Here is an 82,138-nt window from a genome sequence, read left to right as displayed (position 1 = left end):
TCCTCGTACTGGACGTACTTGGGCTTTCGGCCGGTGCGGCGAAAGTGCGTGCCGGGCGTCGCGACGGGGCGAAGGTTGCCTGACGCGGCACTAGGTCCTGTCCGGTGGAACGCGGCGGGGGCGCGCGGTCCGGGCCCGGGCCGGGCCGGTCCGGGGTCCACCGTTTCCGGTGGGCGTGTCTTCCCCGGACCAGCCGTCGTGCCCGAAGCAGCCGTCGTCGTGACCGCGCGCCCCGCTCCCCCGATGGCGGCCCGCCCGTACTCCCCCACGAAGCCGGAGCGGACCGTTTCTCCTCGTGACCGACGCTATGTCCCCACGGCGGGTGCCAGGCCGTTCCTGACGCCTTCCTGACGCCGCCCCCGCCGGGCTTGACGCCCTCTTGGCGGCGGCCGGCGGCCAGCGGCCGGCGGCCGGCGGCCCCCCAGGGCCCGGCAGGAGTCAGAGCCAGTTGCGGCGCTTGAACACCAGGTACAGGCCTGTACAGACCAGACCCATCAGCCCGATCGCGAACGGGTACCCGAAGGCCCACTTCAGCTCCGGCATGGACTCGAAGTTCATCCCGTAGACGGTCCCGATCAGGGTCGGCGCGAACAGGATCGCCGCCCAGGAGGAGATCTTCTTGATCTCGTCGTTCTGCATGTGCCCGGCCTCGGCGAGCTGCTTCATCTCCTCGTTCTGCCGCTGCGAGACCAGGGTGGCGTTCACGGTGAGGATGTTCTGCAGCATCTGGCGGAAGCCGTCCACCCGCTCGGCCGCGTAGGTCGCGTGGTCGGCCACGTCGCGCAGGTAGCGCTGGAGCTCGTCGTCGGTGCCGTACTTCCCGAAGCCCGCCTCCAGGCTCTTCATGATCTCCAGCAGCGGCCGGGTGGCCCGCTGGAACTCGATGACCTCGCGCGAGAGTTCGTAGATGCGCCGGGACACCTGCGGGTCGCCGCCGAACACCTCGGTCTCGATCTCGTCGATGTCGTGCTGGAGCCCGGCGATCACCGGCGCGTACCCGTCGACGACGGCGTCCAGCACCGCGTACAGCACCGCCTCGGGCCCGAGCGCGAGCAGCTCCGGGTCCGCCTCCAGGCGTCGGCGCACGGCGGAGAGGTCCGGGGCCTGCGAGTGCCGGACGGTCAGGACGAAGTCCGGGCCGACGAACAGGTGGATCTCGCCGAAGTCAACCTCCTCCACGTCGTCCAGGTAGCGGGCGGCGCGCAGCACCACGAAGAGCGTGTCGCCGTAGCGCTCCAGCTTGGGCCGCTGGTGGGCGACGATGGCGTCCTCGACCGCCAGCTCGTGCAGTCCGAAGCGCTCCGCCGCCTCCAGCAGCTGCGCCTCGGCGGGCCGGAACAGCCCGATCCAGGCCATCGTGCCCGGCTTGCCGGGCAGTTGCCGGTAGATGTCGGCCAGGCCTGCGCTGGCGGGGGCCTCGACGCGGTGCCCGTCCCGGTAGACGGCCGCGTCCACGACGGAACGCTCCAGGGTGACGGGCTCGGCGGGCTGGTCGGGCCTCGGGTCCATCGAGTGCTCGGGCGCGGGCTGCGCGTCCTCGACGCGGACGGCGGTGAGGGAACGGGAGAACGGACGCTTGCTCGCGCGCACGGCGCGGACTCGCCAGTCGGACATGGCGGTACCTCCACGGGTCTGGGTCCGCCGCCCGCGCCGGGCCCTCGGGGACGTACTCCCGGGGCGCGGGTGGCAGGGGCGGCAGGCGGCCGGCCGTCCTCCACCGCGCACGGCGCCCGGTCCGCACCGGCACGGCCCGACGCGGTCAGCGGCGGGGTGCGGGGGCGCGGGTGGCGGGAGCGGTACGGGAGGAGGGGTGCCGGGTGCCGGAAGAAAAGGGGGACATCCTGGGGCAGGGCCGACTTCGACCCGGACTACTGCTCTCCACCGCTCTCACCTCCTCGCCGCCGGGGCGCCCGTACGGGTCGCCGTTACCGGGCCACCAGGAGAGTCCACACCGCACGGCCAGGGGCGCACGCACACATGCGCCCGTCAGGCGGGTGGGCACCCCTGATCTCGTCAGAGCTTTGGCACGCCACGGCGTAGCACCGGAAGGTGCAGCCACTTGGGGTCACCCCTTAGGCCGGGGAGACCTGTCCTGACCCTGGGCGTCTCTCGACGTCGTGGGGTCAGTGGCCTGTGTCCATGGCGACGCCTCACCGAACGAGGTGCCTTCACAACCTCACCGAGTCTAGTACCCGCGCGACGGCACCTCCGACCACGCCCGGGCCGCAGCGCCCACCGGCCACCCGGCAGCCGCCCGCCGGCCACCCGCCCGACCGCCCGACCGCCCGACCGCGCTCCTCGCCGCCCGGCAGAAGCTCGCCGGCTCGCCGCGGAGGCCGAGGAGTCCCTGGAGGAGTCCCTGGGCGCCTGGGAGGCGGCGCACCGCGCCCGCGCCGCAGCCCCACAGGGGCCGGTCGGCGCAGGACGGGTCAGCGCAGGGCGAGGTGGGCGGCGGTGTAGGGGATGGCGACGGTCTCCAGGCCGCCGACGGTGCCGAACACCGGGTGGACGTTGACCTCGAAGACCACCCCGCCGCTCTCCGCAGCCAGGTCGACACCGGCGAACGGGAGCCCGAGGGACTCGGTCGCGCGGACGGCGAGTTCGGCGAGCCCGGCGGGCAGTTCGCCGTCCGCCAGCAGGGTCGACACGGCGCCCTGGCTCTCGTTGCAGGGGGCGTCCGGGTCCGGCTGGACGTGTTCCACCGCGCGGACCACGCGCCCGGCGAGGACCACCACCCGGTACTGGTGGCGCCGGCCCTCGGCGTTGTAGTTGGCGGCGTCGCGGGCGATCAGCCAGTCGGCGCCCGAGGCACCGTAGTGGCGTGCGGCGGCGGACAGTTGGGCGCGGTTGGTGACGTGGAAGACGTCGTTGCCGCCCATGCCGACGGTGGGGCGCGCCCAGACGTCGCGGCCGAGGCGGTCGAAGGCGGCCGCGGCGGCCTCCGGGGTCGGCCGGGAGAGCGTGATGGTGGGCATGTGCGGGATGCCGTCCCGGGTGAACCGTTCGACCGTGAGGTCCTTCTCGGTGGCCGCCCGCCAGGCGTCCGCGTCGGTGCCGAAGGAGCGGGCACCGTGCTTGCGCAGCCGTCGCTGGCAGTCCGTGAAGTCCCGGCGGCGGTGCGGCGGGATCTCGTAGACCAGCACCGTCTCCGCGGTCACGGCCCTTCCGGCGGAGGGCACTTCGAGGTGGAGGAGGCCGTCGGCTCCGCCGATCCGGCCGGAGCCGCCGGTCATGAAGTGGCGCGCGTCGAACAGGACGGGCGCCCTGCCGGTGAGCATCTGCACGGCGGTGGCCAGCGTCTCCCGGCTGCCTTCGGTCGAGCTGTGATCAGTCATCAGAACTAGCTCGGGTAGGCCCATGCGGCCATGGAACAGGCCGCGATCTGCTCCCGGCAAGGGCGTGCCGTCGGCCATTCACTGCCCGGTGGCCGGAAACCCCGTCGCCCCCGGCGTCCCGGTGGCGGTGTTCAGGGCTCGCGCCGCGGCTCCTGCCACACCCGGGGGAGGAGTGCGGACTGCCCGTCCTCGACCAGGGCGAGCCGGCGGGCGACCTGCTCGCGGTGGTCGGCATGGGCCAGCTCCAGGAGGTGGTGGAGCATGGACCGGACGCGGGCGAGCGCCATCGGGGAGGGCAGCGCGGCCACGACCAGGTCGTCGACGGTGGACCGCAGGACGTCCTCCCAGTCGGGCAGGCGGACGACCACGCGCACCGTGCCGTCGGCATCGCCGACGGACAGGGGTTCGGGCGGCACGGCAGCGGGTTGGCCGAGCAGGTCCTCCAGGTCGTCCATGGCCTGGACCGCCGTGGCGGGGTCGTTCACGGCCGGGGAGAGCGCCCGCAGGGCGATGTCGGCCAGGAGGCGGAAGGCGAGCGTGGGGTCCTGCTCGAAGGTGCGCTCCCGCCCCACCACCAGGCAGTCGAGGACGGCGCCGTCCGGCAGCGCCCCGCCGTGCACGTCGGCGACGGCGGCGCCGCGCCGCAGGGTGGTCCCCGGGGAGTGCCGCACGACGACGACCGCGTCGGCGGCGCGGGCGGCGGCGCGCAGCCGGCCGGTGTCGACCTGCTGCAGCACGGCCGGCGGGTCCGGCCAGGCGACCGTGGAGCGGTGCGCGGGCAGCCCGGCGGCGGGAGCCGTCTCCTTCACCTCGACGGGAGTGTCCGGGCGCGGGTAGAGCGCATCGAGGATGGCGCGCCCGCGCCGGCTGATCGAGCCGAGTACCAGGGGCAGTTGGATGGCGGCGAAGGCCCGCAGCTGAAGGGCGCGCAGCATGACGGCCAGCACGAGCAGGAGGACGAGTTCGCACCCGGGGACGGCTGCCGACACCTCCCTGCGACCGCCGGTGGCCAGGGCCGCGGTGAGGGAGAAGACGACCAGGCCGATGGTGACGGCGAAGGTCCGCCAGACGATCGGGGCGTCACGGAACAGGGTGAGGCGCGGGGTGAAGGTGGTCGCGGCCCACTGCACGACCAGGAAGAGCAGCGAGAAGATCAGGACGATCGCGCCGAGCAGCCCGAGGCCCAGGGCCAGCACCAGTTCGACGACGGGCGCGGCCGGCACCGTCGGCCCGCCCTCGATCCGCGGCAGTGCCACACCAAGTCCCACTCCGGCCAGGAGGCCGAACAGTTGGGTGGCACCGGCCCGTACGCGCCGGCGGCGGCGCAGCGCGACGCGGGCGCTCATCGTCAGCCCGCCGGCACCGGTTCGCCGGCCCGGGCGGGCGGGGGCGTCGGTTCGGTTCGCATGTCCGGGGTCCTTCCGCCGGGGGCGCCCGGGGCTTCGGCCGCCGTCGCGCTGGACAGCCGCCCCGGATCGGGCGGCACCGTACGGGGCTTGCGACACGGCGAAAGGGCGGCACGGTCACGGACTGCACGGCTACGGACTTCACGGTCACGGACTGCACGGTCAGGGCGTGCTTGCGACGCTACCGCAGCCCGCCCCGCGGCGCTCCGGCACGAGTACGCGGTCGCACCCGCGCCCCGGCTGCGAGCAGGCCCGAATCCGGGCGGCGTTCCATACTGGGGGAATGGCGCAGAACACTCCTCCGCCGCATCGCCCGCCGACCCTCACGGTCAAGGGGCGGGATGTGCGGCTGCGTACGATCGGGGTGGCCGTTCTTGCCGTGCTCGCCGTCTGGTTCATCGCGGCCAACACCGGATCGGTCTCCATCACGCTGTGGATCGCCACCGTCACCCTGCCGCTGTGGGCGGTCCTCACCGTGACGCTGCTGGCGGGGATGGTCCTCGGTTTCTTCATCGCCCGCCGCCGGGCGAGGGGCTGAGCCCGGCGCCGCCTCGAAGCGGTTCATATCCAGACATTCCCCCTTCCCCTTTTCCATTTCTTTGCATAGCCTTTACGTACCAGGAGAGGAGACCGGGCGGGGGATGGAGGTCCGCCTCGCCTGGGCGGGTGGGGCTCGGCTCACAGAGCACTCACCTCCGAGGGAGTACCCCGTGGACATCAGGCCTCCGTACGGCAGCCCCTTCGTCGCCGCGCTGCTGCCCTACGCCCTGATCGTCGCGGTGACCGCCGTCGACATCCTGGCGGGCTCCGCGATCCTGCTGGCCCTCCTGGCCGCGCCGCCGGCCCTCGCCGCCGCCGTCACCGCGCCCCGCGGGGTCCTGGTCGCCGGGGTCGCCTCACTCACCGCCTGCCTCGCGGCGGCGGCCACCGACGGCATCCTGACCAGCTGGCGTGCCGTCGTGGCCTACGGCGCCGTGGCCGCCGTCACCGCGGCCGGCACCTACGCCTCGGCGGCACGCCGCCGCGCCGAGGAGCACCGGTGCCGCGCCGAGCACCACCGGCACCGCGCCGAGCGCGACCTGGCGGACGCCCGGGCGGTGGCCGACGTGGCCCAGCGCTTCATCCTCGGCCCGGTGCCCGAGCGCAGCGGCACACTCGACCTGGCCGTCTCCTGCACCTCGGCGGCGGCCGGCGCCCGGATCGGCGGCGACCTCTACGAGGCGATCCCGGTCCCGGGCGGCGTGCGCGTGATCGTCGGCGACGTCCAGGGCAAGGGCCTGCAGGCGGTCGCCGGCGCCGTCACGGTCCTCCGGGGGTTCCGCGAGGCCGCGCCCGGCGGGAGCGGCCTGCACGCGATCGCCGCCCACATCGAACAGGGCCTGGCGGACCGCGCGAACGGCGACGAGTTCGTCACCGCGGTCCTGGCCGAGTGCCGCTACTCCGGCGTGGTCACCGTGCTGAACTTCGGGCACCCGCCCCCGCTGGTCCGGGGCGCCGACGGGACCACCCGCCTCGCCGAACCGGACCTGCCCGGCCTGCCCCTGGGCCTGCCCTTCCGCGATGCCGACGGCCCGGGCAGCTGCACGGTCCGGCTGGCGCACGGCGACCGGATCCTCTTCTACACCGACGGCATCGCGGAGGCCCGCAACGCCGCCGGCGAGTTCTTCCCCCTCCAGGAACAGGGCGCTCTCCTCGACCACCCGAACCTGCCGCACGCGCTCACCGACCTGCGCCGGGCGCTGGACGCGCACACGGGCAGCCCGCTCGACGACGACGCCGCGCTGCTCCTGCTCCGCTTCTCCCCCACCGCCGTCGAGGCCACCGCCGCCGGTACCTCCGCCGCCCCGGCCGCACGGCCGCCCGGGCACGCCCGCAGCAGTGAGGCCGTCACGCGGTGACCTGGTGACCTGGTGACCTGGTGACGCGGCGACGTGGTGGCGTGATGAGGCCATGGCACGGCGGGGCGGCGACGCAGTGGAGCCGTGGAGCCGTGGGGCCGTGGCCTCCCGCGGTACCAGGCCCTCCCCCGCGCGATCTCCTCGCGCAGACGCCGTCGGGCGGAGGCATGATGGCCACGAGGACCACCGAGGAGGGTGCCGGCCCATGGACATCTCGTTGACCACCGATCGGCTCATCATCCGGGACTGGTCCACCGACGACGCCGAGCAGGCGCTGGAGATCTACGGCTCGCCGGAGGTCGCGCGCTGGCTCACCCCGGCGATGGACCGCGTCGGCGACGTGGCAGCGATGCGCTCCGTCCTCCAGGCCTGGCAGGAGGCGCAGCCGAACCTGCCGGTGCCCCGGGGGCGGTGGGCCGTCCAGCGCAAGGAGGACGACGCGGTCGTCGGCGGCCTCGGCATCCGGCTGCTGCCGCCCTACGAGGACGATCTGGAGATGAGCTGGCAGCTCGCCCCCGGTGCGTGGGGGAAGGGCTACGCCGCCGAGGCCGGCCGCGCCCTGATCGCCTGGGCCTTCAGGCAGGACGCCGAGGAGCTCTTCGCGGTCGCGCGGCCGAACAACGTCCGCGCCATCTCGATGGCGAAGCGACTCGGGATGCAGTGGGTCGGCGAGACCACCAAGTACTACGGGCTCAGCCTGCAGGTCTACCGCATCCGCCCCAGCGACCTGCCCGGCTGACCTGCTGACCTGCTGACCTGCTGACCTGCTGGCCTGGCGCCGTCTCGGCGTTCGGTAGACCTGCCACGACCCGTCACGACCCGCGTCAGCCGACGGACCGGCCGGCCAGCGCCGCCGCGATGCCGAGCGCACCCGCTCCCAGCAGGGCACTGACCACACCCCGGCGGGCGGCCAGCAGCCAGAGCGCGGCGCCGGCCAGGACGGCGTACTGCCACCCCTGCCGCAGGGCCAGGGCGAGCGGGATCGCCGACCCCGCGATCGCTCCGATGACCGCCGGACCGGCACCGGTGAAGAAGGCCTGCACCCGATCGCTGGCACGCAACCCGTCGAAGCGCCGCCCGCCGAGGAGCACGAACAGGAAGGACGGGGCGAAGGCCACCGCCGCCGCGAACAGTCCGCCCCCCACCCCGGCCGCGGCGTAGCCGACCACGGCGACGGTCTGCACCACCGGCCCGGGGGTGATCTGGCCGAGGGCGACCGCGTTGAGGAACTGACCGTCGTCCATCCAGTGGTGGCGGCCGACCGCGTCGGCCTGCATCAGCGGGATGATGACGAACCCGCCGCCGTAGGACAGGGCGCCGACCTTGAGCGCCACCCACGCCAGCGCCGGCACGCCGCCGAGCGCCGGGGCGACGGCCAGCGCGGGCCAGCCCGCCGTGGCCCGGCGCTGCGGGCTACGCCGCCCACCCGTGCGCACGGCGACCTCCGTGAGGCCGGCCGCCAGCAGGACCAGGACGAGCCACGGGCCGGTCAGCGCGGCGGCCGCCCCGCCCGCGAGCGCGTAGCAGAGCCAGCGCGCGCGGGCCGGGCGCTCCCGGCCGGCCCGCTGCCGGCTCGCCGGGACGAGCGACCAGGCCGCGTGCAGGGCGACGGCCGCCACGGCCGAGCCCGCCACGGCCGCCGCGCCGCGCACCCAGAGCGGCGGCCGCCCGGAGAGGAACAGCGCGGCCAGGGCCAGGATCAGCACCAGGCCCGGAACGATGAAGCACACCCCGCCGACCAGCGCGCCCGGCACCCCGCGCAGCCGCCAGGCGGTGAGGATCGCGAGCTGGGTGGACGCCGGGCCGGGGAGCAGGTTCGTCGCGGTGATCGCGTCCTCGAAGTCGGCCGCCGCGATCCACCGCCGCCGCTCCACGCACAGCCGGCGCAGCAGCGCGATGTGGGTGGGCGGACCGCCGAAGCCGGTGCAGCCGATCCGGCCCCACTCCCGCGCGATGGTCCCCAGCCCCACCCGGGCCGGTCCCGGTCCGCCCACCTCAACCGCCATGTTCCGCTCATCTCCCGCGCCACTCGGTCCTCGTCCAGCCCGGGGACCTTAGCCGCAGGAGTTGAACAGCCGGCGCGCGGCCGGGAGTCGGCGCCCGCTCGGAACCAGTGCCACAACCACTGGTTGTGGCTCGCCGATGGACCGGTTGTTTGACCCGCCGTCCGGCCGCTGGCTTTGATGGCGCCGGTCAACGTTCGGCTGTTCCGGTGAGATCCGGCTGTTGCGGCTGTTCGGGCTGTTCCGGCGAGAGGTGAGGGGTGTGCGAAGCACGGGGGCGAGGCGGTCGCTGGGGCGTCGGTTCGGGTGGCTGTGGGCGCCGGTCTGAGCGGTCCGCCCCCGCCGTCCGGGCCGGCCGGGTTTGCGCGCCCCGATCAGAAAGCGGGCGGAGTGCGCGACAAACGACCCCTGCGAGCGAATCAGCGCGTCCAACTCTCCGTCCAGGGCCGGCGACCCAGCTGCTCGGGCGTCGGGCTTCAGTCGGTAGGCGGCGGCACCGCCGAGATCCTGCACGTTTCCTCGCCGGGGAGCGGGCCGCCGCAAGCGGTCGGGCGGATCTTCGATGATCTCTACAACCTTTTCCGCGCCCATCGGTCTACCTGGGTGCAGACCTCCGGGCCGAGACCGGAGGAGGCCGTCGTGGAAGGATCCGCATGCGCGCAAGACCCGCCGCCGTCGCCGTGCTCACGGCCCTGGCCCTCACCGGGCCCTCGATCATCGCCGCCCCGGCCGCCGTCGCCGACCCGGTCCCCAACCTCACCGTCCCGGCCGGATTCGTCGGAATGAGCCCCACCCGGGTGCTGGACACCCGCGACGCGCGGTACGTCCCCAACGGCCAGCAGAGGCCGCTCAACCCCGACGAGCACTACACGGCCCCGCTCCTGGCGTTCAGCTCCCACATGCCCCCCACCACCTACCCGGTCGTGCCCGCCGACACGACGGCGGTGGTGGTCAACGTGACCGCGACCAACCCGACCACCGACGGCTACCTCTCGCTCGCGGCCCTCGACCTCGGCAACGTGCCGTCCACCTCCAGCCTCAACTTCACGGCCGGCCAGACGGTCTCCAACCTGGTCACCATCGCGGTCAGACCGGGCACCACACCGGAGATCACGGTCTACAACCACGCTGGCACCACCGACGTCGTCCTCGACGTGGTCGGCTACTACCGGCCCGGCTCCACGGACAAGTACGCGCCCCTGGCGCCCTCCCGGCTGGTCGACAGCCGCACCGACGGCGGCCGGATCGGCTGGGGCGGCGTCCGCTCGGTCCAGGTCGCCGCCCCGGAGCTCGGCACGGCCGACGCCCGCGCGGTGATCCTCAACGTCACCGCCACCGCGGGGACCAACGACAGCTACCTGACGGCCTACCCGACCGGCAAGGAGCGTCCATACGTCGGCTCGAACGTCAACTTCACCACCGGGCGGACCGTCCCGAACCAGGTCGTGGTCCCGGTCGGCGCCGACGGAAAGATCGACATCTACAACCACGTCGGCACGGTGGACGTCATCGTCGACCTCGTCGGCTACTACGGCCCCTCCGGCACCGCACTGTTCAGCGCGCTCGGCACCCCCACCCGGGCGGTCGACACCCGGGGCTCGACGCCCGTCGAACCCGGCGAGACCCGCACCCTGACCATCATCGACGCACACTTCACGGGCGCGGCCCTCAACGTGACCGCCACCGCACCCACCGCCGACGGCCACCTCACGGTGTACCCCGCCGCAGCGGCCCAGCCGAACACGTCCAGCCTCAACTTCGCCGCCGGCCAGACCGTCGCCAACTCCGTCACCACCGCGACCGATGGCGGACGCATCAAGATCCACAACAGCAACAACGGCTACACCCACGTGATCGTCGACTTCACCGGCCTCTTCATCACAGGCTGACGCGCCAGGGGCCGCTCTGCCCCACAGCAAGAGCGGCCCCCGCCGGTCACAGGTTCGCGAGCAGATCGTGGAGGGGAGCGGGTACCCGATCGGATTCGAGGCCCTCGACCAGGAGGTGGCCGTAGCGGATCTTGCGGCCCTTCTTCGTACCGAGGAAGCGCCGCATCTGTTGCCGCGGGGGTTCGCCCCGGTGCGCGGGCTGGCGTCCGAAGGTCTGCCAGGCCGGGAGGTCGCCCTCGGCCCGGACGATCTCCTCCACCCGTGCCACGCCCAGCGCGCGGATGAGTTCGTCCTCCAGGTCCGTCACACACACGAAGAAGCCTTGGCGCGGCGCGCCGGCCCGTTCGAGAGCACGGTCGTAGAAGCCCTGTTCGCCTTCGTCGCACAGTCCGGCGAGGCGCAGGCCCAACCCCGGCGGTCCGAGGAGGCCGGCGTAGCGGCCGACGTTCATCGCCCCGTTCATGGGCAGGACGCACACGCCTTCGGCGGGAAGGTCCCGGCCGTGACGCGCGGCCAGCGTCTCCACGGCCGCGAGATCGCTCGGCCCTTCCAACAGCACCGCGGTCCGCACGCGCAGTCGCACGGCCAGCTCACTCGCCAACTCGCCGGAGCCGCCCGCCGCCCAGCTGGTGACCGCATCCCGGAACGCTTGTATGTCCGCCATGGGAGGATCTTGCTCCTGCCCGGGCAGGCGGCGCACGGATTATTCGTCGGCCGCGCGCCGGGTGACCCCACGTGAGCGGGAGGAGCGGCTCCGGGCGTTCGCGTTGTCCAGTGCAGACACCGGATCAGTCGATCTACTTGCGCGCCTCGATCAGGAAGCGCGCCGAGTGGGCCACGAACGGGCCCTCGGCGCGGATCAGCGCGTCCAGCTCGCGCAGCCGGTCGAGGTACGCCCCGACGGTGAAGCCCGGCACCATCCAGATCACCTTCCGCAGGAAGTACACCACCGCGCCGATGTCGCGGAACTCCATCCGCAGCCGCTCGGAGCGCAGGTCCACCACCTCCAGCCCGGCCGCCCGGGCGTCGGCGCTCTCCGTCTCGGGGTGGCGGGCCCGGCGGGCCTCGGGCTGCGGGCCGAGGAAGTACTCCACCAGCTCGAACACCGAGGCCGGCCCGACGTGCTGCGCGAAGTAGCTGCCGCCCGGCCGCAGGACCCTGGCGATCTCCGCCCACCACACCGTCGCCGGGTGGCGGCTGGTCACCAGGTCGAAGGCCTCGTCCGCGAAGGGCAGCGGCGGCTCGTCCGGATCGGCGACCACGACGGCGCCCAGCGGGTGCAGCAGCCCGGTCGCCTTGGCGACGTTCGGCGGCCAGGACTCGGTGGCGACCATCACGGGCGGCAGGCTCCCCGCCCCGGCCAGCACCTCGCCGCCACCGGTCTGGATGTCCAGCGCCGCCGACGCCGACGCCAACCGCACGCCGAGCAACCGCTGATAGCCCCAGGACGGCCGCTGCTCGGTGGCCCGGCCGTCCAGCCAGGAGAAGTCCCAGCCGTCGACGGACACCGCCTCGGCCTCGGCGATCAGCTCTTCGAACGTTCGTGTACCAGGCATACCCCCATCCTCGCCGCGCCCACCCCGCAGGCCAACCGGATTTCCGGGGAGGCCGTCACCGCCGGTCAGCCGGAGCCGTGAGGACCTCCTGTGCAGCCGAGGTGGCTCGTCGATCACGAAATCACCGTGCTGCGGATCGTCCGTCTGCGAGCCGGTCCAGCTCCTCGCCGATCGCCTCCCGCACGGCGTCGTGCTGCCGGCCGAGTGCATACCGTGCGTCGCTCCACCGCTCACGCGGATACAGCCACACGGGCTTGCTCACGAGTTCGGTCGGCTCCCATGCGAACCGCGGCCACACATGTGCATGCAGGAACGGGTCGGTGTTCCCGAGAATCTCGAGGTTGACCCGCCGGAAAGCGGGGTCCAACCGGCGGCAGGCGCGTTCGACCGCCTCCCCGAGCCTGTCCATGCCGGCCAGGAACGCCAGCCGCTTACTCCGGGGAAGCTCCGACAGCCGCTGGACAGCAGGATCATCCGCCAGCAGAACCGAGTATCCGGGCAGGAACTGAACGTCCCCGACCACTGCGAACCCGGCCTCCAGCCTCCGGAGCACCGTCGGATTCTCGCCCCGAAGGGCGCTGCCGATCCGGTCCTTCCGCCAGTCATCAGTCATGACCAGCGACCCTACACACGCCTGATCGGCGGCGGCCGGGACCGGCCGCGGGGCACGTTCCCGTGCCCATGTCAGCTTTAGGCCAAGATTGCCCGTTCATCTGATCTACGCATCTTCGGCACATGATCCCCGCATAAGGTGAAGCCCGTTCCATCCCGGTTTCCCCCGTCACGGGCCGCTTCCGCGTGCCCGCCGCTAGGACTGGAGTGAATTGACCATGCTGGCCCGTCACTTGTGGAATCACCTGACAACTTCCGTCGTCCGCAGGGGCGTAGGCGCCACCCTGGGCGCCCTCGCGCTCGTCGCGGCCTTCGTCCTCGCGGGCACCGCCGCCGGGACGACGAGTGCGGCGGCCAAGCCGGCGGGCTGGGGCGGCCCCGGCAAGTGGGCCTGCGGCGGGGCGCCCGTCCAGTCCGGATGGGTCATCACCCTCTACGACCGGACCGGCTGCAGCGGCAACGGCGCCTGGTACCAGGAGCCGGTCAAGGACGGGATCTGGACCTGTTCGGGCTCGCCGATCGTCCCCGGGTACGTGATCTCCGACCACATCCAGAGCGGCTGCAACGGCATCGGCTCCTGGCGGCACAGCCTCCCCAAGGACGGCATCTGGACCTGTGGCGGGTCGCCCGTCATCAGCGGGTACGTCATCACCGACTACATCGTCAACGGCTGCAACGGCGTCGGGGCCTGGCGGCACAACCTCGCGCGCAACGGCCTGTGGACGTGCCCGGGCTCGCCCATCCCGGCCGGCTGGCGCGCCAGCACCTACAGCGCCGGCGGGTGCAGCGGCCTCGGCGCCTGGGCCCTGGTCCGCGCCTGACCCCACCGCACACCCCGGAGGCACCGCGGACCCCTGCGGTGCCTCCGTCGCGTCTGCGCGGCGGGCTCGGGCCTGTCTGGGGCTCGGGTCTGTCCGGGGCTCGGGTCCGGACGGGGCTCGGGTCCGGACGGGGCTCGGGTCCGGACGGGCCGTCCTCAGCCGGCCGCGCGGCGTGCCGCGACCGCCCAGGCCCTGGTCACGGCGCCGTGCGCGTCGGCGGTGGCGGCGGCGGTGTCCTCGGGCAGGTGCAGCGGCGCCCCCAGGTGCACGTGGAGCCCGGGCCGCCGCAGGGGCGCCGTGGCCACACCGGCCAGCTGCTTCGCGGCGCCGCCGGAACCCACCCGGCGGGCACCCGCCTGGCCGAGCGGGACGACGGGGGCACCGGTGGCCCGGGCCAGTCGGGCGGGGCCGGTACGGAACGGGCCGGGCGCCAGCTCGCCGGAGTCCCGGCGGCGCGGCAGGCCGCCCTCGCCGTAGACGAGCACCAGCCGCCCGCGGGCCAGCGCGTCCGCGGCGGCCTCCAGTGCCTCGGCCGCCCGCCCGGTGCCCCGGTGGACCGGGATGTGGCCCTCGCGCCGCAGCACCCCGCCCAGCAGCGGGATGCGCCACAGCCCGGCCGCCGCCAGCACCACCGGCCGGACGTCCAGGCGGTGGAGCGCGGCGAGCACGATCGCGGGGTCGGCGAGCGAGGTGTGGTTCGCCACCACGATGCTGCCCGGGGCGAGGCCGGCGCCGGGGTCGCTACTGACCGTCAGGCGGCCGAAGGCGGGGACGAGGGCGGCGGCGGTTCGGCTGAGCATGGCGTTCATGGTCCTTCGGGCAGGCTGGGCGGGATCGGTCGCAGGGCCAGCCTCCTCCCGGCGGCCGTCACCCGCCTGAGTACGGGTACTCAACCCTGCAGTCAGGGGCGGTCGGGCTGCGGTGCGGTCCCGTCCGGGGCCCGGTCCGGCCTGCTCCGGACCGGGCCCCGCCACCCGGTCGGAGGCCGGGGAGCCGCGCTGATCCGACCGGCCCGGCCGCACAGCGCCTAGGCTCCAAGGATGAGGCGACTCGACGCAGTGGACCGAGCCCTGTTCGACCGAGTGGCGCTGGCGCGTCTGCACGGCGCCCGCCCCTGGCTTCGCGGCCTGAGCCGGGCGGCCGACCACGGGGTGCTCTGGCTGTCCGCGGCCGCCGTACTCGGCGCCGTCGGCGGGCGGACCGGGCGGCGGGCCGCCCTGCGCGGCATCGGGTCGCTGGCCCTCGCCTCGGCGACGGCCAACATCGCCGCCAAGCAGCTGACCCGGCGCCCGCGTCCGCTGCTGGACCAGGTGCCCGTCCCGCGGCTGCTGCTCCGGCAGCCCGTCACGACCTCGTTCCCGTCCGGGCACTCCGCCTCGGCGGCGGCCTTCGCGACGGGTGTCGCGATCGAGTCGCCGCTGCTGGGCGCCGCCGTGGCGCCGGTCGCGGCCGCCGTGGGCGCGTCGCGGGTGTACACGGGCGCGCACTACCCGGGCGATGTGCTGGCGGGCCTCGCGCTGGGCTCGGCCCTGGCGGCGCTGACGCTGCGCTGGTGGCCCCGCTCGGCCGAGGGGCCCGTCCCGGCCGGCCCGCCGCGCCGGCCGGCGCCGGCCCTCGCCCGGGGATCCGGCCTGTTCCTGGTGGTCAACAGCGGCTCCGGCAGCGGCGCCCTGCTGCCGACCGGACCCGAGGAGACGGCGGCCGGACTGCGCACCCTGCTCCCCCGCGCCGACGTCCGGCTCTGCGGCCCCGACGACGACCTGCCCGCACTGCTCGCCGACGCGGCCGACCGCGCGGCCGAGGCCAAGGGCGCGCTCGGCGTCTGCGGCGGTGACGGCAGCGTCAACCTCGCCGCCGCGCTGGCGGTCGAACGCGGACTGCCGCTGGCGGTCTTCCCCGGCGGCACGCTCAACCACTTCGCGCTGGACCTCGGCATCGAATCCCCCGACGCGACCGCGGCCGCCGTCGAGGCCGGCGCCGCCTGCGGGGTGGACCTGGGCCTGGCCGTCGACGACACCGAGCGACGGGTGTTCCTGAACACCTTCAGCCTCGGCGTCTACCCCGAACTGGTCCGGCTGCGCGAGTCGTTGGAGGGCCGGCTCGGCAAGTGGCCGGCCCTGGCGGTGGCCGTCGCCCGGGCCCTGGCCACCGCCGAGCCGGTCACCGTCGAGGCGGCCGGCCGCAGCCACCGCCTCTGGCTGCTGTTCGCGGGCAACGGCGCGTACGACCCGCCGGGCTTCGCCCCCACCCACCGGACCGGCCTGGCCGACGGACTGCTCGACGTCCGTGTGGTGGACGGCGGCAGCCGGTTCGCCCGGACCAGGCTGGCGGCGGCGTTCCTCTCCGGCACCCTCGGCCGCTCCCGGGTCTACCGCGCGGCCCGGCTGACCGCCCTCGACATCGACTCCCTCGGGGACGCCGAGCACATCGCCGTGGACGGCGAGAGCGTGCCGGCCGCGGGCGCGCTGCGACTGGCGAAGATGCACAACGCCCTGACGGTGTACCGGCCCTCACCCGCGTAGGCGAGGCCTCGGCCCACCCCGGCCGCGTGCCCCCGGCGTGCGCTGGGCGTGCGCGGGGGGCACGGCGACGGGAGCTGAACGACCGACCGGGCGGGGCGACACGCAGCACAAGCCATTCGAGTGACATTGCCCCCGCACCGCGCTTTCGACTCCCTAGTGTGCAGAGCAAGTTAGCCTACGAAGGGACTACTCCATGTACCGCACCGTCCGCACCTTCGCCGTACTCCTCGCGGCCGCCGGCGCCATCGCCGTTCCGACCCAGGCCTTCGCCGAGAGCGGCGACAACACGGAGGTGAACGTCACCACCATCACCGTGATCGGCACCGGCAACCAGCTCGCCGGCGGCGACATCTTCAACGTCGGTGGCGACAACGTGGTCGGCTCCTTCAACGGTGAGGCCCCCTGATCCCCGCCCCATCACGAACGGGACCGCCCGCACCCCTCGGGGTGCGGGCGGTTCGTCGTGCGCCAGCCCCACGACGTACGGCACTTCGCGCTGTCGGCCCGCCGCGGGACCGTCCTGCGCCGGTTCCGCGAGCGGGGCTCCGGGCACGCCGTGCGGCTCGTCGGCGCTCAGGTGCTCAGGTCTCGCGCTGGGGGTGGTACTCGGCCTCCGGTATGCCGAACGTCCAGGCCACCCCGGCCCGGGCGGTGCGGGTGCTCGGCGGGACCCGCAGCCAGTAGGTGCGGAAGGTGCCGTCCGGCTCGGCCGTCGAGTTGACCACCTCGACCATCACCACCGCCTCGTCGTCCGGCAGTTGGATCCGCCACAGGACACCGGTCTCGTCCCGGTGCAACGGCTCGGCACCGGAGTCCGCCAGGTAGCGCTCGTAGCCGTAGTGCTCCAGCATGACGCGGCGCAGCTCGGCGTTCTCCTCCTCGCGGATCCGCTCGACGGTGACGGTGCCGAGGCCCCCGAGGAAGTCGGCCGGGACCGGCATGCCGCGCCACGCGTGCAGGGCGAACCCGTCGGCGTAGGCGAGGGCCGGACCGTCGGCGCGGTCGAGTCGGCCGGCCTCGTCGCGGTGCAGTTCGAGGGGCCGCTCGCTGACCAGGGCCACCCGCTCGTACGGCCACCACCAGCCGGCGCCGCGCGCCACCTCGGCGAGGGCGGCGAGGCCCGCCGGGTCGAGGTCGGCGCCGGGGGCCGTGTCCAGGTCCGCCCCGGGGGCGGCCAGGCCGAGGCCGGCCGCTTCGAAGGCCGCGAACCAGGGCGCGTCGTGCTGGCCCCGGACGGCGTCGAGCAGCCCGAGCCGGACGACCGTGCGGCGGGCCCGGGCAGCCTCGACCACGTCGTCCGGGTCCTCCTCGACGTCGGCGTCGGGGGCCAGCCGGTCGAGGACCGCGTCGCGGATCCGGCCGGCCAGCGCGTTGGTCACCGGCCCGAGCTCCCCGCCGGTGAGCCCCCAGAGCGGCGCCCAGCCCGTCGCGCCGACCTGCTCGACGGCCCGGCGCCGAGCCGCCTCCCACGGCTTGGTCCGGACGGCCTCGCGCACGCTCACCGCTCCGCCGGCCCGCAGTTCCAGCGCGGCCTCGGCCGCCGCCAGCGGCGAGCCGAACCACCGGACCGCCTCCGGCTCGGCCAGCCCGGCGGCGCGGTAGGCCGCCCGCACCGCGCGCTCGACCGCCGCCCGGTCGCCCGGACCGGTGGCCGCCGCGCCCGCCCGCCAGCGGGCCGTCGCCTCACCCGTCCGGGCCGTCTGCTGCACCGTCATCACGCTCTCCCCTCGCACCGCGGCCTGCCCGGCCACCGTCGACACCCGGTCCGATCCACGTCCGGCTTGCCCCTGAGCCCCTGAACCGCTGAGCCCCTCGGACCTGGTCATCATGGACTCCGGGTCTGACATCGCCGTGCGGTGAGGGCGGAGGACGGCGCCGAGGGCAGCGGAGGGCAGCAGAGGGCGGAGGGCCGCACCACCCGACTGCCGTAAAAGGGCTTGAGCGCCGTCCGGGCCGCTGGTTAGCGTGCCCTACATGACGGAGATCCCGGTTCCCGCCGACTGGCGCGCGGCCAACCGCGCCAACTGGGACGAGCGCGTCCCGATCCACGCCGCCGGCGAGTTCTACGACGTCCCCGGCTTCGTCGCCGGAAAGGACCCGCTTCGGGACTTCGAGCTCACCGAGGTCGGCGACGTCACCGGCAGGACCCTGCTCCACCTCCAGTGCCACATCGGCCTGGACACGCTGTCCTGGGCCCGGCGCGGGGCCACGGTCACCGGTCTCGACTTCTCCGCGCCCGCGGTGGAGGTGGCCGGCGGCCTCGCCGAGCAGATCGGCGCCACCACGGCCCGGTTCGTCACCTCCGACGTGTACGACGCCGTCGACGCGCTCGACGCGCAGACCTTCGACATCGTCTACACCGGCCTGGGCGCCCTGTGCTGGCTCCCCGACATCGACCGCTGGGCCCGGACGGCGGCCGCGCTCGTCGCGCCGGGCGGCTTCCTCTACCTGGCGGAGTTCCACCCGTTCGCCGACGTGCTGGCCGAGGACGGCCGGACCGTCGAGAGCGACTACTTCCAGCGCGACCCCTTCGTCTGGGACGAGCCCGGCACCTACGCCGACCTGGGCGCGGCGACCACCGTGAACCTGACGATCGAGTGGCAGCACGGGATCGGCGAGGTCGTCAGCGCGCTGACCGCCGCCGGTCTCCGTCTGGAGTTCCTGCACGAGCACGACTTCACCCTGTTCCCCCGCTTCCCGGTCCTCCAACCCGGCAACGGCTACCGCTTCCCGCCGGGCCACCCTCGCGTCCCGCTGATCTACTCGCTCCGGGCGGCCAAGCCGGCGTAGGCGTGTCGTAGGGCATGCCTCACTACTCCGCCTGGGGGGCGGCCGTCAGCGGCGGGCCGAAGCCGCGGCCGGCTGCCCGGCCCGCGGCGCCGTCGGCGCCTCTCCGGTGATCCACCGGCCGCGACGCATCACGGCGACCAGGTCGTAGCTGTCGGAGTCGAGGACGACGAGGTCGGCGTTCTTGCCGGTCTCCAGCGAGCCGACCGAGTCGGCGAGGCCGAGCAGGCGGGCCGGGACGGCGCAGAGCGACTCCACCGCCTGGTCCGGCGTCAGGCCGTTGACCGTCACCGAGCGCTTGAACGCCACGTCTAGGGTGAGGGTCGACCCGGCGATGGAGCTGCCGTCGGTGAGCATGGCGACGCCGGCCTTGACCTCGACCTGGAGGGGGCCGAGGGGGTAGAGGCCGTCGCCCATGCCGGCGGCGCCCATGGCGTCGGTGATCAGGGCGACCCGGGAGGCGCCGGCGGTGCCGTAGGCGAGGTCCAGGACGGAGGGGTGGAGGTGGATGCCGTCGTTGATGAGCTCGACGGTGACCCGCTCGTCCTCCAGCAGGGCCACGATCGGGCCGGGGGCGCGGTGGGCGATGCCGGGCATGGCGTTGAAGAGGTGGGTGGCGACGGTGGCGCCGGCCTCGATGGCCTCGAGGGTCTTGGCGTAGTCGGAGTCGGTGTGGCCGACGGCGGCGATCACGCCGAGGTCGGCGAGCATCCGCACGGAGTCCAGGCCGCCGGGCAGCTCGGGGGCGAGGGTGACCATCTTGGCGTGGCCGCGGGCGGCGTCGACGAGCTTGCGCACCAGGGCCGGGTCGGGGTCGCGCAGCAGGTCGGGGCGGTGGGCGCCGCAGCGGCCCGGCGAGATGAAGGGGCCCTCGAAGTGGATGCCGGCCAGGGTGCCGTCCTCGACGAGCTCGGACAGGACGGCGGCCTGCCGGGCGACCTCGTCGATCTCGCCGGTGACGGTGGAGGCGATCGTGGTGGTGGTGCCGTGTTCGAGGTGGGTGCGGGCGGCCTTGAGGGCCTCCTCGGCGATCCCGGAGGCGTAGGAGGCGCCGCCGCCGCCGTGCACGTGCAGGTCGACGAAGCCGGGGACGACGGTGTACCCGGTGAGGTCGAGGTCGCCGGGCTCGTTCGGGCCGCCGAGGGCGGTGATCCGCTCGCCCTCGATGGTGATCCGGCCGCCGTCGACGGTGCCGCCGGGCAGGACCAGGCGGGCGCCGGCCAGTGCAGTTCGGTCCGCGGTCACGCGGTCACCTCCGGCGTCTCTGCGGACGGCCGCAGAGTGTGAGTGAAGTTGATTGATTCCGAGTCATCATACTCAGCTTCGAGCGCACGACCAGGCCTGCGGCCGGCCCCGCCGAAACGCCTGGGACGGGCCCACCCAGGCGCGTAGGCACCCGGCCGGGCTAGACTCACGCCATGCTCAAAGCTGATCGAACCGCCCGGATCCTCTCGCACGTCACCGAAGCAGGGAGCGCCGACGTGCATGCGCTCGCCGAGCTGCTGGACGTCTCGACCGCGACCGTGCGCCGCGATCTCCAGGAGCTCCACGAGCAGGGGCTGCTGCACCGCACCCGGGGCGGCGCGGTGACCGGCTCGGTCAACCTCGAACTGCCGCTGCGCCACCGGAGCGAGAAGCAGCGCGAGGAGAAGCGCCGGATCGCCCAGGCGGCCGCCGAGCTGGTGCCGGAGGGTGCGGTGGTGGGCCTCAGCGGCGGCACCACCACCAGTGAGCTCGCCCGGGTGCTCGCCGAGCGGTCCGGCATCACCGTCGTGACCAACGCGGTGAACATCGCCGCCGAGCTGATCGTCCGCCCCGAGGTGCGGCTGGTGGTGATCGGTGGCATCGCCCGCTCGGCCAGCTACGAGCTGGTCGGCCCCGCCGCCGACCGGATGCTCTCCCAGTACCACCTGGACATCGCCTTCATCGGGGTGGACGGCCTGACGGCGGAGGAGGGCTGCACCACGCACGACGAGATGGAGGCCCAGACCGACCGCGCGTTCCTGGGCAGCACCGCGCGTGCCGTCGTCCTGGCCGACAGCACCAAGGTCGGCAAGGTCACGTTCGCCCGGATCTGCCCGCTCTCCGAGGTCCACGACCTGGTCACGGACGACGGCCTGACGGACGCGCAGAAGAAGGCCTTCACCAACTGCGGGGTACGGGTCCACCGGGCCTGAGCGGCGGGTGGGCAGACCCGCGCCGGGGAACGCCGACGTCCCGCGGCCGTACCGGCCCGCCCTTCCGGGGCGGGCCGGTACGGCCGCTTCACGCGGTGGTCGCCGGGGTGACGGTCGGCAGGAGTCGGCCGGCCGCCTCGGTGATCGCTCCGCGGCCCGCGGCCAGGTACGACCGGGGGTCGACGGTCCGCTCGTCGCCCGCCAGGTGGGCCCGGACGGCGGCCGTCATGGCGATGCCCAGGGCGGTGCCGATGTTGACCTTGGCGATGCCGCCCCGGACGGCCCGGCGCAGTTCCTCGTCGGGCACGCCGGAGGAGCCGTGCAGGACGAGCGGGACGTCGAGGGCGCCGTGCAGGGCGGCGAGCAGGTCGTGGTCGAGCCGGGCGTCGCGGGAGGTCATGGCGTGGGAGCTGCCGATGGCGACGGCGAGGGCGTCCACGCCGGTCTCCTCGACGAAGCGCCTCGCCTCACCGGGTTCGGTGCGGGCCCCGGGGGCGTGGGCGGGCAGCGGGCCCCGGCCGTCCTTCCCGCCGACCTCGCCGAGTTCGGCCTCCAGCCAGAGCCCGGCGGCGTGCGCCCAGGCGGTCGCCTCGCGGGTGGCCGCGACGTTCTCGGCGTAGGGCAGGTGCGCGGCGTCGAACATCACCGAGCCGAAACCGCGGTCGGCGGCCTCGCGGAGCAGGTCGCCGGTCTTGACGTGGTCGAGGTGCAGGGCCACCGGGACGGTGCTCGGTTCTGCGCACTGCACGGCGGCGGCGGCGAGCGGGGCGAGGCGCCCGCCGTGGAAGCGCACCGCGTTCTCGCTCACCTGGAGGATCACCGGCGCGTCGGCGGCCTCGGCGGCGGCGACGACGGCCTCGATGTGCTCCAGGGTGATGACGTTGAAGGCGGCGACGGCGCCGTGCCGGGCCGCGGCCCGGGTGACCAGGTCACCGGTGGCTGCCAGGGGCATGGGGATTCTCCTGAGGGTGGCGGCCGCTACGGGCCGGAGGAGCCGGGCCGCGGGGAGGGCCCGGCCGGGAGGATCTGGACCAGGGGGAGGTGACTGCGGTACGCCTGCCGGTCGAACCGGCCGGCGTGCGGGGCCCGGACGGCGGCGGCCGACAGGGCGACCGCGCGGGCCAGTGCCTGCGGCCAGGGCGAGCGCTCCGCGAGGGCCACGGCCAGCGCCGCGACCACCGCGTCCCCCGCCCCGGTCGGGTTGCCGCGCACCACGGGCTCCGGGGGGAGGCGGGCCCGCCAGGTGCCGTCCGGGGTCACCGCCAGCAGTCCGTCGGGACCGAGTGAGGCGACCACCGTCCGGGCACCCCGGTCGGCCAGCGCCCGGGCCGCGTCGAGCGGGTCGGCGATACCGGTGGCGTGCCGCAACTCGGCCGCGTTCGGCTTGACGACGGTCGGACCGGCGTCCAGCGCCTCGGTGAGGGCCGCGCCGTCGGCGTCGAGGACGACCGGCACGCCCTGCTCGTGGGCGAGGCGGACCAGGTCGGCGTAGGCGCCGGGCCGCAGGCCCGGGGGCAGGCTCCCGGAGAGCACCAGGGCCCGGGCGGCGGGGAGCAGGCTCCGGACGGCGGTGAGCAGTGCGGCCCAGTGCTCGGTGGAGAGCTCCGGTCCGGGCTCGTTCAGCACGGTCGCGTCGGCGGGGTCGACCACGGCGACGGTCCGCCGGGTCGACGCGCCGGGGGCGAGCGGGACGGCCAGGTGGGCGAGGCCGCAGCGGTCGAGGTCGGCCCGGACCGCCTCGCCGGTGGGCCCGCCGAGCGGCAGGACCGCCGTGGTGGGGTGGCCCAGGGCGTGCAGCACCCTGGCGACGTTGACGCCCTTGCCGCCGGCCTGCTCGTGGACGGCGGCCACCCGGTGGCTGGTGTGCGGGCGCAGCGCGGGCAGGTCGTAGGTGATGTCCAGTGCGGGGTTGGGTGTCACGGTGACGATCACGCCGCCGGGCTCCTCTCCGGGGCCGCGCGGTCCGCCACCGCGTCCAGGGCGCGCAGTCCGGCCCCGAGGCAGCCGGCCCGGTCGCCGAGCGCGGCGGGTGCCAGGCGCGGGGCGACCTGGATCCGGGCGCGGGCGGCCAGGGCGGCGGCGAGCGGGGCGAGGAGCAGGTCGCCGGACTCGGCGAGGCCGCCGCCCAGCACGACCAGTGGCGGGTCCAGTACCAGGACGGCCGTCAGCAGGGCGTCGGCGAGGGCGTCGACCGCTTCGTCCCAGACGGCGCGGGCAGCCGGGTCGCCCTCGGCGGCCAGTCGGGCCACCTCGGGTGCGAGGGCGGGCCGTCCGGTGGCCTCGGTGTAGCGGCGTGCCACGGCGGCGGCGGAGGCGTAGGTCTCGGCGCAGCCCCGGGCGCCGCAGGCGCAGCGCTCCCCGCCGGGTCGCACCACGAGGTGGCCGATCTCGCCGGCCCGGTGGTGCGCGCCGGGCAGGGCGCGGCCCGCGGTCATGACGGCTGCGGCGATGCTCGTCCCGACCGGGACGAACAGGAAGCTCTCCGCGCCGCGTCCGGCGCCGAGTCGCGCCTCGGCGACGCCGCCGGCCCGTACGTCGTGGGTGACGGCGACCGGCAGGCCGGTGCGCTCGGCGACGAGGTCCCGGAACGGGACGTCCCGCCAGCCGATCGTGGCGGAGTAGACGCCCGTCCCGGTGGTCTCGTCGACGATGCCCGGAACGGCCAGGCCGACGGCGTCGACCTCGGCGCCCTGCTGCTCGGCCTGCCGGAGCAGGTCGGCGACCAGGTCGACGATGGTGGCCACGACGGCCTCGGGGCCGTGTTCCCGCCCGGTGGCGCGCCGCACCCGGTGGCGGACGGCCGCCTGGCGGTCCAGCAGCGCCGCCTTGATCCCGGTGCCGCCGACGTCCACGGCGACGACCCGGCGCTCCGCGGTCATGAGCCGGCGAGGACCACGGAGCGGGTCAGGTTGCGCGGCCGGTCCGGGTCCAGGCCCTTCGCGGCGGCCAGTGCCGTGGCCAGCCGGTGGACGCGCACCAGCTCCGCGAGCGGGTCGAGCCCGCCCTCGATCCACTGCGCGCCCGTGCCCCGCACCTGCTCGGCCAGGCCGGCCGGTGCGGCGCCGAGCATCCAGGTGGCGGTGGACGGCGCGGCGATGCTGATCGGCCCGTGCCGGTACTCCATGGCCGGGTACGCCTCCGTCCAGGCGAGGGCGGCCTCGCGCAGCTTGAGGCCTGCCTCGTTCGCCAGCCCGACCGTCCACCCGGTGCCGAGGAAGGTGAACTGGGTGCGGTCCACTAGGCCTTCGGGCAGCGGCTCCGCCAAGGCCGTGCGGCCGTCGCGCTCCACCGCCTCGGTGTGCAGGCCCAGGTGGGCCCGGAGCAGGGTCAGGGCGGTGGTCGCGAACCGGGTCTGCACCACGGACTGCTCGTCGGCGAAGTGCAGGACGGTGACGTCGTCGGCCGCGGCCATCACCGGGGTGTCCGGGTCGGCCGTGATCGCCGAGGTCCGGACCTGTCCGCCGACCCGGTCCAGCAGGGCCAGGACCTCGGTCGTGGTGCCGGAGCGGCTCAGCGCGACCACGCGGTCGTAGGAGCGCACGCCCGGGAACTCGGAGGCGGCGAAGGCGTCCGTGACGCCCTGTCCGCTCGACTCCCGGAGCGCGGCGTAGGCCTGCCCCATGAACAGCGACGTACCACAGCCGATCACCGCGACCCGCTCACCGGACTCCGGGAGCTTTCCGCGGGCTTCGGCGGCGAGTTCCGCCGCGCGGCGCCAGCAGTCGGGCTGGCTGGCGATCTCGGCCTCGACATGGGTCGCCATCGGCCACCTCCATCAATGCTTGTTGCTGATACCTGCTTCTTTCTGACTCGATTCAAGCATCTTTGGACATCCAGAGGAACCCGTATGTGCAGTTATTTGCTCAGAGCTGCCGACAGTTGCGTGCAAGGGGGCCGAATACTGCAGGTCAACGCAGGCTCCGTCCGTCGCGCCCGCGCAGCGCTGGACGCGCGGACGGCGCGCGGAGGGCGCGCGGAGAGCAGGCGACGGGCAGGCGGGGCTCCGCCGAAACCGCAGACGACGACGGGGACCGGACGAAGGGCGTCAGCCCTCTCGTCCGGTCCCCGTCGTCGTCCGCCGCCCGCCCGGCCGGCCCGCCGGCTTGCTCGCTCAGCCAGGTCAGGTCGGGTCAGGTCAGCGGCTCAGTCCGTTCAGTCCGTTCAGTCCGCGACGATCCGTACCGCGCCCGGCACGTACTCGCGCTGGCGCACCACCCGGTACCAGCCCTTGGCCAGCGGTATCACCGCGTGCTCCTCGTGCACCACCCGGCCGCCCTCGGGCAGGTGCAGCCAGGCGGCACCGAACGGCCCGGCCTCGCGGCGCAGCTCCCCCGGACCGACCACGGCATGCGCGTGGCCGGTGACCTCGCCCAGCGCGAGCACCATCCGGCCCCGCACGTCCCGCGGCTGCGCGCTCAGCGCGCCGACCCGCGGCGGTACCGCGCTCTCCACGACCGGCACGATCAGCACATCACCCTGGCGGTACATCAGCCCTCCCTCGGCGATCCGACGGGCGTCGGAATCCCACGCCCCGAAACGTAGGGCACGGCTCTGACAACCCGCCCGACCACCGACCCCGGCACCGGATTGTCGGAGCGGACTGGTAGACAGTTGTTCGGCCCACACACCGAGGAGCAGCGCATGACGGTCGGCACCCACATCGAGACCTTCCACGGCCTCCCCGTCCTCGACTTCGTCCAGGCGGTCGAGAAGGGCGGCCCGCTGCCGGACGCGGCCGCCGTCGCCTGGAAGATCGGCCTGGAGTTCGACTCCCCGCAGACCTTCGCCGAGCACTGGCAGCAGTTCCTCGACGCGGTCGACACCAGCCGGGTCCCGGCGGTCGTGGTCGGACTCTGGTCGCAGGACGAGCCGGACAGCTTCGCCGGGCCGCTGCAGGCGATCGTCGACGCGGCCGGGCGGCTGCCCGCGCTGCGCGCGCTGTTCGTCGGGGACATCACCGTCGAGGAGTGCGAGATCTCCTGGCTGCAGATGGTCGACGTGACGCCGCTGCTGACGTCGTTCCCGCTGCTGGCCGAGCTGGTGGTGCGCGGTTCCGCCCAGGACTGGGAGGGCGTCGGCGGCCTGGCCCTCCAGCCGGTCCGGCACGAGCACCTGCGGGCGCTGCGCCTCGAGTCGGGCGGCCTGCCGGCCACGGTGGTCCGCTCCGTCGCCGCCTGCGACTTCCCGCACCTGGAGCGCCTGGAGCTGTGGCTCGGCGTCGACCAGTACGGCGGTGACAGCACGATCGACGACCTCGCGCCGTTCCTCACCGGCACCGGTCTGCCCGCGCTGCGCCACCTCGGCCTGCAGGACGCCGATTACCAGGACGAGATCGCCGCCGCCGTGGCCCACGCGCCCGTGGTGGCCCGGCTGGAGTCGCTCGACCTGTCGATGGGCGTCCTCACCGACCAGGGCGCCACCGCCCTGCTGGAGGGCCAGCCGCTCACCCACCTGCGCTCGCTCGACCTGCACCACCACTACCTGACGGAGGCGCTCCAGCAGCGGCTCCGGGAGGCGCTGCCCGGCGTGGCCGTCGACCTCTCCGGGGGCGGCCGGCCGGACGACGAGTGGCGCTACGTCGCCGTCGCCGAGTAGCAGTCCCCCCTTCGTCCTCGTCCACACCCAGGTGCAGGAGCCCGCGTGACCGTCAACCACCACATCGAGCAGTTCCACGGGCTGCCGGTGTTCGACTTCTCGAACGACCCGAAGGACCCGGACCACCCCCGTACGCCGCCCGCGCCCGGCGAGGCCGCCTGGCGGCTCGCGCTGGAATACGAGTCCGCCGAGGACTTCACCGCGCTGTGGTCGTCCTTCCTCGCCACGGTGGACCCGGCCGGGGTCCGGGCCCTGGTGATCGGCCCGTGGTGGCAGAACGCCTACGACGCACTGGACAACGCGCTCGACACCGTGGTCCGCGACGCCGAACGGCTGCCCGCACTCCGGGCGCTGTTCATCGGCGACGTGACGTACGACGAGTGCGAGATCTCCTGGTTGGAGATGTGCGACGTGACCTCCGCGCTGGAGTCCTTCCCGCAGTTGGAGGAGCTGCGGGTGCGCGGCGGAAGCGGACTGGGGCTCAAGCCGGTACGGCACGACCGGCTGCGCGCCCTGGGTTTCGAGACCGGGGGCCTTCCCTCCGCGGTCGTCCGCGCCGTGGCCGGTTCCGAGCTGCCCGCGCTGGAGCGGCTCGAACTCTGGCTCGGGGTGGACGAGTACGGCGGCGACTCCACGATCGACGACCTGGCGCCCCTGCTCGACGGTGCCCGGTTCCCGGCGCTGCGCCACCTCGGCCTGCAGAACAGCGAGTTCCAGGACGAGATCGCAGCCGCCGTCGCCCACGCACCGGTCGTCGCCCAGCTCGACACGCTCGACCTGTCGATGGGCATGCTCGGCGACGACGGCGCCGTCGCGCTGATCGAGGGCCAGCCGCTCACCCACCTGCGTGCGCTCGACCTGCACCACCACTACCTGACGGAGGAGTTGCAGCAGCGGCTGCGGGAGTCCCTGCCCGGCGTCGAGGTCGACCTCGGGCACGCCAACCACGAGGACGACCCCGAGGACCGCTACGTCGCGGTCGCCGAGTAGCCGGTCAGGAGCAGGAGCCGGTCAGGAGCGGGAGCCGGTCAGGAGCGGGAGCCGCCGGGCCACACGGCCCGGCCGGCCCCGGGCCTCGCGGCAGGAACCACAGTGAGCGGACCAGGATGAACGACGCGACGACCACACGACTGACCGTCCTCGGCAACCCCGGGCACCGGCGGGTGACGCTGTTCGCCGCCGCCGCCCGGGCCGCCGGTCTGCCCGAGCCCGCCGTACTGCCCTGGATCGACGTGCTGCGCGGTACGTACCGGCTGCCCGAGGGGAGCGTGCTGCGGATCGAGTCGCCCGGCGAGGAGGAGGCGGTGGACGAGCTGCTGCGCGGGCCCGCCCTCGGCGCCTCCTACGCGCCGACCAGGGTGGAGGGCGGCGCTGCCTGGTACACGGGGGTGATGGCGGCGCTGCGCGGGCTCGCCGGGGTGCCGGGCGTCCGGCTGCTCGGCGAGCCGGAGGAGATCGCCGTGATGTTCGACAAGCGCCGGGCGCATGCGCGACTGGCCGCCGCCGGGGTGCCGGTGCCCCGGGCCCTCGACACGGAGGTGTCCGGCTGGGACGACCTCCGCGGGCGGCTGCGGGCGGCCGGGCTGCACCGGGTCTTCGTGAAGCCCGCGCACGGCTCGTCCGCATCCGGGGTGGTGGCACTGGAGTTCGGCCCGCGGGGGCAGGTGCTGGCCACCACCTCGGTGGAGCTGGCCGACGGACGGCTGTACAACTCGCTCCGGGTGCGCCGCTACCGGAGCGAGCGGGAGGCCGCCGAACTGGTCGACCGTCTCGCGCCGGACGGCCTGCACGTCGAGCAGTGGATCCCGAAGGCCGCCCAGTCCGGCCGCTCGGCGGACCTGCGCGTGGTGGTGGTCGCCGGGCGCGCCACCCACGTGGTGGTGCGGACCAGCGGTCAGCCGATGACGAACCTGCACCTCGGTGGCGCCCGGGGCAGCCTCGACCTGGCCCGGGAGGCCGCCGGTCCCGCCTGGCCGGGCCTGCTGGAGACGGCCGAGCGGGCTGCCGCCTGCTTCCCGCGGTCACCGATGGTCGGCGTCGACATCCTGCCCACCGCCCGCTGGCGGCGGGCCCTGGTCGGCGAGGTCAACGCCTTCGGCGACCTGCTGCCGAACCTCACCGGCCTGCCCGGCGGGCCCGCCGAGGGCCTCGACACCTACGGTGCGCAGATCGCCGCCCTGCGCGGGCCCGAGGCCCCGCCAGGCCCCCGGGTCACTCCGGTTGACCCGGCTGACCCGGTCCACCCGCCCGAGAACCTCCCGACCCACCGACGGCACGAGAGCCACCCGACCATGGAATCGACCCGATGAACCACCCGATCGACCACCCGATCAGCCACCCGATCGCCGCCCCCGAGCGGACGCCCGACATGAACGCCGTCGTGGGCAGCCACGACCTGCTGCTCGTCACGCTGGACACGCTGCGCTTCGACGTCGCCGAGGAACTGGCCGCCGCCGGGCGGATCCCCCACCTCGCGGCCTTCCTGCCCGGCGGCCGCTGGGAGCGACGGCACTCCCCCGGCAGCTTCACCTACGCCGCGCACCAGGCCATCCTGGCCGGGTTCCTCCCCACTCCGGCGTCCCCGGACGGGCCGCACCCGCGGCTGTTCGCCGCGCGCTTCGCCGGATCGGAGAGCACCGCCCCGCGCACCTGGGTGTTCGACGCGCCAGACCTGCCCGGCGCGCTCGCCGCGGCCGGCTACCGCACGGTCTGCATCGGCGGCGTCGGCTTCTTCAACAAGCAGGGCCCGCTCGGCTCGGTCCTGCCCGGTCTGTTCCAGGAGAGCCACTGGGAGCCCGCCATGGGCGTGCCCTCCCCGACGTCCTTCGAGGCGCAGGTCGCCCGCGCCGAGCAGGTCGCCGCGGCGCAGCCCGTCGACCAGCCGCTCTTCCTGTTCGTCAACGTCTCGGCGCTGCACCAGCCGAACTGGTTCCACCTGTCCGGTGCGACCCGCGAACACGGGGACTCCCGGGAGAGCCACGCCGCCGCCCTGGAGTACGTGGACGCCCACATCGGCCGGCTGTTCGCCGCGATGAGCGCGCGGCGGCCGTGCTTCGCGATCGTCTGCTCCGACCACGGCACGGCGTACGGCGAGGACGGCTACACCGGACACCGGATCGGCCACGAGGTGGTCTGGACGGTCCCGTACGCCCACTTCACCATCCCCCCGTCGGCGGCCACCGCCACACCACCGGACACCGCCGCGTCGGCACACACCGCCATGTCACCGCACAGCACCGCGTCACCGCACAGCACCGCGTCACCGCACAGCACCGCTTCACCGCACACCGCCGAGGAGACCGCATGACCACGGCGCCGGAGTCGCCCTACCAGTCGTACGTCTACGCGTACCCGCACAAGACCGCGTACCGGCCGCTGCCGGACCGCCCCGCGCTGCCCGGGCAGTGGGCCGGCGAGCCGCAGCACGCACTCTCGCTCTACCTGCACATCCCGTTCTGCGAGGTGCGCTGCGGCTTCTGCAACCTGTTCACCCGGATCGGCAGCCCCGAGGGCCTGACCACCGCCTACCTGGACGCGCTCGACCGGCAGGCCGCCACCGTCCGCGAGGCGCTGGACGGCGACGCCCGGTTCGCGCTCGCCGCGTTCGGCGGCGGCACGCCCACCTACCTGACGGCCTGCGAGCTGGAACGGCTCTGCGACATCGCCGAGCACCGGATGGGCGCCCGCCTGCAGTCGATACCGCTCTCCGTCGAGGCCTCCCCCGCCACCGCCACCGCCGACCGCCTGGAGGTCCTCGCCGCCCGGGGCACCACCCGGCTGAGCCTGGGCGTGCAGTCCTTCCTGGACGACGAGGCCCGCTCGGCCGTCCGCCCGCAGCGGCGCGCCGATGTCGAGGCCGCCCTCGGGCGGATCCGCACCGCCGGGTTCCCGATCCTCAACATCGACCTGATCTACGGCATCGACGGCCAGACCGAGGCCGGCTGGCTGCGCTCGCTGGACGCCGCCCTGGCCTGGCAGCCCGAGGAGCTGTACCTCTACCCGCTGTACGTACGACCGCTCACCGGCCTCGCCCGGCGCGGCGAGCAGGAGAGCCCGGCCGCCTGGGACACCCGCCGACTCGCCCTCTACCGCACCGGCCGCGACCACCTGCTCGCCCACGGCTACCAGCAGGTGTCGATGCGGATGTTCCGCCGCGCCGCCTCCCCGCAGGCGGGGAGCAGCGAGTACGCCTGCCAGACGGACGGCATGGTCGGCCTCGGCTGCGGCGCCCGCTCGTACACCTCGCAGCTGCACTACTCCTTCGACTACGCGGTGAACGCCACCGAGGTCCGCAACATCATCGACACCTACGTGGCCACCGAGGACTTCGGCCACGCCGAGGTCGGACGCCGGATGACACCGGACGAGACCCGCCGCCGCCACCTCGTGCAGTCGCTGCTGCAGGCCGAGGGCATGCCGCTGGCCGGGTACCGCGACCGTTTCGGCCACACACCCGCCGAGGACTTCCCCACCGAGCTGGCCGAGTTCGCGGCCCGCGGCTGGCTGGCTCAGGATCCGCTGCGGCTGGTGCTCTCCCCGGAGGGGCTGGCCCACTCGGACGCGGTCGGTCCGATGCTCTTCTCCCCGGAGGTCCGCACCCTGATGGCCGAGTACGAGGCGAAATGACCTTCCTCGGCATGCCCTCCGCCGCGTCGGCCTCAGTCCCACCGGCCGCCGCCACCGCGGCCTGTGCCCCCGCCCTAGCCCCCGGCCCCGCCGACCGCGGGCGCGACCTGAGCCTGCTGTACCGGGGCCCGCTGGCCTCCTGCGACTACGACTGCCCGTACTGCCCGTTCGCCAAGCGGCGCGACACTCCCGAACAGCTGCGCACCGACCGCGCGGCGCTGGAGCGGTTCACCGCCTGGGTCACCGGGCGGCGGGACACCGGCGACACGCTGTCCCTGCTGTTCACGCCCTGGGGTGAGGGGCTGGTCCGGTCGTGGTACCGGCGGGCCCTGGTCGACCTCAGCCGCCTGCCGCACGTCCGGCGGGTGGCCATCCAGACCAACCTCAGCTGCCGCACCGACTGGCTGGCCGAGGCCGACCCCGACTCCCTCGCACTCTGGGTGACGTACCACCCGGGGCAGGTCACCCACGAGCGCTTCCTCGCCAAGTGCCGCGAACTGGACGCCCTCGGGGTGCGGTACAGCGTCGGCGTGGTCGGGCAGCCCGAGCACCTGGCCGGAGCCCGGCGGCTGCGCGACGAGCTCTCACCTGCCGTCTACCTCTGGGTCAACGCCGCCGAGGGCCGGGTCTACACCGACGCCGAGGCCGCCGACTGGACGGCGCTCGACCCGCACTTCGGCTACAGCCGGCACGCCCACCCGAGCGACGGCCGCCCCTGCCGCACGGGCGAGTCGGTGCTCTCGGTGGACGGCGACGGCACCGTCCGCCGCTGCCACTTCGTCCGGGACGTCCTCGGCAACCTCTACGACGGGTCGTACCGCTCCCGGCTCCAGCCGCGCGCCTGCCCGTCGCCGGTCTGCGACTGCCACATCGGCTACGTGCACCTGGAGACGCTGCCGCTGTACGACCTGTTCGCCGACGGCGTGCTGGAGCGGATACCGCACGGCTGGTGAAGGGCCTCCCACGGCCCCGAGCCCGAGCCCTGCCACACGAGCCTGCCACACGAACCTGCCGAACAGACCCTGCCGCACGGACCGGCCCGGCGCGACAGCCGGTCACCCCCCGGCTACAGCCGGATCCGGTCGCCGACCACCCTGGGCAGCGGGGCGCCGGCGCACCTAGCCTGGAGGGAGGAGGCGATGGAAATGCTTGGAGACGCACCTTTGGTGTCCATCATCCCGGCCACCGATCTGGCCCGAGCCAAGAGCTTCTACACCGACACGCTCGGCCTGAAGCTCACCGAGGAGAACCCGCACGAGCTCAGCTTCGAATGCGGCGGCACGGAGTTCGGCATCTACGAGACACCGAGCGGCGGGCAGGCGGCCCACACACTCGCCAGCTTCAAGGTCACCGACCTCGACGCCGAGATGGAGGCGCTGCGCGGCCGCGGTGTGACGTTCGAGGACTACGACTTCCCGGGCCTGAAGACCGTCAACGGCGTCGCCGAGGACGACGGCATGCGCGCGGCCTGGTTCAAGGACAGCGAGGGGAACATCCTCTGCGTGAACCAGCGGACCAGCAGGTAACCCGACCCGCTCCGCCCGGGCCACCGCCACGATCCCGAACCGAGCCGAACCGGACAGGGCCGGCCGAACACCCGCCCGGCCGCCTCGGGACCGATGGGGCGCGCCCGGGCTCACGTCGGCTGGACACGCGTCGGGGGGCATGACGCAAGGGGGGCATCGCGCTGTCCCGGGCCCGGGGTGTTCGAGGGGGGCGGGCGGGGTGTCGTAGTGCTGCGTCATGATGGTCCGGGGTGCCGTCCGCTGTCGAACGGCTGCGGCGCGCGCCCGTGCGGCTCCGTCGTCCTCCAGGAGTTCGAGCTCGGCTGGCCGGCCGGCCAGATCTTCGCCGACCCGGACCCGCTCGCGAACGTCGGAGCGTGCTACCTGATCGTGGACCGCCGGAACAGCCGTGTCACCACGATGCCGCCCCTGGCCCCGGAGACCGTCCTGGACATGTACCGCGCGAGATACCCCGCCCACTGACGGTCCGTCCGCCGCGCGGCCTCGGGCGGGCCTCGGTTCACCGCTCGGGGAGCTTGTGGACGGCGGTGTCGTCGGGGTCCAGCCGCCGCCCGTCCGCGGACCGGACCTCCAGGGCGGCGAGCCGCTCCCCGTGCCGACGGTCGACCAACTGCGAGTGCGGTTCGCCGGGGGCGAAGAAGTTCTGCTCGCCCCACTGCCGCAGCGCCACGATGACGGGGAAGAGGGCCTTGCCCTTCGGGGTCAGCACGTACTCGCGGTAGGCGCTGCCGTCCGAGGCGGGGACGGAGTCGAGGACACCGCCGGCGGTCAGGGCGCGCAGGCGCGCGGTGAGGATGTTCTTCGCCACTCCGAGGCTGCGCTGGAACTCCCCGAAGCGGCGGCTCCCGTCGAAGGCATCCCGCACGATCAGCAGGGACCACCAGTCGCCGATCGCGTCCACGGACCGCGCGACGGGACAGTCGCTGTCGTCGAAGCGTGTCCTTGCCACCATGTCGTCACTCCACTCCCACCTAGGTTGCAACATGCTACCAAAGAAGTTACCGTCCCTTCTGGTCGCAAGATGAAACCAAATGTGCGGAGGGGTGCCGAATGACCGACCACTGTGAAGCCCTGACACCACGGGCCGCGGCCGGGACCGGGGGAGGTCCGGCGGACGTCCTGTCCCGCGGCGTCGTCCTGCTGTTCGCCGTCGCCTGTGGAACGGCGGTGGCCAACGTCTACTTCGCCCAGCCGCTCCTGGTGACCGTGGGCCACGACCTCGCCATGAGTCCGGCCCTGGTCGGCGGCATCGTGACCCTCACCCATGTCGGGTACGGGCTGGGGCTCTTCCTCCTCGTGCCGCTGGGCGACGTGACCGACCGCAGACGGCTCGTCGTGGCCCAGCTGCTGCTCCTGGTGGTGGCGCTGGCCACGGTCGCCACCGCCCACACCGCGGCGGTCCTGCTCGCAGGCATGGCCGCGATGGGGCTCCTCGCCGTGGTCACGCAGACACTGGTGGCCTTCGCGGCGGCACTGGCCCCGCCCGCCCGGCGCGGCCGCGTGGTCGGCCTGGTGACCAGCGGCGTGGTCACCGGGATCCTGCTCGCCCGCACCGCGGCCGGCGTCCTGGCCGACCTCGCGGGCTGGCGCTCCGTCTACCTCGCCTCGGCGGCGCTCACCGTCCTGCTCGCGCTGGTCCTGCACCGGGTGCTGCCGCGCCACACCGGCGCCCCGCCGACCACCCTGCGCTACGGGCAACTCCTGCGCTCCACGGTCACCCTGTTCGCACGGGAACGCCTTCTGCGACTCCGGGCCCTGCTCGGACTGCTGATCTTCGCCGCCTTCAGCACCCTGTGGAGCAGCATCGCGCTGCCGCTCAGCGAGGCCCCGCTCTCCCTCTCCCACACCGCGATCGGGGCCTGGGGCCTGGTCGGGGCCGCAGGCGCCCTGGCCGCGGTCGCGGCGGGCCGCCTGAACGACCGCGGCCTCTCCCAGCGGACCACCGGCATCGCCCTGGCGCTGCTCGCCGCCTCGTGGCTGCCGCTGGCCTTCACCCGCAGCTCGCTCTGGGCCCTGGCCGTCGGCGTGATCCTCCTCGACCTCGCCGTACAGGCGGTCCACGTCACCAACCAGACCCTGATCCACGCCCTGCACCCGGACGCGGGCAGTCGGCTGATCGGCGGATACATGGTCTTCTACTCGATCGGCAGCGCCACCGGTGCCATCGCCGCGACCTCCCTCTACTCCGCGGCCGGGTGGGGCGCCGTCTGCACCCTGGGCGCGGCGATCAGCTGCCTCGCGTTCGCCCTGTGGGCGCTCACCCGGTCCGCCACCCCGGACCCCGCCGCCACACCCACCGCCTGAGGCCGCCCCCGGCCCCGGCCCCGGCCCGGCAGGCTCAGCGGGCTCAGCGGGCTCAGCGGGCGACCTTGGCCTGGAGGTACTCCTCCCAGGTGCGGACTCCCACGGCCCGGTCGGGTGCGGTGAGCGCGCCGGCGCGGAATCCCGCGCCGATCCTTCCCGGGATGAAGACCGGAAGGACGAGCCGGCGCTTGCCGGCCGCCCTCGTCCAGTCCTTGGCGAGCCGGGTGGCCGAGTACACCGTCGGGCCGGCCATGTCCGGCACCCGGCCGGCCGGCTCGCCCTGTGCCAACTCGACCAGCCGGTCGGCCACCTCGCCCTGGTCCACCGGCTGGCAGGCGGTGCCGGAGGGCATCGGGATGACGGGGGACTTGGACAGCACCCGCAGCGCCGTGTTGAGCAGCTCGGGGAACTGGCCGGCCCGCAGGTTGGTCCAGCCGATCCCCGACTCCGCGAGCAGCCGCTCGCCCTCCAGCTTGACCTGGTAGTAGGGGTACGGGATCCGGTCGACGCCGATGATGGAGATGTTGACGATGTGTTCGACCCCGGCCTGCTCCGCGGCGGCGAGCAGTTGGTGGAGGGCCGGGATGTCGTTCTTGAACCTGCGGACGTCGCTCGCGCAGTGGATGACCGTGCGGACCCCGGCAAAGGCCTCGGCCAGGCCGGTGCCGGTGGTCAGGTCGCCGGTGAACCACGAAACGCCGGGGGTGGCGGGGAGGTCCGTCCGGCGGGTCAGCGCCCGCACCGGCAGGCCGGTCCGGAGCGCCCGCTCCAGCACCTCGCGGCCCAGCACGCCGGTCGCCCCGGTCACCATGATCACGTTGTCCATCACTGCAGTCCTCCGTGTCGTTCGTCCTGTCAGAGAGGAAGAACCGGCGGGCTACGCGTTCTGTGACACTCCGCGGGACTGATTCGCGAGAAATCTCAGTTTCTCCGGGTTGCGGATGATCCGGATCCCGGTGATCCCGTCCTCGCCGCCCTCGACGGCGCCGACCGCGACCAGCTCTCCGGCCTCCCAGCCCAGGACCACCGGCGCGCCGTTCACCTCGGCGACCTCGATCTCCACGTCCGCGACCCAGCGCGTGAACAGGCCCAGGAGGAAGCGGGCCACGTTGTTCCGGCCGTTGACCGGGCGCAGCGCCGCTCTGACCTTGCCACCGCCGTCGGACCACGCGATCACCTGGTCCGCGAGCACCGCCTCCAGCTGTTGCAGCGACCCGAGGGCCGCGGCCTCCAGGAAGCGCGTCAGCAGGTCGGTGCGCGGCTGCTCGGGGGGCTCGAACCTGGACCGCCCGTCGGCCAGGTGGGCTTTGGCCCGGCGGTAGATCTGCCGCGCGTTCGCCTCGGTGGAGTCCAGCACCCCGGCGATCTCGCGGTAGCCGTAGTCGAAGGCATCGCGCAGGACGACCACGGCGCGCTCGGCCGGAGTCAGGCGTTCCATCATCACCAGTACGGCCATCGACACCGCCTCACGCTGCTCGGCGGTCTCCATCGGGCCGAGCGCACCGCCCTCGGTCCGGACGGGCTCCGGCAGCCAGGGTCCGACGTACTCCTCGCGCTGGACCCGCGCCGAGGTCAGCCGGTTGAGGCAGAGATTGGTGGCGACCTTGGCGAGCCAGGGGCCCGGAGTCGCGATCTGCTCACGGTCGGCGCCGTGCCAGCGCAGGTACGCGTCCTGGACGGTGTCCTCGGCCTCGGCCGCCGATCCGAGCATGCGGTAGGCGAGCGAGAACAGCCGGGGTCGATGGGTTTCGAACTCCTGAGCCTTGTTCACCAGGGCAACGTTAGTAGGGGCGTTCACCTCGGCGACAACCCAGGTCAGGCGCTGCGCGCCGCCGGCCGTCGCCGCAGTGCGATCACCCGAAGCACCGGGGGCGGACGTTCTCGATGGCGCCGCCCCCTCCCGGCAGCTGCGGCCCGAGGGGCGACTTTGCAAAGTCGCGTCGGACCCGGCGGGACTTTGCAAAGACGCCCTCGGGGCGGACCTGTCGGCGGTCGGGCGGGTCCGGCGGGCCTGGCCGCACCACCGGCAGGACCGCCACCGGGCCTGGCAGGCTCGACGCGCAGAAGGTGAATTGCGGTGATATGACTCGTTTGACCGCCGTCCACTTCCGGGCGGCGCGGGTCGCCGTGCGGTCGGCGGCGTTCGACCGGCCGCCGTGAGGAGGGCATCGTGGACGACTATCCAATGCTCAGCCTGTTCTGGACGATGCTGGAGTTCTTCCTGTTCGTCCTCTGGTTCTTCCTGCTGTTCAAGATCATCTCGGACATCTTCCGAAGCCACGACATGGGCGGCTGGGGCAAGGCCGGCTGGGTGATCTTCGTGATCTTCCTGCCCTTCCTGGGCGTCTTCGTGTACGTGATCGCGCGCGGGCGCTCGATGGGCGAACGCGACATCGAGCAGGCGCGGCAGGCCGATGCCGCCTTCAAGGCGTACATCAAGGAGGCGGCCGACACCCAGCCCACCGGTGGCGGCGGCACGGGCAGTCACGTCGACGAACTGGCCAAGCTGGCGGATCTCAAGAACAGCGGCGCGATCTCCGAGGAGGAGTTCCAGAAGGCGAAGGAGAAGCTGCTCGCCTGACGCCGGGCCGCGCCGGAGCGGATCGCGGCCGACCGCCGGGCCCAGGTGACCACCAGGTCCGGGCCGTACAGGTCGAGGCGGCGCCGGTCCGGACGGCACAGGTCCGGACGGTACGAGCCGAGGCCGCACAGGCCCGGACCGCGCGGAGACCCGCGCCACACGGAGAGCGGGCCGCCGGGGATCCCCCAGACGGGCCCCGGCGGCCCCGCCTCCCCTCAGCGGGACCGGGCCGGGCGGCGGCGGGTGGCCGGGGCACGGCCCCGGCCCGGGCGCGGGGCGGTCTGCGCCGCGACCGGGCGGGTCCCGGCGACCGCCTCCCGCAGGGTCAGCACGATCTCGCCGTCGCACTCCAGGGCCAGCGCCCGCACCATGTCGGCGGGTCTGCCGGGGCGGGTCCCGAGGGCGACGGCGGGTAACCGGTCGGGGGCGCTGAGGTCCTCGGCCAGCGCGCCCCAGTGCGCCGCGTCGCGCTGCTCGCCCTCCGCCGCGTAGTGGACCGCGAGGCAGTGCACGGCCAGCTGGTCGCCGAGCTGGGCGGCGATCCGCCACCAGAAGACCCCGTCCGCCGCCCGGCCCATGCCGTAGAGCACACAGCCGAGGGTGCGGAACGCGGTCTTCTCGGCCAGTTCCAGGTCGAACGCCAGCTCGCCGACGTCCGCCGCCGCCGCGATCCCGCCGCACAGGTACCGCAGGTCGCGGCGGAGTTCGGCGCGGCCGGCCGCGGACAGCGCCGCCAGGGCCGCCGGTTCGGTGCGCCCGCGGGGGTGGCCGTCCGGGGCCGCGGGGGGCGGCTGCCGCCGGGCGGCCGCCGGGGGGCGCTCGGTCCGGCCGGCGGCGGTGCGCTGGGCGGGCACGGACGGGCCGACGGGGACCGGATCCGGGGCCCCGGGCCCGCCCCCGATCCGTTCGGCGAGCCGGCGGGTGAAGGCCACCGGGTCGTGGTCGCGGAACTCCCGCGCCAGCGCGTCGACATCGGCGCGCAGCAGCTCGGCGAGGTTCACTCGGGCCTCCCCTGTTCGTTCTCGCCGGCGGCCGGCTCCGGCAGCCGGTCCGCGGTCTCCAGCAGGTACTCCAGGTGGCGCCGGCCGAGGCTGTAGTAGGTGCGGGCGGTGGTGTGCGCGATGCCGAGCGCCCGGCCGATGTCCGGGTAGGACAGGCCGGCCTGGCGCAGCCGCACCACGTCCGCCTGGACCGGCGAGGCCTGGACGAGCTCCTCCATCGCCCAGTCCAGGGCGTCGAGTTCGGCGAGTTCGTCCAGCTCGCCGTGGCCGGTGTCGGGTCGGAACTGGGCGATCACCCGGAGCCGCTTGCGCTCCGCGCGGCGCCGCTCGCGCAGCACGTCGGTCACCGCGTCCTTGACGATCTTGAAGGCGAAGGCCTTGAGGTCGGCGCTGGACAGGGCGCGCCGCCAGTTCTTGTACAGCACGGCGCCGGCGCTCTGGACGGCGTCCTGCGCGTCCTCGCGGTGCCGCAGGCGCTGCTGCGCGTACCGGAGGTAGCCGGGGTTCTCCTGGGTGAAGAAGGCCGCGAAGTCGACCGGCAGTCCGTCGAGCGGATCCGCTCGCACGCCCTGGTCCTCGCCCGGCCCGGGGGTGTTCACCACACGCCTCCCCCCTTCCGTGGGTCAGCTGGCCGGCGCACCGGGCGGCGCACCGGCGGCCCCTGGAGGGGCTCGTGGTGTAACCGTCCTGCGGGCGGGGATTGTTGACCGGATCCCGGGAGCAAAAAATGACCGCTTCTGCCCGTTTCCGCCCACCCGCGGCGACCTGCGGGTTCGAGCGGGCGCCCGCCCGGCGGACCGCCCATACGTGATGCAGATCACACCTGTCGGCCGTGCCGCGACGGCGCGATTTGACGGCGGGCGGTGACCCGTGCGCAGACAGCGACCCGCACACAGGCAGCAGCCGGCGGACCGCCCCTCCGGCCGGGCAGCAGACGGCAGCGGACGGCAGCGGGCGACAGTGGACGGCAGCCGTCGACAGCGGACTCAGTCGGCGGGCGGAGGCTCCAGCAGGGCCGAGTCCAGGGCGCCGGTCACCCGGTCCAGCAGGACCCGCAGGGCGGCCATGTCCTCGACCGGCAGCCCGGTGGCGGCGAGCAGGCGGCGCGGCACCTGACCGGCGCGCTCGCGCAGTGCCGCACCGGCGGCGGTGAGGCTGACGGTGACGGAGCGCTCGTCCTCGGGGCTGCGCTCACGGTGGACCAGGCCCGCCGCCTCCAGCCGCTTCAGCAGCGGGGAAAGGGTGCCGGAGTCCAGCCGCAGCCGCTCCCCGATCCGCTTCACGGGCAGCTCACCGTGCTCCCAGAGCACCAGCATGACCAGGTACTGGGGGTAGGTGAGCCCCAGGTCCTTGAGGAGCACCCGGTAGACACCGCCGAAGGCGCGCGAGGCGGCGTTCAGCGAGAAGCAGATCTGCTGGTCGAGACGGAGCAGTTCCTCGTCGGGCAGCTCGGGGAGCGTGGTCATGCCCCCATGGTACCGACCCACCCATGCACGATTCAGTTGTGCGCAATTGAATTGCGTGCTCTAATTGCTCTCGAAGGGCGGCCCGGGTGGCCGCCGAGGACAGGATCGAAGGGAACGGACCTATGGACGCGCTCTACACCGCGGTGGCCACGGCGAACGGCCGGGAGGGCCGGGCGGTCAGCTCCGACGGTCAGCTCGACCTGGCGCTGGCGATGCCGCCCGCCCTCGGCGGCAGCGGGCAGGGCACCAACCCCGAGCAGCTGTTCGCGGCCGGCTACGCGGCCTGCTTCTCGAGCGCCCTGGGCCTGGTCGGCCGGCAGGCCCGGGTCGACACCAGCGAGGTCTCGGTCACGGCCGAGGTCTCGATCGGTAAGGACGGCGCCGGCTTCGGCCTGGCCGTCGTGCTGCGGGTCGAGCTGCCCGACTCCCTCGCGGGCGAGAGCGGCGAGCTGCTGGTCAAGCAGGCGCACGAGGTCTGCCCGTACTCCCGTGCCACCCGGGGCAACATCCCCGTGGAGCTCGTCGTCGAGTAAACCCCCGCATCGGGTGGTTTCCTGACCGGGCCGGGGTCGGGCCCCGCGGGCCCAGGCCCGGCGCCGCCCGGCCCTGCGGACCCGGGACCCGACCCCGGGCCGTTCACCGAGCGCAGGGTGTCCAGCCGGTGGCGATACTCCTCGGCGTCGATCTCCCCGCGCGCGAACCGGTCGGCGAGCACCTGCTCGGGCGGCGGTACGCCGGCCCACCCGGGCGCACCAGTCGGCGCACCGTACCCGGCGTGCGCCCCGGAATCTCCAGAAGCACCCGAAGGCCCCGCAGGTCCGGACGAACCGGGTGCGCCGTTCCGCGGCGTACGCGAGACGTAGCGGAACAGGGCGACGGCGGCCAGCACCAGCACCGCCAGGAGCAGCAGCATCAGGATGAGCGTCACCCCGAAGCCCCAGCCGCCCATGACATGCCCGTGGCCACGCCCGTACCAGTTCCTCATCACGGCCTCCTCCTCAGGGAGCGCAGGCCGGCCAGGCCTGCCGAGGGGATCAGCGCCTTATCACCATCGTGCGCCCGCGGGGGTACGGTCGGCGTGAAGGGCGCGAGGAGAGCGCCCGGAGGGCGCGACCACCCCGCCCGCCGTCCGCGCCGGGGTAGCGTTGCGGGCATGGACCCCCACCCGCCGGCCGACGACCGTGAGCAGCTGGTCGCGGCCGGTGTGCTGCGCCGGTACGTGGACCCGTACCCGCACCCGGCGCTCGGGAACTCGCCGGTCTCCTTCGTCTCCGAGCGGCTCTGGGCCGAGCTCACCGCCCTGGCCATCGTGCCCGCCGCGGCCACCGCGACCGCGACCGCGCTGCTGCGCCAGATCGCGGCCGACGCCGTCGACGCCGCCCTCGCCCCCGGCAACGAGCGGGCCCCGCGCAACGACCTCTACGTGGCGTACCCCGCGCACATCGGCTCGCACCGCCGGGTGGTCTGGTTCCAGCGGACGGGCCCGCGCGGGAGCATCACGGCGACGTTCCCGCCCGACTCCGCCGGCCCCACCCCGTACTGAACCCGCGACACTCCCTCGCAGCCCTCCCCCGCAGCCCTCACCTGCGGCCCTCTCTCAGCCATCACGCGCGGCCCTCCCCCGCGCCGGGCCGCTCAGCGCTCGACCCGCAGGCTGTGGCACGCCCAGCTCAGCCGGTCCGGCCCGTCCTGCGGCGGGCGGTCGTGGTAGGTGCCGTCCGACACCGAGAGGTTGACGATCAGGTAGGCGTGCCAGTCCTGGCCGACCCCGCGCCGGTCGGCGTGGATGAGGGTGTCGTCCACGTACCAGTTCACCGAGCGCGCGCCCATGACGGTCCGCAGGTCGAAGGTCGCGCCCGGGGCTATGCCGAAGTCGGCGCCGTGCCAGTACCGGAAGCCGCCGCGCACGTGGTTGGAGACCTCCAGCAGGTCCGGGTGGTTGGGGTGGTACTCGAAGACGTCGACCTCGTTGCCGCCGTCGCGCCACGTCCAGATGGCCGGCCAGGCGCCCAGTTCCACCGGGAGGGTGATCCGGGCGGACAGCGCGTCCCCCGTCCGCACCTGGAAGCCCTCGGGGCTGCCCTCGGTGGTGAGCAGATTGCACGTCCACAGCTCCCCGCCGTGCCGCCGGGTGGCCGTGAACACGCCGCCGGGGCAGTACCCGCGGCTGAGGAAGTCGAGCTTGTGGTCGCCCCGGTTGGTCGGCCCCATTCGAGGGTAGGCGCTGCTGCGGCCCGCCACCCACTGCCTGGTCGAAGTGAAGTCCGCATCGAATACGACTGCCACGGCCGCCTCCCCGGGTGCCCCTGCATGACGCCGGCCCGACACCGACGCACACACAGGGTGAGTTACCCGCCACGCTCCGCAGTATGCGAACCGGACGCTCCGGATCCGCGCGGGCCCGGCGCCGCGCGCCGGGGGTCAGGCCACCGCCACCGGCGCGCCGCTGCCGCCGAGGCGGTCGGTGACGGAGACCACGCCGTCCACCGAGCGGCAGAGGTTCAGCACGATCGGCACCAGGTACGGCTCCGGAACCGTCCCGCTGAGCACCACCCGGCCCTGGTCCACCTCTACGCCCACCTCCGCCGGGCTGACGCCCTCGATCCGGCCGAGCACCTCCTCGACGATCTCGCGCCGGATCACCCGGTCCTCGCGCAGGAACACCCGGAGCAGGTCGCCACGGCTGACCATGCCGAACACCCGGCCGTCCTCGTCCAGGACGGGAATCCGCTTCACGCCGTGCCGGCTCATCAGACGGGCCGCGCCCACCACGCTGACGTCCGGCGTGGTGCAGACGGCCGGTCCGGTCATCAGATCGGCAGCGGTGACAGCGCCGTCCGGACCACTCTGCGGAAGCTCGGGGGCCGGCAGCAGGCTGCCCGGGTCCTCCTGTGCGGCCAGGGTGCGCAGCAGGTCCGCCTCGGAGACGATCCCGAGCGGCCGGCCGTCGGCGTCCAGCACCGGGACGCCGGTGATGTCGTACTCGGCCAGCAGCGCGACGATCTCCCGGAAACCCGTCTCGGGGGCGACCCCGACCACCGGGCTGGTCATCACCGATTCGACGTTGGCATGGTGCACGCCGTTCACCTCGTCCACGATCGTCGTCCGACCGGGTACCTGTCGTCCGGCCGGGTCTCTGGAGCATCTCCTGCTGCGGCGGGCGGCGCCAGAGGCCAAGGGGCCGGATCCCGAGGACCAACGGCCCTGCCGGGGAACGCGCGCCATACGGACCGGCCCCCGGCCCGCCGGACCGCCCCCGACCCGTCCGGACCTGCTGCACCCGCCGCACCCGCCACACCCGCCGGACCCGCCGTCCGGACGGCGTAGGCGCGGCGGCGTGCCGGGCCCACGGCCGGTACAGATCGACACATGGCAACCACCTCTCCCGAACCCGCTCCGGCCCGACTGGACGGTCGGACCGGGTACGACCCCGCGTTCCTCGGGCCGCTCGTCCCGCTGCCGCTCCCCGTCGACCCGGCCATCACCGTGGTCGCGCTCCCGTACACGCACTTCACGGTACTGCTGCGACCCGACCGCAGGCTGGCCGCCGCGACGGCCGTGGCGATCGACGGCGGCCGGCTGGTCGACCTCCACCGGGAGGGCCAGTGGCGGCTGGACCCGCGCGTCCCGGAGGCGCAGCAGGCCGGCAAGGGCCTCTACTCCGACAACGACTTCGACCGCGGCCACCTGGTCCGGCGGCTCGACCCGGTCTGGGGCGACGACGCGGACGTCCGCACCGCCAACGCCGACACCTTCCACTTCACCAACGCCGCCCCGCAGCACTCCGACTTCAACCAGGGCAAGCAGCTCTGGGCCGGTCTGGAGGACTACCTGCTCGCCAACGCGGCGCAGTCCGACCGGCGGCTGGTGGTGCTGACCGGCCCGGTGCTGCGGCCGGACGACCCGCGCTACCGGGGGGTGCAGATCCCGCTGACGTTCTGGAAGGTGGCCGGCTTCCTCCAGGACGGTGCGCTGGCGTCCACCGCGTACGTGTTGGACCAGAGCCCGGACCTGCCGGACGCCGCGGCCGCGCTGGCGGCGGCGGAGGCCGCCGACCAGCCGCCGCCGCTGGGTGCGTACCGGACGTTCCAGGTGCCGGTGCACGACGTGGCCCAGATCTCCGGACTCGACCTGGGGCCGCTCCCGGCGGTCGACCGGCTGCCCGCTCCGCCCGTCCCGGCGCCCCCGGCCCCGGGCGCGGAGCCGGGGCCGGGGCGCTGGCGGGAGCTGCGGCGGCACGAGGACATCGTGCTGGGCGCGGGCGGCTGACCCGGGGCCGGTCGGCGGCGGGGACCGGCGGGCGGCCGCCACCGGGCCGCACCGCCACCGGGCTTCGCAGCCGCCTCGCCTTGCCGCCGCCGTGCCGCCGCCGGGGGTGTGCCGTCAGCCGAACGGCAGGAGCATGACCGGTCGGCCGGTCGGGTGCGGCGAGCCGCCGGCCGGTTCGACGGTGACCCCGACGCCCGCGGCGCCGTCGATCCGGCCCTGCAGCAGGAGGGAGCCGTCTCCGCCGGGCAGCAGCCCGGCCGGCCGCATGGTGCCCGCGTCGTCGAACCAGATCTGGTAGGTCCGGCCGGCGGCGAGCGCGGGCATCCCGGTGGCCAGGAACCCGGCCTGGTCCCGGCTCTCCGACCAGATCACCGCGCCCACGCCGGTGCCGGAGGCCGCGGTGGCCGTCCGGACGTCGGGGGCGGTGATCAACGCGCCGAGCCCCGCCTGCTGCTCCTGCAGCCGGGCCGCCTGCGACCGCGCCTGCCGGGCCTGGTCGTGCTGCTGCACGGCGAGGCCGCCGAGCGCGGCGGCGAGTGCGACGGAGGCCGCCAGGGCGAGCCCGGGCCACCGGCGCAGCAGTCGGCCGCGCCGCCCGGTCCGCCCGATGGGCGCGGTGCCGTCCGGGGCCGGGCCGCTCGGGGCGAGCTGCCGCACGGACCCGATGCCGGTCATCACCCGGGCCCTGAGTTCCGCGGGCGGGGTGACGGCCTCGGCGGCGCCGAGCCGGGCCAGCGTCGCGGCGAACTCCGCCACTTCCTGGGCGCAGGCCCCGCACTGGGCGAGGTGGCGCTCGAAGGCCTCCCGCTCGGGCGCGGGCAGCGCGTGGGCGGCATAGGCCCCGGTCAGCGTGTGCAGATCGGGCGCGATGGTCATGACGCCACTCCCAGGCAGTCGCGCAGGCGGATGAGGCCGTCCCGCATCCGGGTCTTGACGGTGCCGAGCGGGGTGGCGAGCAGGTCGGCCACCTCGCGGTAGGAGAAACCGCGGTAGTACGCGAGGGTGACGGACTCGCGCTGGAGCTCGGTGAGCGTCCGCAGGCACCTCCTGACCTGCTCCCGCTCCAGCCGGCCCTCGACCTGTTCGGCGACCTCGTCGAAGACCGGCGTGTGCGCCTTGGCGGCGGCCCGCTGGTCCCGGTCGGCCGCGGCCTGTGCGGCCCGGACGCGGTCCACCGCCCGGCGGTGCGCCATCGTCAGCACCCAGGCCGTCACCTCGCCGCGGTCCGGCTGGTAGCGGGCGGCGGTGCGCCAGACCTCCAGCATCACCTCCTGGGCGACCTCCTCGGACTGCGCCGGATCGCGCAGCACCCGGCGGATCAGCCCCAGCACCTGGCCGGCCACGGCGTCGTACAGGGCCGCGAACGCGTCCTGGTCGCCGAACGCCGTCCTGGCGACCAGCTCCTTGAGGTCCGGTCCGCGGCGCTGCGGCGCGGCCAGGTGCACCACGCCGCTCATGCCGCCGCCCCCCGGTGGCGGAGGGCGCGGGCCCGGCGGCGGGAACGGGCGGGCCGCCTTCCGGGCGGGCGGTTCGTCGGCATGCGGTCCTCCAGCGCCCCGGGCGAACGGTGTGCACCGGGGAGTCGTACGGGCGTGGGCACCGGGTGTTCGGAGCCGGCGCCGCGGCGGATTGGCCGGCGTCCGGACTGTTTCCGCGCACCGCCGGGCGCAGCCTCGCACAGGCGGCGCCTCCACCGCGGGGGGCGCCGGGCCGAGGTGCACCGCGGCCGCCCACCCGGCATCCTGCGAGAGGGTCGGCGGGCCGACCGGGCGCGGCCGCCCACCCGACCAGCCTTGACGCGCCCCTGGAGAGGCCATGGACAGCCCGAACACCCCCGCCGCCGCCCTGAACTGCCTGGTCACCGGCGCCACCGGCTACCTAGGCGGCCGCCTCGTCCCGGAGCTGCTGGCCGCCGGACACACCGTGCGCTGTCTGGCCCGCGACCCCGGGCGGCTGCGGGACCACCCGTGGCGGGCCCGGGTGGAGGCCGCCGCCGGGGACGTCACCCGGCCGGACACCCTCACCGGGGCCTTCGCGGGGATCGACGCCGCCTACTACCTGGTGCACTCGCTCGGCACCGGGCGTGACTTCGAGGCCACCGACCGGGCGGCCGCGCGGGCGTTCGGCGAGGCGGCGGCCCGGGCCGGGGTCCGCCGGATCGTCTACCTGGGCGGCCTCACCCCGGCCGGGGTCCCGGAGCAGGAGCTGTCGCCGCACCTGCGCTCGCGCGCCGAGGTCGGCCGGGTGCTGCGCGACAGCGGGGTGCCGACCGCCGAGCTGCGCGCCGCGGTGATCATCGGATCGGGTTCGGCCTCCTTCGAGATGCTCCGGTACCTGACCGAGCGGCTGCCGGTGATGGTCACGCCGAACTGGGTCGGCACCCGGATCCAGCCGATCGCCGTCCGCGACGTGCTGCGCTACCTCACCGGGGCCCTGTCGCTGCCGCCGGAGGTGAACCGGATCTTCGACATCGGCGGGCCGGAGGTGCTGACGTACCGGGACATGATGGAGCGCTACGCCGCCGTCGCCGAGCTGCCGCACCGGCTGATCGTCCCGGTGCCGGTGCTCACCCCGCGGCTCTCCAGCCACTGGGTGGGCCTGGTGACACCCGTCCCGAACGCGCTCGCCCGGCCGCTGGTGGAGTCGCTGCGGCACGAGGTGGTCTGCGCCGAGCACGACATCGCCCGCTACGTGCCCGACCCGCCGGGCGGACCGACCGGCTTCGACGAGGCGGTGCGGCTGGCGCTGCGCCGGATCCGGGACGCCGAGGTGGCGACCCGCTGGTCCTCCGCCTCACTGCCGGGCGCGCCGAGCGACCCGCTGCCCACCGACCCTGACTGGGCCGGCGGCAGCCTTTACCAGGACGTCCGCGAGCGGGCGGTGGGCACCGACCCGGCGCGGCTCTGGCGGGTGGTGGAGGGCATCGGCGGCGAGCACGGCTGGTACTCCTTCCCGCTGGCCTGGGCGCTGCGCGGCTGGCTGGACCGGGCGGCGGGCGGTGTCGGCCTGCGCCGGGGCAGACGGGATCCGGAGCGGCTGCGGGTCGGTGACTCGCTGGACTTCTGGCGGGTGGAGGAGATCGAGCCGGGCCGACTGCTGCGGCTGCGCGCCGAGATGCGGCTGCCGGGCCTGGCCTGGCTGGAGCTGTCGGTCGCGCCCGACGGTCGCGGCGGCGCCCGCTACCGGCAGCGGGCGCTGTTCCACCCGCACGGGCTGGCCGGACACGCGTACTGGTGGTCGGTCGCGCCGTTCCACGCCGTCGTCTTCGGCGGGATGGCCCGCCGGATCACCGAGCGCGCCCTGGCCGACCCCCCGTCCCCGTCACTCTCCCCGGACGGCGCAACCATCACATGATCGACTCGTTGGACTGTCCGCCATCACTCAACGCACGGACATCACTCAACTCACGGATCAGGGGAGGTCCCGTTGGCGCGACAGACCGGCGGCGGATCACCGCAGCGCGCCGAGGCCGCGCGTCCGGTGGCGCGGGCCGAGGCGGCACTGGTCCGCCACTACCGCCGACTGGTCCGGCTGGCCTACCTGGCACTGCCCGCCGACCGGGACCGCCACAGCCGGGTGCTGGCCGCGCACGCGGTGGTCCAGCGCTCCCTGCCGTCCCGCTGGACCCGGGCGGACGGCCTCCGGACGGACCGGTCCGGGACGGACGGACTCCGGGCGGACGGGCCCGGGACGGAGAGGCCGCCCGAGCCCGAGGAGGACCCGGTGTACGCGGCGCTGCGGCTGCGGGTGCTGCGCGCCGCGCTACGGCCGCGGCCGGTCCACCGGCTGCTCGCGCCGCGGGTCTGGGGACTGCGTCTGTTCACCCCCGGCGGCGGTGAGGAGGACGCGGCCCTGGACCGGGCGCTGGCCGCGCTGGACCCGCCCGGCCGGGCCGCCTTCGCCCTGCTGGCGGTCGAGCGGCTGCCGCCGGGCCGGGCCGCCGAGGTGCTGCAGCAGGCCGGGGTGGCGTACCCCGACCAGTGGGTGGACGAGGCCGCGCAGCTGTCCGCCGGCCCGGACCCGGCGCTCCCCGCCTTCGACCCCTGCGCGGTGCGCGTCCAGCCGACCGACCTGCTGCGCCGCCGCCGCACCGTCGGCGCCTCGCTCGCCGTCGCCGCGCTGGCGCTCACCACCACGGCCGCCGTGCTGGCCGGCGCGGACGGCGGCGCCCCCGCCCCCGGAACCGCCCACCCGCTCCCCGTCCCGCCGTCCGGTACGGCTCCGGATCCGGCGGGGCTGGTCCGGGTGGCCGCCGACCAGTGGCAGCACACGGCCCGGCTCGGCTTCGCCGCCTGGCCCGCCCGGGGCGACCGCCGCACGGACACCGCACTGCTCGGCCGGGCCGTCGGGGCGTGGACCCAGGCCGGTCCGCAGACCCGGGCCGAGCCCGGGGCGGGCACCGCGCCGCCCGCCGGGCCGCCGCAGCTGCTGTTCGCGGGGACGGTCGACGGCACGGCCGTGGTGGTGCTGTACGACGGGCAGCGGCTCGCCCGGTGGACGGACGGGCGCGGCGGCGGGCTGGACCTCGCCCGGGCCGACGACTCCGACGTCACCACGGCGGCCGCGGTGGTGCTGCGCCGTCAGGGCACGGCCGCCCGCTACCTGCTCGCGCCGTGGGTCGAGGGCTCCGAGACCCGGCGGATCGACCAGCCGGACGCGCCAGCCAAGCCGCTGGACCGCGCCGAGGGCGTCACGGCCTCCGCACCCGTCGGCGCCCTCGCGGACTGCCAGGGCGCGACCGTGCTCCAGCTGCGCTCCTCCCCCGTCGTCGCCGAGAAGCACGCCTTCCTGCTGGCCGACCTCGGCGGCCTCGTCCCCGCCCACCTCACCTACACCCCGCCGCCGGACCGCACCCAGCCGGCGCGCGAGCCCCGCGAGGCGGTCGGGCCGGACGCGCTGCAGGCCTGGGCCCGCAGCGGCTGCACGGTGCCGGACGGCACCCCGGGCGTCAAGCAGCTCAACCTGTGGGCCTTCGCGGTGCAGCAGCTACCGCAGAACGCGGGCGCGGCGTCCTGGGTCTGCCTGCGCGCCGACCGCTGGAACGGCGAGGGCAGCGCCGCGGGGACGGTGCTGCTGCCAGGTGCCCGGAGCCCACAGCGCACCGGCGGCGGACCGGGCCGGGCGTGCAGCCGGTTCGAGCAGGACACCGTCGGGTGGACGTGGTGGCGCTCCCCGCAGGGCACGGAGTTCCTGCTCGCCGCCGGCAGCCGCCGGGTGACCAGGATCGCCGTCAAGGGCCCGGACTGGTCGGCCGACCGCCCCACCCCGGACCGCACCCTCGCCGTGGAGCGCCCGGCCCGCGCGACCGTCACCGTGGAGGCGGTACTCGACGGCGGCAGCAGGATCTCGCCGATGCGCTGAGCAGCCGCCGTGCCGGGAACCGGTACCCCGGCCCGGCCGGCCCGGCCCGGCCCGGTGCAGCCCGGCCCGGTGCAGCCCGGCTCAGCTTGGGGCAACGAGTCGGCCCGAGGCAGCGAGCCAGCGAGCCGCCCGCGTTCAGCGCGAGCGGCGCAGGTCCTCCAGCTCGCCGGTCATCCGCCCGAGGAAGCGCGCCACCGCGTCCAGCTCGGCCACGGTGAACTCGCCGCGGACCGCCTCGGTGCGATGCGCCACCGGCGCGAACCACTGCGCGGCCATCCGGCCGGCCCCCGGCTGGTAGTGCACCAGCACCTGGCGCCGGTCCACCGCGTCCCGGCTGCGCCGGATGTGTCCGGCGCGCTCCAGCCGGTCCAGCACCGCGGTGACCGCCCCCGAGGTGAGGGCGAGCTCCTCCCGCAGCCGGCCCGGGGTGATCCCGCCCGGGTCGCCGGGCCCACCCGGCGCGGCCCGCATCACGGCGAGCAGCGCCTGGACATCGGTGGCGTGCAGCCCGCTGGCGGCGGCGAAGCCGTGGCCGAGCAGGTTCATCTCGGAGGCCAGGCCCTGCAGGAGTCGGCCGAGCGCCGGGGTCCCGGGCGGCCCCGGCGTGGACGGGCTCGGCGTGGACGGGCTCGGCGTGGACGGGGCCGGAGCGGTCGGGGTCGGGTGCGGCTCCTGCTCCGACAAGGTCACCTTCTCCGGTCGCGTACGGCGCTGTTACCCGTTCAGCCTAACCGGGGCGGCGGCTCAGACATGATCGCCCACCGGCTCGGGGACAGGCGGCCGCACCGTCACCGGGTGCGGCCGGGCGGGCCACCAGACCCGGTCGCCCAGGTCGCGGACCAGCGCCGGCACCAGCAGCGAACGCACCAGCAGGGTGTCCAGCAGGACGCCGAAGGCGACGATGAAGGCGATCTGGGCGAGGAACGCCAGCGGGATCACCCCGAGCGCGGCGAAGGTCGCGGCGAGCACCACCCCGGCCGAGGTGATCACCCCGCCGGTCGCGGTCAGCCCGCGCAGCACGCCCTCCCGGGTGCCGACCCGCCGCGACTCCTCGCGCACCCGCGTCATCAGGAAGATGTTGTAGTCCACCCCGAGCGCCACCAGGAACACGAACCCGTACAGCGGGACCGAGGGGTCGGTGGCGCTGAATCCGAACACGTGCGGGAAGACCAGTGCGCTGACCCCGATCGTGGCCAGGTACGAGAGCGCCACCGTCGCCACCAGCAGGACCGGGGCGAGCAGCGAGCGCAGCAGCAGGACCAGCACGGCGAGGATGCAGATCAGCACGACGGGCGCGATCAGCGCCCGGTCGCGCTCCGCGGTGAACCGGGTGTCGTCCTGCTGCGCGGTGTACCCGCCGACCAGCGCGGCCGCCCCCGGCACGGTGTGCACCGCCGCCCGCAGGCGCCGCACGGTGGCGACGGCCGCGTCGCTGTCGGCCGGGTCGGCGAGCGTGGCGTCCAGCCGGATCCGCCCGTCCACCACCTTCGGCGGTCCGCCGGGCGCGCCGCCGGTGTACGGGCGGACGCCCGCGACCCCGGGGACGGCGGCGGCCGCCGCGACGGCCTCGGCGTGCCCGGCCGAGGCGATCACCACGGCCGGGTTCCCGGAACCTCCCGGGAAGTGCGCGGACAGCAGTCGCTGGCCGACGATCGAGGGCTGCTCCTTGATGAACAGCTCGGTCTGCGGCACCCCGCCGGAGTCCAGGGTGGGTGCGAAGGCCGCCATGGCGGCGAGCACCGCGAGACTCGCCGCCCAGGTCGCGCGGGGGCGCCGGCCGACGAGTGCGGCGACCCGCCGCCACACGCCGTGCACCGGTGCCCGGCCGTCGGCGGCGGGCCGGGCCGGCCAGTACGCGGCCCGGCCGAGCAGCACCAGCGCGGCGGGCAGGAAGGTGAGCGCGGAGAGCACCGCGCAGCCGATCCCGATCGCGCCGACCGGCCCGAGCGCCCGGTTGTTGGTCAGGTCGGAGAGCAGCAGCACGAGCAGGCCGAGGGCGACCGTCGTCCCGGAGGCGGCGATCGGCTCGACGGACTGCCGCCAGGCGGTGCGCATCGCCGCGTAGCGGTCGCCGTGCAGGTGCAGCTCCTCGCGGAAGCGGGCCGAGAGCAGCAGCCCGTAGTCGGTGGCCGCGCCGATCACCAGGATCGACAGCAGTCCCTGCACCTGCCCGTCCACCCGGACCGCGCCGTGGTCGGCCAGCACGTACACCAGCGCGCAGGCGATCCCGAGGGCGAACACCGCGCCGAGGATCACCAGCAGCGGCAGCAGCACCGCCCGGTAGACGGCGAGCAGGATCAGCAGCACCACGCCGAGGGCGACCCCGAGCAGCAGCCCGTCGATCCCGGCGAAGGCACTGCCGAGGTCGGCCCCGATCGCGGCCGGCCCGGTCAGGCCCACCGTGGTGTCCGGTACCTGCTGCGCCAGCTCCCGGATGTCGCGGATGCTGTCGCCCACGCCGTGGCCGAGGTCGGAACGGAGCTGGACGACGCCCTGCAGGGCCCGCCCGTCCTCGGCGGGCACGACGGGTGACACCTGTCCGGTGGCGCCCGGGACGCCGGCGGCCGCGCGCAGTGCCCGTTCGGCGGCGGCGCGTTGCCCGGGGCCGACGGCTCCGTCGCGGCTCTCCCAGACCACGATCACCGGCAGCGCGGCGGCCGTCTGGAAGCCCGCGCCGAGCCGGGCGACCTCGGTGGACTCGGCGCTGCGCGGCAGGAAGGCGGCCCGGTCGTTGGTGGAGACCTGGGAGAGCTTGCCCGCGTACGAGCCGAAGGCGCCGCCGAGGCCGAGCCAGACGACCAGCAGGGCGAGCGGGATCAGCAACCTGGTGCGGCGCCGGGCGGTGGGGCTGCCGGTGAGCATCGTGGAGCGCCCTTCGTAGCGGGGCGGGTGGCGGACAGCCGGATCATATCTCTCAATGATTGAGAGATCCCGTGAGGGAGGTACCGGGCGAGCCGTCCGCCGCGACCGCCGCCCGGACGCGGCCGGGGAGCAGCCGGACGCACGGCGGCCCGGCGGTGTCCGGCCGCCGGCCCGCCCGTGTCTCAGCCCGTCAGTCCGTCAGTCCGCCCGCCCGGCGGTTCGGCCGCCCGCGCCCGAGGAGCAGCCCGGCGACCGAGAGGGCGCCCCACCCGACGGAGACCGACACCGCCATGACGCGGTGTCGGCGCTCGGGCAGCGCGGTGGCCAGCAGGGCGGCGTCCCCGAGGTCGGCGGCGATCCGCAGCACCGTCGCCGCCCGCAGCGCGGACTCGTCGGGCGCGAGGAGCATGGCCAGACCGCAGGCGGCGTCCCGGAAGGCGAGCGGGCGCAGGCAGGCGGCGATCGGTGCGGGCAGCGAGCCGTCGGGGGCGGTGAGCCCGGAGGGCCCGGCCAGCAGGGCGGGGTACCGGGTGACGGCGAGGCCGTAGACGGCGGTGGCGGCGCCGGTCAGGCGCAGCAGTGGCGGGTGCATGGGTGGAGTCTCCCGGGTCGGTGGCACCGGCACTTCGGAGCCACGCCCGGGTCGGACTGGTCCTCCCGTGCCCCGGCGGCCGGCGGGCAGGTACGGACAGGTGTCACCCGTGCCCCGGCGGCCGGCGGGGCGGGTCCGGCGCGACCGGGAGGTACCGGGCCCGGCTAGTGCCGCGTCAGGCAACTTTTGCCCGTCAAGGAGCGGCGTCCGGTGCGTGCTATCGGCGTGCCGGCCGGAAGCCCTCGTACTGGACGTACTTGGGCTTTCGGCCGGTGCGGCGAGAGTGCGTGCCGGGCGTCGCGACGGGGCGAAGGTTGCCTGACGCGGCACTAGCATGCCGACCCATGGCGATGTTCGTACACCTGACCTCCTCGGGCGGCTCGGCACGCATCCGCCGGAGCGGAATCCGGGCGGACAGCCGGGGGCAGGGCGATGCCCGCGGGGTCTACTGCTTCCCGGTGCTGCCCTCCTACCAGTTGACCCATCAGTGGCTGCGCGAGCTGGCCCGGTTCGGTACCCGGGGCGGGCTGGTCGCGGTGCACGTCCGGCTCGACGACGAGCAGCCGGTGCTGGTCGGCCACTACCGGGACCGCGCGCTGCTGCGGCAGCAACGGGTCCGGGCCGCCGAGGCCGTCCGGCTGGTGGGCGCGCTGGACGACCCGCGCGGCTGGGAGGTGTTCGTGCCGCGGGCCGTCGCGGCCCGGGAGGTGCACCGGATCCGCAGCGCTCCGCAGGTGGCGGGCTGGCGCTACCGCCCGGACGTGCACGGCACCCGCCCCTGCACCTGCGCCGGATGCCGGATCCGCGGCGAGTACGGCGGGCGGCGGCTGCGCGAGCGCCATCCGCATCCGCTGGACGGGCCGCCGCCCCCGGTCCCGGTGCTGCTCGCCCGGATCGCCGCGGCGGGCGATCCGGGCGATCCGGCCGCCCTCGTCGACGCGCTGCAGTGGTTCGCCCGCCGCCGCCGGGGGCCGGTGGACGCACTGGCCCGGCTGGCCGGCCACCCGGACGCCACCGTGCGCAGGGAGTTGGTGTGGGCCGTCGCCCGGTGGTCGACCCCGGGGGCGGCCGCGCTTCTCGACACCCTCGCCGGGGATCCGGATCCGGCGGTGCGGGAGGCGGTGGCGGACCTCCGGGACGACCCGGAACAGGACTGACCGGCCCAGCTGCTCAACTGCTCAACTGCTCAACTGCTCAACTGCTGAGCAGCCGTCAGTAGACGCGCTTGATCTGCCAGGAGTTGTTGTTGAAGCTGGGCACCGCGGAGTAGCGGCAGCCGGAGCTGTAGAAGGCGCTGACCTCCTGCCATCCGGCGGGCGGCAGCGAGGAGGCGCAGACGTTGACGACCGTGCCGACCGGGTAGCCGGTCAGCTGCATCATCCGCTTCATGTTCGGGTTGAAGGTGCCGGAGCCGCAGCTGTAGTCGTTCCACCACTGGACGTCGGCCCAGCCGCTCGGGGTGAGCGAGTTCGCGCAGATCGCGACCGTGTCGCCCGGCGCCGCGTGCGCGGTCGTCATCGACAGGGTCAGGGCTGCGGCGGTACAGCCGAGGGTCAGGGCCACGTTCCGAAGACGGGTCACGGGATCAGCTCCTCTCACCGGCGCGGCATGTCCGCGCCGATGCGCCATCCTTCCGTGACGGATCGTCAGCGCACAGGGGGTTTCCGGCCCGATCGACCGGCCGCCCGGCGCGAATCTCCCCCTTGCCGAGCCCGGCCCCGGGCGTCCGCGCCCGGGGCCGGAAAGCGGTCGGCCCCGGAAAGCGGTCGGCCCCGGCAAGGGTTCGGCCCAGGCGAGGGTTCAGCCCCGGCGCCGGTTCAGTGCCGGGGTGCCGGGGCCGCGTCCTGGGTGAGCAGCGACAGCCGGCTGGCCGTACGGTTCACGTCCGGCGGCAGCCCGTCGCCCGCGAGCACCTCGGCCAGCGGCGCCGCGCCGACGAGCGTGAGCCGCACCCCCCGGTCGCAGAGCACGTCGACCAGGTTGGCGAAGCGCTGGGCGGCGTCGCGGCCCGCGTCCGCGAGGCGGGGCAGCCCGGAGACCACCCACGGCCGGCCGCCGTCGGTCAGGGTCAGGTAGTCGATGGTCGAGTTCGGCCGGTCGCAGAGGGCCGCGAAATCGAACCAGAGCAGTTCCTCACGAACCGCCAGTGCCTCGACCCCGCCGTGGCCGACCGGGACGCTCCGCCGCTCGGCCGCGGTCGGCGGGCGCAGCCCCTCCTCGGCGAGCTGCCGCTCGTCACCCGGCCAGAGGTAGCGGCCGGCCGCGAAGCCGGAGCGCGCCGCCCGGTGGTCCCGCGTGGCCCGGTAGTCGCGGCCGCCGGTCAGCTCGACGATGTCCAGCGAGCGTTCCAGCAGCGCGATGGTCGGCTCGAACATCGGATGGAAGACGGGGTTGGGCAGCAGGCCGGCCGGCGGGTAGTTGGAGGTGGCCAGCAGCGCCGTCCCGCGCGCCAGCAGGGCCTCGACGACGCGGCCCATCAGCATCGCGTCCCCCGCGTCGTGCACGTGGAACTCGTCGAAGTAGAGGAACCGGCTCTCCCCCAGCAGCTCCGCGACGGCGAGTTCGCCCGCGCCCGGCTCGTGCCGGTGCCGCGCGTAGGCGGCGTGGAACTGCCGGAAGAAGTCGTGGAAGTGCAGCCGCCGCTTGCCCTCCACGGGTACGGCGTCGAACAGCGTGTCGGCCAGCCAGCTCTTTCCGCGCCCGACCGACCCCCACAGGTAGACCCCGCGCACCGGCTCGGCCTGTGCCCGGCCGAACCACCGCCGCCGGCCCGGCTCCCCGGCCGCGGCCAGGGCCTCGCCCAGCTCCGCCAGCCTGGCCGCCACCGCCCGCTGCCCCTCGTCCAGCACCAGCCCGTCACGCTGTGCCGCCCGTTCGAACTCCGCCAGCATCCCCGCACTCCCCTGCCCGGCCTCCCGGCCGCCCCGACCATCAGATGATCATTACTGACAGGAGATCACATCATGGTCGGGGCGCGGCGGGGAGAGCCGGGGCCCTCCGCCGGGCCCCAACCCGTTGACGGGCCCCGGCGGAGCGGCTCGGGCGTGTTTGCAAAGTCCCGCCGGATCCGACGCGACTTTGCAAACACGCCCTACCGGCTACCGGGCTCAGCCGGTGATGGGCCGCACGTCCAGGCGGACGTGGTCGACCGCCCAGAACCAGTTGTTGCCCGCGTCGAACATCCGGAACTTCAGCGTCACCGAGCGGGCGCCCGCCGGGACGGCGAACTGCCTGGTGACGAAGGTGTTCTGGACGTCCTTGCCGGCGTTGTCGTTGCCGGTGGCGTCGCTGCTGTAGTAGACGAGGCGGGTCTCGGTGCCGTTGTCGAACACGGCGGTGACGGCCGCCTTCTGCGGGGCCTCCTGGCGGTAGTGGGAGTCGAAGCCGAGGTGCAGGGTGGCCGTGCCGGCCGGGATCTGGACGGCGGGCGAGACCAGCGTGGAGTCGAACTTGCCCTTGCCCGACGGCGCGCCGGTGTCGTCCCAGTCGTCCGGGTCGGCGACCGCGAGGATGCCCAGGCCCCGGGTGAAGTTCCCGCGGTCCTGCCCGGCCGGGGTGGACCAGGCGCGCTTGGTGTGGAAGGTCCACCCCTGGAGGCGGACGGTGCCCTGCGGCATGCCGGGGGCGTTGACCACCGACCAGCCCTGCGGGGCCTGCGGCGTCCAGCCGAGGACGCCGCCGAGCGGCTGCAGCGCGCCGGCCAGCGACTCGAAGTCCTCGCCGAGCAGGTGACCGGCCATCACCGGGGCGGTGCGGGCCGCGATCTCGCCGTCGGCGAGGGCGAACCGGTCCCCGGCCAGCGCGCGGGCGGTGACCAGGATCCGGTGGGTGGCGCCGTCCGGCAGCACGGCGGGCGGGGTGACCTCCCACTCGGCGGTCGCGGTGGCACCGGCGGCGAGCGAGGCGGGCGGCGGGGTGACGGCGGTGACCGTCCAGCCGACCGGCACGGCCGGCTGGGCCTCGATGGCGGTCAGCGCGGCGGTCGCGGTGAACCGGGCGGCGACCCTGGCCGGGCGGCCGGGCAGCAGGATCGCCTCGTCGATGGTGGTGGAGGCGGCCTTGAGCGTGACATCCAGGGCGAGCGGGTCGGCCAGGCCCATCGCCGGGTCGGTCAGCAGGTGCTCGCCGTCCCACGGGAAGCGCCCGGCGATCCGGCGGCGGAAGCCGAGTTCGCCGCGAACGCCCACCGCGACGTCGTACCAGCCCTCCGGCCCGACCTTCACGTTGACGGTCCGGTCGTCGCCGGCCGCGACCCGCACCTCGCGCAGCCCGTCGCCGTAGGCGAGGTCGCCGACCAGGAAGGTCTGGGCGGTGCGCGAGCGGTTGATCACGTCCACCTCCAGCACCTTGCCGTTCTGCTCCTCGGACAGCGAGACCTCGTAGGCGGAGGCGGCGTCGCCGCGCAGGTGCCAGAGCGCGCCGTTCGGACCGTGCACCCGCAGGTCGTAGCCCTCGGGGCCGACCTTCCAGACGTCGGAGAGCCGGCTCTTGGCGCCCACCGTGTAGTACCGCGGCGGCGACCCGGGGGCCGGGTAGAGCGCGAAGACGGCGCCCTGGCGGCCCTGGTTGATGAAGTCGAGGGTGAGCTCGTCGCCCTTCAGCTTCGGCTTGACCAGCAGGTTGTACGGGCTGATCCGGGCGGTGCGGCTACCGCGCTGCTGCTGCGGGAACACCTGCGGGTTGGGCACGGTGGGCGCGGGCAGCTTGCCGGTGTCGACGACCTTCTGCCGGTTGCCGCTGGTGTCGGGCAGCTGGGGCCAGACCGGGTCGCGGCCGGAGAAGTCGAACACGTTGGTGAGGTCGCCGGTGACGGCGCGCCGCCACGGGCTGATGTTGGGCTCCTCGACACCGAAGCGCTGCTCCAGCAGGCGCAGCACCGAGGTGTGGTCGTAGACCGTGGAGTCGACCACGCCGCCGCGCGTCCACGGCGAGACGACGACCATCGGGACGCGCACGCCCAGGCCCATCGGGTACGGGCCGGACACCACCGTCTCGCCCGCGGGCAGGGTGTCGGACCAGGTGAGCGAGCCGTCGGCGGCCTTCACCCGGTACTTGCCGTCCTGGCTCACCACCCGGTGGTAGGTGGAGCCGCCCTTGGAGACCCGGACCACGACCTCGCCGTCCACGGAGACGGTCGACTTGCCGCGCCCGGCGGCCAGCGGCGGGACGGGCGGCAGGTTGTGGTCGAAGAAGCCGCCGTGCTCGTCGTAGTTGAGGATGAAGACGGTCTTCTCCCACACCTCCGGCTTGGCGGCGAGCGCGGCGAGCAGCCGGGCCGTCAGGTGCTCGCCGTTCGGCGGGGCGTAGTTGGCGTGCTCGGAGAGCGCGGCGGGCGCGATCAGCCAGGAGACCTGCGGCAGTTGGTCGGCCTGGATGTCGGCGGTGAACGCCTCGACCAGGGCGTCGCCCATCGCGAAGGGGTCGTTCTTCTTCGCCGGGTCGCCGACCGCGCGCATGCCGCGCTCGTAGAGCGGCTCACCCAGCTTGGACTTGACGAAGGGGGTGAACCAGGCGAGCGCGTTGTCGTCGAAGTTGTCCAGCGCCTGGTAGGTCTTCCAGCTGACGCCGGCCTTCTGCAGCCGCTCGGCGTAGGTGGTCCACTCGTAGCCGCCGGGGATCTCGGTGTTGTCGGTCACCGGGGTGTCCCGCACCGTGCCGCCGCTGGTCCCGGTCATCAGGTGCTCGCGGTTGGTGTTGGTGTTGCACTGCACCGACGCGTAGTAGGCGTCGCAGGTCGTGAACACCGAGGCCAGCGCGTGGTAGAAGGGCATGTCGGCGGGCTCGTAGTAGCCCTGGCCGAGCCAGCCGCCGGACCGGCGGGTGACCGAGCCGTCGGCGCGGCCGTCGTTCCAGGCGTTCATCGAGTCGACGAAGCCGAAGGCGGGGGCGCCCTGCTGGTAGGCGTTGGTGTGCGCGGCGTTCATCGGGAAGGGCAGCAGGTGGCCCTCCTTGCGGCCCGGGTCGGGCTGGTGGAACACCGAGCGCCCGTTGACCCCGCGCACCGCCGTCCGGTCGCCGAAGCCGCGCACGCCGGGGAGCGTGCCGAAGTAGTGGTCGAACGCGCGGTTCTCCTGCATGAACACCACGACGTGCTGGATGTCGGCCAGCTTGCCGGGGCGGGCCGGCGCGGCCAGCGCCTCACGCACGGTGAGCGGAAGGGCGGACAGTACGGCGGCCGCCGCCGCGCCGCCGAGCAGGGTGCGGCGCGACAGTTCGGGCATCGGGCTCATCGGGGGGTGGCTCCTTGATCACGGGCGCTGGGCGGGGGCTGAGGTGGCCCAGACCAGTTATGTGTACGTGGCCCAGATGGACGGCGCCCGGGTGTTGGATGGCGGGTCGGTGACGGGCCGTCGACCCGAAGCTGTATGGACATCTTGACGACCGGGTGGCCGTGAACCGACCGACCGCGGCCTCACCCTCCCCGGGCCCGGCCCAGCGTGTCGCACCCGTGGTCACACTCCGCACCCGGGCGAACCCCTAGCGTGTCCAGCCTCAGGACCCCGAATCCGGCCGCATCACGGCGAGTTCAGGAGTGAGATGCCGAGGAGCCACAGAAGCCCGCGCCGGACCATCCGGCCCGCCGTGTCGGCGCTGGTGCTGGCCCTGGCGCTCACCGCCTGCGGCAGCGGCGGCGCGTCGACCGGCCCGGCCACCCTCGACTGGTACAACTTCCCCGACGACTCCGGCGCCCTCCAGCAGGCCGCCGACGCCTGCGGCCGGGCCTCCGGCGGCCGCTACACGATCCGCTACGACCGGCTGCCGCGCAGCGCCGACGGCCAGCGCCAACAGCTCGTCCGCCGACTGGCCGCACACGACGCGGGCGTGGACATCATGGGCCTGGACGTCACCTGGGCCCCCGAGTTCGCCGAGGCCGGCTGGATCCGCGAGTGGACGGGCGCGCTGCGCGAGCAGGCCACCGCCGACACCCTGGCGGCCGCCGTCCGAACGGCCACCTGGAAGGACCGGCTGTACGCCGCCCCGTACAACTCCAACACCCAACTCCTTTGGTACCGCGACGATCTGGTGCCCGCGCCGCCGCACACCTGGGCCGAGATGCTGGCCCAGGCCGACGCCCTGGACAAGGCCGGGAAGCCGCACTACGTCGAGGTCCAGGGCGCCCAGTACGAGGGGCTGACGGTGTGGTTCAACACCCTGGTGACCAGCGCCGGCGGGTCGATCCTCACCCCGGACGCCACCGCCCCCTCGCTCGGCGCGCCCGCCGTCGCCGCCGCGGGCGTGATCAGGGACCTGGCGCACTCCCCCGCCGCCGACCCCTCGCTCGCCAACCAGATGGAGGACCAGAACCGCCTGGCGATGGAGTCCGGGACGGCCGCCTTCGAACTCAACTACCCCTTCGTCTACCCGTCCATGAAGGCCAACCGGCCGGACCTCCTCCCGCACTTCCGCTGGGCGCCCTACCCGGCCGTGACCGCCGACCGCCCGGCGACCGTCACGATCGGCGGGATCGACCTCGCCGTCGGCGCCTACAGCCGCCACCCCGAGCTCGCCCAGGAGGCCGCGCTCTGCCTGCGCAACCGCGACAACCAGCTGGTCAACGCCCTCAAGGGCGGTCTGCCGCCCTCGCTGCGCAGTCTGTACACCACTGCCGAGCTGACGGAGAGCTACCCCTTCGCCGCCGACGTGCTGGCGGCTCTGGACACCGCCTCCGTCCGGCCGCAGACGCCCGCCTACCAGAACGTCTCGATCGCCGTCTCGCACGCGCTCTCCCCACCCTCGGCCGTCCGGCCGGAGAGCACCGTCGCCTCGCTCGGCGGCCAGCTCAGGGACGCGCTCGGATCGAAGGGGTTGATCCCGTGACCAGGCCGCCCGCCACCGGGCCGCCCGCCGCCAGGCCGCCCGCCGTCGAGGCGGCGCCGAAGGCGCTCTCCGCGGGCTCCCGCCAGGAGCGCCGGCTCGGCTGGCTGCTCTGCGCCCCGGCGGTGCTGGTGATGACGGCGGTGACGGCCTACCCGGTCGGCTACGCCGTTTACCTCTCCCTCCAACGCTACGACCTGCGCTTCCCCCAGCAGGCCAGGTTCGTCTGGTTCGGCAACTACGCCGCCGTGCTGTCCTCCCCGTTCTGGTGGCAGGCGCTCTGGGTGACGGTGCTGATCACGGTGGTCTCGGTCGCGGTCGAGCTGGTGCTCGGCCTTGCCCTGGCCCTGGTGATGCACCGGGCGGCGTTCGGCCGGGGGCTGGTGCGCACCGCCGTCCTCGTGCCGTACGGCATCGTCACCGTCGTCGCCGCCTACTCCTGGCAGTACGCCTGGACCCCCGGCACCGGCTACCTCGCGGCCCTCCTGCCGGAGGGCAGCGCGCCGCTGACCGACCACTGGCAGGCCATCGGGCTGATCATCCTCGCCGAGGTGTGGAAGACCACCCCGTTCATGGCCCTCCTGCTGCTGGCCGGCCTGGCGCTGGTGCCCGGCGAGACCGTCCGGGCCGCGATGGTGGACGGCGCGACCTTCGGCCAGCGGCTGCGGCTGGTGGTCCTGCCGCTGATGAAGCCGGCGATCCTGGTCGCCCTGCTGTTCCGGACCCTGGACGCGTTCCGGATCTTCGACAACATCTACGTGCTGACCGGCGGTTCCAACAACACCGGCTCGGTGTCGATCCTCGGCTACGACAACCTGTTCACGGCCCTCAACCTGGGCATCGGCTCGGCGGTCTCGGTGCTGATCTTCCTCTGCGTGGCGGCCATCGCGCTGGTCTTCGTCAAGGTGTTCGGCGCCGCGGCGCCCGGTGGCGGAACGGAGGGACGATGACCTCCCGACAGACCCGCGCCGCGAGCGGCTGGGCCGTGGTCAACCTGCTGGTGGTGCTGTACGCGCTGTTCCCCGTCTGGTGGATCGCCGCGCTCTCCTTCAAGGACCCGAGCACGCTCTCCGACGGGGACTTCGTCCCCCGCGTGTGGACGCTGGAGAACTACCGCGGGATCTTCCGGACCTCCGAGTTCACCCGCGCCCTGCTCAACTCGATCGGCATCGCGGTGATCGCCACCACCATCGCCGTGGTGCTCGGCACCATGGCCGCCTACGCGGTGGCCCGGCTGCGCTTCCCCGGCAAACGGCTGCTGATCGGGATGTCCCTGCTGATCGCGATGTTCCCACCGATCTCGCTGGTCTCACCGCTGTTCAACATCGAGCGGGTGCTCGGCCTCTTCGACACCTGGGCCGGCCTGATCATCCCGTACATGACCTTCTCGCTGCCGCTGGCGATCTACACCCTGTCGGCCTTCTTCCGGGAGATCCCGTGGGACCTGGAGAAGGCCGCCAAGGTGGACGGCGCCACCCCCGCGCAGGCGTTCCGGCTGGTGATCGCGCCGCTGGCGGCGCCGGGCGTGTTCACCACCGGGATCCTGGTCTTCATCTTCTGCTGGAACGACTTCCTGTTCGCCATCTCGCTGACCTCCACCAGCGCGGCGCGGACCGTCCCGGCGGCGATCGCCTTCTTCACCGGCAGTTCGCAGTTCCAGCAGCCGACCGGTTCGATCGCCGCGGCCGCCGTGGTGATCACGGTCCCGATCGTGGTGTTCGTGCTGCTGTTCCAGCGGCGCATCGTGGCCGGCCTCACCGCCGGCGCGGTCAAGGGCTAGGGCGGACCTGACACCCGCGCAGCGGGTCCACAGACGGAGCCCGTCCCCGGCGGGCAGAGCGGAAGGCAGAGCGTGGCCGAGATCGTCCTCGACGGCATCACCAAGCGCTACCCGGACGGCTCGGTCGCCGTCCACGACATCGACCTGACCGTCGCGGACGGCGAGTTCGTGATCCTGGTCGGCCCCTCGGGCTGCGGCAAGTCCACCACCCTCAACATGATCGCGGGCCTGGAGGACATCACCGCGGGCACCCTGCGGATCGGCGGCCGGGTGGTCAACGACCGCGCGCCCAAGGACCGGGACATCGCCATGGTGTTCCAGAGCTACGCGCTCTACCCGCACATGAGCGTCCGGGAGAACATGGGCTTCGCGCTGCGGCTCGCCAGGACCGAGAAGTCCGTCATCCGGGCCAAGGTCGAGGAGGCGGCCCGGATCCTGGACCTCACCGAGCACCTGGACCGCAAGCCCGCCAACCTCTCCGGCGGCCAGCGCCAGCGCGTCGCGATGGGCCGGGCGATCGTCCGCGACCCCAAGGCCTTCCTGATGGACGAGCCGCTGTCCAACCTGGACGCCAAGCTCCGGGTCCAGATGCGCACCCAGATCTCCCGGCTGCAGCGCAGACTCGGCACCACCACCGTCTACGTCACCCACGACCAGGTCGAGGCGATGACGCTCGGCGACCGGGTGGTGGTGATGCGCGGCGGCGTCGTCCAACAGGTCGGCTCGCCGCAGCAGCTGTACGACGAGCCGGTCAACCTGTTCGTCGCCGGGTTCATCGGCTCGCCGGGCATGAACTTCCTCGACGCCGCCCTGGAACAGGACGTGCTGCGCACCGCCCTCGGCGACCTGCCGTTGGACGACCGGGCCCGCCGGCGGCTCGCCCGGGCCGACGCGCCGCGCCGGCTGGTGGTCGGCATCCGGCCGGAGGACTTCGAGGACGCGGCGCTGCTCGCGCCCCCGGGGGCGGACCGCCCGCGGCGCGGCCGGACGGCGACGGTGGGCGTCGAGGTGGTGGAGTCGGTGGGCTCCGACGTCTTCGTCCACTTCACGGTGGAGGGCGAGGCGGTGCCGGCCGCCGGCGGGCTGGAGGAGCTCGCGGTGGACAGCGGGGCGGCGGACTCCGGGGCGCCCGGGCGGCAGGTGGTGGCCAGGATCGGCACCGCCACCCGGGCCGCCGAGGGCGCGCCGCTGGAGCTGTGGATCGACACCGACCGGCTGCACGTCTTCGACCCGGCCACCGGCGCCAACCTGACCCACCCGGGCTGACCCGTCCGGGCCCGTCCTGACCCGTCCGGCCTGTCCGGGCAGGTCAGCCGTACCCCGTGCGCTCCCGACATGCCCGTTCGGCCGATTGGGGCGATCATGGGGAGGCCGCGCCCTGTGCGGCCGGCGCCCCGTCCCCGGAAAGGTCGACCGCGATGTTCCAGCTCCTGTGGATTCTGCTCATCGGCTTCGTACTGGGTCTGCTCGCCAAACTGATCCTGCGCGGGCCGCAGTCGATCCCGTGGTGGCTGACCATGCTGCTCGGCGCGGCCGGCGCCTGGCTCGGCAACGCGGTCGCCGGCTGGATCGGCGTCGCCCACACCAGCGGGATCGACTGGATCCGCCACGCGCTGCAGCTCGGCTTCGCCGTGGCCCTGGTGGCCTTCGTCGCCCCCGCCTGGAGCAAGTCCCACCCCAGCCGCTAGCCGGACCGGCACCCCGACGGACGGTGCCAAAGCACCCCCGCTCAGGCGCCCGAGTGCAGGTACGCGGCCCAGAGCGAGGGCGATCCGCTCAGGTCCATCGGGGCAGGCAGATCGTAGCCGTCGCGAATCAGGCGGACGGCCCGGTGGAGCGCGTACGCCGAGCGGTCGGGATCCAGGCCCCCGGCCTCGCGCTCCAACGCGTCGTAGAACAACTCGGCGACGGTGACCGCGAGTTCGTCGTCGATCTCCCACAACGTGCCGATCACGTGCGGGAACCCGGCGAGCTGGAAGGCCGAGGTGAGGTGGATGGCCTCGTCGAGCAGCTCGGCGGTGCCGACGGCCGCTGTGCGGCAGGCCGAGAGGTAGGCCAGCCGGGCCCGCCCCAGCTCGACGGCGGCGAGGCCCGCGACAGTCAGCGGGTCGTCCGCGTGGTCGTGCAGCAGAAGCAGGCTCCGGGAGGGGTCGGAGGGGTCGCTCGAACCGTGGCAGCAGAAGTGCGCGATCGAGCAGTCCGGCAGCCGCTCCAGGACGGCGGCCTTCGTCGGCACCGGCAACCCCCGGTCGGTCGGATCCTCGCCGGGGCCCGGCTCCCGCAACAGCACCGGGGCCGGCAGCCGTTCGAGCAGGACCGCCGCCTCCTCCCCGACGTGCCTCAGCCTTCCGTCGCGGGGCAGGCCGGGCGTGGTCGGCATCGCCACGACCAGGCTGCGCGCCGGCCCGGTCGCGGCGGCGGTCCGGGCGCGTTCGCGGGCATGGCGTAGCGCGCGGATCGTCGGGGTGTAGGAGGAGAGGACGCGGTCCATCACCGTGCGCCGGTCCGGACGGTCGCGCGGGTCGTCGTGGTGGCCCGCGGCGTGCAGGGGGAGCAGCCCCAGCAGGCCGCCCGGCACCCACCACACCCGCGGCCAGTCCTCGGTGTCGCCGGGCTGCCCGTGGAACCCCAGCGCGTGCAGCACCGGGCCCGCGCCCGCGTCCCACAGCCACCGCAGGACCGCGGCCATGGCGGCCTCGGCCGCGACCCGCTCCTCCCGGTCCGGGCTCGACGTGCCCTGCTGCGCCCGCAGGAAGGCGTCGATCCGTTCGACCAGGGGCTGCAGGGCCAGGTCCGGCAGGTTCAGGGCCCGGATGCCGTGCTCGGTGACCAGCAGCGCGTCACTGCGGTACGCGCTGATGTTGAACACCACGACGGGGCCGTGGGCCGCCTGGGCGCGGAGTTCGGCCGGGGCGGGTGGCAGCGCGAAGGTGCGGAAGCCGTCCAGTGCGCGGATCTCCGTCAGCAGGTCAGCGAAGTCCCGGGCGAGCAGGTGCCGTTCGCGCGGCGGCCCGTCCGCGGCCGGCCCGTCCGTCGCCGTTCCGTGGCCGGTCGGCCCGGGGACGGCGCCGCCTGGTGCGGCGGCGTCGGCGGGGCTGTCGAGCCGTTCCCGCAGGTCGCTGAAGCGCTCGGCCAGTTCGCGGTGGTGCCGGCGCAGGTCGGTCAGGTCGTTGCGGGTCTCCAGGGCCTGGCTGAGCAGGACGGCCCGGCCGGTCTCCAACAGGCCCAGGGCGCGTTCGGCCCGCCCGGCGGGGGTTCCACCCGGGGCGGCGAGGGCCAGCGCGGCGGCGTCGCCCACCAGTCCGGAGAAGTGGGCCATGGCGTACTGCTGGTCGCCGCGCTCCAGGCGTCGGGGCGCCACCTGCGGCAGCAGCAGGACCGCGCTCTCCGCCGCGTTCGCCGCGGCGGCCGGGTCGCCCGACGCGGCGAGCAGGCCCGCCGCCTGGGCCGCCTCCATGATCCGGCGGCCGGGCGAGGCGGACCGCACCTTCGAGGCCGCCAGCCGACAGGAGATCGCCTCGCGCAGGTCGGCGGGCCGCTGCGCGCGCTGGTAGCGGGTCAGCAGGCTGTCGGCGAGGTTGGACAGCCCCAGCGCGTAATCGGGGTGGTGGGCGGGGACTGCGCTCACCGTCTCCGTCAGGTGGTCGATCGCCGCGTCCAGGTCGGCGGGCGACTCCGTCAGCTCGAACCTGCGCCGGAGCGCGCTGCCCAGGTTGTTCAGCATCGCGACCCGTTCGAGGTTGTCCGTCGGGGCGGCGGCCACCGCCTCGGCCAGGCGGTCGATCGCCGCGTCCAGCGCGGCGGGCGACTTCGTCAGCTCGAACCTGCGTCGGAGCGCGCTGCCGAGGTTGGTCAGGATGCCGGCCAGGCCGGGCGTGCCCCCGGCCTGGGACACCGCCTCCGTGAAGCAGTTGATCGCGCCGTCCAGGTCCGCGACCCGGTCCGTCCGGTCGTAGCGGGAGCGCAGGGCCACGCCGAGCTTGGACAGCCGCACCGCGCGCTGGGGGTGGTCGCCGGGGGTGACGGTGACCGCCCGGGTCAGGTAGTCGACGGCGGCGTCCGCGTCCGCGGCCGTGGCCAGGCGCTCGCTCCGGTGCCGCAGCGCGTTGCCGAGGTTGGTCAGGGGGATCGAGCGGTCCTCGTCGTCCTCGGCGGCGTCCACCGCCGCCCGGAAGTGGTCGACCGCGGCGTCCAGGTCCTCCAGTGCTCCCGTATGGTCGAAGCGGGCCCGCAGCGCCAGGCCGAGGCTGTTCAGGACACTGGGCCGGTGCAGCAGTTCGGGCGGCGTGGACTCCAGCAGCTCCGTCAGGTGCCCGGCGGCGGCGTCGGTGTCCGCCGGCGTCCCCATCAGCTCGCCCCGCTTGCCCAGGGCGCCGCCGAGCGCGATGAACAGCGAGGCCCGCTCGGGGTGGTCCGGCGGAACGGTGGGCGCCACCGTGCGGGTCTGGTCGATCACGGCGTCCAGGTCCGCCATCTCCCCGGTCAGCTCGAAGCGGACCTGCAGCGCCCCGGTGAGCCGGGCCAGCCGCGTCGTCCGGTCCGGACGGTCCGGACGGTCGGGACGGTCGGGACGGTCGGGACGGTCAGGGGGACCGGCCTGCTCGGGAGCGTCGTCCGGGACGGCGGCCACGGCCTGCCGCAGGCAGCCGATCGCGGTGTCCACGTCCGCGAGCGCCCGACGGTCCAGGGCGCGCTGGACGAGCGCGCCGCCGAGGTGGAACCGCTGCGTGGCGCGCTCGTCCGGGTCGAGGGCGGCGGCCACCGCCTCGCCGAAGCGGTCGATCGCCGCGTCCAGGTCGGCCGGCAGGTCCGTCCTGTCGTAGCGCAGGCGCAGGCCCTCACCGAGGTGGCACAGCATCCTGGCCCGGTCGGGGTGGCCGGGCGGGGTCGCCGCCACGGCCTCCCGGTAACGGTCGGTCGCGGCGTCCACGTCCGCCACCACACCCGTGTGCAGGAACCGGAAGCGCAGGGCCTCACCGAGGTCGAACAGGCGCTCCGCGCGGTCGGCGGCGCCGGTCGCGGCGGCCAGCGCGGCCTCGAAGCGCTCGACCAGGTCGTGCATGTTCGCCCGCACCTCCCGGTCCCCGGACCGGTGCTCGGACAGCTCCTGTCGGAGGGAGAGGATCCGGGACCGTTCGGCGTGGTCGGGGGTGGTGATGGCCACCGCCTCCTCCACCTGCGCGACCGCCGCGTCCAGGTCGGCCGCCGCGCCCGCCCAGGCGAACCTGTCGCGCAGCGCCAGCGCCAGGTTGAGCAGTGCGACCGGGCGGTCGACGTCGTCGATCGAGACGTCGACGGCGAGGCGCAGGACGCGGATCGCCTCCGCCAGGTCCGCCGCTTCGGACCGCCGTACGAAGCGGCGCCGCAGGGCGTTCCCCAGGTTGTTCAGCCGCACCGACCGGTCGGGGTGGTCGGCGGGGCCGGCGGCCTCCGCGTCCCGGCCCGCCTCGATGATGGCGTCCAGGTCCGCCGGGTCGTCCAGCCGGTTGTAGCGGTCCTCCAGGGCGACCCCGAGGTGGAACAGCCGGTCGGCGCGGTAGGGGTGGTCGGCCGGGGTGACCAGGACGATGCGCTGCCACAGCCCCACGGCGTGGGAGAGCACACCGGGGTCGGGGGAGAACTGCGAGCGCTCCAGCAGCTCGGTGGCGTCCTGGACGGCGGCCCTGGCGAGGTCCGGCAGCATGACCTCGGGCAGGCTGGACAGGTCGGGCACGCCCAGGGCGAAGCACAGCCCGAACGCCTCGCGGGCCGCCGCGCCGTCCTCCTGGTCCGCGCCCCTGGGCAGGGCCAGGTAGCGGAGGAAGTGGAACCAGCCGAGCACGTACGCCGCTTCGGGGTCGCCGTCCGCGAAGTACCCGGCCAGCGCCCGGGCTTCGTCGAGCGCCGCGGGCTCCAGCACCAGGGCCGGGTTCTCCTCGCTGTCGGACCGGTCGACCCGGGTCCACAGCGCAGCCAGTCGTGCCGCACGCGTCATGTCGCTGTCCATTCGTCCTTCGTGAGGGCGGTCCCACGGGACCGGAAACGTTCGGACCGGTCCGCGGCGGACGCGCCGGGTCGGTTCGGGGCGGTTCGGGGCGGGTCGTACGGGGTCAGGCCGGGAGCGTCGGCGCGGTACCACTCGCGCTATCACTCGCGGTCGCGGTCGAGGGCGGCCGGGGGACCAGGAGGGCGGCGAGGCGCTCGCCGTCGGCGGCGGTGAGCGGGCTCGCGCAGTCGAGGCCGAGCCGGCGCGCCAGGTCGCCCGCGTGCAGCCGGACGACAGCCTCCAGGAGCGTGGCGTAGGTGTCGGCGGCGGCTCGGAAGCGGTGGTGCCCGGTGAGGGCGAGGACGGCCGCGACGATCAGCGCGGGCCACCACCACAGTGCCAGCGGCAGGTACAGCACGGCCCAGGCGGTGAGCGTCGCCGCGCGGGCCAGGGCCTGCCGGGCGGCGGTGACCTCGGCGCGCGGGGTGTCGGGGAGGGTCAGCCACAGGTGCGGCCAGAGCGCGGCCAGGTCGAGCCCGAAGTCGCGCCGGACGCGCAGCGCGGTGAGATGGACACGGTCCCCGCTCCAGGTGGGCCGCACGGGCTCCTCGGCACCGACGCGGTGCACGGCTGCGCGCGCCCCGGCCGCGGCCTCCTGGGCGGCCGGGAGGGAGGCGGGGTCGGCGATGTGGGCCCGGGCCCGCGCCCGGCCGGCCCGTTCGCGCCGGTGCTGCCAGCGGGCGTGCCGCCGCCGGGTGGCGAGGTCCGCCCAGGTGCGGGCTCCGGCGGGCCAGCCGCGCCAGTCGGCGGCCAGGTGCAGCTGTTCGACCAGGGAGCCGAGCGCCTGCGTGACCACCCCGACTCCGGCGGCCGCGACGCCCACGGCGGCGAGCAGCACCGCCTGGCCACCGAACGTGCCGAGCGTGGGGTCCTTCGCCCAGGCGCCGACCCGGTCGGCAAGCCGTGCGGCGTCGAACGGGTGCGCGTGCCCGAGCCGGTCCGCCGCCACCCCGACGGCCAGGTAGAGCGCGCCCGGCAGGACCAGCAGGGTGAGCCACTTCTCGGCGAGTTTCTTCCCCAGTTCCGCGAGCACGCCGCCGACCCCCTCAGTCCTCGCGGCGCAGCAGCGGCGCGCCGTTCACGGCGCACCGGGGCGCCCCGGCGGGAGCGTCGGGCCGCTCGTTACGCAGGCAGCGGTGCAGCGGGCACAGCAGCATGGGATCGGTCGGTACGGCGTGGTCGACACCCACCGTGAACAGACCCCGGTCGTTCGTCAGGCCCGCGCCGGTGTAGGCGTCCAGCCCGCGCCGGTCGCCGGTGGCCCGCAGCGCCCGGTGCAGCGCGTCGAGCAGGCCCGGCAGCTCCCGTTCCTCCCGGTCCTGCGTCAGGACGGCGTCCAGCGGCGTCGCCGCCGCCAGCGCGCTGCCGCGGAGCCGCCGGCGGATCTCGGACTCGTGCGTGCACGCCGCCGCGAGCCTCAACGCACTTTCCTCGTCGAGCACTTGTGCTTTCCCCCTGATCGTCCGACCGGAGCCGGGCAGGTCTGGCCCGCACGCTCCCGGTCGGTCCCCACCCCCGTACGGGCACTGTGCCACGGATGCGTTGACGGCGTTGTGCAGTCGGGCGGTTCGCCACGTGATCGTGACGGAGCCGTAGTCGATCGTGTGGAAAGCGAAGAGATCCGGTGGGCGTTGACCGGGCCGGGGCCTCCGTGCCGTTCCTGCCCTGCTGTCAGCGCCTACTGGCGGACACCCTTGCTAGTGCCGCGTCAGGCAAAAGTTGCCTGACGCGGCACTAGCCGACGTGGACGCGCGGGCGGCGCGAGCGGTCCGGTTCGGCCTCCCGCAGGACCTCGCGGGTGACGGGGGCGACCTCGCCGTGGCCGAACAGGAAGAACCGCAGGAACTGGGTGAGCGGGTTGCCCTCGGTCCACTCGAAGTAGATGTGCGGCTGCTGCCCGGTGACGTCCCGTACCTCCAGCAGCAGCGCGGCCAGTGCGTTCGGCACGCTGGAGCTCTCCAGGGAGAGCACCCGGTAGCGGTCGTGCAGCACCTCGCCGCGGACCCGCAGTTCGGCCTCGAAGTCGGACGGGTCGAGGACGGTCACCTCGACGAAGACCAGGTCGTCCTCGGCGGGGATGTCGTTGTCCTCCCGGATCTGCCGGGCCTTGTCGCGGTACTCGGCCAGGTCCCGGCTGTTGGGCTCGTTGGCGATCAGCCGGATCGGGCGGTGGACGTAGTCGCGCACGAAGCGCTCGGCGACCACGTCCAGGTACACGTCGGTGACGCGCAGCTCGAACACCCGCTTGAGCCGGGAAAGCAGCGAGAGCAGCATGATGGCGGCAATGAAGCAGGCGCCGATCTTCACACCGTCCGGCCGCTCGGCGATGTTCACGGCCGTGGTGTAGAGGAACACCGCCGCGATGACGGCGAAGGCCGCCGTCCAGCGGTGCTGCCCCGCCTTGCGGGCGGCGATGGTGACGGCGATGGCGGCGGAGCTGATCAGTACCAGGACACCGGTCGCGTAGGCGCCGCCCTGCGCGTCCACGCTCGCGTCGAAGACCCAGGTGACCAGGAAGGCGATCCCGGTGAGGACCAGCACGGTCGGGCGCACCGCGCGGGCCCAGTCCGGCGCCATGCCGTAGCGGGGCAGGTAGCGGGGCATCAGGTTGAGCAGCCCGGCCATCGCCGAGGCGCCGGCGAACCAGAGGATCAGGATGGTGGAGAGGTCGTAGATGCTGCCGAAGGTGTTGCCGAGGTACTCGTGGGCCAGGTAGGCGAGGGCGCGCCCGTTGGCGGGGCCGCCGGGTTCGAAGGCGGCCTTGGGGATGAGCAGGGTGGTGATGAAGCTGGTGGTGATCAGGAAGACGCTCATGATCAGCGCGGCGGTGGTGAGCAGCAGGCGGGCGCCGCGGATCCGCCCGGTGGGGCGCTCCTCGGTGTCGTCCGGGTCGCCCTCGATGTGCGGCATCACCGCGACGCCGGTCTCGAAGCCGGACAGGCCGAGCGCCAGCTTCGGGAAGACCACCAGGGCCACCCCGATCATCGCCACCACGTTGCCGTGTTCGGCGGTCAGCGCGCTCGACCAGTCGGTGATCAGGTCCGGGTCGCGCACGATGTGCCAGAGGCCGTCGACGACCACGACCACGTTCAGGCTGAGGTAGATCGCCACCAGGAAGACGGCCAGGCCGATCGCCTCGCTGAAGCCCTTCAGGAACACCCCGCCGAGCAGGGCGACCAGCACCAGGGTGATCAGCACCTGTCGGCCGCTCAGGGCGCTGTGCAGGTGCGGGTTCTCCACCAGGTGGGCGGTGGCGTCGGCGGCCGACAGGGTGATGGTGATCATGAAGTCGGTGGCGGCGAAGCCGAGCAGCGTCAGGACGAACAGCTTGCCCTTCCAGAACGACAGCAGCCGCTCCAGCATGGCGATCGAGCCCTGACCGTGCGGGCTCTCCTGTGCCACCCGCCGGTACACCGGCAGTGCGCCCAGCAGGGTGACCACCACCAGCACGATCGTCGCCACCGGGGACAGCAGGCCGGCCGCCAGGGCGGCGATGCCGGGCTGGTAGCCGAGCGTCGAGAAGTAGTCCAGGCCGGTCAGGCACATCACCCGCCACCAGCGCTGGCCCTTGTGCGCGGGGGCCTGTGCGTGCGGGCCGGGGTGCTGTTTGGCCAGGTCGACCAGGCCCTCCAGCAGCCAGGCGCGCAGGCGCTGACGTGCCGACGGCGCGGGCCCTGGTGCGGCCGAAGCTGACGAGCCCACGTACTCCCCTGTCCTCGGGTCTGCCGGTCCGCCGGTGTGGCGGTCTGTCGGCCTTCAGCTCCTCCGGCCCTCGGCGCCGGCCGCCGGACCGAGCCGCGGTGTCCCGGCGGCCGGGCCGGACACGTGCCGGTGACCGCGCCGGTGACCGCGCCGGTGATCGGGCCGGGAGAGGTGAGGGACGACCGTCCGAGCGCAGGCTATGCGAGCGGGGTGCGGGTGGCGCGCGAGCACCGCAGGTACCGGGCGCGCGTCACCCGTCCGCTGCCCCCGGACGGCCCAGTAGGGGGCCGCGCCCGGTCGGGGCGGAGGCGATGATCGGGCCCGCACCGACCGCCGCTAGACTTCCACGACCGAAGTGGACAACTGTCCTACAGGACACGGGCGCCGCTGTCGCGGCACCGGCTGGAAATCGCGCGAGGGATTGAACATGGTCGAGGCCTCCCCCAAGGTCGTTGTCGTCGTACCCACGTACAACGAGCGGGAGAACCTGCCGACTCTCGCGGGGCTGCTCGCGGATCTGAAGCTGCCGAACCTGCATCTGCTGGTCGTCGACGACAACTCCCCCGACGGCACCGGCGAGGTCGCGGACAAGCTCGCGGTGGAGTCCCCGGGCACGGTCGGCGTGCTGCACCGCACCGAGAAGGACGGCCTCGGCCGGGCCTACATCGCGGGGATGACCCGGGCTCTGGAGGAGGGCGCCGACGTGGTGATCCAGATGGACGCCGACCTGTCGCACCCGGCCTCGGTCGTCCCGGTCATGATCGAGACCCTGCTGGCCGGCGACACCTCCGTGGTGCTCGGCTCCCGCTACGTCCCGGGCGGCTCGACCGCCGCGGAGTGGCCCTGGCACCGCAAGGCGCTGTCGGCCTGGGCGAACTTCTACGTCAACACGATCCTCAGCCTCGGCGTCAAGGACGCCACGGCCGGTTTCAAGGCCTGGCGGGCCGACGCCCTGCGCTCGATCGACCTGCCGTCGGTGAACAGCAACGGGTACTCGTTCCAGGTCGAGATGAACTACCGCGCCGTCAAGCGGGGCCACGTCATCCGCGAGGTGCCGATCCGTTTCGAGGAGCGGATCAAGGGCGCGTCGAAGATGAGCCTCGGGGTGCAGGTCGAGTCGGCGCTCGCGCCCTGGAAGCTGCTGCGCGACGGCCGCCGCAAGCCGTGACCGCCCGCCCGCCGACCGGGTCTGCCCTGCGGGCCCGGGCGGGGGCATTCGGGTGCCGGTCCGGCGCTTCGGCAGTGTGAAGGGCGGCGGTGGGGAAAGAAGGGCGGCATGTCCCTTCTCCCGGAGTCCTTCGCGGCCACGGTGCGCCGCGGCGCCAGGGAGCCCGCCGTCGTCCAGACGATCCGGGCCACGGTGGCCGCGACCCTCTCGTACGCGGTGGCGCTGCAGCTCAGCAGTGAGCCGGCCCCGCTGACCGCGCCGCTCACCGCGCTGCTGGTCGTCCAGGTCACGCTCTACTCGACGCTCACCACCAGCATCCGCCGGGTCAACTCGGTGGTGGTGGGCGTGCTGATCGCGATCGGGTTCAGCTCCGTGATGGGGCTGTCCTGGTGGAGCCTGGGGCTGATCATCCTTGCCTCGCTGACGATCGGCCAGTTCGTCCGGGTGGACGAGTTCGTCCAGGAGGTGGCGATCAGTGCCATGCTCATCCTGGGCGTCACCCAGGTGGCCTCCCAGGCCTGGGACCGGGTGCTGGAGACGCTGATCGGCGCCGTCGTCGGCCTGCTGTTCAACCTGCTGTTCGCCCCGCCGGTCTGGGTGGACACGGCGGGCGAGTCGATCGAGGACCTGGCCCGGCGGGCCCGCCACCTGCTGCTGGGCATCGCCGAGGAGCTGGGCCGGCCCACCCCGGTGGAGCGCGCCGCCGAGCGGCTGCACGAGGCCCGCCGGCTGGACCAGGCCATCGCCGACGTGGACGGGGCGCTGCGGCAGGCCGAGGACAGCCTGCGGTTCAACCCCCGGATCAGCGAGGGGCTGCTCTCCCGGCTGGTGCTGCGGACGGGTCTGGACACGCTGGAGATCTGTGTGGTGGTGATCCGGGTGCTGGCCCGCTCACTGACCGACCTGGCCAAGCGGCGCGCCCCGGGCGAGCGGCTGTTCCCGCCGGACGTGGCGGTGGCGCTGGAGGAGCTGCTGGGCCATGTCGGCGGTGCGCTGGTGAGCTTCGCGGTGCTGGTCACCACGCAGGTGAGCAGCAACGCCGAGGAGGCCGAGCGGCGGTTGACCGCCGAGCTGGCGGCGGCCTGGGCCAGCCGGGAGAACGTCGCCGAGCTGCTGCTGCGGCGGGTGCAGGAGCATCCGGAGGCCTGGCAGCTGCACGGCGCGCTGCTGGCCGAGGTGGACCGGATCCTCGACGAGCTCGACCTCGAGCACCGCGGCCGACGGCTGATGGAGGAGCTGGACCGGGCCTCGGTGGCGAGCCGGGAACGGTTCTCCCGGCTCTCCCGGCTGCGCCGGCTGGTCCGGGGCGAGCGCCTGCGGGCCGACCGGCTGCGGCCCTCGTGGCTGCGGCGGCAGCGAAGCTGAACGGCCGGACCGGGCGGGGCGGGGCGGGTGGCGGGGCGGACGGGCGGACCAGCCGGGCGGGTGGGCCAGGCGGAGGTGAAGGCGGAGGTGAAGGTAGAGGTGGAGGCGGCGGGCGGGGACCGGAAGGTGGTCAGCCCCGGGCGGCGTCGAGCAGCTGCTGGATGTCGATCTTGCGCATCTGCAGCATGGCGGCGAAGACCCGGTCGGCCTTGGCCCGGTCCGGGTCCCTGATCAGGTCGATCAGCACACGCGGGGTGACCTGCCAGTTGAAGCCCCAGCGGTCCTTGAGCCAGCCGCACTGGCTCTCCTCGCCGCCGCCCTCGATGAGCCCGTTCCAGAGGCGGTCGACCTCCGCCTGGTCGTCGCACTCGATCTGGAGCGAGACCGCCTCGGTGAAGGGGAACAGCGGGCCGCCGTTGAGGGCGACGAACGGTCGGCCGTCGAGTTCGAAGGCGACGGTCAGGACCTTTCCGGGGGTGCCCGGGCCCGCGTCGCCGTAGTGGGTGATCCCGGTGATCCGGGAGTTGGGGAAGAGCGAGGTGTAGAAGCGGACGGCTTCCTCGGCCTGGTCGTCGTACCAGAGGCATGGGGTGATGTTCTGCATGGAGCCGACGGTAGCGGCGGGCCCCCGGCCGGGCGGTGGCGCCACGGCCGGGGGTCACCGGTTCGGCGCCCCCGGGCGTCGCCGGGTCCACTGACGCGGCGTCAGTGCACCGGGGTCAGTACACCGCCGTGTCAGCGCGCCTCATCAGTGCGCCGGGTCAGTGCACCCAGCCGGCGTAGCGCTGGGTGAAGCGCAGCCCGGTACCGGCCGTCACGACGACGTCGTAGCGGCCCTGGCGGTCCAGCGGCCATGCCAGGTCGACCTGCTTGCCGGGCTTGACCCACACCGTCTGGGCGGTGCCGGCGAAGTCGTTGGGCGCGGCGGTGAAGCCGAGGTCGGTGAGGCCGTCGTTGACCAGTTGGAGGGTGAGCCGGGAGGAGTTGCTCAGATCGGCGGTCACGATCGGCACGGCGATGTCGTTCTGGCCGTCCTGGCCGTCACGGATGACGGTGCCGGCGAAGCGGCGGACGAAGCCGTCGGGGCCGTGGACGGTGAAGTCGTAGCGGCCGTTGGTGCGGGCGGCGTCCCAGAGGTAGCTCGCGGTGGCGCCCGGCGCCACGGTGTACGGCGTGCCGGCGAAGGGCAGCAGGATGTTCGGGTAGACGGTGTACGGGAACGCCACCGAGCCGTCGTTGGTCATGGTGCAGGTGACCTTGCCGGTCCCGCGGTCCACGTCCACGTCGGCCCAGGGCTGGTACGGGAGGTGGCGGTGCGGGCGCTCGCCGCGTTCCTGGACGGGCATGGACTGGGCGCCGACGGCGGGGAGTTGGACGCCCGGGAGCTTGGTTCCCGCGTCCGCCCCGGCCATCAGGGCGTTGGTGTCCGGGAGTGCGGGTATCGAGAGGTCCGGTGCGGCGAAGTCGAAGCAGCTGCTGAGGTCGCCGCAGACCGCACGGCGCCAGGCGGAGATGTTGGGCTCGGCGACGCCCGTGACGAGCTCCATAAAGCGCAGGACCGAAGTGTGGTCGAACACCTGGGAGTTGACGTACCCGCCGCGCGACCAGGGCGAGGCGACCCAGAGCGGTACCCGGTTGCCGAGGCCGATGGCCCGGCCCTGGGTGAACTCCTCGGGGGTGCCCGCCTCGGGGGTGGGCGGGACCATGTGGTCGAAGTAGCCGTCGTTCTCGTCGTACATCACCAGGAAGACGGTGTGCTGCCAGACGTCCGGGTTGGACATCAGCGACTGCAGTGCGGTGTTCACCCAGTGCGCGCCGTAGGCCGGGCCCGCCTCCGGGTGCTCGGAGAACAGGTAGGGCGCGACCAGCCAGGAGATGGTCGGCAGGGTGCCGTCCTTGCAGTGGGCGTCGAAGGCGGCCGGGTCGAACTTCGTCATCGCGTTGACGTAACGCGGGTCGGTGGTGGGGAAGTTGTGGAACTGCTTGAAGTAGGAGAGCGCGTTGTCGTCGTAGTCGCCGGTGCGGTCGTCCTTGCTGGGGTTGTGGTAGACCCGCCAGGAGACGCCGGCCTGCTCCAGGCGCTCGGCGTAGGTGGTCCAGTCCGCGACGGGGTTGTCGGTGACCGGGGTGTTGTCGATCCACGGGCCGGTGGTGCCGTCCCGGCCCGGGCCGGACGTGCCGGTCCACAGGTAGAGGCGGTTGGGGTCGGTCGGGCCCGCGAGGGAGGTGAAGTAGGCGTCGCAGAGGGTGAAGGCGTCGGCCAGGGCGTACTGGTAGGGGATGTCCTCACGGGTGAAGTAGCCCATGGCGCGCTCGCCCTTGGCGGCGATCCACTTGTTCATCGCGCCGTTGTTGATCGCCTGGTGGCCGGTCGCCCAGTCGTGCGGCAGACCGCCCGCGTTCTGCGCGTTGTACTTGGCGGTGTCCATCCGGTACGGCAGCATCGCGCCGCCGTCGCTGCGGCGGTTGTCCGGCTGGCGGAACACGTCGGTGCCGTCCGGGAACTGCAGCGCCTGCCGGTCGCCGAAGCCGCGGACGCCGTTCAGCGTGCCGAAGTAGTGGTCGAAGCTGCGGTTCTCCTGCATCAGGACGACCACGTGCCGGACGTCCTTGATGGTGCCGGTGAGCCGGCCGGCGGCGGGCGCGGCGGCGGCGGGCGTGGCCGGGAGGCCGGAGAGCGCGGCGGCGCCGACGGCCGCGGTGGCGCCGACGAAGGTGCGGCGGGAGAGCTCGGACATGGGGAACGGACCTCTCAGAGCTGGAAGGTGGCGACGGCGGCGGCGCAGTCGGACGGCCACTGGTTGGCGGCGACGGCGTCCGGGTCGGCGCCGGTGGCCGGCCAGTCCGCGACGAGCGTGTGCGCCTCGACCAGCTTCAGCGGGCCGGTGTACTGGACGTAGTCGATGCGGTCCTGCGGCTCGGGCTTGGCGCCGCGCTGCTTGCGGACCGGCGACCAGGTGGCGCCGGGGGCCTTCACCGGGTTGCGGTTCTCCTCGCGGAAGGTGTCGGTCAGCCCGGCGGCCTGCAGGGTGCTGGTGACCGGCCAGGCGAGCGGACCGGCGCCGCCGTGCGCGGCGGCGGTGGCGGCCGTCCAGTCCAGGTGCGAGGGCGAGGAGAGCGCTCCGGCCAGCACGACCGGGGTGCGCCCGGCGGCGTCCGCCTTGATCGCGGCGGCCAGCGCCTCGGCCTGCCGGAACCGGGCGGAGGCCCGTTCGGCGGCCTCGACCTGGGAGGCGCTCCGGCCGTCCTGGACGGCGTACGGCCCGTAGTCGGCCTCGTCCAGGTGGGCGGCCCAGAACCGGACGCCGCGTCCGCCGGGCAGCTGCACGGTGACGCCGGCGGCGGGCAGCGCGGCCGTCACGGGGGTGACGGCGGTCAGCGGGTAGCGGCTGAGGACGCCCACGCTGCCCGCGCTCTGGTAGGCGTACCAGCCGAGCGCGTCGGCGAGTGCCTGGGCGGCGGTGCCGGCGGTCTCCTGGAGGGCGAGGACGTCCAGGCCCTGGGTGAGCACCACCCGCAGCTGCTTCTCCCGGGCGTCGGTGAAGGCGGCGCCCGCGTCGGCGAGGTTCCAGGAGGCGGCCTTCAGGCGCAGCGGCGCGGCCGGGTCGAGGACCGGGATCTGCACGGTCACCGTGTCGGTGGCGCCCGCGCTGTCCTTGACGCCGACGACGACGGTCTCGGGGTTCTTCGGCGCGGTGGCGGGTGCGGTGCCGGTCAGCCGGCCGTCCGCGCCGACGGCGGCCCAGGCCGGGCCGCTGATCTTGCGGAAGGCCGCGGTGCCGGCCGGGTTCCCGGCCGGGCGGGACCAGAGTCCGCCGAGCGCCACCGAGACGGCGGCGCCGGGGGCGACGGGGGTGGCGGTGAGCGCGTCGACGGCGCTGTGCGGGCGGACCACGGCGGGCTTGGGCCGGAAGGTGAACGGCGCCGTCTGCGCGAGGATGCCGTAGCCGTCCTTGGCCAGCAGGTACGCCGTGTAGGGGCCGCCGGTGAGGGCCGAGGTGTCGAGCTGGACGTCGCCGGAGCCGCCCGGGGTGTACTTCCAGACCAGCGAGGAGCCGGTGCCGGGCCGGCGGGCGCCGTCGTAGATGCCGACCCAGTTCTTGGCGTCGGGCGCGTCGGTGGTCCAGTGGAAGGTGAGGCGGTCGCCTTCGGCGGGGTTGGCGGGTGAGGAGAGCGTCAGGGCGCTGCCTGCGGCCACGGTTGTCCTGTCCGCCGCGCTCGGGAGCCGGTCCGCGGGGGGTCGGGGGCGGGCTCCGTCCGCGGCTGGTCACGGAGGCTGGGGGATTGATTTCCCACAGTTGGCTGTACAACTGCGGGCGCCCCAATTCATCCGAAAGCCAGCAACCGGGACATGAACGACGCATGACGGGACATCGGGCGGTTCGGGAACTCCGGCGACCCGCCGCACCGGCCCGACCTGGAACCCCGGGCCCCGTCCGACCGCTCTGCGCGCCCCCTCCGGCCGCTGCCCGCGCCCTGGACAGCCGGGCGCGACTGGTCCACGATTCACCTCCATGACCCCTCCCCTGGTCCCTCTGGACTCCGTGCACACCACCCTCCTCGACGCCGTCGTCGGCGCGGCCGAGGACACCGCGGCGCTGCTCCGCGACCTCCCCGACAGCGGCGCGCCGATCCCCGGCGCCCTGTGGACCGTGGGCGAGGCCGCGGCCCACGTCGCCCTGGTCAACGAGCTGATGGCCGACCTGGCCGCGGGCGGGCAGCGGGCCTACGGGGACGGCACGCCGGGCAGCCTGGCCGCGGCCAACGAAGTGGCCCTGGCCGCCTACCCCGAGCGGGACCCGACGGTCCTCGCCGAGGAGGTCGTCCGGCACGCCCGCGCCTTCGCCGAGGCCTGCGCCGACCGGGCGGCGTCGGAGCCGGTGCTCACCCCGCTCGGGCCGATGGACCTCGACACGCTGGCCTCGTACCTGCTCACCCACATCCTGGGCCACGGGTACGACCTGGCCGTCGCGCTGCGGCGTCCGCACATGGTCGACCGCCACCGGGTGGAACTGACCCTGCCGTTCCTGATGACCGCCATGCCCCGGGTGGTCGACGCCCGTTCCGCCGCCGGCCACACCGCCTGCTACGACCTGCGGCTACGCGGCGGCTCCCGCTTCACCGTGACGTTCCGCGACGGCGCCGTCGAGGTCTCCCCCGGGCCGGCCTCCCGCCCCGACTGCACGATCCTCACCGAACCGGTGGCGTTCCTGCTGCTCGCCCTCGGCCGGCGCAACCCGCTCGCCGCGCTGGCCCGCGGCAAGGTCCTCGCCTGGGGCCGCCGGCCCTGGCTCGCCCTGGGATTCCCGCTGCTCTTCAAGGCGCCCTGACGTCCTGTCCGGGCGGCCGGTGTCGGTCGGTGTCGGCCGCCCAGGTGACGGTTGGTCTGAGCGGGTACGCCGGTCACCGCATCAGCGTAGGCAGACGGTCCACCGGTGACCCGATTCGCACAGGCTGCCGGACGCTTCGACTATGGCTTCCTTCAACCGGCTGCTCACCCGCGTCCGCCGACGCGCCGGAGCACTGGCCCTCCCCTGCACCGTGATCTCGGCGCTCGTCCCGCTCATCGCCCTCGGGCCGGGCGCCGTCTCCGCCGTGGCCGCCCCGCTGCCCGGCGGCCTCGGGCCGTGCGTCCCGGGCAGCTGCCCGGACCCCTTCCCGAGCTCGATCAACAACGGCCCGTTCGCCGGCCGGGACAACGGCATCAACATCTTCGTCGGCAACCAGTTCCTGGTCACCGGCCGCGCCGCCGAGGCCGAGGGACGGGTGGTCGTCCTCGACAGCTTCACCCAGGCCAAGGAGGCCGGGGTCAGCTCCATCTACAACATCGGCATCGCCGGCGTCGGCTCCCGGGTTCCCCCGCCGGACGGGGCCGACTTCCTCACCACCGGTGGCGGCATCACCATCGCCCCCGGCCAGAGCCTGGTCGCCGAGGGCGGTGTGGTCCGGCACGCCGGCGCGGTCACCGGCACGGTGACCGGCACCCTGGTCACCGACCCCAACGCGGTCCAGCCCTACAGCGGACTGCGCGACCAGCTCAGCGCGGCGTCCGACTGCTACGCCCGGGTCGACGGCACCGTCCGCACCCCGACCGGCACGGCGGTGAACCAGGGCGGGCAGACCCTGTTCACCGGCGACGGCGCCTCGGCCCTCCAGGTGTTCAACGTCGACTTCGACCTCACCGGGCCGACCGGTGGCCAGCAGGGCATCGTCTTCGCGAACATCCCCACGGGAGCCACGATCCTGGTCAACGTGACCGGAGCCGCCCGGGCCCTGAACACCTACAGCGGCGGCATCAACGACAGCGATGACCCGCTCAACGCCTACCGCGACCACCTGCTGTGGAACTTCCCCGACGCCACCGCCGTCACCCTGGCCGGCACCGGCCAGTTCCAGGGCAGCTTCCTGATCGGCAAGCAGGCCTCGCTGACCACGGTCACCCTCGCGGGTGTCAACGGCCGCTTCTTCACCACCGGCTCGCTCACCCACACCAGCCTCCCGGTCGGGGGCGGCGGCCAGGAGTTCCACTCCTGGCCCTTCAACGGCAACCTCCCCACCTGCGGCACCCCGCCGGTCACGGGCGAGGTCCGGGTGCTGAAGACCGACGCCAACACCGGCGCGGCGCTGGCCGGCGCCGTCTTCGAACTCTGGCAGGAGACCAACAACATCCCCGGCCTCCAGACCACAGGCGCCAACCCCGACACCCAGATCGGCACCACCTGCACCACCCCCGCCGACGGCATCTGCCGCCGCACCGTCGAAACCGGCACCTACTACTGGCGCGAAACCACCCCACCCACCGGCTACGACCTCCCCACCAACCCCGTCTTCGGCCCCCTCACCCTCACCCCCCAAAACGCCACCACCGGCATCCAGACCACCGCACCCGACCAACCCCACATCCAACCCCCCATCACCGGTGAAGTCCGCGTCCTCAAGACCGACGCCAACACCAACACACCCCTCGCCGGCGCCATCTTCGAACTCTGGGAGGAGACCAACAACATCCCCGGCCTCCAGACCACAGGCGCCAACCCCGACACCCAGATCGGCACCACCTGCACCACCCCCGCCGACGGCATCTGCCGACGCAC

The 82,138-nt window shown here is 74.3% G+C and carries 72 protein-coding genes and 1 riboswitch; of the genes, 34 read left to right on the top strand and 38 right to left on the bottom strand.

Annotation, left to right across the window (positions count from 1 at the left end; translation table 11 throughout):
* Nucleotides 1–438: 438 nt before the first annotated feature.
* The 3 genes from ACFVVX_RS14085 to ACFVVX_RS14075 form a co-directional block, all read right to left on the bottom strand.
* Nucleotides 439–1,614: a magnesium and cobalt transport protein CorA gene (locus ACFVVX_RS14085; RefSeq protein ID WP_387945038.1), complete on the bottom strand. Its 1,176-nt coding sequence runs from the start codon at nt 1,612–1,614 to the stop codon at nt 439–441.
* A 381-nt stretch (nt 1,615–1,995) separates the two neighbouring features.
* Nucleotides 1,996–2,169: riboswitch (M-box (ykoK) riboswitch) on the bottom strand.
* A 260-nt stretch (nt 2,170–2,429) separates the two neighbouring features.
* Nucleotides 2,430–3,335 carry a RimK family alpha-L-glutamate ligase gene (locus tag ACFVVX_RS14080; RefSeq protein WP_387945037.1) on the bottom strand — a complete coding sequence of 302 codons (906 nt, stop codon included), beginning with the start codon at nt 3,333–3,335 and terminating at the stop codon, nt 2,430–2,432.
* Between the two features lie 131 nt (nt 3,336–3,466).
* A complete protein-coding gene (locus ACFVVX_RS14075; RefSeq protein WP_387945035.1) occupies nt 3,467–4,681 on the bottom strand; it encodes a DUF2254 family protein in 1,215 nt (404 codons plus the stop codon).
* A gap of 403 nt (nt 4,682–5,084) precedes the next feature.
* Here ACFVVX_RS14075 and ACFVVX_RS14070 point away from each other — a divergent pair, with 403 nt between their 5' ends.
* The 3 genes from ACFVVX_RS14070 (at nt 5,085) to ACFVVX_RS14060 (ending at nt 7,378) form a co-directional block, all read left to right on the top strand.
* A complete protein-coding gene (locus tag ACFVVX_RS14070) occupies nt 5,085–5,279 on the top strand; it encodes a LapA family protein (RefSeq protein WP_387945033.1) in 195 nt (64 codons plus the stop codon).
* Between the two features lie 172 nt (nt 5,280–5,451).
* Nucleotides 5,452–6,639 carry a PP2C family protein-serine/threonine phosphatase gene (locus ACFVVX_RS14065; protein WP_387945031.1) on the top strand — a complete coding sequence of 396 codons (1,188 nt, stop codon included), beginning with the start codon at nt 5,452–5,454 and terminating at the stop codon, nt 6,637–6,639.
* Nucleotides 6,640–6,844: 205 nt separating this feature from the next.
* A complete protein-coding gene (locus ACFVVX_RS14060; protein WP_387945029.1) occupies nt 6,845–7,378 on the top strand; it encodes a GNAT family N-acetyltransferase in 534 nt (177 codons plus the stop codon).
* 85 nt (nt 7,379–7,463) lie between these two features.
* Here the strand turns inward: ACFVVX_RS14060 and chrA are convergent, their stop codons facing one another.
* Nucleotides 7,464–8,645, bottom strand: coding sequence for a chromate efflux transporter (gene chrA, locus ACFVVX_RS14055; protein WP_387945027.1), 1,182 nt, complete (start codon nt 8,643–8,645; stop codon nt 7,464–7,466).
* 650 nt (nt 8,646–9,295) lie between these two features.
* Here chrA and ACFVVX_RS14050 point away from each other — a divergent pair.
* Nucleotides 9,296–10,531 (top strand): hypothetical protein, encoded by a 1,236-nt coding sequence (locus ACFVVX_RS14050; RefSeq protein WP_387945025.1) that lies wholly within the window; start codon nt 9,296–9,298, stop codon nt 10,529–10,531.
* 46 nt (nt 10,532–10,577) lie between these two features.
* On the opposite strand, the gene ACFVVX_RS14045 is transcribed toward ACFVVX_RS14050, so the two are convergent.
* From ACFVVX_RS14045 to ACFVVX_RS14035, 3 genes are all read right to left on the bottom strand, one after another.
* The gene (locus ACFVVX_RS14045) at nt 10,578–11,195 is read right to left on the bottom strand and encodes a TOPRIM nucleotidyl transferase/hydrolase domain-containing protein (protein WP_387945023.1); all 618 of its coding nucleotides are present in this window, start codon (nt 11,193–11,195) and stop codon (nt 10,578–10,580) included.
* A 133-nt stretch (nt 11,196–11,328) separates the two neighbouring features.
* Entirely contained in the window at nt 11,329–12,087 is a 759-nt protein-coding gene (locus ACFVVX_RS14040; RefSeq protein WP_387945021.1) for a class I SAM-dependent methyltransferase, read from the bottom strand.
* Between the two features lie 121 nt (nt 12,088–12,208).
* Nucleotides 12,209–12,700: an HIT family protein gene (locus ACFVVX_RS14035; protein WP_387945019.1), complete on the bottom strand. Its 492-nt coding sequence runs from the start codon at nt 12,698–12,700 to the stop codon at nt 12,209–12,211.
* Between the two features lie 217 nt (nt 12,701–12,917).
* Here ACFVVX_RS14035 and ACFVVX_RS14030 point away from each other — a divergent pair, with 217 nt between their 5' ends.
* On the top strand, nt 12,918–13,520 hold the full coding sequence (locus tag ACFVVX_RS14030) for a hypothetical protein (protein WP_387945017.1): 603 nt from the start codon (nt 12,918–12,920) through the stop codon (nt 13,518–13,520).
* A gap of 155 nt (nt 13,521–13,675) precedes the next feature.
* Here the strand turns inward: ACFVVX_RS14030 and ACFVVX_RS14025 are convergent, their stop codons facing one another.
* The gene (locus ACFVVX_RS14025; RefSeq protein WP_387945015.1) at nt 13,676–14,320 is read right to left on the bottom strand and encodes a lysophospholipid acyltransferase family protein; all 645 of its coding nucleotides are present in this window, start codon (nt 14,318–14,320) and stop codon (nt 13,676–13,678) included.
* Between the two features lie 240 nt (nt 14,321–14,560).
* Between ACFVVX_RS14025 and ACFVVX_RS14020 the strand changes: the two genes are divergently transcribed.
* Nucleotides 14,561–16,042, top strand: a complete 1,482-nt coding sequence (locus tag ACFVVX_RS14020; RefSeq protein ID WP_387945013.1) for a bifunctional phosphatase PAP2/diacylglycerol kinase family protein — start codon at nt 14,561–14,563, stop codon at nt 16,040–16,042.
* Between the two features lie 193 nt (nt 16,043–16,235).
* A complete protein-coding gene (locus ACFVVX_RS14015; protein ID WP_387945011.1) occupies nt 16,236–16,448 on the top strand; it encodes a hypothetical protein in 213 nt (70 codons plus the stop codon).
* A gap of 175 nt (nt 16,449–16,623) precedes the next feature.
* On the opposite strand, the gene ACFVVX_RS14010 is transcribed toward ACFVVX_RS14015, so the two are convergent.
* Nucleotides 16,624–17,757: a DUF6745 domain-containing protein gene (locus ACFVVX_RS14010; protein WP_387945009.1), complete on the bottom strand. Its 1,134-nt coding sequence runs from the start codon at nt 17,755–17,757 to the stop codon at nt 16,624–16,626.
* A 259-nt stretch (nt 17,758–18,016) separates the two neighbouring features.
* Here ACFVVX_RS14010 and ACFVVX_RS14005 point away from each other — a divergent pair, with 259 nt between their 5' ends.
* Entirely contained in the window at nt 18,017–18,832 is an 816-nt protein-coding gene (locus ACFVVX_RS14005; RefSeq protein WP_387945007.1) for a class I SAM-dependent methyltransferase, read from the top strand.
* 45 nt (nt 18,833–18,877) lie between these two features.
* Here ACFVVX_RS14005 and nagA read toward each other — a convergent pair whose 3' ends face one another.
* Complete coding sequence (gene nagA / locus ACFVVX_RS14000) at nt 18,878–20,074, bottom strand: N-acetylglucosamine-6-phosphate deacetylase (protein ID WP_387945005.1); 1,197 nt, start codon at nt 20,072–20,074, stop codon at nt 18,878–18,880.
* Nucleotides 20,075–20,247: 173 nt separating this feature from the next.
* Here nagA and ACFVVX_RS13995 point away from each other — a divergent pair, with 173 nt between their 5' ends.
* The gene (locus ACFVVX_RS13995) at nt 20,248–21,006 is read left to right on the top strand and encodes a DeoR/GlpR family DNA-binding transcription regulator (protein WP_387945003.1); all 759 of its coding nucleotides are present in this window, start codon (nt 20,248–20,250) and stop codon (nt 21,004–21,006) included.
* Nucleotides 21,007–21,094: 88 nt separating this feature from the next.
* On the opposite strand, the gene ACFVVX_RS13990 is transcribed toward ACFVVX_RS13995, so the two are convergent.
* The 5 genes from ACFVVX_RS13990 to ACFVVX_RS13970 all read right to left on the bottom strand — a co-directional run bounded on the left by ACFVVX_RS13990 (nt 21,095) and on the right by ACFVVX_RS13970 (nt 25,494).
* Nucleotides 21,095–21,958, bottom strand: a complete 864-nt coding sequence (locus tag ACFVVX_RS13990; RefSeq protein ID WP_387945001.1) for a ketose-bisphosphate aldolase — start codon at nt 21,956–21,958, stop codon at nt 21,095–21,097.
* Nucleotides 21,959–21,984: 26 nt separating this feature from the next.
* A complete protein-coding gene (locus ACFVVX_RS13985; RefSeq protein ID WP_387944999.1) occupies nt 21,985–22,938 on the bottom strand; it encodes a 1-phosphofructokinase family hexose kinase in 954 nt (317 codons plus the stop codon).
* Nucleotides 22,935–23,885: an ROK family protein gene (locus tag ACFVVX_RS13980; protein WP_387944997.1), complete on the bottom strand. Its 951-nt coding sequence runs from the start codon at nt 23,883–23,885 to the stop codon at nt 22,935–22,937. Before ACFVVX_RS13980 ends, ACFVVX_RS13985 begins: the two co-directional genes overlap by 4 nt.
* On the bottom strand, nt 23,882–24,769 hold the full coding sequence (locus ACFVVX_RS13975; RefSeq protein ID WP_387944995.1) for an SIS domain-containing protein: 888 nt from the start codon (nt 24,767–24,769) through the stop codon (nt 23,882–23,884). The genes ACFVVX_RS13980 and ACFVVX_RS13975 overlap by 4 nt, the downstream gene beginning before the upstream one ends.
* Nucleotides 24,770–25,167: 398 nt before the next feature.
* A complete protein-coding gene (locus ACFVVX_RS13970) occupies nt 25,168–25,494 on the bottom strand; it encodes a hypothetical protein (RefSeq protein ID WP_387944993.1) in 327 nt (108 codons plus the stop codon).
* Between the two features lie 153 nt (nt 25,495–25,647).
* Between ACFVVX_RS13970 and ACFVVX_RS13965 the strand changes: the two genes are divergently transcribed.
* The 8 genes from ACFVVX_RS13965 (at nt 25,648) to ACFVVX_RS13930 (ending at nt 33,215) form a co-directional block, all read left to right on the top strand.
* Nucleotides 25,648–26,601 (top strand): STM4015 family protein, encoded by a 954-nt coding sequence (locus ACFVVX_RS13965; protein WP_387944991.1) that lies wholly within the window; start codon nt 25,648–25,650, stop codon nt 26,599–26,601.
* A gap of 45 nt (nt 26,602–26,646) precedes the next feature.
* Nucleotides 26,647–27,591, top strand: a complete 945-nt coding sequence (locus ACFVVX_RS13960) for an STM4015 family protein (RefSeq protein WP_387944989.1) — start codon at nt 26,647–26,649, stop codon at nt 27,589–27,591.
* A gap of 116 nt (nt 27,592–27,707) precedes the next feature.
* Nucleotides 27,708–28,910 carry an STM4014 family protein gene (locus tag ACFVVX_RS13955; protein ID WP_387944987.1) on the top strand — a complete coding sequence of 401 codons (1,203 nt, stop codon included), beginning with the start codon at nt 27,708–27,710 and terminating at the stop codon, nt 28,908–28,910.
* A 59-nt stretch (nt 28,911–28,969) separates the two neighbouring features.
* Nucleotides 28,970–29,908, top strand: a complete 939-nt coding sequence (locus ACFVVX_RS13950) for an STM4013/SEN3800 family hydrolase (protein ID WP_387945046.1) — start codon at nt 28,970–28,972, stop codon at nt 29,906–29,908.
* A complete protein-coding gene (locus ACFVVX_RS13945; RefSeq protein ID WP_387944985.1) occupies nt 29,905–31,227 on the top strand; it encodes an STM4012 family radical SAM protein in 1,323 nt (440 codons plus the stop codon). Before ACFVVX_RS13950 ends, ACFVVX_RS13945 begins: the two co-directional genes overlap by 4 nt.
* A gap of 11 nt (nt 31,228–31,238) precedes the next feature.
* The gene (locus ACFVVX_RS13940) at nt 31,239–32,180 is read left to right on the top strand and encodes an STM4011 family radical SAM protein (RefSeq protein ID WP_387944984.1); all 942 of its coding nucleotides are present in this window, start codon (nt 31,239–31,241) and stop codon (nt 32,178–32,180) included.
* Nucleotides 32,181–32,393: 213 nt separating this feature from the next.
* Nucleotides 32,394–32,753, top strand: coding sequence for a VOC family protein (locus ACFVVX_RS13935; RefSeq protein ID WP_387944982.1), 360 nt, complete (start codon nt 32,394–32,396; stop codon nt 32,751–32,753).
* Nucleotides 32,754–32,960: 207 nt separating this feature from the next.
* Complete coding sequence (locus tag ACFVVX_RS13930; protein ID WP_387944980.1) at nt 32,961–33,215, top strand: hypothetical protein; 255 nt, start codon at nt 32,961–32,963, stop codon at nt 33,213–33,215.
* 37 nt (nt 33,216–33,252) lie between these two features.
* Here the strand turns inward: ACFVVX_RS13930 and ACFVVX_RS13925 are convergent, their stop codons facing one another.
* Nucleotides 33,253–33,705: a winged helix-turn-helix transcriptional regulator gene (locus tag ACFVVX_RS13925; RefSeq protein ID WP_387944978.1), complete on the bottom strand. Its 453-nt coding sequence runs from the start codon at nt 33,703–33,705 to the stop codon at nt 33,253–33,255.
* Nucleotides 33,706–33,803: 98 nt separating this feature from the next.
* On the opposite strand from ACFVVX_RS13925, the gene ACFVVX_RS13920 reads away from it, so the two are divergent.
* Nucleotides 33,804–35,057, top strand: coding sequence for an MFS transporter (locus tag ACFVVX_RS13920; protein WP_387944976.1), 1,254 nt, complete (start codon nt 33,804–33,806; stop codon nt 35,055–35,057).
* A gap of 52 nt (nt 35,058–35,109) precedes the next feature.
* Here ACFVVX_RS13920 and ACFVVX_RS13915 read toward each other — a convergent pair whose 3' ends face one another.
* A complete protein-coding gene (locus tag ACFVVX_RS13915) occupies nt 35,110–35,883 on the bottom strand; it encodes an SDR family oxidoreductase (protein ID WP_387944974.1) in 774 nt (257 codons plus the stop codon).
* A gap of 51 nt (nt 35,884–35,934) precedes the next feature.
* On the bottom strand, nt 35,935–36,828 hold the full coding sequence (locus ACFVVX_RS13910; RefSeq protein ID WP_387944972.1) for an RNA polymerase sigma-70 factor: 894 nt from the start codon (nt 36,826–36,828) through the stop codon (nt 35,935–35,937).
* 399 nt (nt 36,829–37,227) lie between these two features.
* On the opposite strand from ACFVVX_RS13910, the gene ACFVVX_RS13905 reads away from it, so the two are divergent.
* Nucleotides 37,228–37,638 (top strand): SHOCT domain-containing protein, encoded by a 411-nt coding sequence (locus tag ACFVVX_RS13905; protein ID WP_387944970.1) that lies wholly within the window; start codon nt 37,228–37,230, stop codon nt 37,636–37,638.
* Nucleotides 37,639–37,853: 215 nt separating this feature from the next.
* On the opposite strand, the gene ACFVVX_RS13900 is transcribed toward ACFVVX_RS13905, so the two are convergent.
* From ACFVVX_RS13900 to ACFVVX_RS13890, 3 genes are all read right to left on the bottom strand, one after another.
* On the bottom strand, nt 37,854–38,639 hold the full coding sequence (locus tag ACFVVX_RS13900) for a hypothetical protein (RefSeq protein ID WP_387944968.1): 786 nt from the start codon (nt 38,637–38,639) through the stop codon (nt 37,854–37,856).
* The gene (locus tag ACFVVX_RS13895) at nt 38,636–39,241 is read right to left on the bottom strand and encodes an RNA polymerase sigma factor (protein WP_387944966.1); all 606 of its coding nucleotides are present in this window, start codon (nt 39,239–39,241) and stop codon (nt 38,636–38,638) included. Before ACFVVX_RS13895 ends, ACFVVX_RS13900 begins: the two co-directional genes overlap by 4 nt.
* A 384-nt stretch (nt 39,242–39,625) precedes the next feature.
* A complete protein-coding gene (locus tag ACFVVX_RS13890; RefSeq protein WP_387944964.1) occupies nt 39,626–40,105 on the bottom strand; it encodes a MarR family winged helix-turn-helix transcriptional regulator in 480 nt (159 codons plus the stop codon).
* Between the two features lie 122 nt (nt 40,106–40,227).
* Here ACFVVX_RS13890 and ACFVVX_RS13885 point away from each other — a divergent pair, with 122 nt between their 5' ends.
* Both ACFVVX_RS13885 and ACFVVX_RS13880 read left to right on the top strand, forming a co-directional pair.
* Nucleotides 40,228–40,638 carry an organic hydroperoxide resistance protein gene (locus ACFVVX_RS13885; RefSeq protein WP_387944962.1) on the top strand — a complete coding sequence of 137 codons (411 nt, stop codon included), beginning with the start codon at nt 40,228–40,230 and terminating at the stop codon, nt 40,636–40,638.
* 620 nt (nt 40,639–41,258) lie between these two features.
* The gene (locus tag ACFVVX_RS13880; protein ID WP_387944960.1) at nt 41,259–41,648 is read left to right on the top strand and encodes a hypothetical protein; all 390 of its coding nucleotides are present in this window, start codon (nt 41,259–41,261) and stop codon (nt 41,646–41,648) included.
* A gap of 92 nt (nt 41,649–41,740) precedes the next feature.
* On the opposite strand, the gene ACFVVX_RS13875 is transcribed toward ACFVVX_RS13880, so the two are convergent.
* Both ACFVVX_RS13875 and ACFVVX_RS13870 read right to left on the bottom strand, forming a co-directional pair.
* Nucleotides 41,741–42,391, bottom strand: a complete 651-nt coding sequence (locus ACFVVX_RS13875) for a beta-glucanase (protein ID WP_387944958.1) — start codon at nt 42,389–42,391, stop codon at nt 41,741–41,743.
* 135 nt (nt 42,392–42,526) lie between these two features.
* Nucleotides 42,527–43,183, bottom strand: coding sequence for a CBS domain-containing protein (locus tag ACFVVX_RS13870; RefSeq protein WP_387944956.1), 657 nt, complete (start codon nt 43,181–43,183; stop codon nt 42,527–42,529).
* 291 nt (nt 43,184–43,474) lie between these two features.
* Here ACFVVX_RS13870 and ACFVVX_RS13865 point away from each other — a divergent pair, with 291 nt between their 5' ends.
* The gene (locus tag ACFVVX_RS13865; protein ID WP_387944954.1) at nt 43,475–44,374 is read left to right on the top strand and encodes a DNA/RNA non-specific endonuclease; all 900 of its coding nucleotides are present in this window, start codon (nt 43,475–43,477) and stop codon (nt 44,372–44,374) included.
* Between the two features lie 114 nt (nt 44,375–44,488).
* Here the strand turns inward: ACFVVX_RS13865 and ACFVVX_RS13860 are convergent, their stop codons facing one another.
* Both ACFVVX_RS13860 and sigK read right to left on the bottom strand, forming a co-directional pair.
* The gene (locus tag ACFVVX_RS13860) at nt 44,489–45,250 is read right to left on the bottom strand and encodes an anti-sigma factor domain-containing protein (RefSeq protein ID WP_387944952.1); all 762 of its coding nucleotides are present in this window, start codon (nt 45,248–45,250) and stop codon (nt 44,489–44,491) included.
* On the bottom strand, nt 45,247–45,831 hold the full coding sequence (sigK, locus tag ACFVVX_RS13855; protein ID WP_387944950.1) for an ECF RNA polymerase sigma factor SigK: 585 nt from the start codon (nt 45,829–45,831) through the stop codon (nt 45,247–45,249). Before sigK ends, ACFVVX_RS13860 begins: the two co-directional genes overlap by 4 nt.
* A 358-nt stretch (nt 45,832–46,189) precedes the next feature.
* Here sigK and ACFVVX_RS13850 point away from each other — a divergent pair, with 358 nt between their 5' ends.
* Both ACFVVX_RS13850 and ACFVVX_RS13845 read left to right on the top strand, forming a co-directional pair.
* Nucleotides 46,190–47,728 carry an SDR family oxidoreductase gene (locus tag ACFVVX_RS13850; protein ID WP_387944948.1) on the top strand — a complete coding sequence of 513 codons (1,539 nt, stop codon included), beginning with the start codon at nt 46,190–46,192 and terminating at the stop codon, nt 47,726–47,728.
* Nucleotides 47,729–47,800: 72 nt separating this feature from the next.
* On the top strand, nt 47,801–49,735 hold the full coding sequence (locus tag ACFVVX_RS13845; protein ID WP_387944946.1) for a hypothetical protein: 1,935 nt from the start codon (nt 47,801–47,803) through the stop codon (nt 49,733–49,735).
* Between the two features lie 135 nt (nt 49,736–49,870).
* Here ACFVVX_RS13845 and ACFVVX_RS13840 read toward each other — a convergent pair whose 3' ends face one another.
* The 3 genes from ACFVVX_RS13840 to ACFVVX_RS13830 form a co-directional block, all read right to left on the bottom strand.
* The gene (locus ACFVVX_RS13840) at nt 49,871–50,419 is read right to left on the bottom strand and encodes a MarR family winged helix-turn-helix transcriptional regulator (protein ID WP_387944944.1); all 549 of its coding nucleotides are present in this window, start codon (nt 50,417–50,419) and stop codon (nt 49,871–49,873) included.
* 60 nt (nt 50,420–50,479) lie between these two features.
* Nucleotides 50,480–52,597 (bottom strand): MMPL family transporter, encoded by a 2,118-nt coding sequence (locus tag ACFVVX_RS13835; RefSeq protein ID WP_387944942.1) that lies wholly within the window; start codon nt 52,595–52,597, stop codon nt 50,480–50,482.
* Nucleotides 52,598–52,787: 190 nt separating this feature from the next.
* Nucleotides 52,788–53,189 (bottom strand): hypothetical protein, encoded by a 402-nt coding sequence (locus ACFVVX_RS13830; protein ID WP_387944940.1) that lies wholly within the window; start codon nt 53,187–53,189, stop codon nt 52,788–52,790.
* Between the two features lie 344 nt (nt 53,190–53,533).
* On the opposite strand from ACFVVX_RS13830, the gene ACFVVX_RS13825 reads away from it, so the two are divergent.
* Nucleotides 53,534–54,346: a HEAT repeat domain-containing protein gene (locus ACFVVX_RS13825; RefSeq protein WP_387944938.1), complete on the top strand. Its 813-nt coding sequence runs from the start codon at nt 53,534–53,536 to the stop codon at nt 54,344–54,346.
* A 55-nt stretch (nt 54,347–54,401) separates the two neighbouring features.
* Here the strand turns inward: ACFVVX_RS13825 and ACFVVX_RS13820 are convergent, their stop codons facing one another.
* From ACFVVX_RS13820 to ACFVVX_RS13810, 3 genes are all read right to left on the bottom strand, one after another.
* On the bottom strand, nt 54,402–54,770 hold the full coding sequence (locus tag ACFVVX_RS13820) for a hypothetical protein (protein WP_387944936.1): 369 nt from the start codon (nt 54,768–54,770) through the stop codon (nt 54,402–54,404).
* A gap of 236 nt (nt 54,771–55,006) precedes the next feature.
* A complete protein-coding gene (zapE, locus tag ACFVVX_RS13815) occupies nt 55,007–56,080 on the bottom strand; it encodes a cell division protein ZapE (protein WP_387944934.1) in 1,074 nt (357 codons plus the stop codon).
* A 216-nt stretch (nt 56,081–56,296) separates the two neighbouring features.
* Complete coding sequence (locus ACFVVX_RS13810; RefSeq protein ID WP_387944932.1) at nt 56,297–59,419, bottom strand: phosphocholine-specific phospholipase C; 3,123 nt, start codon at nt 59,417–59,419, stop codon at nt 56,297–56,299.
* A gap of 307 nt (nt 59,420–59,726) precedes the next feature.
* Between ACFVVX_RS13810 and ACFVVX_RS13805 the strand changes: the two genes are divergently transcribed.
* The 5 genes from ACFVVX_RS13805 (at nt 59,727) to ACFVVX_RS13785 (ending at nt 64,472) form a co-directional block, all read left to right on the top strand.
* On the top strand, nt 59,727–61,007 hold the full coding sequence (locus ACFVVX_RS13805) for an ABC transporter substrate-binding protein (protein WP_387944930.1): 1,281 nt from the start codon (nt 59,727–59,729) through the stop codon (nt 61,005–61,007).
* The gene (locus ACFVVX_RS13800; protein WP_387944928.1) at nt 61,004–61,954 is read left to right on the top strand and encodes a carbohydrate ABC transporter permease; all 951 of its coding nucleotides are present in this window, start codon (nt 61,004–61,006) and stop codon (nt 61,952–61,954) included. Before ACFVVX_RS13805 ends, ACFVVX_RS13800 begins: the two co-directional genes overlap by 4 nt.
* Nucleotides 61,951–62,784: a carbohydrate ABC transporter permease gene (locus tag ACFVVX_RS13795; protein WP_387944926.1), complete on the top strand. Its 834-nt coding sequence runs from the start codon at nt 61,951–61,953 to the stop codon at nt 62,782–62,784. Before ACFVVX_RS13800 ends, ACFVVX_RS13795 begins: the two co-directional genes overlap by 4 nt.
* Nucleotides 62,785–62,856: 72 nt before the next feature.
* Complete coding sequence (locus ACFVVX_RS13790; protein WP_387944924.1) at nt 62,857–64,050, top strand: ABC transporter ATP-binding protein; 1,194 nt, start codon at nt 62,857–62,859, stop codon at nt 64,048–64,050.
* A gap of 152 nt (nt 64,051–64,202) precedes the next feature.
* Complete coding sequence (locus tag ACFVVX_RS13785; protein ID WP_387944922.1) at nt 64,203–64,472, top strand: GlsB/YeaQ/YmgE family stress response membrane protein; 270 nt, start codon at nt 64,203–64,205, stop codon at nt 64,470–64,472.
* 41 nt (nt 64,473–64,513) lie between these two features.
* Here the strand turns inward: ACFVVX_RS13785 and ACFVVX_RS13780 are convergent, their stop codons facing one another.
* The 4 genes from ACFVVX_RS13780 to ACFVVX_RS13765 form a co-directional block, all read right to left on the bottom strand.
* Nucleotides 64,514–68,770 (bottom strand): CHAT domain-containing protein, encoded by a 4,257-nt coding sequence (locus ACFVVX_RS13780; protein ID WP_387944920.1) that lies wholly within the window; start codon nt 68,768–68,770, stop codon nt 64,514–64,516.
* A gap of 103 nt (nt 68,771–68,873) precedes the next feature.
* Nucleotides 68,874–69,842, bottom strand: a complete 969-nt coding sequence (locus tag ACFVVX_RS13775) for a hypothetical protein (protein WP_387944918.1) — start codon at nt 69,840–69,842, stop codon at nt 68,874–68,876.
* A 13-nt stretch (nt 69,843–69,855) separates the two neighbouring features.
* A complete protein-coding gene (locus ACFVVX_RS13770; protein ID WP_387944916.1) occupies nt 69,856–70,251 on the bottom strand; it encodes a hypothetical protein in 396 nt (131 codons plus the stop codon).
* Nucleotides 70,252–70,543: 292 nt separating this feature from the next.
* Nucleotides 70,544–72,511, bottom strand: coding sequence for an amino acid transporter (locus ACFVVX_RS13765; protein WP_387944914.1), 1,968 nt, complete (start codon nt 72,509–72,511; stop codon nt 70,544–70,546).
* 427 nt (nt 72,512–72,938) lie between these two features.
* Between ACFVVX_RS13765 and ACFVVX_RS13760 the strand changes: the two genes are divergently transcribed.
* Together ACFVVX_RS13760 and ACFVVX_RS13755 are read left to right on the top strand one after the other, a co-directional pair.
* Nucleotides 72,939–73,679 carry a polyprenol monophosphomannose synthase gene (locus ACFVVX_RS13760; protein WP_387944912.1) on the top strand — a complete coding sequence of 247 codons (741 nt, stop codon included), beginning with the start codon at nt 72,939–72,941 and terminating at the stop codon, nt 73,677–73,679.
* Between the two features lie 108 nt (nt 73,680–73,787).
* Nucleotides 73,788–75,044 (top strand): aromatic acid exporter family protein, encoded by a 1,257-nt coding sequence (locus ACFVVX_RS13755; protein WP_387944910.1) that lies wholly within the window; start codon nt 73,788–73,790, stop codon nt 75,042–75,044.
* Nucleotides 75,045–75,174: 130 nt separating this feature from the next.
* On the opposite strand, the gene ACFVVX_RS13750 is transcribed toward ACFVVX_RS13755, so the two are convergent.
* The 3 genes from ACFVVX_RS13750 to ACFVVX_RS13740 all read right to left on the bottom strand — a co-directional run bounded on the left by ACFVVX_RS13750 (nt 75,175) and on the right by ACFVVX_RS13740 (nt 79,242).
* A complete protein-coding gene (locus tag ACFVVX_RS13750; protein WP_387944908.1) occupies nt 75,175–75,648 on the bottom strand; it encodes a VOC family protein in 474 nt (157 codons plus the stop codon).
* Between the two features lie 157 nt (nt 75,649–75,805).
* Entirely contained in the window at nt 75,806–77,782 is a 1,977-nt protein-coding gene (locus tag ACFVVX_RS13745) for a phosphocholine-specific phospholipase C (RefSeq protein ID WP_387944906.1), read from the bottom strand.
* A 14-nt stretch (nt 77,783–77,796) separates the two neighbouring features.
* The gene (locus tag ACFVVX_RS13740; protein WP_387944904.1) at nt 77,797–79,242 is read right to left on the bottom strand and encodes an endonuclease/exonuclease/phosphatase family protein; all 1,446 of its coding nucleotides are present in this window, start codon (nt 79,240–79,242) and stop codon (nt 77,797–77,799) included.
* A 316-nt stretch (nt 79,243–79,558) separates the two neighbouring features.
* Between ACFVVX_RS13740 and ACFVVX_RS13735 the strand changes: the two genes are divergently transcribed.
* A complete protein-coding gene (locus ACFVVX_RS13735) occupies nt 79,559–80,374 on the top strand; it encodes a maleylpyruvate isomerase family mycothiol-dependent enzyme (RefSeq protein ID WP_387944902.1) in 816 nt (271 codons plus the stop codon).
* 142 nt (nt 80,375–80,516) lie between these two features.
* On the top strand, nt 80,517–82,138 hold a 1,622-nt coding region (locus tag ACFVVX_RS13730; RefSeq protein WP_387945044.1), incomplete at its 3' end, for a choice-of-anchor A family protein.

Source organism: Kitasatospora sp. NPDC058170 (assembly GCF_042883905.1).
Taxonomy (GTDB): domain Bacteria; phylum Actinomycetota; class Actinomycetes; order Streptomycetales; family Streptomycetaceae; genus Kitasatospora.
This window is presented reverse-complemented; position numbering and strand designations above follow the sequence as displayed.

What these genes read in the sequence shown, in the direction of transcription:
- ACFVVX_RS14085 (WP_387945038.1), bottom strand. Translation starts at nt 1,614, where the DNA reads ATGTCCGACTGGCGAGTCCGCGCCGTGCGCGCGAGCAAGCGTCCGTTC.
- ACFVVX_RS14080 (WP_387945037.1), bottom strand. Translation starts at nt 3,335, where the DNA reads ATGACTGATCACAGCTCGACCGAAGGCAGCCGGGAGACGCTGGCCACC.
- ACFVVX_RS14075 (WP_387945035.1), bottom strand. Translation starts at nt 4,681, where the DNA reads ATGAGCGCCCGCGTCGCGCTGCGCCGCCGCCGGCGCGTACGGGCCGGT.
- ACFVVX_RS14060 (WP_387945029.1), top strand. Translation starts at nt 6,845, where the DNA reads ATGGACATCTCGTTGACCACCGATCGGCTCATCATCCGGGACTGGTCC.
- chrA (WP_387945027.1), bottom strand. Translation starts at nt 8,645, where the DNA reads ATGGCGGTTGAGGTGGGCGGACCGGGACCGGCCCGGGTGGGGCTGGGG.
- ACFVVX_RS14050 (WP_387945025.1), top strand. Translation starts at nt 9,296, where the DNA reads ATGCGCGCAAGACCCGCCGCCGTCGCCGTGCTCACGGCCCTGGCCCTC.
- ACFVVX_RS14045 (WP_387945023.1), bottom strand. Translation starts at nt 11,195, where the DNA reads ATGGCGGACATACAAGCGTTCCGGGATGCGGTCACCAGCTGGGCGGCG.
- ACFVVX_RS14040 (WP_387945021.1), bottom strand. Translation starts at nt 12,087, where the DNA reads ATGCCTGGTACACGAACGTTCGAAGAGCTGATCGCCGAGGCCGAGGCG.
- ACFVVX_RS14035 (WP_387945019.1), bottom strand. Translation starts at nt 12,700, where the DNA reads ATGACTGATGACTGGCGGAAGGACCGGATCGGCAGCGCCCTTCGGGGC.
- ACFVVX_RS14030 (WP_387945017.1), top strand. Translation starts at nt 12,918, where the DNA reads ATGCTGGCCCGTCACTTGTGGAATCACCTGACAACTTCCGTCGTCCGC.
- ACFVVX_RS14025 (WP_387945015.1), bottom strand. Translation starts at nt 14,320, where the DNA reads ATGCTCAGCCGAACCGCCGCCGCCCTCGTCCCCGCCTTCGGCCGCCTG.
- ACFVVX_RS14020 (WP_387945013.1), top strand. Translation starts at nt 14,561, where the DNA reads ATGAGGCGACTCGACGCAGTGGACCGAGCCCTGTTCGACCGAGTGGCG.
- ACFVVX_RS14015 (WP_387945011.1), top strand. Translation starts at nt 16,236, where the DNA reads ATGTACCGCACCGTCCGCACCTTCGCCGTACTCCTCGCGGCCGCCGGC.
- ACFVVX_RS14010 (WP_387945009.1), bottom strand. Translation starts at nt 17,757, where the DNA reads ATGACGGTGCAGCAGACGGCCCGGACGGGTGAGGCGACGGCCCGCTGG.
- ACFVVX_RS14005 (WP_387945007.1), top strand. Translation starts at nt 18,017, where the DNA reads ATGACGGAGATCCCGGTTCCCGCCGACTGGCGCGCGGCCAACCGCGCC.
- ACFVVX_RS13995 (WP_387945003.1), top strand. Translation starts at nt 20,248, where the DNA reads ATGCTCAAAGCTGATCGAACCGCCCGGATCCTCTCGCACGTCACCGAA.
- ACFVVX_RS13990 (WP_387945001.1), bottom strand. Translation starts at nt 21,958, where the DNA reads ATGCCCCTGGCAGCCACCGGTGACCTGGTCACCCGGGCCGCGGCCCGG.
- ACFVVX_RS13980 (WP_387944997.1), bottom strand. Translation starts at nt 23,885, where the DNA reads ATGACCGCGGAGCGCCGGGTCGTCGCCGTGGACGTCGGCGGCACCGGG.
- ACFVVX_RS13975 (WP_387944995.1), bottom strand. Translation starts at nt 24,769, where the DNA reads ATGGCGACCCATGTCGAGGCCGAGATCGCCAGCCAGCCCGACTGCTGG.
- ACFVVX_RS13970 (WP_387944993.1), bottom strand. Translation starts at nt 25,494, where the DNA reads ATGTACCGCCAGGGTGATGTGCTGATCGTGCCGGTCGTGGAGAGCGCG.
- ACFVVX_RS13965 (WP_387944991.1), top strand. Translation starts at nt 25,648, where the DNA reads ATGACGGTCGGCACCCACATCGAGACCTTCCACGGCCTCCCCGTCCTC.
- ACFVVX_RS13955 (WP_387944987.1), top strand. Translation starts at nt 27,708, where the DNA reads ATGAACGACGCGACGACCACACGACTGACCGTCCTCGGCAACCCCGGG.
- ACFVVX_RS13950 (WP_387945046.1), top strand. Translation starts at nt 28,970, where the DNA reads ATGAACGCCGTCGTGGGCAGCCACGACCTGCTGCTCGTCACGCTGGAC.
- ACFVVX_RS13945 (WP_387944985.1), top strand. Translation starts at nt 29,905, where the DNA reads ATGACCACGGCGCCGGAGTCGCCCTACCAGTCGTACGTCTACGCGTAC.
- ACFVVX_RS13940 (WP_387944984.1), top strand. Translation starts at nt 31,239, where the DNA reads ATGCCCTCCGCCGCGTCGGCCTCAGTCCCACCGGCCGCCGCCACCGCG.
- ACFVVX_RS13925 (WP_387944978.1), bottom strand. Translation starts at nt 33,705, where the DNA reads ATGGTGGCAAGGACACGCTTCGACGACAGCGACTGTCCCGTCGCGCGG.
- ACFVVX_RS13920 (WP_387944976.1), top strand. Translation starts at nt 33,804, where the DNA reads ATGACCGACCACTGTGAAGCCCTGACACCACGGGCCGCGGCCGGGACC.
- ACFVVX_RS13915 (WP_387944974.1), bottom strand. Translation starts at nt 35,883, where the DNA reads ATGGACAACGTGATCATGGTGACCGGGGCGACCGGCGTGCTGGGCCGC.
- ACFVVX_RS13890 (WP_387944964.1), bottom strand. Translation starts at nt 40,105, where the DNA reads ATGACCACGCTCCCCGAGCTGCCCGACGAGGAACTGCTCCGTCTCGAC.
- ACFVVX_RS13885 (WP_387944962.1), top strand. Translation starts at nt 40,228, where the DNA reads ATGGACGCGCTCTACACCGCGGTGGCCACGGCGAACGGCCGGGAGGGC.
- ACFVVX_RS13880 (WP_387944960.1), top strand. Translation starts at nt 41,259, where the DNA reads ATGGACCCCCACCCGCCGGCCGACGACCGTGAGCAGCTGGTCGCGGCC.
- ACFVVX_RS13865 (WP_387944954.1), top strand. Translation starts at nt 43,475, where the DNA reads ATGGCAACCACCTCTCCCGAACCCGCTCCGGCCCGACTGGACGGTCGG.
- ACFVVX_RS13860 (WP_387944952.1), bottom strand. Translation starts at nt 45,250, where the DNA reads ATGACCATCGCGCCCGATCTGCACACGCTGACCGGGGCCTATGCCGCC.
- sigK (WP_387944950.1), bottom strand. Translation starts at nt 45,831, where the DNA reads ATGAGCGGCGTGGTGCACCTGGCCGCGCCGCAGCGCCGCGGACCGGAC.
- ACFVVX_RS13850 (WP_387944948.1), top strand. Translation starts at nt 46,190, where the DNA reads ATGGACAGCCCGAACACCCCCGCCGCCGCCCTGAACTGCCTGGTCACC.
- ACFVVX_RS13835 (WP_387944942.1), bottom strand. Translation starts at nt 52,597, where the DNA reads ATGCTCACCGGCAGCCCCACCGCCCGGCGCCGCACCAGGTTGCTGATC.
- ACFVVX_RS13830 (WP_387944940.1), bottom strand. Translation starts at nt 53,189, where the DNA reads ATGCACCCGCCACTGCTGCGCCTGACCGGCGCCGCCACCGCCGTCTAC.
- ACFVVX_RS13825 (WP_387944938.1), top strand. Translation starts at nt 53,534, where the DNA reads ATGGCGATGTTCGTACACCTGACCTCCTCGGGCGGCTCGGCACGCATC.
- zapE (WP_387944934.1), bottom strand. Translation starts at nt 56,080, where the DNA reads ATGCTGGCGGAGTTCGAACGGGCGGCACAGCGTGACGGGCTGGTGCTG.
- ACFVVX_RS13810 (WP_387944932.1), bottom strand. Translation starts at nt 59,419, where the DNA reads ATGAGCCCGATGCCCGAACTGTCGCGCCGCACCCTGCTCGGCGGCGCG.
- ACFVVX_RS13805 (WP_387944930.1), top strand. Translation starts at nt 59,727, where the DNA reads ATGCCGAGGAGCCACAGAAGCCCGCGCCGGACCATCCGGCCCGCCGTG.
- ACFVVX_RS13795 (WP_387944926.1), top strand. Translation starts at nt 61,951, where the DNA reads ATGACCTCCCGACAGACCCGCGCCGCGAGCGGCTGGGCCGTGGTCAAC.
- ACFVVX_RS13785 (WP_387944922.1), top strand. Translation starts at nt 64,203, where the DNA reads ATGTTCCAGCTCCTGTGGATTCTGCTCATCGGCTTCGTACTGGGTCTG.
- ACFVVX_RS13780 (WP_387944920.1), bottom strand. Translation starts at nt 68,770, where the DNA reads ATGGACAGCGACATGACGCGTGCGGCACGACTGGCTGCGCTGTGGACC.
- ACFVVX_RS13760 (WP_387944912.1), top strand. Translation starts at nt 72,939, where the DNA reads ATGGTCGAGGCCTCCCCCAAGGTCGTTGTCGTCGTACCCACGTACAAC.
- ACFVVX_RS13755 (WP_387944910.1), top strand. Translation starts at nt 73,788, where the DNA reads ATGTCCCTTCTCCCGGAGTCCTTCGCGGCCACGGTGCGCCGCGGCGCC.
- ACFVVX_RS13750 (WP_387944908.1), bottom strand. Translation starts at nt 75,648, where the DNA reads ATGCAGAACATCACCCCATGCCTCTGGTACGACGACCAGGCCGAGGAA.
- ACFVVX_RS13745 (WP_387944906.1), bottom strand. Translation starts at nt 77,782, where the DNA reads ATGTCCGAGCTCTCCCGCCGCACCTTCGTCGGCGCCACCGCGGCCGTC.
- ACFVVX_RS13735 (WP_387944902.1), top strand. Translation starts at nt 79,559, where the DNA reads ATGACCCCTCCCCTGGTCCCTCTGGACTCCGTGCACACCACCCTCCTC.